This window comes from Vibrio sp. HB236076 (genome assembly GCF_040957575.1).
In the GTDB taxonomy this organism is placed as follows: Bacteria; Pseudomonadota; Gammaproteobacteria; order Enterobacterales; family Vibrionaceae; genus Vibrio.
Genome location: NZ_CP162601.1, coordinates 2,768,235 through 2,883,577, shown reverse-complemented (window position 1 = coordinate 2,883,577; position 115,343 = coordinate 2,768,235). Strand labels below are relative to the sequence as shown.

The 115,343-nt window shown below is 47.5% G+C and carries 88 protein-coding genes, 8 tRNA genes, 7 rRNA genes, 1 pseudogene, 1 CRISPR repeat array and 1 riboswitch (2 of these 106 cut by a window edge); of the genes and pseudogenes, 67 read left to right on the top strand and 37 right to left on the bottom strand.

The genetic code is table 11. From position 1 onward, the window contains the following. Together AB0763_RS12695 and AB0763_RS12690 are read left to right on the top strand one after the other, a co-directional pair. Positions 1-457: the 3' portion of a lysoplasmalogenase gene (locus tag AB0763_RS12695; RefSeq protein WP_306102321.1), read on the top strand. Its footprint begins 167 nt before the window's first position; only the last 457 of its 624 coding nucleotides appear in the window; the start codon falls outside the window, past its left edge; the stop codon is at positions 455-457. Between the two features lie 9 nt (positions 458-466). Further along, positions 467-1,051 carry a YhgN family NAAT transporter gene (locus AB0763_RS12690; protein ID WP_306102322.1) on the top strand — a complete coding sequence of 195 codons (585 nt, stop codon included), beginning with the start codon at positions 467-469 and terminating at the stop codon, positions 1,049-1,051. Positions 1,052-1,235: 184 nt separating this feature from the next. Here the strand turns inward: AB0763_RS12690 and rsmD are convergent, their stop codons facing one another. Further along, positions 1,236-1,850 (bottom strand): 16S rRNA (guanine(966)-N(2))-methyltransferase RsmD, encoded by a 615-nt coding sequence (gene rsmD, locus AB0763_RS12685; RefSeq protein WP_306102323.1) that lies wholly within the window; start codon positions 1,848-1,850, stop codon positions 1,236-1,238. Between the two features lie 189 nt (positions 1,851-2,039). On the opposite strand from rsmD, the gene ftsY reads away from it, so the two are divergent. The 6 genes from ftsY to glpG all read left to right on the top strand — a co-directional run bounded on the left by ftsY (position 2,040) and on the right by glpG (position 7,991). Beyond that, the gene (gene ftsY, locus AB0763_RS12680; RefSeq protein WP_306102324.1) at positions 2,040-3,320 is read left to right on the top strand and encodes a signal recognition particle-docking protein FtsY; all 1,281 of its coding nucleotides are present in this window, start codon (positions 2,040-2,042) and stop codon (positions 3,318-3,320) included. Positions 3,321-3,432: 112 nt separating this feature from the next. Then, positions 3,433-4,107 (top strand): cell division ATP-binding protein FtsE, encoded by a 675-nt coding sequence (ftsE, locus tag AB0763_RS12675; RefSeq protein ID WP_306102325.1) that lies wholly within the window; start codon positions 3,433-3,435, stop codon positions 4,105-4,107. Then, complete coding sequence (gene ftsX, locus AB0763_RS12670; protein ID WP_306102326.1) at positions 4,094-5,068, top strand: permease-like cell division protein FtsX; 975 nt, start codon at positions 4,094-4,096, stop codon at positions 5,066-5,068. The genes ftsE and ftsX overlap by 14 nt, the downstream gene beginning before the upstream one ends. 144 nt (positions 5,069-5,212) lie before the next feature. Next, the gene (gene rpoH, locus AB0763_RS12665) at positions 5,213-6,067 is read left to right on the top strand and encodes an RNA polymerase sigma factor RpoH (protein ID WP_306102327.1); all 855 of its coding nucleotides are present in this window, start codon (positions 5,213-5,215) and stop codon (positions 6,065-6,067) included. A 644-nt stretch (positions 6,068-6,711) separates the two neighbouring features. Further along, positions 6,712-7,035, top strand: a complete 324-nt coding sequence (glpE, locus tag AB0763_RS12660) for a thiosulfate sulfurtransferase GlpE (RefSeq protein WP_306102328.1) — start codon at positions 6,712-6,714, stop codon at positions 7,033-7,035. Positions 7,036-7,133: 98 nt separating this feature from the next. Then, positions 7,134-7,991: a rhomboid family intramembrane serine protease GlpG gene (glpG, locus tag AB0763_RS12655; RefSeq protein ID WP_306102329.1), complete on the top strand. Its 858-nt coding sequence runs from the start codon at positions 7,134-7,136 to the stop codon at positions 7,989-7,991. 69 nt (positions 7,992-8,060) lie between these two features. Here glpG and AB0763_RS12650 read toward each other — a convergent pair whose 3' ends face one another. Further along, positions 8,061-8,468, bottom strand: a complete 408-nt coding sequence (locus tag AB0763_RS12650; protein ID WP_306102330.1) for a flagellar basal body-associated protein FliL — start codon at positions 8,466-8,468, stop codon at positions 8,061-8,063. Between the two features lie 131 nt (positions 8,469-8,599). Here AB0763_RS12650 and AB0763_RS12645 point away from each other — a divergent pair, with 131 nt between their 5' ends. Beyond that, complete coding sequence (locus tag AB0763_RS12645; RefSeq protein WP_306102331.1) at positions 8,600-9,130, top strand: chorismate lyase; 531 nt, start codon at positions 8,600-8,602, stop codon at positions 9,128-9,130. Beyond that, complete coding sequence (gene ubiA, locus AB0763_RS12640) at positions 9,130-9,993, top strand: 4-hydroxybenzoate octaprenyltransferase (RefSeq protein ID WP_306102354.1); 864 nt, start codon at positions 9,130-9,132, stop codon at positions 9,991-9,993. The genes AB0763_RS12645 and ubiA overlap by 1 nt, the downstream gene beginning before the upstream one ends. Before the next feature lie 144 nt (positions 9,994-10,137). On the opposite strand, the gene plsB is transcribed toward ubiA, so the two are convergent. Then, complete coding sequence (gene plsB, locus AB0763_RS12635) at positions 10,138-12,576, bottom strand: glycerol-3-phosphate 1-O-acyltransferase PlsB (RefSeq protein WP_306102332.1); 2,439 nt, start codon at positions 12,574-12,576, stop codon at positions 10,138-10,140. A gap of 279 nt (positions 12,577-12,855) precedes the next feature. Here plsB and lexA point away from each other — a divergent pair, with 279 nt between their 5' ends. The 3 genes from lexA (at position 12,856) to dinF (ending at position 15,925) form a co-directional block, all read left to right on the top strand. Then, positions 12,856-13,485 carry a transcriptional repressor LexA gene (gene lexA, locus AB0763_RS12630; RefSeq protein ID WP_306102333.1) on the top strand — a complete coding sequence of 210 codons (630 nt, stop codon included), beginning with the start codon at positions 12,856-12,858 and terminating at the stop codon, positions 13,483-13,485. Between the two features lie 194 nt (positions 13,486-13,679). After that, positions 13,680-14,501: a class I SAM-dependent methyltransferase gene (locus tag AB0763_RS12625; protein ID WP_306102334.1), complete on the top strand. Its 822-nt coding sequence runs from the start codon at positions 13,680-13,682 to the stop codon at positions 14,499-14,501. An 83-nt stretch (positions 14,502-14,584) separates the two neighbouring features. Next, entirely contained in the window at positions 14,585-15,925 is a 1,341-nt protein-coding gene (gene dinF / locus AB0763_RS12620; RefSeq protein ID WP_306102335.1) for an MATE family efflux transporter DinF, read from the top strand. Positions 15,926-16,022: 97 nt separating this feature from the next. Here the strand turns inward: dinF and sthA are convergent, their stop codons facing one another. Beyond that, positions 16,023-17,423: a Si-specific NAD(P)(+) transhydrogenase gene (sthA, locus tag AB0763_RS12615; protein ID WP_306102336.1), complete on the bottom strand. Its 1,401-nt coding sequence runs from the start codon at positions 17,421-17,423 to the stop codon at positions 16,023-16,025. Positions 17,424-17,618: 195 nt separating this feature from the next. On the opposite strand from sthA, the gene fabR reads away from it, so the two are divergent. The 13 genes and pseudogenes from fabR (at position 17,619) to cas6f (ending at position 31,111) form a co-directional block, all read left to right on the top strand. After that, entirely contained in the window at positions 17,619-18,260 is a 642-nt protein-coding gene (fabR, locus tag AB0763_RS12610) for an HTH-type transcriptional repressor FabR (RefSeq protein ID WP_306102337.1), read from the top strand. Continuing rightward, positions 18,250-18,657 carry a YijD family membrane protein gene (locus AB0763_RS12605; RefSeq protein ID WP_306102338.1) on the top strand — a complete coding sequence of 136 codons (408 nt, stop codon included), beginning with the start codon at positions 18,250-18,252 and terminating at the stop codon, positions 18,655-18,657. The genes fabR and AB0763_RS12605 overlap by 11 nt, the downstream gene beginning before the upstream one ends. 97 nt (positions 18,658-18,754) lie before the next feature. Further along, positions 18,755-19,312, top strand: a complete 558-nt coding sequence (locus AB0763_RS12600) for a DUF1439 domain-containing protein (protein WP_306102339.1) — start codon at positions 18,755-18,757, stop codon at positions 19,310-19,312. After that, entirely contained in the window at positions 19,309-19,728 is a 420-nt protein-coding gene (locus tag AB0763_RS12595) for a DUF1294 domain-containing protein (RefSeq protein WP_306102340.1), read from the top strand. Before AB0763_RS12600 ends, AB0763_RS12595 begins: the two co-directional genes overlap by 4 nt. Positions 19,729-19,827: 99 nt before the next feature. Continuing rightward, positions 19,828-20,196, top strand: coding sequence for an MmcQ/YjbR family DNA-binding protein (locus tag AB0763_RS12590; RefSeq protein WP_306102341.1), 369 nt, complete (start codon positions 19,828-19,830; stop codon positions 20,194-20,196). 305 nt (positions 20,197-20,501) lie between these two features. Then, positions 20,502-21,559: pseudogene (locus tag AB0763_RS12585) on the top strand (tyrosine-type recombinase/integrase). A gap of 109 nt (positions 21,560-21,668) precedes the next feature. Continuing rightward, the gene (locus AB0763_RS12580) at positions 21,669-22,505 is read left to right on the top strand and encodes a WYL domain-containing protein (protein ID WP_306102342.1); all 837 of its coding nucleotides are present in this window, start codon (positions 21,669-21,671) and stop codon (positions 22,503-22,505) included. A 114-nt stretch (positions 22,506-22,619) separates the two neighbouring features. Next, entirely contained in the window at positions 22,620-23,609 is a 990-nt protein-coding gene (gene cas1f / locus AB0763_RS12575; RefSeq protein WP_306102355.1) for a type I-F CRISPR-associated endonuclease Cas1f, read from the top strand. Then, complete coding sequence (gene cas3f, locus AB0763_RS12570; RefSeq protein WP_306102343.1) at positions 23,606-26,980, top strand: type I-F CRISPR-associated helicase Cas3f; 3,375 nt, start codon at positions 23,606-23,608, stop codon at positions 26,978-26,980. The genes cas1f and cas3f overlap by 4 nt, the downstream gene beginning before the upstream one ends. Next, complete coding sequence (locus AB0763_RS12565) at positions 26,980-28,530, top strand: type I-F CRISPR-associated protein Csy1 (protein ID WP_306102344.1); 1,551 nt, start codon at positions 26,980-26,982, stop codon at positions 28,528-28,530. Before cas3f ends, AB0763_RS12565 begins: the two co-directional genes overlap by 1 nt. Further along, positions 28,527-29,420, top strand: coding sequence for a type I-F CRISPR-associated protein Csy2 (csy2, locus tag AB0763_RS12560; protein ID WP_306102345.1), 894 nt, complete (start codon positions 28,527-28,529; stop codon positions 29,418-29,420). Before AB0763_RS12565 ends, csy2 begins: the two co-directional genes overlap by 4 nt. An 11-nt stretch (positions 29,421-29,431) precedes the next feature. Next, a complete protein-coding gene (gene csy3 / locus AB0763_RS12555; protein WP_306102346.1) occupies positions 29,432-30,463 on the top strand; it encodes a type I-F CRISPR-associated protein Csy3 in 1,032 nt (343 codons plus the stop codon). A gap of 9 nt (positions 30,464-30,472) precedes the next feature. Beyond that, positions 30,473-31,111: a type I-F CRISPR-associated endoribonuclease Cas6/Csy4 gene (cas6f, locus tag AB0763_RS12550; protein ID WP_306102347.1), complete on the top strand. Its 639-nt coding sequence runs from the start codon at positions 30,473-30,475 to the stop codon at positions 31,109-31,111. Positions 31,112-31,266: 155 nt separating this feature from the next. Further along, positions 31,267-32,490: direct repeats of the CRISPR family, unit length 28 nt; unit sequence GTTCACTGCCGTATAGGCAGCTTAGAAA. Positions 32,491-32,722: 232 nt separating this feature from the next. Here the strand turns inward: cas6f and trmA are convergent. Beyond that, the gene (trmA, locus tag AB0763_RS12545) at positions 32,723-33,832 is read right to left on the bottom strand and encodes a tRNA (uridine(54)-C5)-methyltransferase TrmA (RefSeq protein ID WP_306102348.1); all 1,110 of its coding nucleotides are present in this window, start codon (positions 33,830-33,832) and stop codon (positions 32,723-32,725) included. A gap of 151 nt (positions 33,833-33,983) precedes the next feature. Then, positions 33,984-34,158: riboswitch (cobalamin riboswitch) on the top strand. 60 nt (positions 34,159-34,218) lie between these two features. Here trmA and AB0763_RS12540 point away from each other — a divergent pair. Further along, positions 34,219-36,018: a TonB-dependent receptor gene (locus AB0763_RS12540; protein WP_306102349.1), complete on the top strand. Its 1,800-nt coding sequence runs from the start codon at positions 34,219-34,221 to the stop codon at positions 36,016-36,018. A 146-nt stretch (positions 36,019-36,164) separates the two neighbouring features. Beyond that, positions 36,165-36,962, top strand: a complete 798-nt coding sequence (murI, locus tag AB0763_RS12535) for a glutamate racemase (RefSeq protein WP_306102350.1) — start codon at positions 36,165-36,167, stop codon at positions 36,960-36,962. Here the strand turns inward: murI and AB0763_RS12530 are convergent. Then, a complete protein-coding gene (locus tag AB0763_RS12530) occupies positions 36,931-37,383 on the bottom strand; it encodes an RNA-binding protein (RefSeq protein WP_306102351.1) in 453 nt (150 codons plus the stop codon). The two genes, murI and AB0763_RS12530, sit on opposite strands and share 32 nt — an antisense overlap. A 569-nt stretch (positions 37,384-37,952) precedes the next feature. Between AB0763_RS12530 and AB0763_RS12525 the strand changes: the two genes are divergently transcribed. The 12 genes from AB0763_RS12525 to dbpA all read left to right on the top strand — a co-directional run bounded on the left by AB0763_RS12525 (position 37,953) and on the right by dbpA (position 51,037). Then, positions 37,953-39,504: ribosomal RNA gene (locus AB0763_RS12525) — 16S ribosomal RNA — on the top strand. Between the two features lie 107 nt (positions 39,505-39,611). Next, positions 39,612-39,687: transfer RNA gene (locus tag AB0763_RS12520), tRNA-Glu, on the top strand. Between the two features lie 323 nt (positions 39,688-40,010). Continuing rightward, positions 40,011-42,901: ribosomal RNA gene (locus AB0763_RS12515) — 23S ribosomal RNA — on the top strand. Between the two features lie 240 nt (positions 42,902-43,141). Further along, a 5S ribosomal RNA gene (gene rrf, locus AB0763_RS12510) occupies positions 43,142-43,257 on the top strand. A gap of 432 nt (positions 43,258-43,689) precedes the next feature. Beyond that, positions 43,690-45,241: ribosomal RNA gene (locus tag AB0763_RS12505) — 16S ribosomal RNA — on the top strand. Positions 45,242-45,304: 63 nt separating this feature from the next. After that, a tRNA-Ile gene (locus AB0763_RS12500) sits at positions 45,305-45,381 on the top strand. A 34-nt stretch (positions 45,382-45,415) separates the two neighbouring features. Continuing rightward, positions 45,416-45,491, top strand: a tRNA-Ala gene (locus AB0763_RS12495). A gap of 323 nt (positions 45,492-45,814) precedes the next feature. Further along, a 23S ribosomal RNA gene (locus AB0763_RS12490) occupies positions 45,815-48,705 on the top strand. Between the two features lie 240 nt (positions 48,706-48,945). After that, positions 48,946-49,061, top strand: a 5S ribosomal RNA gene (rrf, locus tag AB0763_RS12485). 126 nt (positions 49,062-49,187) lie between these two features. After that, positions 49,188-49,263 (top strand) — tRNA-Thr (locus tag AB0763_RS12480). A gap of 7 nt (positions 49,264-49,270) precedes the next feature. After that, positions 49,271-49,386 (top strand): 5S ribosomal RNA (gene rrf / locus AB0763_RS12475). Together the 16S, 23S and 5S rRNA genes with 4 tRNA genes alongside form the textbook arrangement of a ribosomal RNA operon. A gap of 265 nt (positions 49,387-49,651) precedes the next feature. Beyond that, positions 49,652-51,037 carry an ATP-dependent RNA helicase DbpA gene (gene dbpA / locus AB0763_RS12470; RefSeq protein ID WP_306102429.1) on the top strand — a complete coding sequence of 462 codons (1,386 nt, stop codon included), beginning with the start codon at positions 49,652-49,654 and terminating at the stop codon, positions 51,035-51,037. 268 nt (positions 51,038-51,305) lie between these two features. Here the strand turns inward: dbpA and pssA are convergent, their stop codons facing one another. Together pssA and AB0763_RS12460 are read right to left on the bottom strand one after the other, a co-directional pair. Then, positions 51,306-52,646, bottom strand: a complete 1,341-nt coding sequence (pssA, locus tag AB0763_RS12465; protein WP_306102430.1) for a CDP-diacylglycerol--serine O-phosphatidyltransferase — start codon at positions 52,644-52,646, stop codon at positions 51,306-51,308. Between the two features lie 70 nt (positions 52,647-52,716). Then, positions 52,717-53,184, bottom strand: a complete 468-nt coding sequence (locus tag AB0763_RS12460; RefSeq protein ID WP_306102431.1) for a GNAT family N-acetyltransferase — start codon at positions 53,182-53,184, stop codon at positions 52,717-52,719. Positions 53,185-53,243: 59 nt separating this feature from the next. Here AB0763_RS12460 and murB point away from each other — a divergent pair, with 59 nt between their 5' ends. Together murB and birA are read left to right on the top strand one after the other, a co-directional pair. Continuing rightward, on the top strand, positions 53,244-54,290 hold the full coding sequence (gene murB / locus AB0763_RS12455; RefSeq protein ID WP_306102432.1) for a UDP-N-acetylmuramate dehydrogenase: 1,047 nt from the start codon (positions 53,244-53,246) through the stop codon (positions 54,288-54,290). Next, on the top strand, positions 54,287-55,252 hold the full coding sequence (birA, locus tag AB0763_RS12450; RefSeq protein WP_306102433.1) for a bifunctional biotin--[acetyl-CoA-carboxylase] ligase/biotin operon repressor BirA: 966 nt from the start codon (positions 54,287-54,289) through the stop codon (positions 55,250-55,252). The genes murB and birA overlap by 4 nt, the downstream gene beginning before the upstream one ends. Positions 55,253-55,275: 23 nt before the next feature. Here the strand turns inward: birA and coaA are convergent, their stop codons facing one another. Then, the gene (gene coaA / locus AB0763_RS12445) at positions 55,276-56,199 is read right to left on the bottom strand and encodes a type I pantothenate kinase (protein WP_306102434.1); all 924 of its coding nucleotides are present in this window, start codon (positions 56,197-56,199) and stop codon (positions 55,276-55,278) included. Between the two features lie 204 nt (positions 56,200-56,403). Between coaA and AB0763_RS12440 the strand changes: the two genes are divergently transcribed. The 13 genes from AB0763_RS12440 to rpoC all read left to right on the top strand — a co-directional run bounded on the left by AB0763_RS12440 (position 56,404) and on the right by rpoC (position 70,266). Further along, positions 56,404-56,479, top strand: a tRNA-Thr gene (locus AB0763_RS12440). Between the two features lie 34 nt (positions 56,480-56,513). Beyond that, positions 56,514-56,598 (top strand) — tRNA-Tyr (locus AB0763_RS12435). A gap of 35 nt (positions 56,599-56,633) precedes the next feature. Continuing rightward, positions 56,634-56,708, top strand: a tRNA-Gly gene (locus AB0763_RS12430). Positions 56,709-56,721: 13 nt separating this feature from the next. Beyond that, a tRNA-Thr gene (locus tag AB0763_RS12425) sits at positions 56,722-56,797 on the top strand. Positions 56,798-56,893: 96 nt separating this feature from the next. Continuing rightward, positions 56,894-58,078, top strand: a complete 1,185-nt coding sequence (tuf, locus tag AB0763_RS12420; RefSeq protein ID WP_368643522.1) for an elongation factor Tu — start codon at positions 56,894-56,896, stop codon at positions 58,076-58,078. Between the two features lie 236 nt (positions 58,079-58,314). After that, positions 58,315-58,698, top strand: coding sequence for a preprotein translocase subunit SecE (gene secE, locus AB0763_RS12415; RefSeq protein ID WP_306102084.1), 384 nt, complete (start codon positions 58,315-58,317; stop codon positions 58,696-58,698). Between the two features lie 12 nt (positions 58,699-58,710). Further along, positions 58,711-59,259: a transcription termination/antitermination protein NusG gene (nusG, locus tag AB0763_RS12410; RefSeq protein ID WP_306102083.1), complete on the top strand. Its 549-nt coding sequence runs from the start codon at positions 58,711-58,713 to the stop codon at positions 59,257-59,259. Between the two features lie 134 nt (positions 59,260-59,393). Then, on the top strand, positions 59,394-59,822 hold the full coding sequence (gene rplK / locus AB0763_RS12405) for a 50S ribosomal protein L11 (RefSeq protein ID WP_306102082.1): 429 nt from the start codon (positions 59,394-59,396) through the stop codon (positions 59,820-59,822). Positions 59,823-59,826: 4 nt separating this feature from the next. After that, positions 59,827-60,528 (top strand): 50S ribosomal protein L1, encoded by a 702-nt coding sequence (gene rplA, locus AB0763_RS12400; protein WP_306102081.1) that lies wholly within the window; start codon positions 59,827-59,829, stop codon positions 60,526-60,528. Positions 60,529-60,782: 254 nt separating this feature from the next. Then, a complete protein-coding gene (gene rplJ, locus AB0763_RS12395) occupies positions 60,783-61,274 on the top strand; it encodes a 50S ribosomal protein L10 (protein ID WP_306102080.1) in 492 nt (163 codons plus the stop codon). Between the two features lie 57 nt (positions 61,275-61,331). Continuing rightward, the gene (gene rplL / locus AB0763_RS12390) at positions 61,332-61,700 is read left to right on the top strand and encodes a 50S ribosomal protein L7/L12 (RefSeq protein ID WP_306102079.1); all 369 of its coding nucleotides are present in this window, start codon (positions 61,332-61,334) and stop codon (positions 61,698-61,700) included. Positions 61,701-61,952: 252 nt separating this feature from the next. After that, the gene (gene rpoB / locus AB0763_RS12385; protein WP_306102078.1) at positions 61,953-65,981 is read left to right on the top strand and encodes a DNA-directed RNA polymerase subunit beta; all 4,029 of its coding nucleotides are present in this window, start codon (positions 61,953-61,955) and stop codon (positions 65,979-65,981) included. 82 nt (positions 65,982-66,063) lie between these two features. Next, the gene (gene rpoC / locus AB0763_RS12380; protein WP_306102077.1) at positions 66,064-70,266 is read left to right on the top strand and encodes a DNA-directed RNA polymerase subunit beta'; all 4,203 of its coding nucleotides are present in this window, start codon (positions 66,064-66,066) and stop codon (positions 70,264-70,266) included. Positions 70,267-70,579: 313 nt separating this feature from the next. On the opposite strand, the gene rsd is transcribed toward rpoC, so the two are convergent. Continuing rightward, positions 70,580-71,068, bottom strand: coding sequence for a sigma D regulator (gene rsd, locus AB0763_RS12375; RefSeq protein ID WP_306102076.1), 489 nt, complete (start codon positions 71,066-71,068; stop codon positions 70,580-70,582). A gap of 170 nt (positions 71,069-71,238) precedes the next feature. Between rsd and nudC the strand changes: the two genes are divergently transcribed. Both nudC and hemE read left to right on the top strand, forming a co-directional pair. Beyond that, positions 71,239-72,018 carry an NAD(+) diphosphatase gene (gene nudC, locus AB0763_RS12370; protein WP_306102075.1) on the top strand — a complete coding sequence of 260 codons (780 nt, stop codon included), beginning with the start codon at positions 71,239-71,241 and terminating at the stop codon, positions 72,016-72,018. Positions 72,019-72,140: 122 nt separating this feature from the next. Then, positions 72,141-73,208 carry a uroporphyrinogen decarboxylase gene (gene hemE, locus AB0763_RS12365; protein ID WP_306102074.1) on the top strand — a complete coding sequence of 356 codons (1,068 nt, stop codon included), beginning with the start codon at positions 72,141-72,143 and terminating at the stop codon, positions 73,206-73,208. A gap of 81 nt (positions 73,209-73,289) precedes the next feature. Here the strand turns inward: hemE and AB0763_RS12360 are convergent, their stop codons facing one another. Together AB0763_RS12360 and AB0763_RS12355 are read right to left on the bottom strand one after the other, a co-directional pair. Continuing rightward, positions 73,290-73,883 (bottom strand): uracil-DNA glycosylase family protein, encoded by a 594-nt coding sequence (locus AB0763_RS12360; RefSeq protein WP_306102073.1) that lies wholly within the window; start codon positions 73,881-73,883, stop codon positions 73,290-73,292. Further along, on the bottom strand, positions 73,883-74,809 hold the full coding sequence (locus AB0763_RS12355) for a D-2-hydroxyacid dehydrogenase (protein ID WP_306102072.1): 927 nt from the start codon (positions 74,807-74,809) through the stop codon (positions 73,883-73,885). The genes AB0763_RS12360 and AB0763_RS12355 overlap by 1 nt, the downstream gene beginning before the upstream one ends. A gap of 66 nt (positions 74,810-74,875) precedes the next feature. On the opposite strand from AB0763_RS12355, the gene AB0763_RS12350 reads away from it, so the two are divergent. From AB0763_RS12350 to AB0763_RS12340, 3 genes are all read left to right on the top strand, one after another. Continuing rightward, on the top strand, positions 74,876-75,463 hold the full coding sequence (locus tag AB0763_RS12350; protein WP_306102071.1) for a YjaG family protein: 588 nt from the start codon (positions 74,876-74,878) through the stop codon (positions 75,461-75,463). A 203-nt stretch (positions 75,464-75,666) separates the two neighbouring features. Further along, positions 75,667-75,939, top strand: a complete 273-nt coding sequence (gene hupA / locus AB0763_RS12345) for a nucleoid-associated protein HU-alpha (protein ID WP_306102070.1) — start codon at positions 75,667-75,669, stop codon at positions 75,937-75,939. A gap of 39 nt (positions 75,940-75,978) precedes the next feature. Continuing rightward, positions 75,979-76,662 carry a DUF1481 domain-containing protein gene (locus AB0763_RS12340; protein WP_306102069.1) on the top strand — a complete coding sequence of 228 codons (684 nt, stop codon included), beginning with the start codon at positions 75,979-75,981 and terminating at the stop codon, positions 76,660-76,662. Positions 76,663-76,726: 64 nt separating this feature from the next. Here the strand turns inward: AB0763_RS12340 and purD are convergent, their stop codons facing one another. The 11 genes from purD to acs all read right to left on the bottom strand — a co-directional run bounded on the left by purD (position 76,727) and on the right by acs (position 91,927). Next, positions 76,727-78,022 (bottom strand): phosphoribosylamine--glycine ligase, encoded by a 1,296-nt coding sequence (gene purD, locus AB0763_RS12335; protein WP_306102068.1) that lies wholly within the window; start codon positions 78,020-78,022, stop codon positions 76,727-76,729. A 67-nt stretch (positions 78,023-78,089) separates the two neighbouring features. Next, positions 78,090-79,682 carry a bifunctional phosphoribosylaminoimidazolecarboxamide formyltransferase/IMP cyclohydrolase gene (gene purH / locus AB0763_RS12330; RefSeq protein WP_306102067.1) on the bottom strand — a complete coding sequence of 531 codons (1,593 nt, stop codon included), beginning with the start codon at positions 79,680-79,682 and terminating at the stop codon, positions 78,090-78,092. A 302-nt stretch (positions 79,683-79,984) separates the two neighbouring features. Beyond that, the gene (locus AB0763_RS12325; RefSeq protein WP_306102066.1) at positions 79,985-83,521 is read right to left on the bottom strand and encodes an ATP-binding protein; all 3,537 of its coding nucleotides are present in this window, start codon (positions 83,519-83,521) and stop codon (positions 79,985-79,987) included. Between the two features lie 9 nt (positions 83,522-83,530). Continuing rightward, positions 83,531-84,487 (bottom strand): diguanylate cyclase, encoded by a 957-nt coding sequence (locus AB0763_RS12320; RefSeq protein WP_306102065.1) that lies wholly within the window; start codon positions 84,485-84,487, stop codon positions 83,531-83,533. A gap of 328 nt (positions 84,488-84,815) precedes the next feature. Continuing rightward, positions 84,816-85,112 carry a DNA-binding transcriptional regulator Fis gene (gene fis / locus AB0763_RS12315; protein WP_000462885.1) on the bottom strand — a complete coding sequence of 99 codons (297 nt, stop codon included), beginning with the start codon at positions 85,110-85,112 and terminating at the stop codon, positions 84,816-84,818. A 23-nt stretch (positions 85,113-85,135) separates the two neighbouring features. Continuing rightward, complete coding sequence (gene dusB, locus AB0763_RS12310; RefSeq protein ID WP_306102064.1) at positions 85,136-86,104, bottom strand: tRNA dihydrouridine synthase DusB; 969 nt, start codon at positions 86,102-86,104, stop codon at positions 85,136-85,138. Positions 86,105-86,347: 243 nt separating this feature from the next. Further along, entirely contained in the window at positions 86,348-87,238 is an 891-nt protein-coding gene (gene prmA, locus AB0763_RS12305) for a 50S ribosomal protein L11 methyltransferase (RefSeq protein WP_306102063.1), read from the bottom strand. Between the two features lie 128 nt (positions 87,239-87,366). Then, the gene (gene accC, locus AB0763_RS12300; protein ID WP_306102062.1) at positions 87,367-88,710 is read right to left on the bottom strand and encodes an acetyl-CoA carboxylase biotin carboxylase subunit; all 1,344 of its coding nucleotides are present in this window, start codon (positions 88,708-88,710) and stop codon (positions 87,367-87,369) included. Between the two features lie 11 nt (positions 88,711-88,721). Beyond that, positions 88,722-89,183, bottom strand: a complete 462-nt coding sequence (gene accB, locus AB0763_RS12295; protein WP_306102061.1) for an acetyl-CoA carboxylase biotin carboxyl carrier protein — start codon at positions 89,181-89,183, stop codon at positions 88,722-88,724. Between the two features lie 61 nt (positions 89,184-89,244). Beyond that, positions 89,245-89,694: a type II 3-dehydroquinate dehydratase gene (aroQ, locus tag AB0763_RS12290; RefSeq protein WP_306102060.1), complete on the bottom strand. Its 450-nt coding sequence runs from the start codon at positions 89,692-89,694 to the stop codon at positions 89,245-89,247. Positions 89,695-89,977: 283 nt separating this feature from the next. After that, complete coding sequence (gene acs / locus AB0763_RS12285; RefSeq protein ID WP_306102059.1) at positions 89,978-91,927, bottom strand: acetate--CoA ligase; 1,950 nt, start codon at positions 91,925-91,927, stop codon at positions 89,978-89,980. 564 nt (positions 91,928-92,491) lie between these two features. On the opposite strand from acs, the gene AB0763_RS12280 reads away from it, so the two are divergent. Then, on the top strand, positions 92,492-95,929 hold the full coding sequence (locus AB0763_RS12280) for a PAS domain-containing hybrid sensor histidine kinase/response regulator (RefSeq protein WP_306102058.1): 3,438 nt from the start codon (positions 92,492-92,494) through the stop codon (positions 95,927-95,929). A gap of 62 nt (positions 95,930-95,991) precedes the next feature. Here the strand turns inward: AB0763_RS12280 and AB0763_RS12275 are convergent, their stop codons facing one another. The 6 genes from AB0763_RS12275 to AB0763_RS12250 form a co-directional block, all read right to left on the bottom strand. Beyond that, positions 95,992-96,366, bottom strand: a complete 375-nt coding sequence (locus AB0763_RS12275; RefSeq protein ID WP_306102057.1) for a hypothetical protein — start codon at positions 96,364-96,366, stop codon at positions 95,992-95,994. 440 nt (positions 96,367-96,806) lie between these two features. Next, complete coding sequence (locus AB0763_RS12270; protein ID WP_306102091.1) at positions 96,807-98,510, bottom strand: sodium:solute symporter family protein; 1,704 nt, start codon at positions 98,508-98,510, stop codon at positions 96,807-96,809. Between the two features lie 11 nt (positions 98,511-98,521). After that, positions 98,522-98,788: a DUF4212 domain-containing protein gene (locus AB0763_RS12265; RefSeq protein WP_306102056.1), complete on the bottom strand. Its 267-nt coding sequence runs from the start codon at positions 98,786-98,788 to the stop codon at positions 98,522-98,524. Positions 98,789-98,952: 164 nt separating this feature from the next. After that, positions 98,953-99,603, bottom strand: coding sequence for a MarC family protein (locus AB0763_RS12260; RefSeq protein ID WP_306102055.1), 651 nt, complete (start codon positions 99,601-99,603; stop codon positions 98,953-98,955). Positions 99,604-99,766: 163 nt separating this feature from the next. Continuing rightward, entirely contained in the window at positions 99,767-100,399 is a 633-nt protein-coding gene (locus AB0763_RS12255; RefSeq protein WP_306102054.1) for a response regulator transcription factor, read from the bottom strand. A gap of 206 nt (positions 100,400-100,605) precedes the next feature. After that, positions 100,606-102,396 carry a protein-disulfide reductase DsbD gene (locus tag AB0763_RS12250; protein WP_306102053.1) on the bottom strand — a complete coding sequence of 597 codons (1,791 nt, stop codon included), beginning with the start codon at positions 102,394-102,396 and terminating at the stop codon, positions 100,606-100,608. Between the two features lie 435 nt (positions 102,397-102,831). Between AB0763_RS12250 and AB0763_RS12245 the strand changes: the two genes are divergently transcribed. After that, positions 102,832-103,311, top strand: coding sequence for an FxsA family protein (locus AB0763_RS12245; RefSeq protein ID WP_306102052.1), 480 nt, complete (start codon positions 102,832-102,834; stop codon positions 103,309-103,311). A gap of 38 nt (positions 103,312-103,349) precedes the next feature. Here the strand turns inward: AB0763_RS12245 and trmL are convergent, their stop codons facing one another. From trmL to AB0763_RS12225, 4 genes are all read right to left on the bottom strand, one after another. Continuing rightward, positions 103,350-103,829, bottom strand: a complete 480-nt coding sequence (gene trmL / locus AB0763_RS12240; protein WP_306102051.1) for a tRNA (uridine(34)/cytosine(34)/5-carboxymethylaminomethyluridine(34)-2'-O)-methyltransferase TrmL — start codon at positions 103,827-103,829, stop codon at positions 103,350-103,352. Positions 103,830-103,981: 152 nt separating this feature from the next. Further along, positions 103,982-104,593 (bottom strand): superoxide dismutase, encoded by a 612-nt coding sequence (locus AB0763_RS12235; protein ID WP_306102050.1) that lies wholly within the window; start codon positions 104,591-104,593, stop codon positions 103,982-103,984. A gap of 74 nt (positions 104,594-104,667) precedes the next feature. Continuing rightward, positions 104,668-106,119, bottom strand: a complete 1,452-nt coding sequence (cpxA, locus tag AB0763_RS12230) for an envelope stress sensor histidine kinase CpxA (RefSeq protein ID WP_306102090.1) — start codon at positions 106,117-106,119, stop codon at positions 104,668-104,670. 16 nt (positions 106,120-106,135) lie between these two features. Beyond that, positions 106,136-106,816, bottom strand: coding sequence for a response regulator (locus AB0763_RS12225; RefSeq protein WP_306102049.1), 681 nt, complete (start codon positions 106,814-106,816; stop codon positions 106,136-106,138). A 203-nt stretch (positions 106,817-107,019) separates the two neighbouring features. Between AB0763_RS12225 and AB0763_RS12220 the strand changes: the two genes are divergently transcribed. The 3 genes from AB0763_RS12220 (at position 107,020) to pfkA (ending at position 109,926) form a co-directional block, all read left to right on the top strand. Beyond that, positions 107,020-107,613 carry a Spy/CpxP family protein refolding chaperone gene (locus tag AB0763_RS12220; RefSeq protein ID WP_306102048.1) on the top strand — a complete coding sequence of 198 codons (594 nt, stop codon included), beginning with the start codon at positions 107,020-107,022 and terminating at the stop codon, positions 107,611-107,613. Between the two features lie 139 nt (positions 107,614-107,752). Continuing rightward, entirely contained in the window at positions 107,753-108,661 is a 909-nt protein-coding gene (fieF, locus tag AB0763_RS12215; protein WP_306102089.1) for a CDF family cation-efflux transporter FieF, read from the top strand. Between the two features lie 302 nt (positions 108,662-108,963). Next, a complete protein-coding gene (gene pfkA / locus AB0763_RS12210; protein WP_306102047.1) occupies positions 108,964-109,926 on the top strand; it encodes a 6-phosphofructokinase in 963 nt (320 codons plus the stop codon). Between the two features lie 82 nt (positions 109,927-110,008). Here pfkA and AB0763_RS12205 read toward each other — a convergent pair whose 3' ends face one another. After that, positions 110,009-111,352 (bottom strand): MATE family efflux transporter, encoded by a 1,344-nt coding sequence (locus AB0763_RS12205; RefSeq protein ID WP_306102046.1) that lies wholly within the window; start codon positions 111,350-111,352, stop codon positions 110,009-110,011. Positions 111,353-111,556: 204 nt separating this feature from the next. On the opposite strand from AB0763_RS12205, the gene AB0763_RS12200 reads away from it, so the two are divergent. Further along, positions 111,557-111,847: a co-chaperone GroES gene (locus tag AB0763_RS12200; RefSeq protein WP_306102045.1), complete on the top strand. Its 291-nt coding sequence runs from the start codon at positions 111,557-111,559 to the stop codon at positions 111,845-111,847. A gap of 68 nt (positions 111,848-111,915) precedes the next feature. Continuing rightward, complete coding sequence (gene groL, locus AB0763_RS12195; RefSeq protein ID WP_306102044.1) at positions 111,916-113,562, top strand: chaperonin GroEL; 1,647 nt, start codon at positions 111,916-111,918, stop codon at positions 113,560-113,562. A 198-nt stretch (positions 113,563-113,760) separates the two neighbouring features. Here groL and AB0763_RS12190 read toward each other — a convergent pair whose 3' ends face one another. From AB0763_RS12190 to AB0763_RS12180, 3 genes are all read right to left on the bottom strand, one after another. Then, positions 113,761-114,513, bottom strand: a complete 753-nt coding sequence (locus AB0763_RS12190) for an IclR family transcriptional regulator (RefSeq protein ID WP_306102043.1) — start codon at positions 114,511-114,513, stop codon at positions 113,761-113,763. Positions 114,514-114,607: 94 nt separating this feature from the next. After that, complete coding sequence (locus AB0763_RS12185) at positions 114,608-115,105, bottom strand: YhcH/YjgK/YiaL family protein (RefSeq protein ID WP_306102042.1); 498 nt, start codon at positions 115,103-115,105, stop codon at positions 114,608-114,610. A 42-nt stretch (positions 115,106-115,147) separates the two neighbouring features. Continuing rightward, a protein-coding gene (locus AB0763_RS12180; protein WP_306102041.1) for an SMP-30/gluconolactonase/LRE family protein crosses the window boundary here: on the bottom strand, positions 115,148-115,343 show its 3' end. It continues 710 nt past the right edge of the window; the window shows 196 of its 906 coding nt (coding positions 711-906); its start codon lies beyond the right edge, outside the window; it ends in the stop codon at positions 115,148-115,150.

The following is a 115,343-nucleotide window of genomic DNA, read 5'->3' as shown; positions in this document are numbered from 1 at the left end:
GGGTTTGATCATTTCGATGGTGACCGACTGGTCTCTAGTGAGTGCGAAGCGATTGCCACTGTCGTTTTTGGGCTTTGTACTTGCGCAAGTGGCATACAGTTTAATGTTTTGGTCACAAATGACGCAAGAAGTGGCGTGGTGGCCATTGGCGGTGCTACTGGCTGCAGGCGTGGTGGGTTTTTTATTGCTGCTGCCCAAAATTGATCGTTTGGTGTTTCCCGTGGTGATCATGGGCATCGTATTGATTCACCTCGCTTGGATTGCGGGAGAGTGGTGGTTGCAGTTACCGACCTTTGGCAATACCTTGGCAATCATCGCCGTTTTATTGTTGCTGTTTTCATCGATGGCTTATCTGCTCAATCGCCACCATAAATCGGTGCCCAGTCGCTACCTTTGGGTCATGGGCGGCTATTTATTAGCTCAGATTTTGTTAACCGCCTCGCTTATTTACCGCTAAGGAAAAAAAATGGATATTTTTTCAGCTGCAACCATGTTGTTTTTAATTATGGACCCTTTAGGTAACTTACCGGTTGTCTTATCCATTCTTAAACACATTGATCCGTCGAGACGTCGAAAAATATTGATCCGAGAGTTACTGGTTGCCCTGGTTATTTTATTGCTATTTTTATTTGCCGGTCGCAATATCTTGTCATTTTTACACGTCGCCCCCGAGACGCTCAGTATTTCTGGTGGGGTGATTTTGTTTATTATCGCGATTAAGATGATTTTTCCGAGTGCTGGCAGCATTACCGGGCTTGCGGCTGGTGAGGAGCCATTTATCGTGCCGATCGCCATTCCTATGATTGCGGGGCCGTCAGTTATCGCATCGCTACTGCTATTATCGTCACAGTTTCCCGATAAACTCTCGGAGTTGTCGTTATCGGTGGTGTTAGCCTGGCTGGGTAGCTTTGTTATTTTGATGTTCTACGGTTTTTTCCATCGCATCTTAGGTGAGAAAGGTCTACGTGCTGTCGAACGTTTGATGGGCTTATTGCTGGTGATGATTTCAACTCAGATGTTCCTCGATGGGGTAAAATCGTACCTCGGCTGATAAGACGTGAGTGTTTACTCTCAACCCGCTTTACGATGGGGGAACACTCGGAGAGAACGACGTAAGTAAGGTGGTGTCGGTAGCGAGTATGGGGCCGACACCAAAAAAGGCGCGTATCTACGCGCCTTAAATCGTTTTTATTCGGCGCTTTTCTTGTTTATCCGTCTACATAGCAAGTTAGCGATTACTCACTGTCACTTTGAGGGTCGAGATGGACTTGATACAAGCGGTAGGCGACTTGGCCAGCAAACTTCTCTTTCTCCAGTTGCCAATAAGCTGGAATCTCGGTTAAATCGAGTTCTTTTTCGGTTTCGATGTATACCAAAGCGCGGTCATTCAGCCAGTGATGGTCGAGCAGTTGTATGGTTTGGTTGAGAAGGTCTTGCCGAAAGGGAGGGTCGATAAAGACAATGTCGTGTTTCGTCGGAGACTGACGCAAAAAACTCAGGGCGTCTTGATGGTGAATGGTCATATTCTCGGCATTCACTTGCTGGCGGTTGCTTTGCAGTTGACGATAGGTATTCTGATCAAGCTCTAGTAGGGTGACGTGTGCTGCTTGACGTGATGCGGCTTCAAACCCCAAGCTACCCGAGCCAGCAAAGAGATCCAAGCAGCGAGCGTGTGGAATCGACATGGCAATCCAGTTAAACAACGTTTCTTTGACTCTATCTGTGGTGGGTCTTAACCCCTGTGCATCGAGGACGGGAAGCTTTCTTCCGCGCCATAAGCCGCTAATAATACGGATAGAGCCCGTTGCGGGACGCTTGGGTGAAGGTTTTTTTTGACGCTGTCTTGGCATAGATTTTTAGACCGAGAATAAAGTGATACTATACCAACCATGTAGGTGATGGCTGGCGCTTTCCTGCGATATTGTAAATGATGACAGCAATGAATCCCAATGTTGAAGTGATTACTTGGGTATTCATGGCTTTTTATTGAGTGACTGCCGCCAATCGTGCGGTAAAAGATAGGATCTAGGATTTCCCAGATGACAGAGAAAAAAAAGCGCGGCCTGCTTTCTTGGCTTGGCTTCGGTGAAGAAGAGCAAAAACAAACGGATCAAGACCAAGCAGTACCGGATACTGCGGAGGATAACGCACCAGAAGAGCGCGCTAATCCGGTTGCAGATACGCAGAGTCAGTCAAGGGTTAGTGACCGTCACGTCAGTGATGAAGAACCAGATACAGAGGCTCATCCGTTGGAAGTGGATACTCACCTCAACTCGGAAAGTGAGCAGGCCGATGCGTCTCAACAATACGAGGAACCGTCTATTGACATGGACGACGTGACGGCAGAGAACCCCGAGCGAGAGCCGGAGCCTAGAGTCGCGGAACAAGAAAAACCAACGGAAAGTTTTTTTGCTCGTCTCAAGCGCAGTCTTAGTCGCACTAAAGCCAATCTCGGCGCGGGTTTTTTCGGTCTTTTTAAAGGCAAAAAAATCGATGATGAGCTCTTTGAAGAGCTCGAAGAGCAACTGCTGATGGCCGATGTCGGTATGGATACGACCGTGAAAATTATCGAGAACCTGACAGAAAAAGCCAGTCGTCAACAGCTCAAAGACGGTGAAGCCTTGTTTGGTTTATTGAAGCAAGAAATGGCCGACATCTTACAAACGGTAGAACAGCCGCTTGAAATTAATCATGAAAAAACACCTTATGTGATTCTTATGGTCGGGGTGAATGGCGTTGGTAAAACCACCACGATTGGCAAAATGGCCAAGCAATTCCAGCAGCAGGGCAAGAGTGTTATGTTGGCGGCCGGTGATACTTTTCGCGCGGCAGCGGTTGAGCAATTGCAAGTGTGGGGTGAGAGAAACCAAGTCCCTGTGATTGCACAGCATACCGGTGCCGACAGTGCCTCTGTGATTTACGATGCGATCGAAGCGGCGAAAGCGCGCGGTATTGATGTCGTGATCGCCGATACGGCAGGTCGCTTGCAAAACAAAGCGAACTTGATGGAAGAGCTTAAAAAAATTGTGCGTGTGATGAAAAAAATTGATTCATCAGCGCCACATGAAATTATGCTAACGCTTGATGCAGGCACCGGGCAAAATGCCATCAGCCAAGCCAAGCTCTTTAGCCAGGCTGCGCCGCTAACCGGTATTACCCTCACTAAGCTTGATGGAACGGCGAAAGGTGGCGTTATTTTTGCCATTGCCGATCAATTTTCAATTCCTATTCGTTACATTGGGGTTGGTGAAGGCATTGAAGATTTGCGACCTTTCACCAGTGATGAGTTTATCGAAGCGCTATTTAGTCGAGAAGACTGATAAAACCAAGGGGTTGCTGGTGTTCTGATTGGACGCTGGCAATGGATTGGTTAAAGAGAAACACAAAAGAGCATGTGATAACGAAGCAACACGCAATGAGGAAGGGGTTCGGGTGATACGATTTAAGCAGGTGAGCAAAGCTTATCGAGGAGGGCGACAAGCCTTACAGAAAGTTGATTTTCACTTACAGCGAGGCGAAATGGCTTTTTTAGGTGGCCATTCTGGAGCTGGTAAAAGCACCTTATTGAAATTGATTTGTGCGATTGAAAGGCCTAGTGATGGCGCGATCAGCTTTAATGGTCACGACATTACTCGTATTGCCAATAAGGACATCCCTTTTTTACGTCGAAATATCGGTATCGTTTTTCAAGAGCATCGGTTGTTGTTAGATCGCAGTGTGTATGAAAATGTGGCCTTGCCGATGCGAATAGAGTCTTTCTCGGAACACGAGATCAAGCGCCGGGTTTGTGCCGCACTAGACAAAACCGGTCTATTGAGCAAAGCCAACGTGTTGCCCAGTCAACTGTCCGGCGGTGAGCAACAACGAGTGGGTATTGCTCGAGCGGTGGTGAACCGCCCGACGTTACTGTTGGCGGATGAGCCAACCGGTAACCTAGACCCTGAACTGTCTAATCGCATTTTGCGTTTGTTTGAAGAGTTTAATCGAGCCGGCGTGACGATATTGCTGGCAACCCATGACATTAATATTGTGAGTTCACGTCCAGAATACCGACACTTTGAACTGAATCAGGGCTTTATGAGCGAGGTGAGCTATGGGCGCAACTAGGCGTAAAGGCAACTCGTCGACAGCCAATAAACGCGCCGCTGGCCGAGCAACGACAGAGGGGTATTTTTCGGCGCAATGGCGCATTGCCAAAGGGGCGTTTAAAGCGCTTTGGGTCAAACCGTTAGGCAATATACTGACCCTGGCCGTTATTTCCATTGTGTTGACCATGCCGGCGTGTTTGTACTTATTGGGTAAAAACTTGGCCTCGGCGACGGAAGATGTCACCGCGCCAGTTCAAGTGAGTGTTTACTTATCTTCTGGGTTACCCGATGCCAGAGCGATGGTACTCAAAGATCAAATCGAGCGCGACCAAAACGTGGCGGCGGTCGAATACATTTCTCCGCAACAAGGCTTGCAAGATCTCAGTGAATACTCTGGGTTTCAACAGGCGATCAGTTTGCTCAACGACGATGCATTACCAGGGGTATTGTTAATCACGCCACAAGCCAATCAAGAAGCACAAACGCAGGCCCTTGCCGAGCGAGTGGGTCGTTTTGATGGTGTGACCGATGTGCGTTTAGACAAAGATTGGTTGGCTCGGCTCGACGCCATTCAAGCGTTGGTCAGTATTGTGGTGGTGATCTTGACGGTGTTGATGCTCGGTGCGGTCTTTTTGATCATCGGCAATACATTGCGCTTTAAAGTGCTAGAAAACAAAGAAGAAATACAAACCATGAAACTGATTGGTGCCACCGATAGTTTCATACTGCGCCCCTACTTGTATTCTGGTATGTGGTTTGGCTTTTTGGCGTCTGTGTGTGCTTGGTCTTTGGTGGCTTTGATGACAGTGATCCTCAATCAAGCTGTCGCGGATCTGGCCAGTTTGTACGATAGTCAATATCGACTGATCGGTATGAGTTGGGATGAGTCCCTGCTGTTGATTATGCTCGGGACACTGCTTGGGTGTGTCGCGGCTCGTTTATCGGCACAAAGGCATCTAAAAGAGATTGAACCAATATAATCTTTATTGCTCAAAATAATAAGACCGAACGCAATAGATGCGTAAAATTATGTCATCTGTCTTGAAACTGACATGGATTCAGTTCAATATAGGTACGCTTAATTGAGCACTATTGTTCCAGATCAGAGATTGGTGAGGAATTGAATGACAGACCAAATGTATCCTATGGCTCTCGTATCGCAAGATAGCTTAGACAGCTATATTCGTTCAGTGAACAGCTACCCTATGTTGTCAGCGGACGAAGAGCGTGATCTTGCAGAGCGTTTACATTATCAAGGCGAAATCGAAGCGGCGAAAGGGCTGATCCTTTCTCACTTGCGATTTGTTGTTCATGTCGCTCGTGGCTATTCCGGTTATGGTTTGCCCATGGCTGACCTCGTTCAGGAAGGCAATATAGGCCTAATGAAAGCGGTTAAGCGCTTTAATCCCGAAGTCGGGGTGCGACTGGTGTCGTTTGCAGTACACTGGATCAAAGCTGAGATTCACGAGTACGTTCTGCGCAACTGGCGTATCGTTAAAGTGGCCACGACCAAAGCTCAGCGCAAGCTGTTCTTCAATTTGCGCAAGTCGAAAAAGCGTTTAGGTTGGTTTAACAGCGGTGAAGTTGAAACCGTTGCCAAAGAGCTCGGCGTTGAACCTGCTGAAGTTCGTGAAATGGAATCCCGCCTGGCGGCGATTGATTCAACGTTTGAGTTGCAAAACGACGACGATGAAAATCAATCTTACACTGCACCGATGCTTTATTTAGAAGATAAAGCTTCTGATGTGGCCGATAATATCGAGCAAGATAATTGGCAAAACCACACTCACCAACGCTTGGGGTTGGCACTGCAAAGCTTGGATGAGCGCAGCCAACACATCGTTCGCTCTCGCTGGTTAGATGACAATAAAGCGACGCTGCAAGATTTGGCCGATATGTACAATGTCTCTGCTGAGCGCATTCGACAGCTTGAGAAAAATGCCATGAAAAAGCTCAAGCAAGCCGTAGGTGAATTGTAAGCCGGGTCGGCTGTAATACGTTGGTTTGAGTCAATTGAGTGCTCAATGCCTTCTCCATCGAATGAGACGCGCTTGCCAATACTAATATCGCAATAAAAAGTCGAAGCCTTTGCTTCGGCTTTTTTGATCGCGCCACCAACTTAAGGCGGCACCGCTAACCGCTTTCATCCCCAAAAAACATCCCGACGCGGCAGTGCTTTTCTCTGGCAGCGAGATAGCGCGATCAAGCGCGCGTTTCTCCCCCCAATCAGACGAAGACAACACAGCCCGCTCTACCGAGAGGTAAGGCGACTTGGATCTTAATGTACCCAGTCTGATTCTTGTTATGATCCAAATGAGCTGGCCTTTCTGTGGATAACTTTGTGTATAAATTTGTTCCTGTCACTGAACAAGTGGTTTTAATCTTGATGATAAAGGGCAGTGCTTGCTGGGGGTAATGTTATGATCTATTCACAATTAAGTCAGGATCATTACTACATGTAGTGGATCATTTTGCCAAAAACTACTTTATCAACGCAATCCACAGTGTTATTCACAGCTGGTGTTTTTTTGAACTAGGCTAAAAACCGCAATAATAGTGTGTCTTTGTTTTTCTCTGGATAGGTTACAATGCCAGTGTTGAACATTAATCAAAAAGTGAACTCATGGAACAATTTGAACACATTAGCGTACAAGAGGCCTTTGCCCTGTTAGAGACGGAGCAAGCAACCATGGTTGATATTCGCGACCCGCAATCATTTGCAATGGCTCATGCTCCAGAAGCGATTCATCTTACTAACGACTCTTTACCGGCTTTTTTGGCAGACAACCCGCGTGACAAACCCGTTTTGGTCGTGTGTTATCACGGCATCAGTAGCCAAGGAGCAGCGCAGTATCTCATCGGTCAGGGGTTTGAGCAGGTCTACAGTGTCGATGGGGGCTTTGAAGCGTGGAAAAATGCCGACCTAGCGATGAGCAGTGGCCAGTAGCAGACTTTCCTTACCACATTGAGGCGTGACATCGCGCCGTGTTATCCCCATAGGGTGGTCGGTGGATTCAGTTCGCTGTGTGAGTGAAGTACCTATGTATGATGAGATGGTATGATGAGATGGGACGAGAGATGATTGTATTTGCAACGGTAGAGAATCACCGTCTAGCTCAAGCTTTTATCGATTATATGGCCACCCAGAATCAACCGATTGAGATTCAAGTCGACCATGACAGGGTGCAGCTGTTGGTCTCACAAGTGTCCTATGAGTGGGTGTTACTCGAGTGGCAGCGTTTTTTACTTAACCCTGAGGATAAAAAATACCAGTCCGCGTCTTGGCAGGTTCTCAACACCAAGCCGCTGTTTTCCTATCCGACAACGCCTTGGGTTAGCCTGCTGCGCCAACAAGCAGGGTGGCTGACATTGATGCTTATGGCGCTGTGTATTGGGGTGTTTTTCTTGTTGCAGTTACCCACGGCAAATAACGTCTTCGCTTTATTGCATTTTCCGGCCAGCGATGAACAGCAGTGGCAATTATGGCGTTGGTTTAGTCATGCGTTATTGCACTTTTCGACGATTCACATTGCGTTTAATTTACTGTGGTGGTGGCAACTCGGTGGCAGTGTTGAGAAGCGCCTATCGAGCGGTAAACTAATGCAAGTCTTGTTATTGTCAGCATTCGTGTCAGGGGCTGGGCAATTTTGGGTATCAGGCGCGAACTTTGGTGGTTTGTCTGGCGTGGTGTACGCCTTGTTGGGCTATTGTTGGATTTTAGGTCACCGCAGTCCGCATTTGGGCATTGGTTTGTCTAAGCCAACCGTGGGGTTTATGTTGGTTTGGTTGGTTTTGGGTTACCTACAACCTTTCCTGGCGATCGCGAATACCGCCCACCTAGCTGGGTTAATAGTGGGTGTGTTGATGGCTTTTGTCGATGGCAGTAAAGAAAAATACCGATAGCAACCGCTATCGGTATCGACGTTGTGTCAACGTGTGTTGCGATTGAAAAAGAGTGAAAATCGGGCCGGTTTATTCTTGGTATAAGTACTTAGTAAACAACAGGTCGGCCACCAAGACTTTTCCCGTCTCTGGCAACAGCACTTGGTTGAGTTTTTCGACCAGCTTTTTCTTTAAGTCCTCCCGGCCTGCTAAGGTGGCGATGGTGTCCTTGGTTTGCTGACCGAGAATTTCGATAATGGTGTCTCTAATCAAAGGTTGGTGATGTTCGACTTCCTCAACATCGTTTTGGTGTAATACCATGATGTCTACGCGTAACTGAATGTAGCCGAGCTTTTTTCCCTTGGTAAAATAGTTGGTGGTAATATCGGGTTGCAAGGTGTAATAAGCTAATTGTTCTTGGTTATTTTCCGCTTCTGCTCTAGCAAGATGACTAAATAAAAATGCAAGTATCGCTAGAGTGAGGTAACGTTTGTACATTGTTTTACTTCGCTGTGTTGTGTTTTTGCAATATTCGAAAGGCTAGACTCTGCTACAATAGCACACATTTACACTTTCGATTCTTATCACTTTGAGTGCATAACGTCTAGTTAGACACATTGATTATGAGTATGGATTCAAGATTTTCACGGTACTTTTCTATTTTAGCGCAACTCGAGTGGCATGATGAGCACAATTCACTGGATTGCGATCCTGCGATCAAAGCATGGTTGCTAGACTCACGCTCTTTAACGCATCGATTATCGCTCTATTGTCATCACTTTCGTGTGTCGTTGATCGACCAAAAAGAAAGAGTGTGTACTCAAGAGATGAATGTCGAGCGTGATTCGCCCATTGCGTTAGAGCGCAACGTGATCTTATTTGGGGATGACATGCCTTGGGTTTGCGCTCAAACGATTATTCCTTCGCAAACGCTCATGGCGTCAGGGCATAACTGGGCCGAGCAAGGCGAAACCCCGATTGGGGCGACGATTTTTGCGGCTTCGAACAGTAAGCGCGACCAATTGCAAATAGCCAGCGTCACGACTGAGGATGGCGTATTGTGGGCGCGCCGTTCTCGCTTGATCATGATGGATCACCCGCTGTATGTGACAGAGCTCTTTCTCTCTCAGGCCCCTATCTATTCAAAGGAGAATAATTGATGCCTTTAAAAGGTAAATGGTATGGCTATTGGCAGTTGATGCGCCTCGATAAGCCAATTGGTACCTTGCTCTTGTTGTGGCCGACACTGTGGGCATTAATGTTGGCGGCAGAAGGGATGCCGGATCTGTCGGTATTGGCCGTATTCATGACCGGTGTGGTATTAATGCGAGCGGCGGGATGTGTAATTAATGATTTTGCCGACCGCAAAGTCGACGGCCATGTAAAGCGCACCCAACATCGGCCATTGCCGTCGGGCAGAGTGAGCTCGAAAGAAGCGATAGTGCTGTTTGTCATACTGGTGGGGAGCGCTTTTGCTTTAGTCCTGACTCAAAACACCTTAACCATTCAACTGTCATTGATGGCGGTGGTGTTGGCCTTTATTTATCCCTTTATGAAACGCTTTACCCATTTGCCGCAATTTTTTCTTGGTATGGCATTCAGTTGGGCGATTCCGATGGCATGGGCAGCGCAAACTGGGCGAGTGGATGGCATCGCGTGGTGGTTATTTGTGATCAATCTATTGTGGACGATTGCCTATGACACGCAGTATGCAATGGTCGACCGCGATGACGATTTGAAAATTGGCATCAAATCCACCGCGATCTTATTCGGGCGCTGGGATAAACGCATCATCGCAATATTGCAATTGATTTGCTTGGCAATGCTGATTGCTCTTGGTCAATTTTATGCGCTCAATAGCCTTTATTATTGGGGGGTATTAGTGGCCGCGGCTTTGTTTGTTTATCAGCAAATGTTGATCAAGCATCGCGAGCGACAACCTTGTTTTCAGGCTTTTCTCAATAACAATTACGTTGGCTTAGTGGTGACGTTGGGATTGGCTGGGGCTTGGTATTTCACGTGATGCCCTGCACGGCATCAAGTGGTAACAAAGAAAAGAAAGGGAGCGACGTACGCTCCCTTTTTTACAGACGGAAATCTCAGTCGGTATTCTGCCAAAGACTCTCTTCACTCTATCATCAAGCCATTGCCTTGGCGGTGTTTGGTATTAATCTTTAACGCTCACGTTGAGTTGGTGAATACTTTCTTCAATCGTCAGTTTCACTTCAGGGTAAAGAAGTTGTGTCAGTACCTGAGCCGTGTCGGTGGTTTTTGCTGTCACAAAATCGCTTTCAAGGCCCGTGTATTGCTGCGTTTTTAACGTCGAGAATAAGGTCGTAAAGACATTTTTATCAAAAAACTCCGGCGCGTTGATACCGTGTAAGCGACCTAAGCGCTGGGCAACCATCTGGCTGGCCGATTCAAGTGCTGAGCGGCCAAGGTGTGGGTGTGAGACAATCAACTTAAAGGTGATCGCGTAGCGCTGCAGGGTTTCCGCTATCGTGCGGCCAAGTAGCACCAGGCTCTGATTGTTGCCTTGGTTTACGGTAATTTCATCCGCTTGAATGGCGATCATTTCTTGCTGCTCAAACTCAAGCAAAATCGCTTTAACTCGTTCACTGATCTGCTCAACGGAATGGCTTAGATACAACTCGTTTTGTAAAAAGGGATACAGCAGTTGTACTTGCGCTTGTACCGCCGCGACCTGGATCGGGCCCTGACGAATAATGATTTGAGCAATCAAAGCCGGTACGGCCAATAAATGGATGATGTTATTGCGATAATAGGTCATTAAAATCGACTGTTTGCGGTCGAGAGAAATGATTTCGCCCATGTTGTCTTTTTCAATAATAAATTTGTCGAGAGACAACGCGTGATCAACCAATTGTTTGGCAGAAGATTGCGGTACTGTGAACGACGACGAGTAGGGCACATTGCGCAGCAAAGATAAATAACAATCCACCTGTCGGATCAGCGCATCGTGAGAAAGGGCGCGTTGTCTGGCGGCGAGCAATGCCGTGGCACATAAGGTCATGGCGTTGGTCGCGGCGGCGTCATTAATGTGAGTCATCATCTTATCCGCGAGCTGGTTGACGACCGGGGTCAGCCACTGCGGTTTAGTATTGCCAAGTGGGTCAATGTCCTGTGTCCATTGCGGCATGTGTTCATTGAGGTAGCTATTGAGTGGGATCGGCTCACCGAAATTGACATAACCTTGGCCAAAGTTACGCAATTTTCTAATCGTTTTAATGACTTGGCCGGCATTTTCTTTTTCTTTGCGCTTTCCTCTCAACTCTTTAGCGTAAGTCGACACCTCCATCACGTGCTCATAGCCAATATAGACAGGCACGAGCGTGACGGGGCGATGCAACCCGCGCAACATGGCTTGAATTGTCATGGCGAGCATTCCGGTTTTGGGTGGCAATAAGCGGCCGGTACGAGAGCGGCCCCCCTCACTGAAGTATTCAACCGAATAACCTTTGGCAAACAGCTCAGCTAAGTATTCTCTAAAAATGGTCGAGTAGAGTTTGTTTCCTTTAAAACTGCGGCGGATAAAAAAGGCGCCGCCACGGCGAAAGATAGGCCCGGCCGGGAAAAAGTTGAGATTGAGACCGGCGGCGATGTGCGGAGGAACTAATCCTTCGTGATAAAGCACATAAGAAAGCAACAAGTAATCCATATGGCTACGATGGCAAGGAACGTAGACAATCTCATGGCCATCTTGAGCCAATTGTCGCACGCGAGACGCATTGTTGATCGTCAAGCCTTGGTAGAGCTTGTTCCACAACCAACTCAAGAGTCGATCACCGCGCTTGATGAGAGAATAAGAAAAGTTTGCCGCGATTTCTTCCATGATCGCTTGCGCTTCTTTTGCCGCTTTGTCATGAGAGAGGTTTTTCGATTTGGCTTCGTCTTCGATCGCTTTGGCAATCGCTGGCGATGTTAATAAGCGGGCGAATAACTCTTGGCGTTGTGGTAAATCAGGGCCAGAAGCGGCAATTTTCTGGCGAGAAAAGTGAATCCGAGCAACACGGGCTAACTTGTGGGCAATCGTTTCATCCGTGCCGTGAGTGTCGGCCATGTGGCGCAGTGACACCGCTGGGCTGATGCGGATCAAACAGTCGCGGCCGTATTCGAGCACGGCTTTGGTCTTTTGGCATCGTCCCATGGCTTTTAAGTAGGGCTTACCATTGCCTTCGCGTCCTGGCCTTCTGCCCCATAACACACTGATCGGGATCAGCTGAACGTCCAGTTGTGGGTCTTGTCGATGCAAAGCGAGGATCTGCGAAAAGAGATCGATGGACTCTTGAGGCAAATTGGCATCTTTGGTGGTTTTTTGCGGGTTCGTGGCAATAAACACGGTGCGATCGAAAGCTTGTCCAGCAATGGTGACAGAGCTTAGAGGATCGGGAAGATTGAGATCTTTGGCCCGCTTTTGTAACGTCAATACATCGACATTAGAGCAAAATGGCAAGGCATAGATGATTGGCTTATTGATGTCGATGGATAAATCTTCAATCGGGTTAGACGGAATAGTGGTGCTTTTTACCCACAGAGAAAGTGGTAATTTTAATACTGAACGCGCCACGGTAAATCGAGAAGACATAAAAACTGCCCCGTAAAAGTCTGAGCCAAAATTAGCGACATTGGTGTCGAAGCTCGACAGCCGCTAACCAAAGTAATGTCATTATAGGATATCAGAAACTGGTCAAACCTTTTAATTCGATTTGGTTAAGTTTTCAACAAACACGTGCTTGCTATTGCAAATGGGCTCATTTTTAACATTGGCTAAGCAAAATTGATCAAAAAGTCATCGGCTGAGCTTTTAATTCTTATCAGACTGGATATACTTACAGTTGACTGTATAAAAAGACAGGTGGGTCTTATGAAAGCGTTAACCGCACGACAACAACAAGTCTTTGAGTTACTCAAAGCAAAGATTGAAGAAACCGGCATGCCGCCGACCCGAGCTGAAATCGCCAAAGAGTTGGGGTTTCGATCTGCCAATGCCGCTGAGGAGCACTTAAAGGCACTGGCTCGTAAGCAAGTGATTGAAATCATTCCTGGAGCATCACGAGGCATTCGCGTTCTGGCGGCGCCAAATGCCGAGGTGGTCGAAGTGGAAACCGGCTTACCCTTGATAGGTCAAGTGGCCGCTGGTGAACCCATTCTTGCTCAAGAGCACGTAGAAGCGCATTACCAGGTCGACTCGGCGATGTTTAAACCCAAAGCGGACTTCTTGCTGCGCGTGCAAGGGGAAAGTATGAAAAATATTGGTATTATGGATGGTGATTTACTCGCGGTTCACAAGACACAAGACGTCAGAGATGGCCAAGTTGTCGTGGCAAGAGTCGATGAAGACGTGACGGTTAAGCGTTTAGAACGCAAAGGCAGTCAAGTCATCTTACACGCTGAAAACGATGACTTTGCCCCCATTATGGTTGACCTTTCCGCTCAACACTTGACCATTGAGGGATTAGCGGTTGGCGTGATCCGCAATAACAAGTGGATGTAATCATACGCCTTGAGTCCGCGTGTCCTAATGATAGCCAATGATACCGCTTAACCCTTCAAGGTTTGTGTGTGTCGATGATCTTTGCTTAGTTGTGATATCGGTCATGCTAAGCAAAGGTTGGCTTTTTTAACCATTGTCAATTCTAATGAGAATGATTATCATCTGCGTATTGTGTCTTGGCGTGGATGAAAGTCATGAGTTCATCAAACCCCTCTTCTTTACAGCATTTGAATATCCCTCAACACTTGATTGAGCCTTTGTGGTTAAGAAGCCAGGAAAGCTTAACTGACGGTGGACTAATTTACGATCCGATAGCGGCTAAGGCCTGTTTTAGTTGTCAGCTTGCCCCGCAGTGCTTGACAGGAAACCTAGCTCAGAAGCAATTGCTCAATGCGGCCATTACACAGCGATGTGACCGTCAAGTGAGCCAATTTCTCTCGAGCTACCCGCAGGCTTGGATCATCAATATCGGCGCCGGACTAGATACGCGCTTTTATCGCCTCGACAATGGCCGCTGTCGCTGGATTGAACTCGACATCACGGAACACCTGTTGATCCGGCAGAAGCTGTTTCATCCTAGTGAAAGGTATGAGCAGTACTGTGGCCAAGCGGATGACTTAAGTTGGTTGCCGGACTTAAAAATACCAGACCGAACCCCCGTGTTGATTGTCTGTGAAATGGCTTTACTCGATTTTTCGGCGCGGCAAGTGGCCAAGTTTGTACGCACATTGGCGGGGCATTTTGATCAAGCGCACTTGTGCATGGTATTGGCTGGTGATCTCACCTCGAGCAGTCTGGGGGAAGCGCTTGGCTGTGAGCGCTATGGCCATGGTATTTCTCAACCTGCAGAGTACGCACTCAGTTTGGTTTCTTGGGCACAGTGGGTACGTGTGTTTTCTCCGTTTGACAGTCCTTGCAGTCGCTGGAAATATTGGCATCAATGGTTAGTTAAGTTACCGAGTTTAAAACACCGTTTGACCCCAGTGGTGGTCGAAATGGCTTGGTCGTCATATTAAATGGTTGGCTCTTTTTCTCTGGTGGTCGCACCTTGTTGAGTCTGTCGGTACACTAACGCTTCGTTTACTGATGAGTGGAGCTTATGGCCAATCCTTTTTTTGACGTGTCGATTCATCGGCGCATCCTCACCCTTGCCATTCCGATGGTGATTTCCAACATTACGGTGCCGCTTCTAGGCTTAGTGGATACCGCGGTGATTGGTCATTTGGATCACGCTTGGTTTTTGGGCGGCGTGGCACTGGGCAGTACGGTGATCAGTCTATCGTTTTGGTTATTGGGTTTTTTGCGAATGTCGACCACTGGCTTGGCGGCTCAAGCACTGGGGCAGAACCACAAAGCTCAGGTCGCAATGGTCTTTGTACAAGGCGTGATATGTGCCCTTGGCCTCTCAGTATTGATGCTGCTCTGTCAATCTTGGTTGATAGACAGTGTGTTATCCATGAGTCAGGCCAGCGAACAAGTGCAGCGCTATGCGCGTGAATATTTTTTTGTGCGGGTCTGGAGCGCGCCAGCGGCCTTGATGAACTTTGTTATTTTAGGGTGGTTGCTGGGCAATCAAAACAGTCGATTGCCCATGGTGTTGGTGATCGTCAGTAATGTGGTGAACATTGCACTAGACATGCTCTTTGTCCTTGGCTTTGAATGGCAAGTAAAAGGGGTTGCCGCGGCGTCGGTATTGGCGGACTACCTCGCCATGTTACTCGGTTTGAGCTTTGTGTATCGCCAGTGGGTAAGGCAACAACTCCCCGCTTTGTCGAATTTATGGCGTACCAGTTTACAAGGCATGGGAAGGTTATTAGCGCTCAATCGCGACATTTTTATTCGTTCTTTGTGCCTGCAGTGCACCTTGTTCTTTATTACCTTTCAGGGGGCAAATTACGGTGATGATGTGGTGGCCGCGAATGCCATTTTAATGAGTTTTGTGATGGTCATTTCTTATGCGATGGATGGCATTGCCTATGCGCTAGAAGCGTTGGTCGGTCACTCGATGGGGGCGAAGGATCGCACTCAGCTCAAGTTGGATATTCTCGGCGCCATTTTTTGGGGGGCGTTGGTGTGTGCGCTGCTCAGTAGCGGCTTTTACCTCGCTAAACCCTGGCTAATCGCGGCGATGTCCTCGATTGAGACGGTTCAAGCTCAGGCGGCGCTGTATTGGCCGTGGTTAGTGGCGATGCCCATGGTGTCGGTGTGGTGTTACTTATTCGATGGTATTTTTGTCGGAGCGACCAAAGCCAAGTCGATGCGCAATAGTATGATACTCGCCACGGTTTCGTTTGTGTTGGTGTTTTTCGCCACGCAAACTTGGCAAAATCACAGTTTGTGGTTGGCGTTTAGCGTGTTTATGCTGTGTCGTGGCCTCAGTTTGGGTTATGTCCTTTGGTCACAATGGCGGCGCGGTGTGTTTTTACTTCGCGAGTCGTGAGTAATAGTAAAAAACCACCCGGGTTGGCATCGGCAACGGGGTGGTTTTTACTGAGTATCGATGCGTTATCGCCGAGTGACTCCTTGGCGTTCTGCTCTTAAAACAAACGATTCAATCCATTTAACGCCGCCACTCGGTAGGCCTCGGCCATGGTGGGGTAGTTAAAGGTGGTGTTGACGAAGTATTCGATGGTATTGGCCTCTCCGTCTTGTTCCATGATGGCTTGACCGATGTGAATGATCTCCGATGCCCTTTCACCAAAACAATGAATACCTAAAATGGCTTTGCTTTCTCGGTGGAATAAAATTTTCAGGTTGCCGACATCCATCCCCGCGATTTGCGCTCTAGCAAGGTGTTTGAATGAGGCTCTTCCCACCTCGTAAGGTACTTTGGCCTCAGTGAGTTCTTGTTCCGTTTTGCCGACGGAGCTGATTTCGGGAATGGTGTAGATACCGGTTGGGATGTCTTCAATCAGACGGTCTTTCGCCTCGCCATAAGCAATGGCTTGAGCTGCAAAGCGGCCTTGGTCATAGGCGGCACTGGCCAAGCTCGGGTATCCAATCACATCGCCTACCGCATAGATGTGTTCGACATCGGTTTGGTAGTTTTGATTGACGGAGAGTTGACCGCGGCTATCTGGTGACAGGCCAACTTGGTCCAGTTGTAGGGTATCGGTGTTACCGGTACGGCCATTGGCGAACAACAAACAGTCCGCTTTCATCTTTTTACCGGACGCGAGGTGTAAGATCACGCCATCTTCTCTGGGCTCTACTTTTTCATAAGTCTCATCATTTCTGATCACGACCCCGCTGTTCCAAAAATGGTACGACAGCGAGTCAGACGTTTCATTGTCGAGAAAAGCCAGTAGCCTATCGCGGGTATTGATGAGGTCGGTCTTCACATCTAAGCCTCTAAAAATAGAAGCGTATTCACAACCGATAACCCCAGCACCGTAAATGATGATGTGCCGTGGTTGGTGATCGAGGCTTAAAATGGAATCACTGTCGAACACCCGTGAGTGGTTAAAGTCGATATCCTTGGGGTGATAGGGGCGCGATCCGGTGGCAATAATGAATTTTTCGGCGTGATATTGTTCTTCGGTGCCATCGGGGGCGGTTAAGGCAATCGTATGAGGGCCGACAAATCGCGCGTGACCAAACAACAATTGACACTGATTGCGATCGTAAAATCCTTGGCGCATTTTGGTTTGCTTGTCGATGACCGTTTTGGCGTGCTCAAGAATATTGGAAAAAGTGGCGTGTAACGTCGGGTGCTGATAATGAAACAGTGGGTTGCGATTGTATTCAATGATCCGACTCACGGCATGACGCAAGGCTTTCGACGGAATGGTGCCCCAGTGAGTACAGCCACCGCCGACGTGGTGTTCTCTTTCAACGACCGCGACTTTCATGCCAGCTTTGGCTAGCCCCATTGCAGCTCCTTCGCCTCCAGGTCCGCTACCAATGACAATGACATCGAAATGATTGTGTTGGGCCATAGGTTATCCTTATGTTTTACCAGAAGTGTTTATTGTGTCGTCAGCATAGCAACCCCAAGGTTTTTTTTCGAGAAGGATCGATTTTCTCGATGTCTAAATCCAGCCGACTGCACATGCTGACCGGTTGTGACTTACGTTTCTTGTTATTTCTGGTTATATTGGCAGTTAACAGGCAACCAGTAAACGGTGCACTTAATGGGAATACGAGCGCAACAAAAAGAGAGAACTCGTCGCTCTGTCATCGATGCGGCATTTCGCCAATTGAGCGCCGACCGCAGTTTTTCAAGTTTGAGTCTCCGGGAAGTGGCTCGTGAGGCGGGGATCGCACCAACGTCTTTCTATCGACATTTTGACGATATGAACGAGTTGGGGTTAACCATGGTTGACGAAGGTGGGCTATTATTAAGACAGCTCATGCGCCAAGCAAGGCAGCGAATCGTGACCGAGGGCAGTGTGATCAGAACCTCTGTCGAAACCTTTATGGAGTTCATTGAATCGAGCCCTAACGTGTTTCGTTTGCTATTGCGCGAGCGCTCCGGCACCTCGTTTGAATTTAGGGCGGCGGTGGCACGCGAAATACAACATTTTTCCGCTGAGCTAACCGAATACCTTGTGTTATCAGGGATGAGTAGGGACATGGCTTTTGCCCAAGCGGATGCGTCGGTCACCTTAGTGTTTAACTCCGGGGCCGAAGCATTGGATTTAAGTCATGAACAACGAATGGAACTGTCTGAGCGTTTGATTTTGCAATTGCGTATGATTGCAAAAGGCGCTCATGGCTATCGAAGAGAACGTGAGTCTCATAATCAAGAGGTGGTGAATAACAATGTCGAATGAATCTGTGACAGTCAGCAATCAATCTGAAAAGAAGACCTTAATACTGGCGTTAGTGGCCGGTATGTGTAGTGACGCTTTGTTGTCTTGGCTGACAATGAGTCAAGTGTCTTTTTCTATCTTTCCTATCATAGCGCTAGTGCTGGCAGTGCAGGCGTTGTACCAGGAGTATTTGAGCAACCCTGTGGCGGAAGATGTCCCGCTCGTGGCTTTGGCGTGTTTTTTCGTCGGCGCATTTGGCCATTCTGCGTTCTTAAAAGCCCAGTATCCTGATGAGGGCTCAAACTTTATCGCGATTGTCGTGGTATTAGCACTACTGGCCTGGGTTGGTTATAAAATGGGCTACATCAAGTCGCCCAAAAATAATGAGTCGGTGAAAGAAGAAAGCAGCGAAAGCTAAAGCGAGGCTTTATTTGCCGCTTACAGGTTTTGTAATGGCGCAACACCCAATGTTACTCCGTGATGTTGGGTGTTTTTGTTTCTATCTTGGAGTAAAAATGAAAAAACGATTGAGTGTGTTATTGCTGGTGCTATTGTCTGGCTGCGCCAATGTGTCGCAAATGCCAATATACACGGTGACGGATCAAGAGCTCGAACAAACCTTGGATAACCAACTGACCAAGTTGCAAAAGACCTTTCAGTTGACCGGGGTGTCCGTCACACTTGATATCAATGATATGTCGGCACACATAGGTCCTGATGGCCGTGATGTTGTCCGCCTTGGCGCTAATGCCGCAGTCAACACCAGTGTGTTTGGCTTTGTTTACCCCGCGACGGCTCACTTGGAACTGGAAGGTACTCCTTATTACGATCGCGACAAAAAAGCCATTTTTGTGCGTTCTTTGGCCTTGATCGACAGCACCATTGACTCGGCGGGCTTTCAAGGCAACTTGGCGCCGGTCAGTGGTCAGCTGATGATGCTCATTAATGGCTACCTCGCTTCTCACCCTGTGTATCAGTTAGAAGACAACCTGGTCACTGGTTTGATTTCAACGGTGCCGCTTGAGTTGCGCATCGAGCCGGGTCAATTGGCGTTGAGGCGGCAAGGCCAATGAGGTGGCCCTTTAGTTTGTGGTTTGCGTTGTTCTATCTTGGCGTGGTCGCTGTGATGGTCGCGTTAGACAATGCGTTATGGGGGTGGTTAGCGGCGTATTTGGGTTTTTCTGCGCTGCTGTATTGGGCATTTGCGCACGACAAACAAGCGGCACGACAAGGTGCTTGGCGCATTTCTGAGCGCAGTTTGTATGTACTAGCGCTATGCGGCGGCTGGCCGGGGGCACTGTACGGCCAGCATAAATTAAGACACAAATCGAAAAAGCGCGCGTTTATTGTTTTACTTTGGGTGGTGATCTTAACCAACATCGCTGCTTTTATGGCGGTCGCCTTTTTTGCGCTTCCTACCTCAGGGGGAGAATGGGGCATTGTTAGGCGTTTGCTCGGTGTCTTAAAAGGCGTGTTATTGCGTTTGTAGTCCGGCTGTTTGACACGGGCTAAGGTGAGGGCTAGAAACGCAAGATGAAAAGTACTCAGTTTAAGAGCGTGCACATCGCAACTTGGGTGGGAGAATAGAATGGATTACGACGCGTTTAATGCTTTTTGTCGTCACTTACCTGCGACGACTTATGTGATGCAATGGGGCCACTCACACGTGTGGAAGGTGGGGGGCAAGGTGTTTGCGATAGGCGGCTGGTCAAAAGACAAGAGTGAGGCGTTTACGTTTAAAACCTCGGAGAGAAATTTTTATTTTCTCAGCGATGAACCGGGTTACATTCCTGCGCCTTATTTTGCCAGTCGCGGCATGAAGTGGATTCAGCAAATCGATACCCAGGGTCACTTAGACGATGAGTTACGGTATTACTTGTCGGAGTCTCATCGCATCGTTGCACTAGGGCTATCCAAACGCCAGCGACAAGCACTTGGCCTGACAGAGTTCGATTAAGCGATTTTTATCCAGTGCGACGATGTGATGGATTGAAGCCGAAGCCGTTACTGCACTCACCCATGCCACACGAGCAAGAGTGGTATGGGTGAGTGACGAACCGTTTGAACGTATTAGGCTAGATGCGCTCTAGCAGCACACCCGCTTCCATATGGTGGGTGAAAGGGAAATCTGAATTTTGTAACGTCTTCTAAAATCTAACTATGTATTTTAATATGTTGTTTTTAATTGAATTTTAATTGTTCATTGTTCAAGGGTGTCTTTAGCCGTACAATGAAAACTCGTCTTTCCCCGTACCCCACGCCATACCCAGAAATACAGAGGTTTTTCAATATTTAGTTCCAGATAAGAAAATCGAAGGATTGAATATTTGCGTTCGACCAACGAGCACGTGAACAGCGCGAGCAAGAGGAAGCAAAAACTTTTGATGATGCTTTTGTCTGTTTTGACGAGAAGCGTTTGTCCAAGCAGCTACGAGGAGAGCAAGCGAGGGCAACCTATAGCCGGGGTATCAAACCATTTCTTGGTCACATCAAAATAAAAGAGTTGATAATTCATGATCTTAATAAAATATTTGATGCAAAGGTTGATGAGAATGGACAGCGAAAAGCGGGGGCGATTAGTGCATGCCATAGAATTATCAATCAGGTGATCAACCATGTACTAGCTTTGAATATACTTGGTGTTCACCCTGTACCACATTTGAAATCCAAGGATGTCGGTGGTGGTTCTAAGGTCACAAAACGCAATTTGAGCTTTTCAGAGTAGAAGACTTTGCTAACCAGTTTGCCTTCTTGATATACAGAGCCTTCAAACGTCCGTTTAATGCAGTTTTTGTTTGGGTTGGGCAACGTATTAGTGCCGTGCTTTAAGTATGCTGGAGTGAGGTAGATTTGCAAGAGAAGGTATAGTTGTTGTCTGCCAGTTCAGAGGATCGTCACACCAAAAGCCAAGAGAGCCGAAAAGTACCATTAAGCGATTACCTGTTGGCGCTTCTTAAAGAGCAGCGTGAGAGTGTGCCAAGCAAATGGAAACTTGTTTGGCCTCAGCTTTTGGCCGATAAGGTTCAGGAACCCGCAGCAGTACGTGCGCTCATTCAACGTAACTTATCGGGTGATTTTGAACGTTTCACACCACACGATTTGCGTCGTGCGTTTATCAGCCGTTGTAGTGTATTGGGGTTAGATATTGTGGCTATTCAAAAGAAAAGACGGTTGGCTACCAGCTACCAGGCATGTTGCGGGTATACAATTATCACAATTACCTTGAAGAGCAGCTAGTGGTATTACAAGCCTGGGGCGAGACGTTACAATCTATGACTGTTGCCAATGTAGTGCCGTTGTTTGCGTCGAAATCGGCATAGCTATATCTGAGTTCTTCGCCATTTCGATGTGTAATGTCGGGATTATCACGAACACATCTGATTGATTATGCTACCTTGTGCCCATTGTTAGACGATAGGAATATACAGCTTGACCATACTCACTCTTCCGGAACGGCATCGGTTTTTAGAAATGCTTGCCTTGTGGCAAGGCTACGTTCGCAACAAAGATCTGGTCGATCAGTTTTCGATTACCCGCCAACAAGCCTATCAGGATATCCGAGCCTACCAAGAGCTATACCCTGAACGGTTAAAGAAGATGGCGTCTGGCCCTTATCAATTTAGCGAGCAATATCTCTTTGAAGCTCCAAAATACTCGCTGGAGCATTATTTGCAGTGGCTCAATACGGGGCAGTTTTACGCGCCTCAATCATCATTCAATGTTGTGCTGAGGGAGCAATGCTCCGTTCCACAGCGTTATGTTGCGCCACAGGTGATTGCCGCGCTAACGGCAGCGATTCGTCAACAAAAACGCCTTGAGCTTGGCTATGTGTCACTGTCCAATCCCGAATGGGAAGGGCGAATTTTCCATCCTCATACCTTTGTAAAAACCGGCTTGCGTTGGCATGTCCGGGGTTACTGTGAAAAATCGCAGGGCTATCGCGATTTGGTCTTAAGCCGCTGCCGTGGTGATGCTGAGTTGCTAGATGCTTCAGAGTACACCAAAGAGGATGACCTGGTTTGGAATACGCAGGTGGGTTTAATTTTCGCCCCTGATCCACGTTTAAATGACGAACAAAAAGGAGTCATCGCCCACGATTACCAAATGAAAAACGGACAACTGCTCATAACTACACGTGCTGCATTGGTAGATTATCTACTCAAAGAGATGCAAGTAAAAATACACTATCTCGAAGGTACACCAGAAGCCCAACAACTAATTTTGGTTAACCCACATGACGTCAAACCTTGGTTATTTGAACGTTAAAACTCAGCCAAGCCACATTCAGGTAAAGTCACTTTACCTGAATAAATGCTCAGGATTGAGCTTAGGAAACAGATGCATAAAGTAGATGCACAACCGTCAAGTATGGAGCAAGTCATGGACAACCTCTCACCCTCCGATCTTAAAGTCATCTTGCATTCAAAGCGCGCCAATATGTATTACTTGGAATATTGCCGCGTGATGCAAAAAGATGGCCGCGTGCTCTACTTGACCGAAGACAACAAAGAAAATCTTTACTTCAATATTCCGATAGCCAATACCACTGTGCTCATGCTTGGCAACGGTACCTCCATTACTCAAGCAGCCATGCGCATGCTCTCACAGGCTGGTGTATTGGTCGGGTTTTGTGGCGGCGGCGGTACGCCACTGCACTTGGCTTGCGAGGTGGAATGGTTCACGCCTCAGGGCGAATATCGCCCAACTGAATACTTACAAGGCTGGCTCTCATTCTGGTTTGATGATGAAAAACGCTTGACCGCCGCCAAACAATTTCAAAACGCAAGGATTGACTACTTACAGCGTGTTTGGCGATCAGACCGAGAATTAACCCATGAGAAATTTAATCTACAAGATGAAGTGATAAAGCAATCCCTTGATACCTTCCACCAACGTACCGATGCCGCTAGTAAACAATCTGAGCTGTTGCTTACCGAAGCACAACTCACCAAAGCCTTATACAAGTACGCCGCCAATAATACGGGCAAAGAAGGTTTTACGCGTCAGCATCAACCAGACAAAAAAAGGACTGACAAAGCCAATGACTTTCTTAATCACGGCAACTACTTAGCTTATGGGCTTGCGGCAAGCTGCCTGTGGGTTCTTGGCATTCCGCACGGCTTTGCCGTCATGCATGGCAAAACCCGCCGTGGTGCCTTGGTATTTGATGTCGCGGACTTAATCAAAGATGCCATCGTGCTGCCGTGGGCTTTTATTTGCGCCAAAGAGAACGCCAGCGAACAAGAGTTTCGCCAACAAATTCTGCAAGCCTTCATCGAACACAAAGCACTCGATTATATGTTCGACACAGTGAAATACATTGCACATCAAGACAAAGAGGAAGAAGAGTGCGAGGCACACAAATTATGATGGTCACCTTTGTGAGTCAATGCGAGAAAAACGCCCTCAAGAAAACCCGCCGAGTACTGGATGCCTTCGCCAACCGCATTGGTGATAACACTTGGCAAACCCTCATCACCGAAGAGGGGCTACTCACGGTGAGAAAAATGTTGCGCCAAACCGCAAGTCGCAGCACCGCTGTTAGTTGCCATTGGGTTCGCTCCCGTTCGCGCAGCCAGTTTTTGTGGGTGGTGGGTAACAAGAAGAAATTTAATGCAGAGGGATACGTACCAGTAAATAGTACAGAGAAAGACCTGTTGAACAGTGAATTTGAAAACGATTGGAAATATTTACCCCTGATTAAGGCGATAACCGGTATGGCCGCTTTGCTGCACGATTGGGGTAAAGCCTCTTTACTTTTTCAGGAAAAATTAAACCCAGAAATTAAAACCAATCATAAAGGTGACCCGCTACGTCATGAGTGGATATCTTGTCTGCTCTTTCAACAATGGGTTTCTAGTCAAACTCACGAATGTCTGGATGAGGTTTGGCTAAATGCATTGATTGATAAAGGCATTGATGAAACTTGCTTTAACACCAAGGTGTTACAAAAAGAGAAAGCACTTGCCGAATTACCGACTGCGGCGGCTTTGATCGCTTGGCTGATCGTTTCTCATCACCGCCTACCTTTACCCAAAGAGAAAGCTCTGTGTGATAAACAACGAGAAGTTGATAACTCGTCGTTGGCAGACTTACTAGCCAGAATTACCTCGGCATGGGGTTATGAAAATCGCTTTGATGATTACAATGTGTTGCTACCTAAATGCTTTGAGTTTCCGTTAGGGCTGCTCTCCAATTCCTCGATTTGGCTTGCTGAACTGCAACTGCGCGCAAAAGATCTATTACATCAACTGCCATTATTCGAACAGTCAATCAATGATGGTAGTTGGCGAGGGATTTTGCATCATGCGCGTTTGTGCTTGATGTTGGGCGATCACTATTACTCTTCACAACCCAATGATCATCAATGGAAAACATCGACAGATCTGTACGCTAACACCGATCCCGTTACCAAAGTACGTAAACAAAAGCTAGATGAGCACTTAGTTAATGTTGCTAAAGTCGCGGTGAACACAGTGAAGTTACTACCGTTTTTTGAAACCGAGCCGCTCAAAGCCATCGAGCTCAGCGAGCTTGCACCTAAGGCCAACACGCCTAAAGCATTCCGTTGGCAAGACAAAGCGGTACGCAAAATCAATGAATGGCGTGAACACACGAAAGACAAAAGCCAAGGCTATTTTGTGGTGAACATGGCCAGTACCGGTTGTGGAAAAACCATCGCTAACGCAAAAATCATGCAGGCGCTATCTGAAGAGGGTGAAAGTCTGCGTTTTATTCTGGCGCTTGGCCTTCGCACACTCACTTTGCAAACCGGCGAAGAATACAAAGAACGGCTCAAACTGCAAGAGAGCGATTTGGCGGTGCTGATTGGTTCCAAAGCGATTTCGGAGTTACATCAATCGGGCAAGAAAGTTGAAAAAGACGACATTGAACCTGAACAAGCGGATGCTGGTTCTGAGTCTTTGGAAAGTCTTCAAGATGAAAACAATGTTCTAGATTGGCAAGGTGTGCTACCTGAAGAAGAGCTCACGACCGTTTTAACCAAAGAAAAAGATCGAAAACTACTGTATGCCCCAGTACTGGTATGTACCATCGACCACATCATGGCTGCGACGGAAACTAAACGTGGCGGTCGTTACATATTGCCTTGCTTGCGTTTGATGTCATCCGACTTGGTGATTGATGAAATTGACGACTTCACAGGTGATGATCTGATTGCGATTGGCCGATTAGTGCATTTGGCAGGTATGTTGGGGCGTAAAGTAATGATTTCCTCTGCTACCATACCGCCGGATTTAGCCCTTGGTTTATACAATGCCTATCGTCAAGGATGGGCAGTATTTGCTGCTAGCCGTGATCGAGTCAACGGTATTAATTGTGTTTATGTCGATGAATTTAGTACCGATACGCAACTAGTGGGCAGCGATGAGCCTGACTTAGTTACCTATAAAGCATTCCAGCAACGTTTTGTTGCTAAACGCTCTGATAAACTGAAACAGCAAACCGCGAGACGAAAAGCCGATATCATTCCATGCATTAAACAGAATGAGCAACCGCTGGAGGAACAGTATTTCGAGATAGTCAAGCAAGCGGTTTTGGATAAACACCAACACCACAACACGTTAGAGCCAGAAAGCCAAACGAGGGTATCATTTGGCGTGGTTCGTGTTGCCAATATTCAACCTTGCGTCGAATTAACCCAATATCTACTCAGTTGTGATTGGCCAGCCGACACAGAAGTGCGCTGCATGGCCTATCACAGCCAGCAAGTAATGCTCTTGCGCCATGCGCAAGAGAAGCATTTGGATGAGGTGCTCAAACGTAAAGAGAAAATGGGTGAGTTGCCGAGTGCTTTTGCTCATCCAGTGATTCATGAACATCTAACGTTTTGCCAAGCGAAAAACCTAATTTTTATTCTGGTTGCGACCCCTGTTGAAGAAGTGGGGCGTGATCATGACTTTGACTGGACGGTGATTGAACCTTCATCTTTTCGTTCTATTATTCAAATGGCAGGCCGTGTTCGAAGGCATCGTGATGGCGAGGTTCTGGAACCCAATATTGGTTTGTTACAATACAACATTAAGGGCTTCCTTGGAGGAGAAGAGCGAGTATTTAATTATCCTGGCTATGAGACAGACCGATCGACTCAGCTTATCACACATGATTTATATGATCTGGTGGATGAAACGTCACTGCAGAATACAGTCAATGCCATTGTTCGTATTCAAAAGCAAGCCGTACTAAAACCACACAGCAACTTGGCAGATTTAGAGCACTTTGCCACCGCGAAAACCCTTGGTACCGATCAAATTGGCAAACCACAGCAAGCCAATATTAGCCGTCAGGATAGATACAACCGCAAACGCCGTGCAAGCTCGCCGCAGTCATTTTGGCATGATCATCTGCACGGTCATATACACGGTTACTGGTGGCTTACAGCACTGCCGCAACACTTCAAGCGCTTTCGTAAAAGTGAACCCACAGTACAAATCTACTTAGTTAAAAAAGATCGCAGCATTGAGTTTTGTTTGCGTGAAGAGCAGGGCGCTTTACATCCGATAGAACGTACCTTGAATATTGAGCATCTGCCGCTGTCACTAAAGCAACAACAAAAGCTTTGGTTACAGCGTGATTACAGTGAACTAGTTCGTTTATACAGTCCAAGCCCTGATCAGGAGTTTGCCACTTCAGTGCGCTATGGCGAAATCAGTTTTATCTATCGTGAAGGTAACCAGAAATACAGTTACAACGACCAACTCGGGTTGGTTAAGGTCAAATAATGGAAAAAGAAAAGTGTGAAGTAAAAAAAAATCTAGACAGATTAATAAAAAATAGACCTAGTCTAGCATTTAAAAAAAAAGACAAGAACGGTAAAGCAAAACCTGACTATTTTAAAGTCTTAGATTGGGTGTTAAGACATAGCTCACAGAGTTATTTGCCCAAGTTAATTTCTGAGTGTGATGCCTGTCTATTGATGATTAGTTCAATTAATGAAGGAGCAACAACATATAAATTTGAGAATACTTTTAAATTCATGTGTGAAATTTGTCATCCCAAACTGGATGAACTGTGGAGTTTGCTTGATATTTCTATTGAGGAAGCAGCAGTTTTAATTGAACTTTCAAAAAGTTTTTGTGCTGAAAAATTAGAAGCATACTTCTTTTTTAAAGATGGGATGGCGCATGATGAAATTGTCAATTTTGAAGGTGAAGCTGTAGCAGGATTAATCGAAAAAGTTGCACAAGGCAGTAAGCATGGCACTGTGGTTAGTCACCCTTCTAAAATGAGTCATCCTGCTTGTAAGTATCCGCGTGTGTATTCTACGGATTTTAAAAACTCTCAAGATGGTTATCTTCGAAGTGGTAATGCAGAGACGATGTTTGATCTGCACATCAATGCTACCCAATTAAAGGTTTACAAGTTCCTTTCTTTGAAAATAAACGGAATTTATATTTTTGAACACTTAAGGGAGTCTAATGTTACATTACTTTCCGAAACTTTCAGGTTGACAGAGTTATTCTTTGAAAGCATTGTAAATATGTTTGCTGAGTGCATTTATTCGCAATCTTTTGACACTGATAGGTTTGTAAAGCAAGTTTACTTTCCTATTGGTTTTGAGCAATATCATCAACTTTCTCTATTAATTCCAGCTGGTTTGGTCTTCAATATGAAATCCAAAATTGATTGGATTACCAGTCGTTCACCTGAGGCGTATACTGGGAAGAACGCAAGAAAGAATAATGATTATCATGAACTGGGTTACAAAACGATCTCGGATCTTACTGTAACAAAGCATGGCGGTGATCACCCCAAGAATATTTCTGGCTTAAACAATAAACACCAAACTTACTATTTATTATCTTCCAAACCACCGGAGTTAACACCACGCGATATCCGTCTGCCGAAAAAGGATTTTTTCAAAGAGAGTTTTACCGCTTGGCAAGCCAGAGATGTGCTTGAAGCGCTACATCGACTCTTTCTCACCGACCACAACAACATCAATATCCGTGATGGCCGCGACTACCGCATTCAGCAATACGTTGATCTGGTAATTGAAAAAATGTGGCAAGTACGCTCGTTTCTTGAAGTGTATTCCGGTGAATTATCGAGTTCATTGCCATCGGAGCAAAGAATTTGGCTCTATCCTGAATTTTCAGAGCAGCGTCACCAAGAGGATGAATGGCTCGATAAACTCACTCGCCACATTACCCGTGGCTTAATCAATCACTACGGCCGCAGTAAAGTGATCGCCAATCCCGTCATATTGGCTGACCAAGAGCTGCTGGCGATTGAGAATGTGGTGGCCAGCAATAAGGAGAACTTGCGATGAATGTATTGATTTTACCGCATCTAAAAATTCACAACGCCAATGCACTTTCAAGTCCCTTTACTATTGGCTTTCCAGCCATGACGGCATGGTTAGGCTTTGTGCATGCCTTAGAGCGCAAACTGAACCAAGCAGGGTTATCCGATCTTATGCTGCAAAGTGCAGCGGTAGTGAGCCACCGTTGTGATGTACAGACTCATAAAGGCGAAGGTGACTTTGTTCATTCCATTATCGGTACTGGCAATCCACTTGATAAGAGTGGTTCACGCTCGGCATTTATCGAGGAAGCTCGCTGTCATTTAGATGTATCCCTTGTCATTGAGTGGAGTGGTAATGAGGAGCAAGTTCAGCAGTCAGACTTTATCCAGCAGTTGCAAGCAGTGATCGCGACGATGAAAGTGGCAGGAGGCGATGTTATCACTATGCAGAGCCCATGTAATCAATCCATTGATATTGAAAGTGAGCAAGAAACCCGAAGGCTACTTAATCAATTAATGCCAGGTTATGTGCTGATTGAACGCCGCGATTTAATGATTGAAGCCATGCAGCAAGGCGATGACGCATTAGATGCGCTGCTTGGTTATCTCACCGTACACCACCATTGTGAACAGCTTGAAGATCAAAGCGTTGTTTGGCATAGCCAGCGCAAGAAGAGTGGTTGGATTGTGCCGATTGCCACTGGATTTCAGGGTATTTCTCCATTAGGAGAGGCAAAAAATCAGCGCGATCCATCAGTGCCGCATCGCTTTGCCGAAAGTGTGGTTACACTGGGTGAATTTGTCATGGCGCACAAAATCAAACATCTTGATGACGTGCTGTGGCAATACTCCCCTGATTTAGAGAACGATCTTTACCTTTGTCAGCCAGTTAACACTATCAACGAAGATGAATAAGGAATCACATCATGGCTAAAAAAAACGACACCGCTTCAGTATTAGCATTTGAGAAAAAATTAGTACCATCAGACGGTTACCTCTTTGGATGTCAGTGGGAGTCCAAAGAGCAAGCAACCCCATTAACCCTGCAAGAGAAATCAGTGCGTGGCACTATCTCCAACCGTTTAAAATCCGCAGTACAAAATGATCCCGCTAAGCTTAATGCGGAAGTTGAAAAGGCAAACTTACAGCGAGTGGATGCCTGTGCGTTGGGGCAGGAACACGATACTTTGAAGCTACATTTTACACTCAAAGTATTAGGGGGGCTTGCCCAACCTTCTGCGTGTAATAATGCTCTATTCAAACAGAGCTACAGCACTGCTGTTTCAAAGTACATTACCCAATATGGCTGTTTTGAATTGGCGAAACGCTATACCACCAACCTTGCCAATGCCCGTTTCTTATGGCGCAACCGAGTTGGCGCAGAAGAGATTGAAGTGAAAGTCAAGGCATTGAATAAAGGGGCTGAGCAGGAGTGGACTTTTAATGCCAAACAATTCAGTACTCGGCACTTTGAGCATAACGATCCACAGATCAATAGTTTGGCCGACAGAGTTGCTAAGGCACTGGCCAGCGAAACGGACCATTTGATACTGCAAATTGATTGCTACACGAAGGTGGGTAAAGCCCAAGAAGTTTACCCAAGTGAAGAGTTAGTGCTCGATAAGGGCAACAGCAAAACTAAGAAAAGTAAAATCCTGTATGCGGTTAATGAGCATGCTGCGATGCATTCACAAAAAATTGGTAACGCACTGCGTTCCATTGATACTTGGTACCCAGATTACGCATCTGAGGAGCAAAGTGCGGGAGCCATTGCGATTGAACCCTATGGCGCTGTCACCAATTTAGGAAAGGCGTTCCGCACCCCGAAAGATAAGCAAGATTTTTACACTTTCTTTGATAAATGGGCGCGTGGTGAAAGTTTGCCCCGTGAAGAAGATGAGCATTACGTCATGGCAGTATTGGTGCGTGGTGGTGTATTTGGCGAAAGTGACAAATAGGTGGCAGTGATGAACTACTACCAAGAGATCACTTTATTGCCAGACGCCGACATTGTCTTGGGCTTTCTTTGGCAAAACGTCTTTCAACAAGTGCACATTGCTTTGGTGGAGCACAAAGTGGCGAGCAACCAATCTCTGGTTGCGGTCGGTTTTCCTGATTATCGTCAAGTAAAGTTTCCGCTTGGCAGTAAGTTGCGTCTCTTTGCAAAAGAGCAAGCGACATTGGAAAAGTTGGATATCCACCGCTGGCTAATTCGGTTAGAAGACTATGTACACATCAAAGGGATCAAACCTGTACCAAACGATGTAACTTACGTAAGCTTTGTACGCAAGCAGGTGAAATCTCCTGAACGAATAGAGCGGGATATGCAGAAAAAAGCCGAACTCTGGGCAGCAAAATCCGGTAAACCGCTGGTGGAATGTTTAGCTGATTTACAACAAAGCAGGCCGACAGCATTGTGTTCTTTGCCGTTTGTTTACTTGCATAGCCAGCAAACCAAGCAACGTTCACCAGAAAAAAACAGCAAGTTTCCGCTGTTTATTGAGATGAAGCAGCAAAGTACACCACAAGATGGGAGCTTCGATTGCTATGGTTTGAGTAGCAAAGCGAATGGACAATCAGAATTGGCTACCGTACCGCACTTTTAAATGGAACGAAAAAGGGTAGTTTTTACCCTTTGTTTTTTCTCTTTCAAAATGCGCTTTAAATACAAATGGTTGCAATAGGTGGTTTTTAACAAGGTAAAATGATGATTTTTATCCTAACAGCCTGTTGCAGCTTATTTTTATCGGTTTATTATATGGTTCACTGCCGTATAGGCAGCTTAGAAATTCAACTGCCCACGCTCGCTTAACCTGGCTAAGTTCACTGCCGTATAGGCAGCTTAGAAAGTACCGGAAGATGCCAAGACACTACTTGACGAGTTCACTGCCGTATAGGCAGCTTAGAAAGGTAATGGTTTTGCGTAAGTGTTACACCAAAAGTTCACTGCCGTATAGGCAGCTTAGAAATTTATCGTTAGCGCACTAACCTTGTCATTAAGGTTCACTGCCGTATAGGCAGCTTAGAAATTAGATTGGTCTACGCTGAGTTTTAGCATTATGTTCACTGCCGTATAGGCAGCTTAGAAATTCATCGTACATCATGATCCAATCACCCCAAGGTTCACTGCCGTATAGGCAGCTTAGAAAGTGTCGTTTAGGTCGCTAATTGATTTGTTCATGTTCACTGCTGTATAGGCAGCTTAGAAATGCCAAAGAGTACACCGCAGTCGCTCAGGTGGGTTCACTGCCGTATAGGCAGCTTAGAAACCTTAGCTGGGGCTTTTTGTTTTTTAGGGTAAGTTCACTGCCGTATAGGCAGCTTAGAAAATAAACTCCCAAGGTGCTCGCTGGTCTTCGTCGTTCACTGCCGTATAGGCAGCTTAGAAAAGACAGGACAACTTTAGACGCAAACAGCGCAAGTTCACTGCCGTATAGGCAGCTTAGAAATTATCTACCGCAGAGACGCTGACAGCGTGTTTGTTCACTGCCGTATAGGCAGCTTAGAAATGTGGTGCTTGGCCATCAGCTGGCGCGGTTTCGTTCACTGCCGTATAGGCAGCTTAGAAAATAAAACCCCGCGGAGGGATAAGGCAAGCAAGGTTCACTGCCGTATAGGCAGCTTAGAAAGTGAAAGCGTGGGGTTAGATGCTAAAGAAGTGGTTCACTGCCGTATAGGCAGCTTAGAAATGGTTGCGTGGTGACATTCGTCCTGTATCCAAGTTCACTGCCGTATAGGCAGCTTAGAAATGCCAAAGAGTACACCGCAGTCGCTCAGGTGGGTTCACTGCCGTGCAGCTTAGAAAAGTCGTCCGTCATGTATGAATAGTCGCCATTGGTTCACTGCCGTATAGGCAGCTTAGAAAGTCACACCGCTATACCAGGCTGACACCGTCACGTTCACTGCCGTATAGGCAGCTTAGAAATTATAGCGACCGACGCTTTCATTTGTTTGGAGGTTCACTGCCGTATAGGTAGCTTAGAAATTAACCATTCCACGCCATCTTCAACCGACCCTGTTTACTTTAGTATTCAGAACGGATTGTTTCTGACAAATGAGCGTGTTCTGATTTAGTGATGACAGAAACAAAAACGCCACGAGCAAAGCTGGTGGCGTTGATATCAAATCCAATCATAGTAATAGAGCATTTTAGATGCTCCCGTATCCCAAGCCGTACCCAGGACGATTTTTGCTACAACCAAAAAACCTTTAAACTCTTATTTAATACGCTCTAGCAGCACGCCCGCTTCCATGTGGTGGGTGAAAGGGAACTGATCAAAGAGCGCAAACTTAGTGATACGGTGCGTTTGCGATAGTACTTCCAGGTTGTCTTTTAACGTCTCAGGGTTGCAAGAGATGTACATAATACGCTGATAGCCTTGCACCATTTTACAGGTATCGATATCCATACCCGCGCGAGGTGGATCAACGAAAATAGTATTGCAGTCATAGTCACTCAGCTCCACGCCCGCTTGCTTAAGACGGCGAAACTCTCGTTTGCCTTCCATGGCTTCGGTGAACTCTTCAGCCGACATGCGAATAATCTGCACATTGTCGATATTATTGGCGGCGATATTGTACTGCGCTGAATCGACGGAAGGCTTTGCCAGTTCCGTGGCTAAAACGCGGTTAAAGTTTTGAGCGAGCGCCAGTGAAAAGTTGCCATTGCCGCAGTACAGCTCTAATAAATCACCTTGGCTGTTACGCGTGCAGTCTACCGCCCACTCCAGCATTTTCTCTGCCACTTTGCCATTGGGTTGAGTAAAGCTGTTTTCCACTTGTTGGTAAATATAGTCTTGACCGTGAACATTTAGTGTTTCGATAACATAGTCGCGATCCAACACCACTTTCATTTTTCGTGCCCGGCCAATCAGGTTAAGCGCAAAGCCTTTTTCGACCAAACGCTGCTTAAGTAATTTGGCTTGTGCTTGCCACTCATCACTCAATGGCTTGTGATACAGTAAAGACACCAGAACTTCGCCACTGAGGGTCGATAAAAAGTCGACTTGAAACAATTTATGGCGGAGCAGATCATGGCTTTTTAGCTCGTCAATCAAGGTCGGCATTAATTGGTTGATCAGTTGACTGGCCACTGGGAATTGATCAACGCGATATTTCTCTTTGGTCTCTTGATTAAACATCACATAGTAGAGATCATCGCCTTCATGCCAAACTCGAAACTCGGCACGCATACGGTAATACTGCGCAGGTGAGGGGAAGACTTCTAATTCTGGCGCTTCAAAGGGTGCGAATAGGTCGGTGAGACGCTGCACTTTTTCGTCCAGTTGTTGTTGATAGTCTTGCGGATTGACATCGAGGCTTGCCATGATCAAATACCTTTTGCAGTGAATAAACGCTAAAGAGCGCAGATTTTAGTCAATACTCATCAGATGTCCAGCGTTGTGAAAGAAATGCGGGCGGTTTGTTTACGGATAAAGCATCTGATTATTTACTAGACAAGTGGTTGCGCTTAACTCTATCATAGAATAGTCATCCTTTTTGGATGTATAGACGGCTAAAACGGGGGAATCCGGTGACAATCCGGAACTGACGCGCAACGGTGTTTTACTTTTCTGCTTACTGTCAGCAAATGTCGCTGAACATGAGCAAATTGTAATCAGTCCGATTACCCAAACCATGACAATAACAACACAGTTTGAGTGTTCACGCTTTACCCATCAAGCTGTGCACTACGCGACTTAGGATAGCAGACATGAAAAAAACCGCTCTAGCGTTGGCAATGGCCTCGTTATTTCCCTCAATCAATGCATTAGCTGATGATGATCAAGATAACGTCATCGTCACCGCCACCCGCTTTGAAAGCAAGTTAAACGAATCATTAGCCCCGGTCGAAGTGATTACGCACAAGCAAATCGAAGATCTGCAAGCGCAGTCTTTGAGTGAAGTGCTGCGCCGCTTACCGGGGATTCAAGTGAGTAATCAAGGTGGCTCCGGTCAAAATATCAGTCTGTTTGTTCGTGGCCGAGCAACCAAAAATGTACTGGTATTGATTAACGGTGTGCGTATTGGCAGTGCGACAACAGGGGCGGCAAACTTGGCGGCGATTCCTCTGCATGGCGTGTCACGTATTGAAGTGTTGCGCGGTCCGCGTGCTGCCGTCTATGGGTCGGATGCGGTCAGTGGCGTGGTGAACATCATTACCGAGCAAGGTAAAAATGGCGAAACCAATGTTACCGCAGGGCTGGGTAGCTATAATCATAAACGCTTGAGTGGCAGTGTGGCTCTGGCGAGCGATGAGCAATGGCTTAATATGGCGGCCACTTACCAATCTGAGGATGGGTACAATGTCGTTCCTGATAGCACTACTGACACAGACAGTGATGATGATGGTTATATTAGTAAATATTTCCTCACTGATTTCGGAAAAAAGCTAAACGATAATTGGTTATTAAAAGTTAATGGCTATTACCAAAAGCAATACACGGAATACGATGGTTTTGGTTTTGCCGATAAGTCAGATAGCGACCTCTACAATCTCGCGGTCATTACCCAGTACCAATATGAGCGTTGGCAAAGCCATTTTTCATTATCGACTAACCAAGATAAATTAGATAGTTACGGAAATAATAACTCTAGTCTCTTCCAAACCAATCGCTACACGGCTGCTTGGGAGAACCAATATCAGATTTCAGAGCCTTTGGCGTTTGTCGGGGGCATTGAATGGTATCGAGATGATGTTAAGAGCAGTACTGAATATGTACAAGAACATCGTGATAATGGATCCGTTTATATTGGCAGTTATTTAAACCCAGGTGATTTTTCTTTAGACAGTAACTTCCGTTTCGATCACAACAGTGCTTACGGTTCTTTTGGTACTTATCAATTTGCCGCTGGCTATTTTATCACTAATGATATTCGTTTAATTGCTTCATATGGCACCTCATTCAAAGCGCCTACCTACAACGATTTGTATTATCCACTTAGTTTTGGTTACCAAGGAAATCCTGACCTTGACCCAGAAAAAAATAAGACGGCTGAAATTGCGATAGAAGGTCAGTTTGATTTGGCGACGGTTCGCCTTAGTACCTATAGAAACGATGTCGAAGACATGATTGCCACATTATCTGACTTCTCAACCGTTGAAAATGTTGATGAAGCCGTAATTAAAGGCGTTGAGTTATCATCGAGTTTTGATACAGGACCACTTTCTCACCAAGTCTCTTATGATTATCTTGATACAGAAAATAAATCCACCGGTGAAGAATTAGCTCGCCGCGCACGTCACAGTGCCAAATGGAATACGGCTTATAACATTAAACAATGGCATTTTGATGTTAGTTATTTGTATCAAGGGACTCGACAAGACAGCGAATATAATGATGTTGTTCTTTCTCCATACTCACTGGTCGATTTTGCCATGAGTTATTCATTTAATAACGGTGTCAAACTCGGTGGTAAAGTCGGTAACGTTTTTGATGAAGATTATGAAACGGCCAGCGGATACGCTACCCCTGAGCGTAACTACTACGGCAGCATCAGCTATACCTTCTAAGTTCTAAAGTAAAACCCGTATTACCTTCGGCCTTTGTGATTCACAAAGGCCTTTTTGTCTTGGTTGAAGCGCCCACAAGCCAGATTGATAATTCGCAGGGGAAGCGTATGATCGCTTTTATCTTCAATATTGATACAGAATGGTAAATGAATAAAACCCCTTCTTTACTGGTGTTCGACTCTGGTATGGGTGGCTTGTCTATTTTGGCCGCCGTCAAAGCAAGATGCCCGTACCTTGATTTCCACTACCTCTTTGATAATGCCGGTTACCCATACGGTGAACTGCCTGCTGAGGTTTTGATTGAACGAGTTGACTCTTTGATCGCTCAGTATGTCAACGCCCATCAGATTGACTTGGTGATCATTGCCTGTAACACAGCGAGTACCATTGTCTTGCCTCGCCTAAGAGCGAACTTAACGATACCCGTCATTGGGGTGGTTCCTGCAATTAAGCCAGCAGGGCAAAGGGCAAAAAAAGCAATAGGGTTGATCGCGACGCCGGCAACGGTAAAGCGAGCGTACACAAAAGACTTAATACAGCGCTTTGCCAATCAGGTACCGGTGTACAGTTTGGGCAGTACAGAGCTGGTGATGATGGCAGAAAAGAAGCTGCGTGGGGTGAAGGTCGACCTTGAAAGCCTCGCGGTTATTTTGGCGCCGATATACCCGCGTATTGATGTGGCGGTGCTCGGTTGTACACACTTTCCGCTATTAAAGCAGGAAATCGCACAAGTCATGCCTGGGGTTGAGTTGATTGATTCTGGTGAGGCAATCGCCAAGCGAGTTGAAGCAGTATTAGGCCAAGCTCACTTAGAGAGAGTCGAAGAGAAAAAAGCTTACCCCATATACAGCAGTGCGCCTCCTTGGCAAGAAGACGCACTGAATGGTCAATTGGATAGTTTGGGCTTTCAGCCTATTCGCTGTCTGCACTATCCTCGTGTTTAGGATCATTGGCAACACGCACTTTTAAAGTCCGTTGCATATAGCTTGCTTCATTGAGCGCGGAAATCGCACCGTCGGCATCGGTGGCCGTCATGACGACAAAGCCAAAACCTCGGCGTTTACCGGTGCGTTTGTCTTTCATTAATCGAACGGCAAACACCTCGCCGTACTCTGCAAATAAATCACGTACATTTGATTCGTTTGCTTTATAAGGAAGATTACCCACGTACAGCGTTTTCGTTACGGTACTGGTTTCTTCCTCGGGAGCCGTACGCAAACCACGAACACCAACAATTAAAAGAACAGCCGCAACAACGCCTGCGATAAAACTGACTGCTGGGTGGATCGCATGCTCAAGATAAGAAAGAACAATGCATCCGATCACAAGAAGCAGTGTGAATGAAAAAATCAATTTTTTAGACATATATAAGCTTAAAAATTAAAGATTGAATGGAAGTAAAAGTTACGTCTATAGAGATAGACTGGGTAAATGGTACGTTTCTGAGCGCACTTTTACCATTCGATTGATGTGATATGACTCAAAAGCGTTGAAAAAAAGTGCAAAATAACGCGTTTTGCGCAAAAACTACGCAGATGATTCAAAAAAGTGAAATAAAGGTTGCGCTTAGTTTAAAGCTCCCTATAATGCCGCATCACCGACACGGAGAACGAGACGCAAGTCACAACGAAATGTCGATTTTAAGTTGAAAGCAAAAAAGTTCTTGACTTAATAAAATTAAAGCGTAATATGCGCGTCCTGCTTCGGGCTAAGGCCAAAAAGAAGCAAAGCTCTTTAACAATTTAAACACTATCAATCTGTGTGGGCACTCGTTGATGATAATCAATAGATTCTTAGGAATCACATTGGTTTCAATGAACTGAGTGACCAAACGAGTCGAAAGACTTGGCACAGTCAATTCACAGTCCTTATTCGACAACGAATAAAGAATGTAATCAGTATTCATTGAGCCGCTCGAAAGAGCACAAAAACTTTAATTGAAGAGTTTGATCATGGCTCAGATTGAACGCTGGCGGCAGGCCTAACACATGCAAGTCGAGCGGAAACGAGTTATCTGAACCTTCGGGGAACGATAACGGCGTCGAGCGGCGGACGGGTGAGTAATGCCTGGGAAATTGCCCTGGTGTGGGGGATAACCATTGGAAACGATGGCTAATACCGCATAATCTCTTCGGAGTAAAGAGGGGGACCTTCGGGCCTCTCGCGTCAGGATATGCCCAGGTGGGATTAGCTAGTTGGTGAGGTAATGGCTCACCAAGGCGACGATCCCTAGCTGGTCTGAGAGGATGATCAGCCACACTGGAACTGAGACACGGTCCAGACTCCTACGGGAGGCAGCAGTGGGGAATATTGCACAATGGGCGCAAGCCTGATGCAGCCATGCCGCGTGTATGAAGAAGGCCTTCGGGTTGTAAAGTACTTTCAGCAGTGAGGAAGGGGATTAGGTTAATAGCCTAGTTCTTTGACGTTAGCTGCAGAAGAAGCACCGGCTAACTCCGTGCCAGCAGCCGCGGTAATACGGAGGGTGCGAGCGTTAATCGGAATTACTGGGCGTAAAGCGCATGCAGGTGGTTTGTTAAGTCAGATGTGAAAGCCCGGGGCTCAACCTCGGAATAGCATTTGAAACTGGCAGGCTAGAGTACTGTAGAGGGGGGTAGAATTTCAGGTGTAGCGGTGAAATGCGTAGAGATCTGAAGGAATACCGGTGGCGAAGGCGGCCCCCTGGACAGATACTGACACTCAGATGCGAAAGCGTGGGGAGCAAACAGGATTAGATACCCTGGTAGTCCACGCTGTAAACGATGTCTACTTGGAGGTTGTGGCCTTGAGCCGTGGCTTTCGGAGCTAACGCGTTAAGTAGACCGCCTGGGGAGTACGGTCGCAAGATTAAAACTCAAATGAATTGACGGGGGCCCGCACAAGCGGTGGAGCATGTGGTTTAATTCGATGCAACGCGAAGAACCTTACCTACTCTTGACATCCATAGAACTTAGCAGAGATGCTTTGGTGCCTTCGGGAACTATGAGACAGGTGCTGCATGGCTGTCGTCAGCTCGTGTTGTGAAATGTTGGGTTAAGTCCCGCAACGAGCGCAACCCTTATCCTTGTTTGCCAGCACTTCGGGTGGGAACTCCAGGGAGACTGCCGGTGATAAACCGGAGGAAGGTGGGGACGACGTCAAGTCATCATGGCCCTTACGAGTAGGGCTACACACGTGCTACAATGGCGCATACAGAGGGTTGCCAACTTGCGAAAGTGAGCGAATCCCAAAAAGTGCGTCGTAGTCCGGATTGGAGTCTGCAACTCGACTCCATGAAGTCGGAATCGCTAGTAATCGTGGATCAGAATGCCACGGTGAATACGTTCCCGGGCCTTGTACACACCGCCCGTCACACCATGGGAGTGGGCTGCAAAAGAAGTGGGTAGTTTAACCTTCGGGGGGACGCTCACCACTTTGTGGTTCATGACTGGGGTGAAGTCGTAACAAGGTAGCCCTAGGGGAACCTGGGGCTGGATCACCTCCTTATACGAAAGATTGTCTTTGATGTGTGTCCACACAGATTGGTAGCGTTTAGAAATAAAGAGAGCACCGCGAATATTTCCTCTGCCCTTTTCCGAGCAGGGGTTATTAGTGTCCCGTTCGTCTAGAGGCCTAGGACACCGCCCTTTCACGGCGGTAACAGGGGTTCGACTCCCCTACGGGATACCATCTTTAAGCACATTACTACTATGAGTAGAAATGAGTGTGTTTAAAAATGGTTCTTCTTTCAGTAGAAAGACAATCATGCTCTTTAACAATTTGGAAAGCTGACAAAACAATCTCTTTGAGATTGTTTGTAAAAGTTCTCAATTATCTCTTTAAGAGATAACCAACACACAATCAAGTGTTCTTGGGAAAGCATAGCGATATGTTTTCAAAATTGAGTCCGGCAATATCGAGTTCGTGACATGTATAAAAACACGAACACACCTTGGTGACTAACCGCTTTACTTGTAAAGCACATCAACTCAAAAGACTCTTTTGGGTTGTATGGTTAAGTGACTAAGCGTACACGGTGGATGCCTTGGCAGTCAGAGGCGATGAAGGACGTACTAACTTGCGATAAGCGTAGATAAGGCAGTAAGAGCCACTTGAGTCTACGATTTCCGAATGGGGAAACCCAGCTGCATAAGCAGTTATCATTGTGTGAATTCATAGCACAATGAGGCGAACCGGGGGAACTGAAACATCTAAGTACCCTGAGGAAAAGAAATCAACCGAGATTCTGGAAGTAGCGGCGAGCGAAACCGGATTAGCCCTTAAGCTTTTTATGCGTCAGGTGAAGTGTCTGGAAAGGCACGCGATACAGGGTGATAGCCCCGTAACCGACAGCGCATATTCAGTGAAATCGAGTAAGGCGGGACACGTGATATCCTGTCTGAACATGGGGGGACCATCCTCCAAGGCTAAATACTCCTGACTGACCGATAGTGAACCAGTACCGTGAGGGAAAGGCGAAAAGAACCCCTGTGAGGGGAGTGAAATAGAACCTGAAACCGTGTACGTACAAGCAGTAGGAGCAGGCTTTGTCCTGTGACTGCGTACCTTTTGTATAATGGGTCAGCGACTTATATTCAGTGGCAAGGTTAACCGTTTAGGGGAGCCGTAGGGAAACCGAGTCTTAACTGGGCGTTTAGTCTCTGGATATAGACCCGAAACCAGGTGATCTAGCCATGGGCAGGTTGAAGATTGAGTAACATCAATTGGAGGACCGAACCGACTAATGTTGAAAAATTAGCGGATGACTTGTGGCTAGGGGTGAAAGGCCAATCAAACCTGGAGATAGCTGGTTCTCCCCGAAAGCTATTTAGGTAGCGCCTCGGACGAATACTACTGGGGGTAGAGCACTGTTAAGGCTAGGGGGTCATCCCGACTTACCAACCCTTTGCAAACTCCGAATACCAGTAAGTACTATCCGGGAGACACACGGCGGGTGCTAACGTCCGTCGTGGAGAGGGAAACAACCCAGACCGCCAGCTAAGGTCCCAAATTATAGCTAAGTGGGAAACGATGTGGGAAGGCTTAGACAGCTAGGATGTTGGCTTAGAAGCAGCCATCATTTAAAGAAAGCGTAATAGCTCACTAGTCGAGTCGGCCTGCGCGGAAGATGTAACGGGGCTAAGCTATAAACCGAAGCTGCGGCAATACAGTTTACTGTATTGGGTAGGGGAGCGTTCTGTAAGCCGTTGAAGGTGAGCTGTAAAGCTTGCTGGAGGTATCAGAAGTGCGAATGCTGACATGAGTAACGATAATGGGGGTGAAAAACCTCCACGCCGGAAGACCAAGGGTTCCTGTCCAACGTTAATCGGGGCAGGGTAAGTCGACCCCTAAGGCGAGGCTGAAAAGCGTAGTCGATGGGAAACGGGTTAATATTCCCGTACTGCTTATAATTGCGATGGGGGGACGGAGAAGGCTAGGTGGGCCTGGCGATGGTTGTCCAGGTTCAAGTGCGTAGGCTAAGGAATTAGGTAAATCCGGTTCCTTATTAGGCCGAGACACGACGTCGAGTCACTACGGTGATGAAGTCATTGATGCCATGCTTCCAGGAAAAGCCTCTAAGCTTCAGATTATAAGCAATCGTACCCCAAACCGACACAGGTGGTCGGGTAGAGAATACCAAGGCGCTTGAGAGAACTCGGGTGAAGGAACTAGGCAAAATGGTACCGTAACTTCGGGAGAAGGTACGCTCTTGACGGTGAAGTCCCTTGCGGATGGAGCTATTAGGAGTCGCAGATACCAGGTGGCTGCAACTGTTTATTAAAAACACAGCACTGTGCAAAATCGTAAGATGACGTATACGGTGTGACGCCTGCCCGGTGCCGGAAGGTTAATTGATGGGGTTAGACTTAGGTCGACGCTCTTGATCGAAGCCCCGGTAAACGGCGGCCGTAACTATAACGGTCCTAAGGTAGCGAAATTCCTTGTCGGGTAAGTTCCGACCTGCACGAATGGCGTAATGATGGCCACGCTGTCTCCACCCGAGACTCAGTGAAATTGAAATCGCTGTGAAGATGCAGTGTACCCGCGGCTAGACGGAAAGACCCCGTGAACCTTTACTACAGCTTGGCACTGAACATTGACCCTACATGTGTAGGATAGGTGGGAGGCTTTGATGCATGGGCGCCAGTTCATGTGGAGCCATCCTTGAAATACCACCCTTGTAGTGTTGATGTTCTAACTTGGCCCCATTATCTGGGGTGAGGACAGTGCCTGGTGGGTAGTTTGACTGGGGCGGTCTCCTCCCAAAGTGTAACGGAGGAGCACGAAGGTGGGCTAATCACGGTTGGACATCGTGAGGTTAGTGCAATGGCATAAGCCCGCTTAACTGCGAGAATGACGGTTCGAGCAGGTGCGAAAGCAGGTCATAGTGATCCGGTGGTTCTGAATGGAAGGGCCATCGCTCAACGGATAAAAGGTACTCCGGGGATAACAGGCTGATACCGCCCAAGAGTTCATATCGACGGCGGTGTTTGGCACCTCGATGTCGGCTCATCACATCCTGGGGCTGAAGTCGGTCCCAAGGGTATGGCTGTTCGCCATTTAAAGTGGTACGCGAGCTGGGTTTAGAACGTCGTGAGACAGTTCGGTCCCTATCTGCCGTGGGCGTTGGAGAATTGAAAGGGGCTGCTCCTAGTACGAGAGGACCGGAGTGGACGAACCTCTGGTGTTCGGGTTGTGTCGCCAGACGCATTGCCCGGTAGCTAAGTTCGGAATCGATAACCGCTGAAAGCATCTAAGCGGGAAGCGAGCCTTGAGATGAGTTCTCCCTGGCGCTTTAAGCGTCCTAAAGGGTTGTTCGAGACTAGAACGTTGATAGGCAGGGTGTGTAAGCGTTGTGAGGCGTTGAGCTAACCTGTACTAATTGCCCGTGAGACTTAACCATACAACACCTAAAGGGTTTTATCGGACTCGATAAGAAACTTGATTGTGTCGAGAACACAAAACAGCTTTCCAGATTATTTGGATCCTTCCTCGCTACATAGTTAGCGCCGGGATAAAGTTCGATAGCAAGGCAATTTGTGAACGAGCGAAGGAGTTTATGTTTTATAAATGACTGAGCGAGAGAGCAAATTAACACCGCTAGCGGGCTTTATAGCCAGCGGAAGGAACCAACAAAATTTTGCTTGGCGACCATAGCATTTTGGACCCACCTGACTCCATGCCGAACTCAGAAGTGAAACAAAATTGCGCCGATGGTAGTGTGGGGCTTCCCCATGTGAGAGTAGGACATCGCCAGGCTTTTATTCTTGTTTTCAGATTTTTAAAAAATCTAAAGGCAAAAAGCGTGTTTTCAGATTTTAGAAAAATCTAAAAACAATGACTGGATTTCGCAAGAAATCAGTCACCATAACGTTTTATTGTTTGGTGTTAAATTTAAAACCAAAAAAATAAAATTTTATGTTGACTTACAGAGTCAATAGCGTATTATACGCGTCCTGCTTCGGTGATAAGTCATTGAAAGCAAAGCTCTTTAACAATTTAAACACTATCAATCTGTGTGGGCACTTGTTGATGATAATCAATAGATTCTTAGGAATCACATTGGTTTCAATGAACTGAGTGACCAAACGAGTCGAAAGACTTGGCACAGTCAATTCACAGTCCTTATTCGGCAACGAATAAAGAATGTAATCAGTATTCATTGAGCCGCTCGAAAGAGCACAAAAACTTTAATTGAAGAGTTTGATCATGGCTCAGATTGAACGCTGGCGGCAGGCCTAACACATGCAAGTCGAGCGGAAACGAGTTATCTGAACCTTCGGGGGACGATAACGGCGTCGAGCGGCGGACGGGTGAGTAATGCCTGGGAAATTGCCCTGATGTGGGGGATAACCATTGGAAACGATGGCTAATACCGCATAATCTCTTCGGAGTAAAGAGGGGGACCTTCGGGCCTCTCGCGTCAGGATATGCCCAGGTGGGATTAGCTAGTTGGTGAGGTAATGGCTCACCAAGGCGACGATCCCTAGCTGGTCTGAGAGGATGATCAGCCACACTGGAACTGAGACACGGTCCAGACTCCTACGGGAGGCAGCAGTGGGGAATATTGCACAATGGGCGCAAGCCTGATGCAGCCATGCCGCGTGTATGAAGAAGGCCTTCGGGTTGTAAAGTACTTTCAGCAGTGAGGAAGGGGATTAGGTTAATAGCCTAGTTCTTTGACGTTAGCTGCAGAAGAAGCACCGGCTAACTCCGTGCCAGCAGCCGCGGTAATACGGAGGGTGCGAGCGTTAATCGGAATTACTGGGCGTAAAGCGCATGCAGGTGGTTTGTTAAGTCAGATGTGAAAGCCCGGGGCTCAACCTCGGAATAGCATTTGAAACTGGCAGGCTAGAGTACTGTAGAGGGGGGTAGAATTTCAGGTGTAGCGGTGAAATGCGTAGAGATCTGAAGGAATACCGGTGGCGAAGGCGGCCCCCTGGACAGATACTGACACTCAGATGCGAAAGCGTGGGGAGCAAACAGGATTAGATACCCTGGTAGTCCACGCTGTAAACGATGTCTACTTGGAGGTTGTGGCCTTGAGCCGTGGCTTTCGGAGCTAACGCGTTAAGTAGACCGCCTGGGGAGTACGGTCGCAAGATTAAAACTCAAATGAATTGACGGGGGCCCGCACAAGCGGTGGAGCATGTGGTTTAATTCGATGCAACGCGAAGAACCTTACCTACTCTTGACATCCATAGAACTTAGCAGAGATGCTTTGGTGCCTTCGGGAACTATGAGACAGGTGCTGCATGGCTGTCGTCAGCTCGTGTTGTGAAATGTTGGGTTAAGTCCCGCAACGAGCGCAACCCTTATCCTTGTTTGCCAGCACTTCGGGTGGGAACTCCAGGGAGACTGCCGGTGATAAACCGGAGGAAGGTGGGGACGACGTCAAGTCATCATGGCCCTTACGAGTAGGGCTACACACGTGCTACAATGGCGCATACAGAGGGTTGCCAACTTGCGAAAGTGAGCGAATCCCAAAAAGTGCGTCGTAGTCCGGATTGGAGTCTGCAACTCGACTCCATGAAGTCGGAATCGCTAGTAATCGTGGATCAGAATGCCACGGTGAATACGTTCCCGGGCCTTGTACACACCGCCCGTCACACCATGGGAGTGGGCTGCAAAAGAAGTGGGTAGTTTAACCTTCGGGGGGACGCTCACCACTTTGTGGTTCATGACTGGGGTGAAGTCGTAACAAGGTAGCCCTAGGGGAACCTGGGGCTGGATCACCTCCTTATACGAAAGATTATCTTTCGATGCGTGTCCACACAGATTGATAGGGTTTAAAGTAAAGAGAAATGGGTCTGTAGCTCAGCTGGTTAGAGCGCTCGCCTGATAAGCGGGAGGTCGGTGGTTCAAGTCCACTCAGACCCACCACTATCTTTTCCCAGAGATAGGGGTCGATTTCATTGGGGCTATAGCTCAGCTGGGAGAGCGCCTGCCTTGCACGCAGGAGGTCTGCGGTTCGATCCCGCATAGCTCCACCATCTTTAAGCACATTGCTGCGATAAGCAGAAATGAGTGTGTTTAAAAATGGTTTCTCTTTCATTAGAAAGACAATCATGCTCTTTAACAATTTGGAAAGCTGACAAAACAATCTCTTTGAGATTGTTTGTAAAAGTTCTCAATTATCTCTTTAAGAGATAACCAACACACAATCAAGTGTTCTTGGGAAAGCATAGCGATATGTTTTCAAAATTGAGTCCGGCAATATCGAGTTCGTGACATGTATAAAAACACGAACACACCTTGGTGACTAACCGCTTTACTTGTAAAGCACATCAACTCAAAAGACTCTTTTGGGTTGTATGGTTAAGTGACTAAGCGTACACGGTGGATGCCTTGGCAGTCAGAGGCGATGAAGGACGTACTAACTTGCGATAAGCGTAGATAAGGCAGTAAGAGCCACTTGAGTCTACGATTTCCGAATGGGGAAACCCAGCTGCATAAGCAGTTATCATTGTGTGAATTCATAGCACAATGAGGCGAACCGGGGGAACTGAAACATCTAAGTACCCCGAGGAAAAGAAATCAACCGAGATTCTGGAAGTAGCGGCGAGCGAAACCGGATTAGCCCTTAAGCTTTTTATGCGTCAGGTGAAGTGTCTGGAAAGGCACGCGATACAGGGTGATAGCCCCGTAACCGGCAGCGCATATTCAGTGAAATCGAGTAAGGCGGGACACGTGATATCCTGTCTGAACATGGGGGGACCATCCTCCAAGGCTAAATACTCCTGACTGACCGATAGTGAACCAGTACCGTGAGGGAAAGGCGAAAAGAACCCCTGTGAGGGGAGTGAAATAGAACCTGAAACCGTGTACGTACAAGCAGTAGGAGCAGGCTTTGTCCTGTGACTGCGTACCTTTTGTATAATGGGTCAGCGACTTATATTCAGTGGCAAGGTTAACCGTTTAGGGGAGCCGTAGGGAAACCGAGTCTTAACTGGGCGTTTAGTCTCTGGATATAGACCCGAAACCAGGTGATCTAGCCATGGGCAGGTTGAAGATTGAGTAACATCAATTGGAGGACCGAACCGACTAATGTTGAAAAATTAGCGGATGACTTGTGGCTAGGGGTGAAAGGCCAATCAAACCTGGAGATAGCTGGTTCTCCCCGAAAGCTATTTAGGTAGCGCCTCGGACGAATACTACTGGGGGTAGAGCACTGTTAAGGCTAGGGGGTCATCCCGACTTACCAACCCTTTGCAAACTCCGAATACCAGTAAGTACTATCCGGGAGACACACGGCGGGTGCTAACGTCCGTCGTGGAGAGGGAAACAACCCAGACCGCCAGCTAAGGTCCCAAATTATAGCTAAGTGGGAAACGATGTGGGAAGGCTTAGACAGCTAGGATGTTGGCTTAGAAGCAGCCATCATTTAAAGAAAGCGTAATAGCTCACTAGTCGAGTCGGCCTGCGCGGAAGATGTAACGGGGCTAAGCTATAAACCGAAGCTGCGGCAATACAGTTTACTGTATTGGGTAGGGGAGCGTTCTGTAAGCCGTTGAAGGTGAGCTGTAAAGCTTGCTGGAGGTATCAGAAGTGCGAATGCTGACATGAGTAACGATAATGGGGGTGAAAAACCTCCACGCCGGAAGACCAAGGGTTCCTGTCCAACGTTAATCGGGGCAGGGTAAGTCGACCCCTAAGGCGAGGCTGAAAAGCGTAGTCGATGGGAAACGGGTTAATATTCCCGTACTGCTTATAATTGCGATGGGGGGACGGAGAAGGCTAGGTGGGCCTGGCGATGGTTGTCCAGGTTCAAGTGCGTAGGCTAAGGAATTAGGTAAATCCGGTTCCTTATTAGGCCGAGACACGACGTCGAGTCACTACGGTGATGAAGTCATTGATGCCATGCTTCCAGGAAAAGCCTCTAAGCTTCAGATTATAAGCAATCGTACCCCAAACCGACACAGGTGGTCGGGTAGAGAATACCAAGGCGCTTGAGAGAACTCGGGTGAAGGAACTAGGCAAAATGGTACCGTAACTTCGGGAGAAGGTACGCTCTTGACGGTGAAGTCCCTTGCGGATGGAGCTATTAGGAGTCGCAGATACCAGGTGGCTGCAACTGTTTATTAAAAACACAGCACTGTGCAAAATCGTAAGATGACGTATACGGTGTGACGCCTGCCCGGTGCCGGAAGGTTAATTGATGGGGTTAGACTTAGGTCGACGCTCTTGATCGAAGCCCCGGTAAACGGCGGCCGTAACTATAACGGTCCTAAGGTAGCGAAATTCCTTGTCGGGTAAGTTCCGACCTGCACGAATGGCGTAATGATGGCCACGCTGTCTCCACCCGAGACTCAGTGAAATTGAAATCGCTGTGAAGATGCAGTGTACCCGCGGCTAGACGGAAAGACCCCGTGAACCTTTACTACAGCTTGGCACTGAACATTGACCCTACATGTGTAGGATAGGTGGGAGGCTTTGATGCATGGGCGCCAGTTCATGTGGAGCCATCCTTGAAATACCACCCTTGTAGTGTTGATGTTCTAACTTAGCCCCATTATCTGGGGTGAGGACAGTGCCTGGTGGGTAGTTTGACTGGGGCGGTCTCCTCCCAAAGTGTAACGGAGGAGCACGAAGGTGGGCTAATCACGGTTGGACATCGTGAGGTTAGTGCAATGGCATAAGCCCGCTTAACTGCGAGAATGACGGTTCGAGCAGGTGCGAAAGCAGGTCATAGTGATCCGGTGGTTCTGAATGGAAGGGCCATCGCTCAACGGATAAAAGGTACTCCGGGGATAACAGGCTGATACCGCCCAAGAGTTCATATCGACGGCGGTGTTTGGCACCTCGATGTCGGCTCATCACATCCTGGGGCTGAAGTCGGTCCCAAGGGTATGGCTGTTCGCCATTTAAAGTGGTACGCGAGCTGGGTTTAGAACGTCGTGAGACAGTTCGGTCCCTATCTGCCGTGGGCGTTGGAGAATTGAAAGGGGCTGCTCCTAGTACGAGAGGACCGGAGTGGACGAACCTCTGGTGTTCGGGTTGTGTCGCCAGACGCATTGCCCGGTAGCTAAGTTCGGAATCGATAACCGCTGAAAGCATCTAAGCGGGAAGCGAGCCTTGAGATGAGTTCTCCCTGGCGCTTTAAGCGTCCTAAAGGGTTGTTCGAGACTAGAACGTTGATAGGCAGGGTGTGTAAGCGTTGTGAGGCGTTGAGCTAACCTGTACTAATTGCCCGTGAGACTTAACCATACAACACCTAAAGGGTTTTATCGGACTCGATAAGAAACTTGATTGTGTCGAGAACACAAAACAGCTTTCCAGATTATTTGGATCCTTCCTCGCTACATAGTTAGCGCCGGGATAAAGTTCGATAGCAAGGCAATTTGTGAACGAGCGAAGGAGTTTATGTTTTATAAATGACTGAGCGAGAGAGCAAATTAACACCGCTAGCGGGCTTTATAGCCAGCGGAAGGAACCAACAAAATTTTGCTTGGCGACCATAGCATTTTGGACCCACCTGACTCCATGCCGAACTCAGAAGTGAAACAAAATTGCGCCGATGGTAGTGTGGGGCTTCCCCATGTGAGAGTAGGACATCGCCAGGCTTTTATTCTTGTTTTTAGACAAATCTAAAAACAAAACTAAAACGAGCATTTTTTGTAAGACTCAGTTTTAGTGACTGTAAAAGCCCGCTCTTCCAGTTGGGCTTTTTTAGTAGCAAAGTAGATTTTGCTGATATGGCTCAGTCGGTAGAGCGCATCCTTGGTAAGGATGAGGTCCCCAGTTCGATTCTGGGTATCAGCACCATATTTTACTTAGCGACCATAGCATTTTGGACCCACCTGATTCCATGCCGAACTCAGAAGTGAAACAAAATTGCGCCGATGGTAGTGTGGGGTTTCCCCATGTGAGAGTAGGACATCGCTAGGTTCTTATTTTTCATTTTACATGGTTAAAATGAATGGCACTTTAGCCAATGCCTTCAAACCCCAGTCGATTGACTGGGGTTTTTTCATATCTACAGACGTGACCAATCACCGTCAATCAATTGAAAACTTCATTCGCTATTATTGACCGTATACTTAATCAGATTGGTATAATCAATTTAGACGACTGATCGCATGATATTCTGGGCCTGCCCATTTGATAGAGATTGGTATATAAAGCACATTGTTCACCTATTAGGAGTTTTCCTTTGAGCCAATTATCATTTACTTCTCTCCCGCTTAGCCAACCGTTGTTGAGTAACCTAGAGAGTATGGGTTACCACACTATGACGCCAATACAAGCTTTGAGTCTGCCTAAGATTTTGCAAGGTAAAGATATCATTGGTCAGGGAAAAACCGGTTCGGGTAAAACGGCCGCTTTCTCATTAGGCTTGTTGTCTAACTTAAACGTAAAACGCTTTCGAGTGCAAAGTTTAGTCTTGTGTCCAACCCGTGAACTTGCCGATCAGGTAGCCGGTGAAATTCGCACCTTAGCAAGGGCGGTTCACAATATTAAAGTACTGACCTTATGCGGTGGCACACCAATGGGACCGCAAATTGGCTCACTAGAGCATGGAGCACATATCTTAGTGGGTACGCCAGGTCGTATTCTGGATCACTTGCTCAAAGGGCGTATCGACTTATCTGAGCTCAATACCCTGATTTTAGATGAAGCGGATCGGATGCTGGAAATGGGCTTTCAAGAGTCATTAGATACAATTATCGACTACGCTCCAAAGCACAGACAAACTTTGTTATTCAGTGCGACTTTCCCCAGTGAGATTGAATCCATGGCAGCGGGACTGATGGTTGAGCCCGAAGTCGTTAAAGTGGAATCGAACCACGATCAAGCGACGATTACTCAACATTTTTATCAGATTGATGACAACCAAGAACGTGAACGCGCCTTGCGTTTATTGTTAATGGCACATCAACCTCAGTCTGCGGTTATCTTTTGCAATACGAAGCGCGAAGTACAATCGGTGACAGACTTGCTGAACACCCATGGTTTTAGTGTGGTTGAGTTACACGGTGATATGGAGCAAAAGGATCGAGACCAGGCTCTGATCCGCTTTGCGAATAAAAGTGTGTCTCTATTAGTTGCTACCGATGTGGCGGCACGAGGCTTGGATGTCGACAATCTGGATGCGGTATTTAATTATGAACTCTCTCGCGATCCTGAAGTTCACGTTCATCGCATAGGCCGTACAGGTCGCGCTGGAAGCCAAGGTGTGGCATTTAACTTTTATCGCAGTAAAGAAGGCCATCGTTTATCTGCCATTGAAGAGGCGCTTGGTCACTCAATCAACACATCGTCTTTACCAGAGGACGAGGTTCTCAATCAACGTCCATATTTCGCTCCTATGCATACGATACAAATCGATGGTGGTAAGAAACAGAAAGTTCGCCCCGGTGATATTCTCGGTGTACTCACGGCTGAAGGTGGCCTAAAAGGCGAGCAGATTGGCAAAATTACTGTGCAAGCGATGCGCGCCTATGTGGCGGTGAATCACGATGTGGTGAAACAGGCACTACGTCAGTTTGAAAATCGGAAGATGAAAGGCCGACAATTTCGTGCTCGTTGGTTGAAGTAAAGTCGCTGGTATCAAAGTCACGCCACGTGGGATCACTCATCGTGGCGTTTTTACTTTATACCAATCTAACGAAATCGCGGGTCATCCTAGCGGTTTAAAAACTCGATAACCTCGTTAAGAAAATAACATCTAGAATAACTACTTAGATTCTTTTCTTTATAAGCAAAGAGCTCGCCTTGTTCTCAAGCTCTTCTCCTGCGCTGTCATTGACCGCAGACTCAATCAGATTGGCATTATTGTTCAGAGGGCGATTAGCGGGATACTCAATTTATAAAATCCGCTTTAATACACGATCCGCTTTGACTCTTAAGATCTTGCGGATCAAGCGCTGGGCCGGCACTGGATAATGGTCGATTTTCTCGAACTGTTTGTAGGTGCAGATGAGCTTAGTGTGGTGCAAAATATTACTGACTTCATCCTCAAACATCGGGGTCATTGATTGTGTCGTGTCATTGATCAATAACCCGTTTTCAAGATCCAAACTCCATGCCCTTGGGTTGAAGTTATTGCCGGTGATCAGCATGTATTGCTTATCGACCCACATGCCTTTCAAATGGAAACTATTGTGGTCGTGCTTCCACAGGTGTAAGCACAGTCTCCGAGCGGCAATGTGCGCTTCGTTGGCTTTGGCAAACTTGCGTAAATTGAGTTCGTAAAGATACGGCAACCCGCCAATGGTTTTAAATTCATCTTGCGGTGAGATGTAAAAGTCATTCGCCGTTTTATCGCCGACCACGATAGAGACCTTAACCCCTCGTTTTAATGCGCGACGAATCGCACGGGATACCGCCCGAGGAAAATTAAAATACGGGGTACAGATAAAGACTTCTTCTTTCGCTGAGGCAATCAACTGAATAATGCGGATATTGAGTTCATTACGTCGTTTGCCAAGCCCAACCAATGGCGTGATGGCCATTTGACCTTGTTGAGCTTCTTGGGGTTCAAACTGGTAACGAGCGCGTGAAAGTTGCCCTCTAAATTGCCTGATCTCCGCTTTGAGGTCACGAGTATGAGGTTTCACGGGCGAGGCTAGGTCATTGACTGCGGGATGCGCGAGCATTTGCTGTTCAATAAAGTTGACCATGCAGTCCGCTAACCCTTGATGGTGGAAAAGATGGTAGCGGTCGAAGCGGTATTTATCTTTGTGGTGCAAGTAGACATTATTCATACTGGCGCCGCTGTAGAGCACTGTGTCATCAAAGATAAAGCCTTTTAAGTGCAAGACCCCGAACACTTCTTTCCCTCGTACTGGGATACCGTAGACTGGGATGTGAGCGTTGTAATGCTCTGCAAATCGCTTGTACATCGCCGCATTGCCTTCCGATTGACTTGCACCAATCAAGCCGCGTTGGGCACGATGCCAATCGACACACAATTTAATATCAAGCTCTGGGTTGGCGAGTTTGGCTGTGTATAAGGCCTCTAAAATCTCGCGACCCGCTTCATCATCTTCTAGATAAAGCGCCACTAGATAGATACGGCTTTTGGCTTGTTGGATCAAATTTAACAGCGTTTGCCGATACTCTTTGGCCGAGTGAAGGATAGTAACATCCTGAGCCTTGACCGCTAAACTGGGTAACGATTGTAATGGATTTGAATTGACCATCATATGATGTGTTAACCTTATCTACCTGCAATGCGCAAACGAGCAATATTATCAAAAATCCGCTCGAGACGCATTAATTGCTGCCATTGCTATTTTTTTCAAATGACATTGGGATCAAGTCTTTACCCGTTCCAGTATACCTGAGCAGTAAAGTACGCAGATCGTTGGGCAGTGATTCTACTGCGCCGATCTTAAAACCATATCGTTGATAATAATCGCCTAAGTGATTTAAAGCAAAGCAGTAGTCACCCGCTTGAAAGACATTTTCTTTACAATACGTTAATAGCGCTCCCCCTACGCCTTGCTGACGGTATGTTGGTAAAACCAGCATGCCAGTCATCAAGCGGTACTGACCGATGGTTCTTAGCCGTAACGTCGCGATGATTTGCTTTTGATGCTCTAGGGTATAAATGGTTTCATCAGATTTGGGCTTAGCACTTGGATAGTGTTGCTTGTAGAGCTTTTTAACAAGTGGTAGACGAATCGCGTCTAGTTGGCGAATGTTTATCTTGTCGAGCATTGAGCTTGTTGGTAACGTCACTGCGAAATCTGAGCCAGTCATGTAGAATGTAAAACAGTTTAGAAGAAGTCGAGCCCAGCATGCAAATTCAAAGCAATGTTTCTTTAACCGCGTACCATACTTTTGGTCTGCCGGTATCTTGTCGTTATTTGGTCGAAGTGACCTCGGTTGAAGAGATTCAGTCGGTCTATTTGTCACCCGAGTTTCGCGATTTGCCCAAGTTAGTCATAGGTAGAGGCAGCAATTTATTATTTACCGAAGACTTTGCCGGGGTGGTGATCGTCAATCGCATTACCGGTATTGAGGTTGAGTCACAAGTGCAAGGGTACTCATTGCATGTCGGCGCCGGAGAAGACTGGCCAAGTTTTGTCGCGTGGACTTTAGAACAAGATATGCCTGGGCTCGAAAACTTGGCGATGATTCCGGGTTGTGTTGGCTCCGCTCCGATTCAAAACATCGGCGCATATGGCCGAGAGTTAAACGACTTTTGTCATTATGTCGATGTTTACGATCTCGACGCGCAATGCGTTCGACGTTTGACTGCCAAGGCGTGTCAGTTTGGGTATCGCGATTCCATTTTTAAACGCGAACTGTTGGGAAAGGTCGTGATTGTGGCGGTTGGTTTGTTCCTTCCAAAACCTTGGCAAGCTGAACTCGGTTATGGGCCTTTGCAAGGTTTGAATGCCGAGACCACCACCGCTCAAGACGTTTTTAGCGCAGTTTGTGAAACGCGCCAGCAGAAATTGCCCGATCCACAGCAGATAGGCAATGCTGGGAGCTTTTTTAAAAACCCAGTGGTGGCATTAGAACAATGGCAGCTACTGCAGCAAACCCACCCTGGTATCGTCGGGTATCCTGTGTCGGATGGGGTAAAACTTGCCGCCGGGTGGTTGATTGATCAATGTGGCTTAAAAGGGCAATGTTGTGGTGGTGCCAAAGTGCACGAGCATCAAGCGTTGGTGCTTATCAATGCCAACCAAGCCACACCACAGGATGTACTCGGGTTGGCCGCTAAGGTCGTTGAAGCGGTCCGCCAGCGTTTTAACGTCGTGTTAGAGCACGAAGTTCGCTTCATGGCTGCGCAAGGGGAAACGAATTTGACAACATGTCTGGAGGAACGGTCATGAGCAAAACACCGACGACTAAGTTGGCTATTTTACAACGCATCGCTGATGGTCAGTTTCACTCGGGCGAAGCGCTTGGTGAGGACTTGGGTATTTCGCGAGCTGCGGTAGCGAAACACATCAAGAGCTTAAGAGCTTGGGGATTGGACATTTATCGCGTACAAGGCAAGGGGTATTGCTTGGAGAAGCCATTGCAATTGCTCGATAGTGAGAAAATTGTTTCCCGCTTTGGCCGTGTGGACGTGTTTGCTGAGATTGACTCAACGAATCAGTATTTGATGGAGCAGTTAACAGAGCTTGAACAAGGCCGCGTTTGCCTGGCGGAATACCAATCTGCCGGTCGAGGTCGTCGCGGACGAAAATGGGTGTCTCCATTTGGCCAAAACCTCTATTTGTCGATGTATTGGAACTTATCGGCGGGGTTGGGCGCGGCGATGGGGTTAAGTTTAGCCATTGGTATTGCCACGGTTGAAGCATTGGAAAAACTCGATATTCACGGCGTAAAGTTAAAATGGCCAAACGATCTCTATTATCAAGATAAAAAGTTGGCTGGCGTATTAGTGGAATTGAGCGGGCAAACCGGCGGGGTTGCCGATGTCGTGATTGGCATGGGTATGAACATCGCGATCAGTGAACAAGACAGCCAAGCGATTACCCAGCCTTGGAGCTGTATTGAAGAGATAGTTCCGGGGCGCAGGATTGATCGCAATCAATTGGCCAGTGCGTTGATCGAGTCATGGCATCAAACCTTAGTCGAATACGAAACGTCTGGTCTTGGTGCATTTTTAGCGCGTTGGCAGCGATTAGACAATTACCTAGGGCGACCAGTGCGTTTAATTATCGGAGAGCAGCAGCACCACGGCGTCATGAAAGGCATTAATGAACAAGGCGCCGTGTTGTTAGAAAACGACCAAGGTACGCAGGCCTTTTTTGGCGGTGAAATTTCGATGCGAGGTACAGACTGAGCGTTTATAACACATTGGGTGGGTTATTTTCGCAACCCGACCTCTTTGACCATGTGGTTCTCGCCTTTGGTGAGGATCAAATGGGCTCTGTCTCGGGTAGGTAGAATATTTTGTTGTAAGTTCAGGCCGTTAATACTGTCCCAAATCACCGAAGCTTTTTTGCATGCCTGTTCGGCCGTGAGCTTGGTGTAGTGACTAAAGTAAGACCCTGGCTTGGCAAAAGCCCCTTGTCGAAAAGCCATAAATCGCTCGATGTACCACTGTTTGATGAGCGAGGTCTCGGCATCGACGTAAATGGAAAAGTCCAAAAAGTCAGAGACAAAAGTGCGACATGGGTCTTGAGGGTAATTCGCCCCGGTCTGTAAAACATTAAGGCCTTCTAAAATCACCACATCAGGGCGGTCGACCACTTTGATTTCATCGGTGATGTCATAGGTTAAATGGGAATAAACCGGAGCGGTCACATTGGGTTTACCCGCTTTGACATCAGAGACAAAGCTGAGTAGACGCTTGGTGTCATAGGACTCAGGGAAGCCCTTTTTTCCCATCAAGCCTTTCTCTAATAAGGTCGCATTGGGGTATAGAAAACCATCAGTCGTGACCAGCTCGACTTTGGGGTGGTTTTCCCAGCGCGACAACAACTCTCGCAATAGGCGGGCGGTGGTGCTTTTACCAACCGCAACACTGCCGGCAATGCCAATCACAAAGGGCGGCGCGTGCTCTTCGTTGTGCAAAAACTGCTGCAGCACACTGTTGCGGCTTTGCCGTGCGGCGACATAAAGGTTTAATAAGCGCGAAAGAGGCAGGTAGATTTCTACCGCTTCTTGCATGGTGAGTTTGTCGTTGATGCCTTGGAGCGCTTTAAGGTCGTCTTCTGAGAGCGTCATGGGAACCGAATTGCGCAATTGTGACCACTTTTCTCGATTAAATTGTAAAAAAGGACTCATGGAAGTACTCAACGACATATAAACAAGAGGTTGAACATACCGTATGGCGAGCGTAAAGCAAATCCCTAACCGAGGAATTGAGAGATAAAAACATCGTCGTGATTAAAAAGTCAGCACTTGGCGTCGAAAATCGAAAAAAAACGATTTTTTTTGATTTTTCTATTGCAAGGAAGAAAATCATTCAATAGAATTCGCACCACTTATGCCGACTTAGCTCAGTAGGTAGAGCAACTGACTTGTAATCAGTAGGTCACCAGTTCGATTCCGGTAGTCGGCACCATTTTCTCCAAGTAGTGAAAATGGATGAAATTTTTGGAGGGGTTCCCGAGTGGCCAAAGGGAGCAGACTGTAAATCTGCCGGCACTGCCTTCGATGGTTCGAATCCGTCCCCCTCCACCATATTCTTTAGGAAATAGCTCTCTGAGTTACGTGTTGCGGGCATCGTATAATGGCTATTACCTCAGCCTTCCAAGCTGATGATGCGGGTTCGATTCCCGCTGCCCGCTCCAACTCTTTTAGAGTGCTGATATAGCTCAGGTGGTAGAGCGCATCCTTGGTAAGGATGAGGTCGGCAGTTCGAGTCTGCCTATCAGCACCAGTCCTAAGCTATTTCCTATAGATGTAAATTACCAAAAAATTTATTTGGTTGCGTGGTCATCAAAGCCACCTAAATCCGTACCTAGAGGGACAAGTCATGTCTAAAGAAAAATTTGAACGTACGAAACCGCACGTAAACGTTGGTACTATCGGCCACGTTGACCACGGTAAAACAACTCTAACTGCAGCAATCTGTACTGTACTGTCTAAAACTTACGGCGGTTCAGCACGTGACTTCGCGTCAATCGACAATGCTCCTGAAGAGCGTGAGCGCGGTATCACTATCGCAACTTCACACGTTGAGTACGACACTCCAACTCGTCACTACGCACACGTAGACTGCCCAGGACACGCGGATTATGTTAAGAACATGATCACAGGTGCTGCGCAAATGGACGGTGGTATCCTAGTTGTTGCTGCAACAGATGGTCCAATGCCACAAACTCGTGAGCACATCCTACTAGGCCGTCAGGTTGGTATCCCTTACATCATCGTATTCATGAACAAATGTGACATGGTTGATGACGAAGAGCTACTAGAACTAGTAGAAATGGAAGTACGTGAACTTCTTTCTGAGTACGACTTCCCAGGTGATGACCTACCAGTTATCCAAGGTTCTGCTCTTGGCGCACTAAACGGTGAAGCGCAATGGGAAGAGAAAATTGTTGAGCTTGCAACAGCACTTGACGAGTACATCCCAGAGCCAGAGCGTGCGGTAGATCAACCATTCCTAATGCCGATTGAAGACGTATTCTCAATCCAAGGTCGTGGTACTGTAGTAACAGGTCGTATCGAGCGCGGTATCCTAACTGTTGGTGACGAAGTTGCCATCGTAGGTATCAAAGATACAACAACAACAACTTGTACTGGTGTTGAAATGTTCCGTAAACTGCTTGACGAAGGTCGTGCAGGTGAGAACGTTGGTGCACTACTACGTGGTACTAAGCGTGATGACGTAGAACGTGGTCAAGTACTTGCTAAGCCAGGCTCAATCACTCCTCACACTAAATTCGAATCAGAAGTATACGTACTGTCTAAAGATGAAGGTGGTCGTCACACGCCATTCTTCAAAGGCTACCGTCCACAGTTCTACTTCCGTACTACAGACGTAACTGGTGACATCCAGCTACCTGACGGCGTAGAAATGGTAATGCCTGGCGACAACGTACAAATGACTGTAGAGCTAATCGCACCAATCGCAATGGACGAAGGTCTTCGTTTCGCGATCCGTGAAGGCGGCCGTACAGTAGGTGCTGGTGTTGTTGCTAAGATCTTTGATTAATCATTGACTACACACTAGTAAAAAGGGCATCATTTGATGCCCTTTTTCTGCGCTGAAGAATGATTTTGTTGGTTTATTATCCAATTGGCATCTAAGCAAAGAAATTATTTGGTTAAATTGTCTTTGGTTAACCAAATAAAGCGCTCATTGATGCAAATTAGTCAATGAAATGGATTTTTGCCCTGCAACAGCGGGGTTATTGTCGTCTATAGTTAGACTTATGACAGGTTGGTTTTATGAAAGCAAATCATGCTGAAACCCCTGATGGCTCAAAAACTGCTGATATCGCAAAATGGATCGTAACATTCGTTTTGTTGGCAGTCGCTGTTGTGGGTAACTCGTATTTTAACGGGGAATTTAATGTAGTCGTTCGTACGGCAGGTGTTGTGGTTCTTGTTGCTGCTGCACTCGGTATTGCAGCGACAACGACAAAAGGTAAAGACGCGATTAGCTTTGCCCGTGAAGCACGTACTGAAGTGCGTAAAGTTGTTTGGCCAACTCGTCAAGAAACGGTACAAACTACTTTAATCGTTTTGGCTGTAAGTATTGTAATGTCTTTGGTTCTTTGGGGTATTGACGGCATCATGGTCCGTCTAGTGTCTCTAGCAACCGGAGTATAGAGGTATATTTTCATGAGTGAAGCTCCAAAAAAACGCTGGTACGTCGTTCAAGCCTTCTCTGGCTTTGAAGCGCGCGTTGCTCAATCTTTACGTGAGCATATCAAAATGCACGGTATGGAAGAATTGTTTGGCGAAGTATTGGTGCCGACTGAAGAAGTGGTCGAAATGCGAGCAGGTCAACGCCGCAAAAGCGAGCGCAAATTCTTCCCAGGTTATGTGCTAGTCCAGATGCTGATGAATGATGAATCATGGCACTTAGTGCGTAGCGTTCCACGTGTGATGGGCTTCATCGGTGGTACCTCTGATCGTCCAGCTCCAATTTCCGACAAAGAAGCGGATGCGATTCTTAACCGTCTTGAGAAAGCCAGCGAAGCACCGCGTCCTAAAACGATGTTTGAAGCCGGTGAAGTGGTTCGTGTTAACGATGGCCCATTTGCTGACTTTAACGGTACGGTTGAAGAAGTCGATTACGAGAAGAGTCGCTTGAAAGTGTCTGTCTCTATCTTCGGTCGTGCAACGCCGGTTGAATTGGAGTTTGGTCAAGTCGAAAAACTTGATTAAAAAAACACCTTTTAGGGCTTGTTTGAGGCGCGAAATATAGCTATAATTTCGCGCCTTTTTACAGGTCTTTATTAAAAAGCAAGCGGGGAGCTGATCAGTCGATTAGCGTTTGAACCCAGAACTTAGGAAATATCATGGCTAAGAAAGTTGAAGCTTATATCAAGCTGCAAGTTGCAGCGGGTATGGCAAACCCAAGTCCACCAGTTGGTCCTGCTCTAGGTCAACACGGTGTGAACATCATGGAATTCTGTAAAGCGTTCAACGCAAAAACAGAATCTATCGAGAAAGGTCTACCAACACCAGTTGTTATCACTGTATACAACGACCGTTCTTTCACGTTTGTAACTAAGACGCCACCGGCAGCCGTTCTACTTAAGAAAGCTGCAGGCATCAAGTCTGGTTCAGGCCGTCCTAACTCTGAAAAAGTGGGTACTGTAACGGATGCTCAAATCCAAGAAATCGCAGAAACTAAAGCTGCTGATATGACTGGTGCTGACATCGAAGCGATGAAACGTTCTATCGCTGGTACTGCTCGTTCAATGGGCCTAGTGGTAGAGGGTTAAGATCATGGCAAAACTAACTAAGCGTATGCGCACTATCCGCGAAAAAGTGGATGTAACTAAAGAATACGAAATCAACGAAGCGGTTGCTCTTCTTAAAGAACTGGCTACTGCTAAATTCGTTGAGTCTGTTGACGTTGCTGTTAACCTAGGTATCGACGCTCGTAAATCTGACCAAAACGTTCGTGGTGCAACTGTACTACCGCACGGTACTGGTCGTGAAATCCGCGTTGCAGTGTTCACTCAAGGTGCTAACGCTGAAGCAGCTAAAGAAGCTGGCGCTGACCTAGTGGGTATGGAAGATCTTGCTGAGCAAGTGAAAAAAGGCGAAATGAACTTTGACGTTGTTGTTGCTTCTCCAGATGCAATGCGCGTTGTCGGTCAACTAGGTACCATCCTTGGTCCTCGTGGTCTTATGCCAAACCCGAAAGTTGGTACTGTAACGCCTAACGTTGCTGAAGCGGTTAAAAACGCGAAAGCTGGTCAGGTTCGTTACCGTAACGACAAAAACGGCATCGTACACACTACCATCGGTAAAGTGTCTTTCGAAGCAAACCAACTACAAGAGAACTTAGAAGCTCTTCTCGTTGCGCTTAAGAAAGCGAAGCCGTCTTCAGCGAAAGGTGTTTTCCTGAAGAAAATCAGCATCTCTACAACGATGGGTGCTGGCGTTTCTGTGGATCAGGGTTCTCTGAACACTCAAGCGTAAAAGATTTGATTAGGCGCGAAAATAGTGTATAATTTTGCGCCTAATATTTGTGGTTGGGGCTGTGTCATTTATGACTAAGCAGTCTCCGTCCAAGACCGTAGGTGCTGGCTTTTCGCTAAGCTTAATCTCCTACGTAGATGGTGCCCGAACTGACAGAAAGCTCTATTTTTATACCTTTCTTCTGGGAATGCACCTCAATAGCTCTCACTGCTTGTTGCGGTGAGTGGTGTAACAACAACCAGGAGTAAATCCAGATGGCTTTAAACCTTCAAGACAAAAAAGCAATTGTTGCTGAAGTCAACGAAGCGGCCGGTGATGCACTTTCTGCAGTTGTAGCTGATTCTCGTGGCGTTGAAGTTGGCGCAATGACTTCTCTACGTAAACAAGCGCGTGAAGCGGGTGTTTACTTGAAAGTTGTTCGTAACACACTAGCACGCCGTGCGGTTGAAGGTACTAGCTATGAGTGTCTAACTGACACTTTCACTGGTCCTACATTGATCGCATTCTCTAACGAGCACCCAGGTGCCGCGGCGCGTCTTTTCAAAGACTTCGCTAAAGAGAACCAAAAATTTGAAATCAAAGCTGCAGCTTTCGAAGGCGTACTTACTGACCCTGAAGTACTAGCAACACTACCAACTTACGACGAAGCAATTGCACGCCTAATGATGTGCATGAAAGAAGCTTCTGCTGGCAAGCTGGTACGTACTATCGCTGCTGTTCGCGACCAAAAAGAAGAAGCAGCGTAAGGCTTGCTTTTTACTGGTTGCTAATTAAACTTATTGTTGACTTAAAAGAGAATTGTTATGTCTATTACAAACGAGCAAATCCTAGACGCAGTTGCAGAAATGTCTGTAATGCAAGTTGTTGAACTAATCGAAGCAATGGAAGAGAAATTCGGCGTTTCTGCTGCTGCTGCTGTTGTAGCTGGCGGCGCTGCTGCTGGTGAAGCTGCTGCTGAGCAAACTGAGTTCGACGTTATCCTAACTGCTGCTGGCGGTAACAAAGTTGCTGTTATCAAAGCAGTACGTGGTGCAACTGGCCTAGGTCTTAAAGAAGCTAAAGCTCTAGTTGACGGCGCTCCAGCACCTCTTAAAGAAGGTATTGAGAAAGAAGAAGCGGAAGCTCTTAAAGCTCAACTAGAAGAAGCAGGCGCTTCTGTTGAAGTTAAGTAATTATTACTTGATTTCCTAGCCTTTCCAGGCTAATGGCTGGTGGTTAAATAACCACCGGCCTTTTTGCGCTGTAGGGTACAGGCGTTTTTTGCCGCTGTTTAAGCGCACTGTATTCATGCAAAAAAACGTTTCATTCGCTTGCGTTTGAAACACACTACCGATAAACAGCTGTTTTAGTTACTGCCCAGTAGTATTTTTCAACCTTGAAAAATCGGGTGGTTTGGGTCACTTATCAGCGAGCTGAGGAACCCCATGGTTTACTCTTATACCGAGAAAAAGCGCATCCGTAAGGACTTTGGTACTCGTCCACAAGTTTTGGACATTCCATACCTGCTATCGATCCAGCTCGATTCGTTCGACAAATTTATCGAACAGGATCCTGAAGGGCAATACGGTCTTGAAGCCGCTTTCCGTTCTGTATTTCCAATTCAGAGCTACAACGGCAATTCTGAGCTGCAATACGTTAGCTACCGTCTTGGTGAGCCAGTTTTTGATGTTAAAGAATGTCAAATTCGTGGTGTAACTTATTCAAAACCCCTACGCGTTAAATTGCGTTTGGTTGTGTTTGATAAAGACGCGCCAGCAGGTACTGTAAAAGACATTAAAGAACAAGAAGTCTACATGGGTGAGATTCCACTCATGACAGACAATGGTACCTTCGTAATCAATGGTACCGAGAGGGTTATCGTATCCCAGCTGCACCGAAGCCCAGGCGTGTTCTTCGACAGCGATAAGGGTAAAACCCATTCTTCAGGTAAAGTCCTTTATAACGCACGTATTATTCCTTACCGTGGTTCATGGCTCGATTTCGAGTTCGATCCTAAGGATAACCTATACGTACGTATTGACCGCCGTCGTAAGTTGCCAGCGTCGATCATTTTACGCGCTTTAGGTAAGACTACGGAAGAGATCCTCGATATCTTCTTCCAAAAAGTAAACTTTGAAGTCCGTGACGAAATGCTACACATGGAGTTAATTCCTGAGCGTCTTCGCGGTGAAACGGCGTCTTTTGACATCGAGTCAAACGGTAAAGTTTACGTTGAGCAAGGCCGTCGTGTGACTGCACGTCACATTCGCCAGCTCGAAAAAGACGGTGTTGAGCACATCGAAGTTCCTGTTGAATACATCGTAGGTAAAGTGTCTTCTAAAGACTATATCAACGAATCAACAGGCGAAATCATTGTTGGTGCAAACCAAGAGATCAGCCTAGAAGCACTCGCTAACCTGTCACAAGCAGGTCACAAGAAGCTTGAAGTGCTCTTTACTAACGATCTTGACCACGGCCCATACATGTCTGACACGCTACGCATTGATAGCACGACAGACCGCATTTCAGCGCTGGTTGAAATCTACCGTATGATGAGACCTGGTGAGCCGCCAACAAAAGAAGCGGCTGAAGCGCTGTTTGAAAGCTTGTTCTTCTCTGAAGACCGTTACGATCTGTCAACGGTTGGCCGTATGAAGTTCAACAGCTCAATTGAGCGTGAAGATGCTCAAGAGCAAGGCACACTTGACGAGACTGATATCGTTGAAGTGATGCGCAAGCTGATTGCGATTCGCAACGGTATTGGCGAAGTCGATGACATCGATCACCTAGGTAACCGCCGTATCCGTAGCGTTGGCGAAATGGCGGAAAACCAATTCCGCGTCGGTCTTGTGCGTGTAGAGCGTGCTGTTAAAGAGCGTCTAAGCCTTGGCGATCTCGACAACATCATGCCGCAAGACTTGATCAATGCGAAGCCAATCTCTGCAGCAGTAAAAGAATTCTTTGGTTCATCACAGCTGTCTCAGTTTATGGACCAAAACAACCCGTTGTCAGAAGTAACGCACAAGCGTCGTATCTCTGCGTTAGGCCCAGGCGGCTTGACTCGTGAGCGCGCTGGCTTTGAAGTCCGTGACGTTCACGTGACTCACTACGGTCGTCTATGTCCGATTGAAACGCCAGAAGGCCCGAACATCGGTTTGATCAACTCGTTGTCTGCGTTTGCTCGCTGTAACGAATACGGTTTCCTTGAGACCCCGTACCGTCGCGTTGTTGACGGTGTCGTGACTGATGAAGTTGATTACTTATCTGCGATCCAAGAAGGCCAATTCGTTATCGCTCAGGCGAACGCGAAATTGACGGAAGACGGTACGTTTGCTGATGAGCTGATCACCGCGCGTCAAAAAGGCGAATCGGGTCTTCACCCACGTGACCATGTTAACTACATGGACGTTGCAACCAACCAGGTTGTTTCGATCGCGGCCTCGCTTATCCCGTTCCTAGAACACGATGATGCGAACCGTGCATTGATGGGTGCGAACATGCAACGTCAGGCGGTTCCGACATTGAAAGCGGACAAGCCACTGGTTGGTACTGGTATCGAGCGCAACGTTGCGGTTGACTCTGGTGTGACTGCAGTTGCGAAACGCGGCGGTGTGATTCAGTCTGTTGATGCTTCTCGTATCGTGGTGAAAGTGAACGAAGAAGAGTTGATCCCTGGTGAAGCGGGTATCGATATCTACAACTTAACCAAATACACGCGTTCTAACCAAAACACCTGTATCAACCAGCGTCCTTGTGTGATGCCGGGTGAACCAGTATCACGTGGTGATGTTTTGGCTGACGGTCCTTCGACTGACCTTGGTGAATTGGCACTTGGCCAAAACATGCGTATCGCATTCATGCCTTGGAACGGTTACAACTTCGAAGACTCAATCTTAGTCTCTGAGCGCGTTGTACAAGAAGATCGCTTCACGACCATTCACATTCAAGAACTGACTTGTGTGGCTCGTGATACCAAGCTTGGCTCAGAAGAAATCACGGCGGATATTCCAAACGTCGGTGAGTCTGCTCTGTCTAAACTTGATGAATCAGGTATCGTTTACATCGGTGCGGAAGTTAAAGGCGGCGATATCCTCGTTGGTAAAGTAACGCCAAAAGGCGAAACTCAGCTGACGCCAGAAGAAAAACTTCTGCGTGCGATCTTTGGTGAAAAAGCCTCTGACGTTAAAGACACGTCTTTGCGCGTACCTAACTCGGTATCGGGTACCATCATCGATGTTCAAGTATTCACTCGCGACGGTGTTGAAAAAGACAAACGCGCGCTTGAAATTGAGCAGATGCAGCTAAAAGAAGCGAAGAAAGACTTAACTGAAGAGTTCCAAATCCTCGAAGGCGGTCTACTTGCTCGTGTAAGAGCGGTACTGATCGAGGGCGGTTACTCTGAAGAGCGTCTAGATAGCATCGAGCGCAAGAAGTGGCTAGAGCTCACTCTTGAAGATGACGCACTGCAAACTCAGCTTGAGCAATTGGCTGAGCAGTGGGACGAGCTTAAAGCAGACTTCGATAAGAAATTTGAAACCAAACGCCGCAAGATCACTCAAGGTGATGACCTTGCTCCGGGCGTACTGAAGATCGTTAAGGTTTACCTAGCGGTTAAACGTCGCATTCAACCGGGTGACAAGATGGCGGGTCGTCACGGTAACAAGGGTGTTATCTCTAAGATCAACCCTGTTGAAGACATGCCATACGATGAAACGGGTGAGCCTGTTGATATCGTATTGAACCCACTAGGTGTACCGTCTCGTATGAACATCGGTCAGATCCTAGAAGTTCACTTGGGCTTGGCGGCGAAAGGCATTGGTAACAAGATCAACCAAATGGTTAAGGAACAACAAGAACTGGCTAAGTTCCGTGAGTTCCTACAAAAGGTTTACGATTCAGGTAACACACGTCAAGTTGTCGATGTCGCTGCGATGTCTGACGACGAAGTTCGCACCTTGATCAAAAACCTTCGCGGTGGTCTTCCTGTTGCAACGCCGGTCTTTGACGGTGCGACAGAGCCTGAAATCAAGAAACTACTGAAACTGGCTGATTTGCCAGAGTCAGGTCAGTTGACCTTGTTTGATGGCCGTACTGGTGATGCATTCGAGCGTCCTGTTACCGTTGGTTACATGTATATGCTGAAATTGAACCACTTGGTTGATGACAAGATGCACGCTCGTTCTACGGGTTCTTACAGCTTGGTTACTCAGCAACCACTTGGTGGTAAAGCACAGTTCGGTGGTCAGCGTTTCGGTGAGATGGAAGTATGGGCACTTGAAGCATACGGTGCTGCTTACACACTACAAGAAATGCTCACAGTGAAATCTGATGATGTGAACGGCCGTACTAAGATGTATAAGAACATCGTAGATGGCAACCACAGCATGGAACCTGGTATGCCAGAATCCTTCAACGTATTGTTGAAAGAGATCCGCTCGCTAGGTATCAACATCGAGCTAGAAGACGAAGAGTAATTTTATTTTTGCTTAGGCAAATAGAATTATCTGGTAGAAAGGCGCTCGCCGAGCGCCTTTTAACTCCTTACAGGAGCTGATTGTGAAAGACTTATTAAACTTTCTAAAAGCACAGCATAAGACCGAAGAATTTGATGCAATCAAAATCGGTCTATCTTCACCAGACATGATCCGTTCGTGGTCTTTTGGTGAAGTGAAAAAACCTGAAACGATCAACTATCGTACGTTCAAGCCTGAACGCGATGGTTTGTTCTGTGCGCGTATTTTTGGTCCAGTAAAAGACTACGAATGTCTTTGTGGTAAATACAAGCGCCTGAAGCATCGTGGTGTCATCTGTGAGAAGTGTGGCGTTGAAGTCACACAGACTAAAGTTCGTCGTGACCGCATGGGCCACATTGAGCTTGCTTCTCCCGTTGCACACATCTGGTTCCTAAAATCACTGCCGTCTCGCATCGGTTTGTTGATGGATATCCCATTGCGCGATATCGAACGTGTGCTTTACTTCGAAATGTACGTGGTGACTGAGCCAGGTATGACGGATCTCGAAAAGAGTCAGATGCTGACTGAAGAAGAGTATCTAGACCGTCTCGAAGAGTGGGGTGATGAATTCACGGCTAAGATGGGTGCAGAAGCGATCAAAGACTTGTTGGCCTCAATGGACATGCAAGCTGAAGCTGAGCAGATGCGCGAAGAATTAGAAACCACTAATTCTGAAACCAAACGCAAAAAAATCACTAAGCGCTTGAAGTTGGTTGAAGCGTTCATTACTTCAGGTAACAACCCTGAGTGGATGATCTTGACGGTACTTCCTGTACTACCGCCTGATCTGCGTCCTCTCGTTCCGCTCGATGGCGGCCGTTTTGCCACGTCTGATCTGAACGACTTGTACCGTCGTGTGATTAACCGTAACAACCGTCTAAAACGCCTACTTGAGTTGGCTGCACCAGACATCATCGTACGCAACGAAAAACGTATGCTGCAAGAGTCTGTTGATGCGCTGCTTGACAACGGTCGTCGCGGTCGTGCAATCACCGGTTCGAACAAACGTCCACTTAAGTCGCTTGCCGACATGATCAAAGGTAAACAAGGTCGTTTCCGTCAAAACCTTCTTGGTAAGCGTGTTGACTACTCTGGCCGTTCTGTTATCACCGTTGGTCCATACTTGCGTCTACACCAGTGTGGTCTTCCTAAGAAGATGGCACTTGAGCTATTTAAACCGTTTATCTACAGCAAGCTGGAAACTCGTGGTCTCGCGACAACGATCAAAGCCGCGAAGAAAATGGTTGAGCGTGAAGAAGCGGTCGTTTGGGATATCTTGGATGAAGTTATCCGCGAACACCCAGTACTGCTAAACCGTGCACCGACACTTCACCGTCTTGGTATCCAGGCGTTTGAACCTGTCCTTATCGAAGGTAAAGCGATTCAGTTGCACCCCTTGGTTTGTGCGGCGTACAACGCGGACTTCGATGGTGACCAAATGGCGGTCCACGTGCCTCTAACGCTAGAAGCACAGCTTGAAGCGCGTACCCTAATGATGTCGACTAACAACATCTTGTCGCCAGCATCGGGTGATCCGATCATCGTACCTTCTCAGGACGTTGTATTGGGTCTTTACTACATGACTCGTGAAATGATCAACGCGAAGGGCGAAGGCATGTACCTTGCTGGCCCTGCTGAAGCGGAAAAAGCGTACCGTACTAAGAGCGCAGCGCTACACGCACGCGTTAAAGTTCGTATCACGGAAACCGTTCGCGACGAAGATGGTAACGACACCACAGAAACCAAGATGGTGGATACCACTGTCGGCCGTGCTATGTTGTGGCAGATCGTACCGAAAGGCTTGCCGTTTAGCATCGTTAACCAAAAATTAGGTAAGAAACAAATCTCTAACCTACTTAACGAGGCTTACCGCAAACTGGGTCTGAAAGACACGGTTATTTTTGCTGACCAAATCATGTACACCGGTTTCGCTTACGCGGCACTGTCTGGTGTTTCTGTTGGTATCGACGACATGGTGGTACCAGAGGCGAAATACACCGAGATTGCGGAAGCGGAAGAAGAAGTTCGCGAAATTCAAGAACAGTACCAATCTGGTCTTGTTACCGCGGGTGAGCGCTACAACAAAGTGATCGATATTTGGGCTTCAACCAACGATCGCGTTGCGAAAGCTATGATGAGCAACCTGTCTTCTGAAACCGTGATCAACCGCGATGGCGAAGAAGAAGAACAAGAGTCATTCAACAGCATCTACATGATGGCTGACTCGGGCGCTCGTGGTTCTGCTGCTCAGATTCGTCAGTTGGCGGGTATGCGTGGTCTGATGGCACGTCCAGATGGTTCTATCATCGAAACGCCAATCACGGCGAACTTTAAAGAAGGTCTAAACGTCCTTCAGTACTTTATCTCAACCCACGGTGCTCGTAAGGGTCTTGCAGATACGGCATTGAAGACAGCGAACTCGGGTTACTTGACTCGTCGTCTCGTTGACGTTGCCCAAGATGTGGTTGTCACAGAAAAAGACTGTGGTACACACGAAGGTGTCGAAATGATGCCACACATCGAAGGTGGTGACGTTAAAGTGGCTCTGACTGAGCTTGCGCTAGGTCGTGTTGTCGCTGAAGATGTTCTAAAACCAGGTACGCAAGAGGTTCTTATTCCACGTAACACCCTGATCGATGAGAAGTGGTGTCAAATCATGGATGAGAACTCAGTCGACAAACTGAAAGTACGTTCAGTGGTAACCTGTGATTCAGACTTTGGCTGTTGTTCAAACTGTTACGGTCGTGACCTTGCTCGTGGTCACTTGGTGAACCAAGGTGAATCGGTTGGTGTTATCGCGGCACAGTCAATCGGTGAACCAGGTACACAGCTGACCATGCGTACGTTCCACATCGGTGGTGCGGCATCGACAGCAGCGGCAGAGAACAGTGTTCAAGTTAAGAACAACGGTTCAATCAAGCTCAACAACGCGAAGTCAGTAACCAACAACGAAGGTAAGCACGTGATTACCTCTCGTGCGACAGAATTGACCATCATCGATGAATTCGGTCGTACTAAAGAGAAACACAAACTTCCTTACGGCTCTATCTTGAGCAAAGCCGATGGTGAAGCCGTTCAAGCGGGCGAAACCGTGGCAAACTGGGAAGCGCACACCTTGCCAATCATCACTGAAGTGGCCGGTCGCATTCAATTCGTTGATATGATTGATGGCGTAACCGTCTCTCGTCAAACTGATGATTTGACAGGTCTTTCTTCAAGTGAAGTGACGGATCCTGCCGCTCGTCCATCGGCGGGTAAAGACATGCGTCCAGCGATTAAGCTGATTGATTCGCAAGGTAACGACGTGATGATTCCTGGTACGGATATGCCAGCTCAGTACTTCCTACCTGGTAAAGCGATCGTGAACATTGAAGACGGCGCCGAAGTAGGTATTGGTGATACTCTAGCACGTATTCCTCAGAAATCTGGTGGTAACAAAGATATCACCGGTGGTCTACCTCGCGTTGCGGACCTCTTTGAAGCTCGTAAGCCAAAAGAGCCTGCTATCCTTGCTGAGCATACAGGTACGGTCTCCTTCGGTAAAGAAACCAAAGGTAAGCGTCGCCTAGTGATCACTCGCGAAGGTGGTGAGACTTACGAAGAGATGATTCCTAAGCATCGCCAATTGAACGTGTTCGAAGGTGAGAAAGTGGAACGTGGCGATGTGATCGCTGATGGTCCAGAGTCTCCACATGATATTCTACGTCTACGTGGTATCCACGCCGTGACAGAATACATCGCCAACGAAGTTCAAGAAGTTTACCGTCTGCAAGGCGTTAAGATTAACGATAAGCACATTGAGACTATCGTTCGTCAAATGCTACGTAAGTGTACAATTACTCATGCTGGTGACTCTGAGTTCCTACCTGGTGAGCAAGTTGAATATACACAAGTTAAAATTGCAAACCGTGAGCTCGAAGCAGAAGGCAAAGAGCCGGCTCGTTTCGAACGTGAATTGCTTGGTATCACTAAGGCATCTTTGGCGACAGAATCGTTCATCTCTGCAGCGTCGTTCCAAGAAACCACTCGCGTCCTAACGGAAGCGGCGGTCTCTGGTAAGCGCGATGACCTTCGCGGTCTGAAAGAGAACGTGATTGTTGGTCGTCTGATCCCAGCCGGTACCGGTTTTGCGTATCACCAAGACCGTCAAGCGAAGCGTGAAGAAGCGATCGAAGGTCCTTCGGCTGAGCAAGCTTCTGACAACTTAGCGGCATTGTTAAATGCAGGCTTTGCTTCAGAAGAGTAATCGCTCTGATTGAGTCTAAAAAGGCGCCGTAAGGCGCCTTTTTTATTATCTGAAACCTGTGTGTTCACCAGTGACAGCATGGTACGTTCGCGTGTTTTATACCAATCTGATTAAGTATGTGGTCAATGATAGCGCAGGGAAAAAGCTTGAGAACAAGGCAAGAAAATACAGTTAGTAGTTGTTCTACAAATTATTTTCTTAACGACGTTATCGAGTTTTTTAACCAGCTAGTGTGACCAGCTATTTAGTTAGATTGGTATTATTCCTGTGGCACTGTGATTGAACAAAACAAGCCAAACTCGCTGGGTCTTTATTACGCGCCTGGGGGGATTGACAGGCTGTCAGTAATTATTTTGATCAGCTCATCTTCGAGTTCAAAGCGATCACAGATAATTTCGCCTAATTCAGAAAAATCGTATTCGAAGTTTTGCACGTCATCATCGGGCTTTAAACTGGCGTATTTATCGCTGAAGTTTAAAAGGGGATCGGTAGACGCGATGATTTTGAAGTACAGTTGGTCGATTTCTTCTGTGGCTTGAAAGCCGGTGGCTTGCCACTTGTCCATCACCTGATTGTAGATGCGAAAATGCCCTTCGGAGATGTAATCAACCAGTAGGGTACAAAAGTCTTGTATTTCTAGCGCGGAGGGGAGTTTGACCATCTTACCTTTCAACACATTGGGTTTGAGTACCGCTAGGTTGTAGTAACTGACCAGTAAGTCTTGTCTCATGTCTAACCAGTGATCGATAACCTCACTTTGTCCACCCCATTGTTGCTGCGTTTGCTTTAATGAATTCAACATAGCTTTATCCTCAAGAACGTTTAGAGCTTCATTCTCTTTTCTCAATCACTAAGAATGAGCACGAGTTAACTCAGCGAATAAAGCTCAAGAATTGAATGCCAACACAAACCCCTCTAGTATGATCAACATTGCCAGTTAAGCGGCTAGACTTCAAGCAATGAGAGGTAGGGATGTATAAGAATAGTGACCAAGCGCGTACAAATGATGCGTATTGGTGTGTCGTTTCCGGGAGTGATTTGTGGCTGATCAACAAAACGTTGCCCCGCGGTGAAGCCAGCCAATTTAATTTGCCAGAGGACAAGGCGATTCAGATTGGTGAATACCACAATATTCCAGTGATGTGGGTCAATGATGAAGATTGTGCCGATGCGTTTGAATTGACCTCGTTGCGCACCTTGTTGGCGCAACCGGAGCCGTTGTTTTTATTGGCCAGTAAAGCGGTTCAACTTGGCTACATGACACGTAATCAACGCTTTTGCTCGCAATGTGGGACGCGAACTTACCTACACCATAAAGAAATGGCGATGCAATGTCAGGAGTGCCGAACCCTTCATTATCCGCGAATTTTCCCTTGTATTATTGTCGCAGTGCGTAAAGAAAACCAATTGTTACTGGCACAACACAACCGACACAAAGGCGGGTTGTATACCGTCCTGGCTGGGTTTGTTGAGGTTGGGGAAACCCTTGAACAATGCGTGGCGCGAGAAGTGTTTGAAGAAACCGGGATACAGGTGACCAATATTGCGTATTTTGGCAGTCAACCTTGGGCTTTTCCTTCCAGTATGATGATGGCTTTTACCGCGGACTACCAAGCGGGTGAGATCACCATTGATCCCAATGAACTTTGTGATGCGAGGTGGTTTGACGGTCAACAATTGCCAGAGCTTGCCCCGCCCGGTACGATTGCCCGCGATCTGATTGACCATTGTTTGACTGGCTCGAAACGATAAAACACACACGGTCATCGGTCTTGACTATCGCATTAATTAGAGAGGAATCGCCGGCCAATACTGCATGTCACCTTGATTCGGTGGTAGACTGTACACCAATGATGAGCCCACGTGGAAAAGGCATGACTGAATTAAAGAACGACCGCTATTTACGAGCTTTGTTGAAACAACCTGTCGATCATACGCCGGTATGGATGATGCGCCAAGCCGGTCGATATTTACCTGAATACCGTCAGACTCGCGCTCAGGCCGGAGATTTTATGTCTTTATGCCGCAATGCTGAATTGGCATCTGAAGTGACACTTCAGCCTCTAAAGCGGTTTCCTCTTGATGCGGCGATTCTGTTTTCTGATATTCTGACCATTCCCGATGCGATGGGGCTTGGGTTGTACTTTGAGACCGGTGAAGGTCCAAAATTTGAGCGCCCCATTCGCAGTAAAGCCGATGTGGAAAAGATCGGCCTGCCGGATCCGGAAGGCGAACTGCAGTACGTGATGAACGCCGTACGTCAAATCCGTCGCGATCTCAAAGGTGAAGTACCACTGATTGGTTTTTCCGGCAGTCCGTGGACGCTGGCGACGTATATGGTTGAAGGCGGCAGCTCAAAAGCTTTTACCAAGATAAAGAAAATGATGTATGCCGATCCGACCAGTTTACACTTGTTGCTCGATAAGTTGGCTGACAGTGTGATTGAGTACCTCAATGCACAAATTAAAGCGGGTGCGCAATCGGTGATGGTGTTTGACACTTGGGGCGGCGTATTAACCCCACGTGACTATCAGCTATTCTCGTTACAATACATGCACAAAATCGTCGATGGCTTGATTCGCGAAAACGACGGCCGTCGCGTTCCTGTGACGCTGTTTACCAAAAATGGCGGCATGTGGCTGGAATCGATTGCCGCAACAGGTTGTGATGCCGTGGGCTTGGATTGGACCATCAATATTGCCGATGCCAAAGCGCGTATCGGTGATAAAGTGGCTTTACAAGGCAACATGGATCCATCGATATTGTACGCTCAACCAGAGCGGATCCGACAAGAAGTCGCCACCATTTTAGAAGGCTATGGCCAAGACAATACCGGACACGTATTCAACTTAGGTCACGGTATTCATTTGGATGTCCCGCCAGAGAACGCTGGTGTGTTTGTTGACGCCGTTCATGAGTTGTCGAAACCTTACCATCAATAATGGCTCTGGCACTCAATCAGTCAGTATTGACATCAATGGCGCCCGTAATGGCGCCATTTTCTTTTTTAGCCTCTCGAAACCTTATCCCAATACCTGTTGAACTTGTGCTTTGAGCTGGGGTAAAAGGTCCGTGTCAAACCAAGGGTTTTTCTTCAGCCAAATCTGGTTTCTGGGCGAAGGATGAGGCAAAACAAAATACTGAGGTAACCAGCGCGACCATTGCTTTACGGTATCGGTGAGCGTGGGCGGTTTAGCGTTTAAATAGTAGCGCTGGGCGTACTGGCCAATCAATAGCGTGAGCTGGATGTTGGGCAAGAGAGGAAGTAACTGAGGGTGCCATAGCGGGGCACAAACCTTCGCCGGTGGCTTGTCTCCAGAGGTGGCTTTGCCAGGATAACACAGTCCCATCGGCACAATGGCCACCTGCTGCGGATCATAGAATACCCCTTCATCAATCCCCATCCACTGGCGCAAACGCACGCCACTGGCATCATGCCAAGGAATGCCGCTGTGGTGGACTTTTCTGCCGGGCGCCTGACCAATAATTAATAGTTTGGCTTGCGAGCTTGCCTGTACCACGGGCCTAGGCGGGTGCGGTAAGCACGAAGCACACTGTTGGCACTGCGCAATGCGTTGTAAACAGGCAGTCAGTGGGGCTGACACATCGCGGGTCATTAATACCCCTTAGTAAAGTCGACTAAAAAATCAGGATTCAAGCCTTGCTGCCATTGCTTGAGGTTTTGAGTAAACACCTCAAATACCGCTTCTGGCACACTGGGCGCAGCGACATGCGGAGTGATGGTAATGGCAGACATACGCCAAAAAGGGTGCGTATCAGGTAAGGGTTCTTGGAGAAAGACGTCGAGAAACGCATGCGCCACCCAACCTTCTTTGATGGCTTTAATTAAGTCAGCTTCATTCAGTGCGTCGCCGCGACCAACGTTAAATAACAAAACGTTACGGCAGTGTTGTAACACGTCGGCGTTTAATATCGCAATGGTCTCTGCTGTGCTTGGCAAGGTGTTGACGACAATGTCCGATTGGGCCAAAGCCGCGCTTAACTCTGAAATGTGAAACGTGTTCTCCCATTCTCCCTGCGCACTGGGGATGCCGGTGCGATTCACACCAAAGACGCGCATCCCCATCTGTTTGGCCTGTGTCGCTAAATGGCTGCCAATACTGCCAGTGCCGAGAATGGTGATGGTTTTATTACTCAGTCCTTGGTGTGCAAGCATGGACCAAGTGCGCTGGTTTTGCTGCTGCTGATAGTGCGCCATATGACGATAGTGATAAAGCAAGTAACCCAATACGTATTCACTGATCATTGGGCCAAAAATCCCTTTTACACCGCTCAGTAAGTAATCTTGACGCAGAGCAGGGGCGAGTAGGGCATCAACGCCGGCAAAGGTCGACTGAACCCAGTCGATCTGTGGGTGTTGGTTTATCACCTTGGCGGCGAGCGGTGGGTCGGCGAGTAAGAGATTGGCTTGGCTCAGATCGTCAGTTTCTTGTAAATCAGGCGATAACCACGGTTGTAGCATCTGGCGATAGAGGTCATCGTATTTAGTCAGCAAAAAAATCTTATCGCAACTATGAGTCATTAACTTTTTTCCCTTAAGTGAATACAGTACACTGCGTGAGTAAATTTTCCACAGCGAATGATAATTATGCTACAAAACCCAATTCAAGTTAGGCTTGAAAAGCTCGAACCTTGGCAACAAATTACGTTCATGGCTTGCTTATGTGAGCGCATGTACCCCAACTATGCCATGTTCTGTCAAGAAACTGAATTTGCTTCAGCCCAGTCCTATCGCGCTATCTTAGACAGTATTTGGGAAACGTTGACAGTGAAAACCGCGAAAGTCAATTTTGAGCGTCAACTGGAAAAATTAGAGGCCTTGTTCCCTTCTGCAGACGATTTTGATGTTTATGCGGTGTACCCTGCGATGGATGCTTGCCAAGCGTTGTCGACTTTCTTACACGGCTTGTTAGATAGAGAGTACCTCTTTGACTCTGTGCTCAAGGTCAGCCAACAATCGATTCAAACGGTGGTTGAGCTCGAGCAAGCGCAAATGGAGGTAGAAATCAGTAACCAAAATCAAAAAGAGTTTGAGGCCGTGTGCGCCGAGTGGGATGTACAATGGGCCATTTATCGTCCGCTCAAAGAATGCCAAGAGCGCGATATTGAACTGATTAAAGATCTGCGCAGTGAATTAAGAGAAGAGAATGTCAGCAATATTGGCGTGAGTCTCTGAAAAGTCTCAGGCCTTATATCAAAAGGGTTGCGCGTGTTTTAGGCAGTAGAAATTATGTCAAGTATGGCGAAATTGTGAGTTAATACTCATATTACGGTTAAAAGTGCGTCATTAAAGTGAGTTAAGTGCGACAAACCTTTGCCAGACTGGGTATTTATGTTTTAGAGTGAGGTGAACTTGATAACCTATAAGAAGGGAAACCCATGAACAAGACCCAATTAATCGACTTTATCGCTGAAAAAGCAGATCTTTCAAAAGCACAAGCAAAAGCCGCTCTTGAAGCGACTCTTGAAGGCGTGACAGAAACGCTTAAAGAAGGCGACCAGGTACAGCTAATTGGTTTTGGTACATTTAAAGTCAATCACCGTGCAGCACGTACAGGCCGTAACCCTAAAACGGGTGATGAGATCCAAATTGCAGCCGCTAACGTACCTGCGTTCGTTGCTGGTAAAGCACTAAAAGAATCTGTTAACTAATTTGATTGACAGTGCCGAGGCGTTTGCCTCGGCTTTTTTATGACCTTTCGTCCTTTCGCATATACTGCACTCGCCGTATTGTTATCTGCTTGTTCCAATCAGGCAGGGATTGATGTCGCCAATATCGAATCTAAATCGGGGGGGGAAATCACCCAATCTCAGCGTGCTTGGTATTGGGCAGATGTTGTCGACCAGCAACCTCTTAGCGCCTATGATCATGTAAAACTGAGTAATCAGACCAGCTATCACAGCGAATACCACTGGCAAGATGGCGTATTAAGTGAAGTGGTTCGCCAAGGGAGTCGAATCGAAGCCAAGGGCCGTGAGCGTCAATCATTTCGCACTCATTTGCGCTTTGACTCACAAGGGCAAGCGGTGTATCAGCAAGATAAAGTTGACCAGCAAGTTTTTCCATTAACACCGGATGCGATTGCAGATATTAAGCAGCAAGCCAATCATGTCATTACCACCCTGCTCAATAGTAAGTCGTCACGGCATTTGATTCAGGGGTTTTGGGACGGTAAACAGTTTCTTTCCTGTCATCGACGCTTTCACTATGCATTAGACAGTGATAGCAAAGCGACATTAGCGAATAAAGCCACGCCAACGTATGTCGCAGGCCTAGGCTATACCACCAGTCAGCAAGTGGCTTTAAAGCAAATTCTGGATATTGATGCCCAGCGAGACACCTGTTTAGAGCCTCAGGTGTTGTTAGAAAAGTAATCTTGGAAAAGCGGTGATAGAGGGATCCCCTAACCAAGGTTAAGGGATCAAGGTTTTGGTGAGCTTATTGTTGCTCTTCTCGCTCAATGGCACGATAGCCGATATCACGGCGGAAGAACATGCCATCCCAGTTAATCGTTTGAGCGTATTGATAGGCTTTTTGTTGCGCAGAGCGAACATCGCTACCCAATGCCGTCACACAGAGAACGCGCCCGCCATTGGTGACCACGTCGCCGTCTGCGTCTTTAGTACCCGCGTGAAAGACTTTTTGACCTTCTTGCTCTTGTGCTGGTGGGACCAAGCCCTGAATGACATCGCCTTTGTTGTAGCTGCCAGGGTAGCCACCTGCGGCGAGTACAATGCCAATGGCCGCTTCTTCACTCCAGCGCGATTCCGCTTGGTCTAATTGTCCATCGAGGGCCTGCAGGCACAGCTCGACCAAATCAGATTGCATTCTCATCATGATTGGCTGCGTTTCTGGGTCGCCAAAGCGGCAGTTGTATTCGATGACTTTAGGTGTGCCGTCTTGATCAATCATCAATCCCGCGTAGAGGAAGCCAGTGTAAGGGTGACCTTCTTTGGCCATGCCTTCTACGGTAGGGTAAATGACTTCTTGCATAATGCGCTGGTGGATCTCATCGGTCACGACCGGCGCTGGAGAGTAAGCCCCCATACCGCCGGTATTTGGGCCAGTGTCTTGCTCGCCAACGCGTTTGTGATCTTGGCTGGTTGCCATTGGCAGAACATTTTTGCCATCGACCATTACAATAAAGCTGGCCTCTTCACCGGTTAAAAACTCTTCGATGACCACACGACTGCCCGCTTCACCAAACGCGTTTCCTGCGAGCATGTCTTTGATGGCGTCTTCGGCTTCTTCAAGCGTCATGGCAACGATAACGCCTTTACCTGCCGCCAGACCGTCGGCTTTGATGACAATCGGCGCGCCTTGCTGACGAACGTAAGCGATCGCAGGATCGATTTCAGTAAAGTTGGCGTACGCTGCCGTCGGGATTTGATGACGAGCGAGGAAGTCTTTGGTGAAGGCTTTCGAACCTTCTAGCTGTGCTGCGCCTTTGGTCGGGCCAAAGATCGCAAGTCCCTCGGCTTGAAATGCATCGACAACACCCAATACCAAAGGCACTTCTGGGCCAACAATGGTGAGCTCAACAGCGTTGTTTTTGGCAAATTCAACCAAACCTGTGATGTTTTCCACCTCAAGCGGGATATTTTTGAGTTTGTTTTCTAACGTGGTGCCGGCATTACCTGGGGCAACAAAAACGGTGTCGACAGTTGGGTTTTGTGCGGCTTTCCACGCCAGTGCGTGTTCACGGCCACCGCCGCCAATGATCAGTACATTCATGGTTTGTCCTCAATGTAGTGGCTCGTGAATAACGAGCCACTAGGATAATCTCTATAGTGAAACGGGCTTAGTGACGGAAGTGACGCATACCGGTGAAGATCATTGCCATGTCATGCTCGTCGGCTGCCGCAATGACTTCGTCGTCACGCATAGAGCCACCTGGTTGGATAACGCATTTGATACCCGCTTGAGCGGCGGCATCAATGCCATCGCGAAACGGGAAGAAAGCATCAGACGCCATCACGCTACCCGCGACTTCAAGGCCTTCATCTGCGGCTTTAATACCAGCAATTTTGGCTGAATAAACACGGCTCATTTGGCCGGCACCGACACCTATGGTCATATCGCCTTTTGCATAAACAATGGCATTCGATTTAACGTATTTTGCCACTTTCCAGCAAAATAAGGCATCGCGCAACTCATCTTCGGTCGGTTGGCGCTTCGAAACCACCTTAACCTCTTCTAGGTTAACCATGCCTTGATCGCGCTGTTGAACCAGCAGGCCGCCGTTAACGCGCTTGAGATCGTATTCTGAGGTTTTGCTTTGCCACTGGCCACACTCTAACAGGCGAACATTCTTCTTGGCCGCAACCACATCAATGGCGTCTTGGCTGACGCTTGGTGCAATGATGACTTCGACGAACTGACGCTCTACGATCGCTTGTGCGGTGGCGGCATCTAAGGGGCGGTTGAACGCGATAATGCCACCAAAGGCTGACGTTGGGTCGGTTTGGTAAGCGCGGTTGTAGGCTTGAAGCAAATCTTCACCAAGGGCAACACCACAAGGGTTCGCGTGTTTGACGATCACACAAGCTGGTTGGTCAAACTCTTTTACACACTCAAGGGCGGCATCGGTATCGGCGATGTTGTTATAAGACAGTGCCTTGCCTTGAATCTGACGCGCTGTCGCTACAGAGGCCTCTTGTGGGTTGGCTTCGGTGTAGAATGCGGCCGATTGGTGGCTGTTCTCGCCGTAGCGCATGTCTTGTTTTTTAATGAATTGTTGATTGAAGGTACGAGGGAAGTGAGAGTCTTCATCGCCTTCTTTGTTGTCACCGTATGAAGGGACCATGGTGCCGAAGTAATTGGCAATCATACCGTCGTAGGCTGCAGTATGCTCAAAGGCAGCGATAGCGAGGTCGAAGCGGGTTTGATAAGTCAGAGAGTTTTGATTTTGGTCTAACTCAGCGATAACGCGGTCGTAATCATTGGCATTGACAACAATGGTCACATCTTTGTGGTTTTTCGCCGCAGAACGCACCATGGTCGGTCCGCCAATATCAATATTTTCAACCGCATCTTCCAGGCTGCAGTTTGGGTTGGCAACAGTTTGCGCAAAAGGGTAAAGGTTAACCACTACCATATCGATAGGTTTGATATCGTGTTGGCTCATGATGTCATCGTCTTGGCCACGGCGTCCTAAAACACCGCCATGAATTTTAGGATGCAGTGTTTTTACACGGCCATCCATCATTTCTGGGAATCCAGTATAGTCAGACACTTCGGTGACATCTAAGCCTTTCTCTGCCAAGAGCTTAGCGGTGCCTCCGGTGGAGAGAATGTCAATGCCACGCGCTGCGAGCGCTTGGGCAAACTCCACGATGCCAGTTTTGTCTGATACGCTGATAAGCGCGCGAGAAATGGGACGAGGGTTATTCATTTTACCGATTTCCTTAGATAGAAAATAAAGATATTTAACAAAGTAACGTTGCAAGACCAACTGGCAACGCTATTTTGGTAAAAACCTGAACTCTCTTTTTAATGGCGGGGGTATTCTAACGAAAATGAAACAAAAAAGCTCGCGCAATCGTTTGGCTTGTGCTTTTTTTATCTGACTTGGATAAAGGGTGGTCGATAATTTTTGGGGTAATTTGAGCAAGTAGGCGAGGTTGAAAGCCTTATCTGGGATTTTTTGGCACAATAAGATCGGACGGTTCGGTGAAGGTTAAGGAAAGCGCCTAGTTAAGCGGCGCTTTGTAAATGTTCGTGCAAGGCTTGTTTTAACAGTTTGTACTCTTGAATAATATCTTGATAAAGCGACTCAAATTCGTTCTCGGTATTAAATTGAGCGCGTGTTTCCATTTCTGCCAGCTTATTGGTTAGGCGCTCTGCGCCTAAATCTGCGGCGAGCCCTTTAATGGCGTGGCTTTGCTTGCGTATGGCTTCTTTGTTGCCCTCTTCTAATGTTTGAGAAAGAGACAACATTTTTTGCTCGGCGGTATTTAAAAACATACTGGCAATTTTATTGAGTAACGCTTCGTTGTTCAGCATTCTTTCTAATGCGTTTTCTTTATTCCATATCGGGGTATTGTGCATGTTTGGGCTGTGGCGGGCCGGTTTCGCCTCTTGAGTTTCAGGCTTGCTTGCTACGTTATTGGGTAAGAGGGTTAATGGCGGTGAGATTAACAACCCTTCATTTTGCCATTGAGTTAATTTGTTATACAAGGTTTGTGGGTGGATGGGTTTGGTAATGTAGTCATTCATACCGGCATCAAGGCAGCGCTCTTTCTCACCTGACATCGCACTGGCCGTCATGGCAATGATGGGAATATGGCGGTATTTTTCTCCGGCTTCCCCATTTCTGATAAGTCGAGTCGCACTGTAACCGTCAATTTCTGGCATTTGGCAGTCCATTAAAATAATGTGCACCGGGCAGTTATCATTTTGGGCAGTTTTAAGTTTCTCTATTGCTTCGCGGCCATTGGTGGCAAGTAGTGCGTTGACATTCATCGTTTCGAGCAGCGATGAAGACACTTCATTGTTGATGTCGTTATCGTCAACCGCAAGCACAGATAGCCCTGAATGCAAGGGCACAGGGGTGTCTTCAGGTATAACAGAGGCATTGTGGGTGTTCATCAACCAGCCCAGATTAGGATCTTGATTGTCGATCGCATTGATAAGCTCCGACATCATTAATGGCTTACTGAGCACCTTAGCACCGTGAATATTGGCAAAACTCTTGTCTTGGAATTGAGCGAGAATGAGCAATTGTATTTCAAATGGTGATGCGTCGCGTTGTTGCTGGTAAAGGTCAAGCACGTTATCAAAGTTGTGAAAACCTTGGTCGAGCACAATAATCTGTGGCTGTCGCGGTTCGCAATTGGCGTAGTCATCCACTGCTATCACATCGGCGCTCGCAGAGAAAAAGCGAAAAGTATTACTAACGGTTTGCGCTTGGATTGAGTCATCGCTAAAAATGATGGCTTGATATTTTGCAAGGCTCGGTGTGACACAGAGGTTGCCTTGTGTTGGATAAGAGAACAAAGTGAAAAATGAGAACGTACTGCCAACCCCTTTTTCTGAATTAAGCGTGATATCGCCATCCATAATCTTACACAGCTGCTTGCAAATCGATAGCCCTAAACCACTGCCACCATAGCGAGTTGAAGTACGGCTGTGCTCTTGTGAGAAGGCTTCAAACAAGTGTTCTTGGCTTTGCTTAGCGATACCAATCCCCGTGTCTTGAATTTCACACTCAAAGCGAATATGGCCTGAAGGTAAACTTTTGGTCCGAAAATACACATCGATTCGGCCGGAGTGGGTAAATTTAACCGCATTGCTAAACACATTGATGATCACTTGTTTCAAGCGGTGATTATCACCATAAATAAGCAAGTGTTCGATACCCGAAAAGTCAATATTGACCTCCAGTTCTTTTTGCTGCGCTTTGACCGATAATGACAGTACTAACCCTTCCAAGATATTAATAGTATTAAAGTTATCTTCAATTAATTCCAGTTTGCCGGCTTCTATTTTCGACAAGTCGAGCACGTCGTTGATCAGGTTGTACAGGGATTCAGAACTGGTCTCCATCATACTTAAAAAACGCCGTTGAGAAGCGCTCAAAGGATCTTGTTGGATGAGGTTAATTGTCCCCATAATGCCGTTGAGCGGTGTGCGCATTTCATGGCTAATATTGGAAATAAAGGCGCTTTTCACTTGACTGGCTTTCAGAGCTTCTTTGTGAGCTATGGCTAATTCACGGGTTCGTACTTTGACGGTTTCTTCGAGGTTTTGTGTTACTTGTTCGATTTCTTGCTGAGCTTGCCGCTGTTGTGTAATGTCGGAAATGATCAAGGTCACCCCGGTAATTTGACCAGATTCTTGTGTTATAGGTGAAAAAGTCACCTTGGTCGGGAAGGTGCTGCCAAAGGATGAGGTGGCATCCAGTTCAACATGTTCGACCGGTTGCTGAGCTAATACTGAGTGCAAATAGGAATGAATAGAGCCGCAATTAAACAAGGTTAATGAGTCGATAGGTTCGCCAAGGGTTTCCGATTTGTGACGACCAAAAAAACGATAAGCCGATTCATTCCATATGGTGACCACAAAGTCCTTGTTGACGCCAATAATGGCATCTGATGAGCCATTGACCACTGCCTCGTGCTCTGAACGAGTTTTACTCAGTAATAATTGATTAGTCATCATGCGTTGCAACAAGATCAGCAACGAGAAAAAAATCGCAAAGCAAACCCCGAGGATAAGATATATGTCTTGTCGCCGCTCGTTGGTTAACCTACTTATCACACCGTCATCGACAAAGCTGTGCAAGTAAAAAGTACGTTGTTGCTCAGCGCTGTTTTGATTGAAAACGGTTTTCTTCACAGTTTGATAAATTTGTTGATTATCGTTATCGAGATACAGCGCAATACCTGTGCCGACAGTCGTGCTTAGAGGTTGATAAATCGCATTAATATCGCTGTCTGGCCGTAAGTCATTTTGGTACTTGTACTGATCATCAGGGTGGTAAATCACCTGGTTAAGTTGGTTGGTAATGAAAAAGCCGACATTTTTCGGGTAAGTATCGAGCGTTTGGCTGATGATGTCTTTTGCGTTGATGTTGATAATTAATAAGCCAAACCTTTGATTCGTCTGAGAGTTAAAAATGGGGATGCCAATGCGAATGGTGGGATTAAACGGGATTTGAATCCGTCCAAACTCGCGATTGAGTTCAATATCTGAAATATAAATTTCACCGGGATTCAGTTGATTGATGGTTTTAACGTAACTGCTGTCCGCTTTGTTTTGTAATCTATCATCGCTGACGACATTAAGGGTACCGGACTGGCGTTCAACGCGAACGATTTCCATGCCCCTTTCATTTTGGCTACTGATGATTCTCAATTGATCAATACTGGGGTTGCGCATCATAAAAGCAGTGAAAATAGCTTCCATACTGTCTTTCCAGTACTGATAGCTGTTACTGTAAAGCGTCGTGTTTTTCTCGTTCTGAGTGTCGATTAAGCCTTTAATTGGCGGGGTATCTAAAATAAGGCGCGCCATTTGTTCATAACTTTCTATTTCGCGATTGAACACTTGTGCGGCAACATTGACGCTGTTGTTTAGGTCTTGTTCGACACTCTCCATGACATCGCGATGAATGTTTTTCTCACTGATAAAAACCGCGGCAATGGTGAGCAGTAATAGCAAAGCAAACAAGTAGGAGCCTATTGGCGCTGACTTTGGTGTTTTTGTTGATGCAGGTATGGCCTCATTCATCACGCGCTCCTAACACCGGATCGATGAGCGACATTCCAGCAGAGAAAGCTGGTTTCTTCCCGCTTGTTTCGCCTGGTAGAGTCTCTCATCAGCGAGTTGGATTAAAGATTCCATTTTGACTTCGCTTTCAGGGGTTATCGTACAAGCGCCGATACTAAGGGTAATGTGCTTTAAAGGAGAGCTTTGATGATCAATGGCTGTACTGGCCACTCTTTCTAGCATTCTTTGGCATATGATTTCTGCGCTGATCAGTGAGGTACTCGGTAAAAGAGCGAGGAACTCTTCACCGCCAAAGCGAATTAAAGTATCCGTTGGTCGATAGAGGCTGTCTTTGAGTAAGTTCGCGATCTGAGTTAAACATTGGTCTCCTTTTAGGTGACCATAAGTATCGTTGTAGCGTTTAAACCAGTCGATATCGATCATGGCCACACTCAAAGGGTGTTTGTCTCTTCGCGCTTGGCGGATCAATCTTGGCATTAAATCAGATAAGTAATGACGGTTATAGCACGAGGTTAAATTGTCGACACAGGTCAAGCGGGTAAGCTCATCGGTTTTGAGTTTGTGATCGACATGAGTACGGACGCGATTGATCAATGTCGGCGCATTGATGGGCTTGCTGATGAAATCGACACAACCGACATCCCAGCAACGAATTTCGTCAAACCCACTGTTCAGTGAAGTGACAAAAATGACCGGAATGTGACGTAAGCTAGGGTCTTTTTTGAGTTGTTGGCAGGTATCCATGCCATTTTGGCCATGCATCAGGATATCGAGAATGATCAAATCTGGGGTGAACTTTTCACAGTATTCGAGCACCTCTTCACCGGAATAAACCACATCGACTTTAAAGATGCCTTCGAGTACGCCTTTGATCACTTCAGCATTTATCGGCTCGTCATCACAAACTAAGATCCGTGCTTGAGAGCGGAAATAATCCATTTGTTGTAAAATACCTGACAGCATCATAATTCATCCTAGCGACACGTTCTTTGTATAGTGTTGTTCTACGAGTGGTCATCGAGAAAAAGCCATGTGTTAATGGACAAAGTTTAGATGTGTGAGAAACTCTTTGCTCAGGAGAATGATAATAAAGTGTGTGAATATGGTGTTTTTGTGAGCTAGTTAATAAATCGATGCTTTTTACGTGGCAAAAAATGCGAGCAATATCAACACAAGATCGCAATGATCCGGGGTGATCTTTGGCGGGTGGGGCAAGGTGCGAGTCGGAGTTAACAACAAAAAGGGCCTTCAAATTCTGAAGGCCCTTGATCATTAGAATATTGGCAACAGTGGTTTAGTTCATGCCGTATTTTTTAAGTTTTTTGCGAAGAGTACCGCGGTTGATGCCCATCATGGTCGCTGCGCGAGTTTGGTTACCGCGAGTGTACTGCATGATAGTGTCTAATAGAGGCTGTTCAACTTCAGCAAGCACTAGTTCATAAAGTTCAGTCACTTCTTGGCCGTTTAATTGAGCCAAGTAGTTTTTAAGAGATGCTTTAACAGAATCACGCAATGGTTTTTGAGTGATTTGATCTTGAGAGGTTACGGTTGTTACTGTTAATGCTTCTGAAGTCAGATTTTGTTCGAACATATTCGGTCTAGCTCTTCTCTTAATTATGATGCAACGTTATCAAAATAACCTTCTAATGCCTCGAGTTGCTGTTGGGCGTTATCAAGGGCATTAAAGGTACGGCGGAAAGCACCAGCTTGCTCGTGTTCTTTCAGGTACCAACCAACGTGCTTTCTCGCAATTCGCGGACCTAAAAACTCACCGTAAAACTCGTGGAGAGCGTGAACATGACCAAGCATGATTCCCTTGACCTCGGCGAGAGGGCGTTCGGGTAGCATGCTGCCGTTTTCCAAATAATATTGGATTTCCTCGAAAATCCACGGCCGACCTTGTGCAGGACGACCAATCATTAAAGCGTCAGCCTCAGTGTACTCTAAGACAAACTTCGCCTTTTCCGGGCTATCGATATCACCATTAGCGATAACTGGAATGGTAATGGCTTGTTTGACGGCTTTAATGCTGTCGTATTCGGCTTCGCCTTTGTACATACAGGCTTTCGTTCGTCCGTGGAGAGCCAAAGCTTGTATGCCGCAGTCTTGGGCCATTTTGGCAATTTGAACGCAATTCTTGTGCTCTAAATCCCAACCTGTACGGGTTTTCAGTGTGACAGGCACTGATACAGCATTCACCACTGTTGTTAAGATCTCTTCAACGAGATCAGGGAACTGAAGCAATGCAGACCCGGCCAGTTTTTTATTCACTTTTTTTGCGGGGCAACCCATATTGATATCAATAATCTGAGCGCCATTCTCGACACTAAACTGCGCAGCATCGGCCATAAGCGCAGGATCCGATCCTGCAATTTGCACCGAACGAACGCCGGATTCACCTTTGTGAACCATGCGCTGCTTTGATTTCGCCGTCTGCCAAACTTTTGGATTAGACGACATCATTTCGCTAACTGCCATTCCTGCCCCATAGCGCAAGCACAGCTCTCTGAACGGCCTGTCGGTCACACCCGCCATTGGCGCGACGATCAAGTTGTTGTTCAGTTGATAGTTTCCGATTTTCAAAGCATCATCACAGTTGTCACCCAGCAAGGGCGCGCATTTTACGCATTTTTTTATCTTCTGAAAAGACTAATATTTGAGCATGGGACAAATGTTTTACCAATTAGTATAAATTTCAGTCGATTAGCTCAAAGTATTTTCATCTGATTTTCACATTCTTTTGTTAACCCTGGCGAGGGGCAACTATATTGGTGCTTTTTTGTGCAAAAATCAAGCGACAAATTGCAGGTTATTTCACCACTGGGGTTATGACGATGTCTTTTGGCCTGAAATGCGGCACCATTCACTCTGCTCTTTAATCTCATCAAGTGAAAAATCCGCTTGATAGTAACGCGCGACATCTTGAGCTTGTGTGTCGAGTACGCCGGACATGGCCAGTTGTCCCTGAGGTTTGACCAAGCTGGTGATCACCGTGGAAAGCTCGCGCAAAGGACCAGCGAGAATGTTGGCGACGACGACGTCAGCGATTAAGCCTTCAGGTTGGTTTTGAGGCAAGTACACGTCGAGCTTGTCGGCAACACCGTTGCGCTGTGCGTTGTCGTGAGACGCTTGCAGTGCTTGTGGGTCAATATCGATACCGATGACTTTCTCGGCGCCAAGCTTGATGGCGGCAATGGCTAAGATGCCGGAGCCACAGCCAAAATCGATGACGGTCTTGCCTTGTAGATCCAAGCCTTCTAACCATTCTAAACACAAAGCGGTGGTGGGGTGTGTACCTGTTCCAAACGCGAGCCCTGGGTCGAGCATGACGTTAATCGCATCGGGTTCAGGGATATCACGCCAACTTGGGCACACCCATAAACGCTGACCAAACTTCATTGGGTGGAAATTATCCATCCACTCGCGTTCCCAGTCTTTATCTTCGAGTTGCTCGACTTTATAAGCAAAATCGGCTGCCAGTAGTTGGCTGCTTTTAATTTGTTCAACCACCCACTTAGTGTCGGTATCGGCATCGTAAAGCGCTAAGATATCGGTATCGCCCCACAGACGAGTCTCTCCGGGTAGTGGTTCAAACACCGGGGTGTCATGGGCATCGAGGAAGGTGACGGACAAAGCGCCGGTCAGTTCCATTAGCATATCGCCAATCGGTTCGGCGTTTTCGTTTGTGGCGTTGAGTTTGATTTGAATCCAAGGCATGAGCTTATCTCTATACTGGCGATTGAACAGTTGGCGCAAAGTGTAGCAGAACTTCGGCCAATATAATGAACAATGATAAAAAATGCCTGCACGGGGCAGGCATTGTTGAGCAAAAAGTCAGTAGGTAATTATTGTAAACCTAACTTCTTCTCTAGGTAGTGAATGTTGGCGCCGCCGTGTTGGAAGCTTTCGTCATTCATGATCGACTCTTGCAAGACGATATTGGTTTTGATCCCTTCGATGATCATTTCGCCCAAGGCATTTTTCATGCGGGCAATCGCGACATCGCGGTTCTCACCATAAGTGATCAGCTTGCCAATCATTGAATCGTAGTGCGGTGGTACCGTATAGCCGGTATAGATGTGCGATTCCCAGCGAACCCCCATGCCGCCTGGCGCATGAAAGTTGGTGATCTTACCGGGTGATGGCATGAAACGCTCAGGATCTTCGGCATTAATACGACATTCGATCGCATGGCCGCGGATCTTGATATCATCTTGGGTGAAAGACAGAGGCTGACCTGCAGCAACGCGAAGCTGTTCTTTGATCAAGTCAACGCCGGTAACCATTTCAGTCACTGGGTGCTCAACCTGAATACGGGTGTTCATCTCGATAAAGTAGAACTCGCCATTTTCGTATAAGAACTCAAACGTACCGGCACCGCGATAACCGATTTCGATACATGCGCGAGTACAACGCTCACCGATGTATTTACGCATTTCTTCAGTGATGCCTGGTGCTGGCGCTTCTTCAACCACTTTCTGGTGACGGCGCTGCATAGAACAGTCACGCTCACCTAAGTGAATGGCATTACCTTGACCATCGGCAATCACTTGGACTTCAACGTGACGAGGGTTTTCGAGGAATTTCTCCATGTAAACCATGTCGTTGTTGAAGGCAGAACGCGCTTCTGCACGGGTCATTGAAATGGCATCAACCAATTCAGACTCTTTGCGAACCACACGCATACCGCGACCGCCACCGCCACCAGAGGCTTTGATGATCACTGGGTAGCCAATGCGTTTCGCAAAGGCTTTGTTCTTCTCTGCATCGTTGTCTAACGGGCCGTCTGAGCCTGGTACACAAGGAACACCGGCCTTTTTCATTGCGGTAATTGCCGACACTTTGTCACCCATTAGGCGAATCGTTTCTGCTTTAGGGCCGACAAACACAAAGCCGCTGCGCTCAACTTGCTCAGCGAAATCGGCATTTTCAGACAAAAAGCCGTAACCTGGGTGAATGGCCACCGCACCGGTTACTTCCGCTGCAGAGATGATGCGCGGGATGTTAAGGTAGCTATCGAGGCCGCGAGCAGGGCCAATACAAATCGACTCGTCGGCAAGCAAAACGTGCTTGAGATCGCGATCGGCCGTTGAGTGCACCGCGACCGTTTTTATGCCGAGTTCTTTACATGCGCGAAGAATGCGAAGTGCAATTTCACCTCGGTTCGCGATGACTAATTTATCTAACATAAGGACCTCGATTACTCGATGATAACAAGCGGCTGATCGAACTCAACAGGTTGGCCATCTTCGACCAGAATAGCCGTGATCACACCCGATTTATCGGCTTCGATTTGGTTCATCATTTTCATCGCTTCAACAATACACAAGGTATCGCCAGCCGACACGCTTTGTCCAACTTGAACAAACGCAGGAGCATCAGGGCTTGGTGAGCTGTAGAAAGTACCGACCATTGGCGACAATACTTTGTGGCCTTTCGCTTCTTCCGCTGCAGGTGCAACAGGTGCTTCGGCAACTGGCGCAGCAGGGGCAGGTGCAGCGGCAGGTGCTGGAGCGGCCGCGTACTGAATTGGCGCTGCGGCTGGTGCAGGAGCGGTGTTACGGCTGATGCGTACTGACTCTTCACCTTCTGCGATTTCCAGTTCAGCGATACCAGACTCTTCTACTAATTCAATCAGCTTTTTGATCTTGCGAATATCCATTGTTTTTTCTCTTTATCTTGTGAAATAAGACAACCTCAATAGTGAGGCTGTAGAGGATGTACTATTTGCTGTCTAACCTTTCGATCGCGGCCGACAAAGCAAATTGATAACCTTGTGCACCTAATCCGCAAATTACGCCGAGTGCTTTATCCGACAAATAGGAATGATGGCGGAATGGCTCTCTGGCGTGAACGTTGGACAAATGCACTTCAATAAACGGTATATTAACGCCCAACAGAGCGTCTCTTAATGCCACACTGGTATGTGTGAATGCCGCGGGATTGATGACGATAAAATCAACCCTCCCCATGCTGTCGTGAATCTTTTCAATTAACTCGTATTCACGATTGGATTGAAGATGATCCAGTTCAATATGATGTTGCTCAGCCAGTTGCGTCAACTGTGTGACGATTTCATTGAGTGTTTGTGAACCATAAATACCGGGCTCTCTTTTGCCGAGTAAGTTTAAATTAGGTCCATTGAGTAACAAAATTCGTTTTCTGGCAGTCATCTGCGGACATCTTCCTTAAAAGTGTGTCGATAAAACACGATTCCAACTATACGGTAAAAAAACCGTTATTTCTGTTAGCGCAAAGCAAAAAAAATCATTTCGCCAACAATTATAGCTAATTCATAGCAAATCGCAGCATTTTACTGGTCTAATGACCAAGAATTAACAAAATGCTAATAAAATCGTCGGATACAAGGTTAGCCACTAGGTTAACACACCTGTATGAGGAAAAAAAAATGCCGCTGAGAATACAGCGGCAGAGGGAGGGAATGGCTATTTTACGTTAGAGCAAGTGAGTTTGTTCTTCGATCAGTTGCTCGACCACACTGGGATCGGCCAACGTCGAGGTATCGCCAAGATTGCTGGTGTCCCCGGTGGCAATTTTTCGCAAAATACGGCGCATAATTTTGCCCGAACGAGTTTTGGGCAGCGAATCGGTCCAGTGCAAAATATCCGGGGTGGCGATGGCACCAATTTCTTTACGCACCCAGTCCTTCACTGCTTTGTGCAGTTCGGCGCTTGGGTAGACGCCTTGATTGAGGGTCACGTAGGCATAAATTGCTTGGCCTTTAATTTCGTGCGGGATCCCCACGACGGCCGCTTCGGCAATTTGCTCAAAAGACACCAACGCCGATTCAATTTCAGCCGTGCCCATGCGATGGCCAGAAATGTTCAACACATCATCGACTCGGCCGGTTATCCAGTAGTAGCCATCTTGATCGCGTTTGGCGCCATCACCGGAGAAGTACATGCCTGGAAACGTCGAAAAGTAGGTTTGTTCAAAGCGCTCGTGATCGCCATAGACTGTGCGCATTTGCCCAGGCCAAGAGTCGAGGATCACCAAATTGCCTTCGGCTTCGCCTTCTAATACTTGCCCTTCGTTATCGACAATCGCGGGTTGGACACCAAAGAATGGCCGGGTGGCTGAGCCTGGCTTGAGCTCGGTGGCCCCTGGGAGTGGGGTGATTAAAATACCCCCGGTTTCCGTTTGCCACCAAGTATCAACCACGGGGCAGTTGCTGTTGCCAATGGTTTGATAGTACCACTGCCATGCCTCTGGATTGATCGGCTCGCCCACCGAGCCCATAATGCGCAGGCTTTCACGATGGGTGCCTTGAATCGCTTCTAATCCCTTCGCCATCAGAGCGCGTATCGCCGTCGGGGCGGTATAAAGTAGGGTGACGTGATGTTTGTCGATCACTTCGCTCATGCGCGAGGTGTTAGGGTAATTCGGTACCCCTTCAAAGAGAAGTGTCGTCGCGCCATTGGCCAAAGGCCCGTAAACTAAATAGCTGTGGCCAGTAATCCAACCCACGTCAGCGGTACACCAAAATACATCGTCTTTGTGGTAATCAAAAATGTATTTAAACGTAAGGGCCGCATAGACTAAATAGCCGCCGGTGGTGTGCAAGACGCCTTTGGGCTTGCCGGTCGACCCCGAGGTATAGAGAATAAACAATGGGTCTTCGGCCGACATTTCTTCTACTGGGCACACGTTACTGGCTTGTTCACACGCGCTTTGCCATTCAATATCGCGCCCTTCTTGCCATTCGATGTCGCCGCCAGTGCGTTTAAAGACCACGACGTTATCAATGCTGGTGACATTGGCGTTTTGCAAGGCTTGGTCGACGTTGGCTTTGAGTGGAACATTGCGGCCGCCGCGTACCCCTTCATCGGCGGTGATCACCAACTTGGCATTGGAGTCGATGATGCGCCCTGCGAGGGCATCCGGTGAAAAACCGCCAAACACGACTGTATGCACGGCGCCTATTCGAGTACAGGCGAGCATGGCAACGGCAGCTTCCGGAACCATCGGCATGTAGATACAAACGACGTCGCCTTTTTTGATCCCTTGTTGCTTGAGCACATTGGCAAAGCGACAGACTTTATCGTGCAGCTGATGAAAACTGATGTGCTCGTCTTGGCTCGGGTCATCGCCTTCCCAGATAATGGCGGTTTTATCCCCATCGGCACTTAAATGTCGGTCAACACAGTTAGCGCAGACGTTAAGCGTGCCGTCTTGATACCAGCGAATATCGATATGACCTGGATCAAATGAGGTTTGTTTGACCTTAGTAAACGGGGTGATCCAATCGAGAACCAGTCCTTGCTGCGCCCAAAAGGTTTCGGGGTTGTTAATGGAGGCCTGATACATAGATTGATAGGTGTGGTTATCAATATGTGCACTTTGTTGTATTTTTGATTTTATTGGGTACAAAGAGGGATCACTCATGACGTTTCTCCTTAAGTATTCGTTGCACGGCGAAGGGTCGCGTGGGCAAGATGTCCTATAACTGTTGACCAAGGTGGTGGATTCGACAATTAGACTTTTGGATGAGAAGCGGGAATTTGTTGTTGATCTCCCATTGTGGTGCCATTTAATTGATGGGTTACAAGGTTGTTGAGCCTGTACTGTGATCAGGATCTATAGGCACCACGCGATGCTGCTCCTGATGAGGGTGACCCTTTTTCACCATCGCCCTGTTGAAGGGGAGTTCAGAGATGCACTGGCGCGATGTGAGTGACTGCACAGCTTGAACGCATCAAGATGCGTCGCTGCACAGATTCTTCTTTCCGTGATTGAGTTTACAAGGTGGTGGTTATTTAATTTTCTGCACGGAGTTTGTCATACCAATCTGATGAAGTATGTGGTCAATCAACCTATTTGCTTATCAATACAAGACAGTGAGTCGTTGTTCTACACGTTATTTTCACAACGACGTTATCAAATGTTTTCACCCGCTAGGCTGACCTGCTATTTCGTTCGATTGGTATAAGTGCATCACAAGGGCAGAAAATGCAAGGTTGGGAAGTCGTTCCTATCTCATTGGCGTATCTAGGCGTGTTGTTTTTGATCGCTTGGTACGGCGATCGTCAAAAACAGTGGTTGTCACATTATCGCGCCGTGATTTATGCACTGTCGATTGCGGTGTACTGCACCTCGTGGACATTTTACGGTACGGTGGGCCAAGCCAGTACAAACCCATGGTCTTTCGTACCCATTTACCTCGGCCCTATTTTAGTCTTTCTCTTTTGTTGGCCGTTAGTGTCTCGTTTAGTCAGGGTGTCTAAACGAGAACACATCACTTCCATTGCCGATTTTATTGCCGCTCGATATGGTAAGTCACAAGGTTTGGCGGTGATGGTCACCTTAATTGCCGTGATGGGGATTTTACCTTATATCGCGTTGCAATTGCGCAGTATTACCATGAGTTTGGATGTGCTTGCCCCGGCACTGAGTGGCCAATTTGGCTATCAACAATCTCATGTCGCTGGTTTTGGCGTAGTGGTTTTGGCGTTATTTACCATGCTATTTGGCACACGGCATATCGACAATACAGAGCACCACCGCGGAATGATGATGGCCGTCGCCTTTGAGTCGATTGTCAAACTGTTGGCTTTTCTGACGGTAGGCTGGTTTGTCGTCAGTACCGTGTTGTCGAGCGAGGTGCTCGATTTCTCACCTTGGATGAGCGACAGCTATCAAGCCCCGAATTGGGCACAACTGGTGATTCACACCTTGCTGGCGATGATGGCTTTTTTGGCCTTACCGCGTCAATTTCATACCATGATTGTCGAAAATGAAGCGCCTAAAGACCTGTCGGTGGCGCGTTGGCTTATCCCGAGTTATTTAGTCTTGATGGCGCTGTTTGTCTTGCCGCTGGCATGGGCTGGGCATGGCTTACTCGGCTTGGGCTACGCCTCCGATACCTTTGTGATCAGCGTACCACAGAGCTTGGGTTCACAATCGATGGCCGTGCTGGCTTTTCTCGGCGGCACTTCCGCGGCCAGTGGCATGGTGATTGTCTCGACCATTGCCTTGGCGATCATGGTGTCGAACGACTTAGTCATGCCGTTATTATTGCGAAAAATGCGTTTTCAGGGCGGAGGATATCGCCATTTCTCTGGTGTGATGCTGCGCATTCGTCGCGCGTTGATTTGTTTTATTTTAATTGCCGCTTGGGGCTGTTATCGATTGCTTGACAGCATTGAGTCGCTGTCGGCAATCGGCTTTCTCTCTTTTGCGGCCGTGACGCAATTTGCCCCGGCTTTGCTCGGTGGTTTGTATTGGCGTCAGGGCAATCGCTTTGGGGTTTTTGCTGGATTGAGCAGTGGCTTTTTGATTTGGTTGATCACGGTGATGAGTCAAATCGGCATGTTTGCCGGTGATAGCCAAACCAATGTGTTGCTGTGGGTTGTCGAGCCGCCTCTTTGGTTGGCTGAGCTGGGGTTGAATAACAGCGACTGGGGGATGACCTTGAGCATCGTAGTCAATATCAGCGCATACGTTGTCATCTCTTTGTTGACGCGAGCCTCGGTTACAGAGCGTTGGCAAGCGGCGAACTTTATTGGTTCGAATGCCGATGGAGAAAGCATCAGTTTGTATCAAGCGCGCGTCACGGTCGCAGAGCTAGAAACCTTAACGCGTCGCTTTGTTGGTCGAGCGAGAATGCGCACCGCGTTTGAACACTTTTGGCAAGGGTTTGGCACCACATTGCTGCCGACTCAACAAGCGCCGGCGTCGCTGATCCGCCATACCGAACGCGTCTTAGCGGGGGTCTTTGGCGCCTCTTCGGCGAAGTTAGTTCTCAATTCGGCGTTGCAAGGCAAAAAGATGCAGCTCGAAGAAGTGGCGACCATCGTGGATGAAGCCTCGGAAATGTACGATTTTAGCCGTGGATTATTACAAGGGGCGATTGAGCACATCAATCAAGGTCTGTCGGTGGTGGACCGACATTTGCGCTTAGTGGCATGGAACCAGACTTATTTAGACATGTTTCACTATCCGCCGGGATTAATTCAAGTTGGGCGGCCGATTGAAGAGGTGATCCGCTTTAACGCCCAACGCGGTTTATGTGGCCCGGGTGAAGTGGAACGACACGTACAAAAGCGGATAAGTTACCTCAAGCAAGGCTCTTCCCATGTCTCATCGAGAAGGCACCCAGATGGCCGTGAAATTGAGGTTCAGGGCAACCCGATGCCCGGAGGCGGGTTTGTGATGAGCTTTACCGACATTACCGTTTTTCGCCAGGCTGAGCGAGCTCTCAAAGAGGCCAATGAAAGCTTGGAAGATCGCGTCAGAGTGCGTACCCAAGAGCTAGAAAGCCTCAACCAACAGTTGCGTGAAGCGACTGAGCGCTCACAGCGCGCGGCGGAGTCCAAGTCGCGATTTTTGGCGGCGGTGAGTCACGACTTGATGCAGCCATTAAACGCCGCCCGTCTTTTTGCTTCCTCCCTTGCCGAGGTGGCCAGTGAGGCACAGAGTCAGCAAAATGCGAAACATATTGAAAGTGCGTTGAGCGCCGCCGAAGATCTGATCGGGGATTTGTTGGACATCTCCCGTTTAGAAGCGGGCAAACTGGTGGTCAAACCTGCGCCATTTCCGCTGCAAAGTATGCTGGCCCATTTACACGCCGAGTTCTCTTTGCTCAGTGAACAGCAAGGCGGTGACTTTCACGTGGTGGACTCGAGCTGTTGGGTCTACTCCGACGCCAAGTTACTGCGTCGCATCGTACAAAACTTTTTGACCAATGCCTTTCGCTATAACCCCAAAGGTCGCATTGTGCTTGGCGTTCGCCGCCAGGGGCAATCTGTGAGTTTGCAAGTGTGGGACGATGGGCCTGGGATAGAAAAATCTAAGCAAGAACAGATTTTTGAAGAGTTTACCCGCGGCTCTCAGGTCACTGATCGCCAAGGGTTAGGATTGGGGCTAACCATTGCGAAAGGCATTGCGGATGTACTCGGCCACCGCCTTTCTCTTGAGTCGCAAGTGGGCAAAGGCAGTGCTTTCTCTATTCTGCTCCCGCGGGTCGAGAGCGTGGCAGGTGCACTTGAACCGAGCGATGAACCTGCTAATACCTCGTCGTTACAAGGGCTTAAAGTGTTGTGTATCGACGATCAAGCGGCGATCCTCGAGGGAATGCAAACGCTGTTGTCCCGTTGGCAATGCGAGGTCAACGTGGCCCTTAATGGGGAACAAATGGATCGGCAATTGTCCACAGGTTGGCAGCCCAAGGTGATCTTGTCGGATTATCGATTGCAAGGTAAAGAAACCGGGCTTGATTTGTTAAAAGCATACCGACAACACACCCGGCACGCGTTTGTGGGCGTCATCATCAGCGCGGACCGCACGCCTGACATTGTTGAGCAAGTCAAAGAGGCGGGGTTTATCTTCTTGGCCAAACCGGTTAAGCCACTTAAATTGCGCGCGTTACTCAATCAAAGTGTTGAGTAACGGTACTGACGATGGGCGGGCTGATAGGGCTCCCCCATGGTCATCGGTGTGTTGCAAGCCACTTACATCGGGGTGTGTAGCGTGTGCAATTCACACTGCAATTGGTGATAAAAGGCGTCGCCATTGGCAATGGTTTGATAATACTGTTGCAGTTTAAACAAGGGGACGTGCACGTTGTCTAAGCACTGCTTTCGAAAACTGGGCGAGCGCCCCGGGTCGCGGACGGAATCGAGCAAATGGCGGAACATTTGGCGCAAATACAGTTGGTAGAGCAAATCGTTTTCTGTGCTTTGCCCCGGTTCGTAATATTGGGCGAGCAGTAAACCATGATGAAGGTAGCTGTGAATGACATCGGGTTCAAAGCCAGGGGCAACCCAGCCATCGAGAAAACGATCTTGTGATTGAAAATAGGCTTGGTTCAGAAATGAGAGTGTCATGCAAGGCTCCTTATAATCTAAACGATAATTATTATCATTTAATGGTGGCATTTGCAATCACCTTGATGTCTTAGGGCGGTGATGTCGATATGATGGCAGTGACATGCGTGAAAAAGTGGCGGCGTAAAGTGCGTATTCAGGTGGTAAAAAGGGCTTTTCTAGCGACGTGAGTCAATAAAAAAGCCTGAGTGATGGTGGCGCGTTAATAGCAATCTAACTCAATAGCGGCTCACCCTAGCGGGTTAAAAAACTCGATAACATCGTTGTGAAAATAACGGGTAAAACAACGACTCACTGTTTTGTATTGATAAGCAAATAGGTTGCCTGGTTCTCAAGCTTGATTCTGCGCTATCTTTGACCACAGACTTAATAAGATTGGTAAAAAAGCGTGATAGATAGGGCACAGTGAAGGACGCAGGGCCCGTCACTGTGCCTCATCATTAGTGGTCTTGAGCCGCGCCGGCACCTTTCGGGTAGCGAATTGACTCAACCATGTCTTTGACATCGTCGGGGACCTCAGCGGTAAACTTGTTTACCACAATGGCGACCACAAAGTTTAAACACATCCCTAGCGTACCAATGCCTTCTGGGCTGATGCCAAAGAGCCAGTTTTCTGGGACATTGGCGGAAGGGTCGATAAATTTAAAGTAAATGATGTAAGCGGCGGTAAACGCAATCCCAGACAGCATGCCGCATATCGCACCTTCTTTGTTCATTTCCTTGTAGAAAATACCCAAAATAATGGCAGGGAAGAAAGACGAAGCGGCCAAACCAAAGGCAAACGCGACCACCTGAGCGACAAAACCGGGTGGATTAATCCCCAAGTAACCCGCCCCGATAATGGCGACGGCGGCGCCGATACGCGCGGCCAGCAGCTCTTGCTTATCGGTCATATTGGGTTTAAAACCCTTTTTGAGTAAATCATGGGAGATGGAGGTGGAGATCACCAACAACAAACCCGCTGCAGTCGATAAAGCGGCAGCAAGCCCCCCTGCGGCCAATAAGGCAACGACCCAGTTTGGCAATTGCGCTAACTCAGGTGAAGCCAACACAATGATGTCGCGGTTAATGCTCATTTCATTGCGTTCATCACCGGCATAGAACATTTTGCCATCGCCGTTTTTATCTTCCCATTTGACCAGGCCGGTACTTTCCCAGTTGCGATACCAACTTGGCGCTTCGGCGGCGGCGACGCCTTTCATGTCTGGGCCGTTAATGGTGTCTATCATATTCACTCGAGCAAAGGCAGCGACGGCAGGGGCTGTGGTATAAAGGAAGGCGATAAAAATCAGAGCCCAGCCAGCAGAAATACGTGCATCCGACACTTTAGGTACGGTGAAGAAGCGGATGATGACATGAGGTAATCCCGCGGTCCCGACCATTAATGCCGCACAAATAAAGAAGACATCGACCATGCTCTTCGACCCATCGGTGTAGGCGGTAAAGCCGAGCTCCTGGGTTAAGCCATCGAGTTTGGTCAGCAGGTAAGTATCGGTACCTTCAATGGTGGAGCCAAAGCCTAATTGAGGCAGTGGGTTACCTGTCATCATTAAAGAGGTAAAGATCGCTGGTACTAAGAAGGCAAAGATCAAAACGCAATATTGAGCCACTTGGGTATAAGTGATGCCTTTCATCCCCCCCATGACCGCGTAAAAAAAGACGATGCCCATGCCGATGACAATACCGATGTTGATGTCGACCTCTAAGAAGCGGGCAAACACTACCCCGACTCCGCGCATTTGGCCGGCGACATAAGTAAACGAGACGAAAATGGCACAAAAGACGGCAACCATACGAGCGGTTTTCGAGTAATAGCGATCGCCAATAAAATCGGGCACGGTAAATTTGCCAAATTTTCTTAGGTAAGGCGCCAGACACAAGGCCAATAACACGTAACCTCCGGTCCAACCCATCAGGTAAACCGCGCCGTCGTAGCCGACAAAAGAAATAATTCCCGCCATTGAAATAAACGAGGCCGCCGACATCCAGTCTGCCGCGGTGGCCATGCCATTGGCGACCGGGTGTACTCCGCCGCCAGCGACATAAAACTCACTGGTTGAACTGGCGCGAGACCAAATGGCTATGCCGATATACACCGCAAAGGTGATGCCGACTAAAATAAAAGTCCAAGTTTGAATATCCATCATAAGGCTCCTTAGTCTTCATTGACTTGGTATTTTTTATCGAGTGCGTTCATTTTGACCACATAGATAAAAATCAAAGCGACAAAGGTGTAGATCGAACCTTGTTGGGCGAACCAAAAGCCCAGTTTAAATCCGCCAAATTGAATGTTATTAAGGACATCAACAAACAGAATGCCCGCGCCATAAGACACGGCAAACCAAACGGCCAATAAGGTGCCCATGATGCTTAAGTTTTCTTTCCAGTAGGTTTGAGCTTGCTCAGAAGATTCAAAAGCCATCGCCTGTCTCCTTTAAATGTTAATGAAATGTTGCATTAATAAGGTAGCAGGAGATCGCCAAGGAGGGTGTTGTACTTTAGTCGGGGAGAACAAAATAAAAAGCACCTGATTATCAGGTGCTTAATAAAATTAGCTGGTTTTATGACTTAGTATAAGGCCGCGTATTAGCCAAAAGTCGTAGTGCTGCCGCTCGCAATAAAGAAATCTTTGATCCCTTGCAGCAAATTACTGATGGCAATCGCCGCTAAGATCAAGCCCATGACACGGCTGATAATTGCGGCCCCTGCTTGGCCAATCAGTTTATTGATGCCATTGGCTCCGAGCAGCAACAACCAGGTGATCAAGAGTACCAAGAGTAAAATGCCCGCAGTGACGGCTTGATCGTACAAAGAGTAGCGGTGGTTATCGGTGAGCATCACAATTGCCATCATGGCCCCCGGAGAGGCAATCGATGGCATCGCGAGTGGGTACACCGCCATGTTAGACAGTTCGTGTTTACTTGCACTTTGTGACAGTCTTTGCTCTTGGCCTGGCTTCCCTTCGCCAAAGATCATCGTGAGGGCAAAAATCAACAAGACTAACCCGCCCGCCGCCTGAAACGCCGGTAGAGGAATCTGCATGGCTTCCAGAAGCACTTGCCCTGCCACCAGGAAGAAAGACAAAATTCCGGTCGCAATGATCACCGCTTTGGCCGCAACGACTTTACGCTGTTTGGGTGTTAGGTGTTGAGTTTGAGATAGATAGACTGGAACAGAACCGATGGGATCAACCACAGCCCATAACACGACAAATTGCGTCACAATAATATCAAGCAATGACGTAACTCTCCTTAGTTAAGTAAATAATGGAAACTCATTTTAGTATAACGTATGTGCGAGCTAATCAGGTGACATTAGTGTAAAAAATTATATTAATCTTATTGATTAAGAATATTGGTCGAACTGTGATCCAGATTTACTTTTTAAGTCGATATTAGTATTACAAAACTTCCGTTTTATTGTACGCAATCAGGGCTTGGGTACGGTTATTGACCCCTAACTTGCGAAAAATGGCGGTCATATGCGCTTTCACGGTGGCTTCAGAGACATTGAGCTCGTAGGCAATTTGTTTATTGAGCAAACCCTCTGACAACATGTGAAGGACTTTGGCTTGCTGCGGCGTGAGGGTCGCGAGCTTGTCGTTGATTGGGTCGGGGTGAAAGTTCTCGTCGATCAGCGTTGCTGGGAAATACGGGTCACCGGATAAAATGGTCTGCAGCGCTTGAATTAAGTGACGCATATCCGTGGATTTTGGGATAAAACCAAAAGCGCCATGGTGTTTTGCTTGGGTAACGACGTGGGCATCTTCACTGGCCGAAACGATCACAATCGGCAATTCGGGGTAACTTTGTCGCAACTGAATCAATCCAGACATGCCCTCAGTACCCGGCATTTTAAGATCCAATAACAGCAGATCGATGTCGTCATTGGTCGCTAACAAGGAGCACAACTCGTCTAATGTTGATGCCTCGATGAGCTTTGCACCGCTGATCGCCATGTGAACCGACTGAAAAAGTGCATTGCGAAATAAAGGGTGATCATCCGCGATCGCAATAGTGTATTGAGTATCCATAACGCCCCCTAAACGGTGAAAAGTCAGTATGGAGCGGATGGCATAATCTCACAACGATGCGGAGTCTAAATTCTGATGTAGCTCCTGTTTCACCGTCAAAAGTGTGAGGTGGGACACGAGAGGGTCGAGTGAGTCAGATCTGGTGTCGGCTTTGCTTCATTAGGTGGGGCAGTAAAGTGTTTACTTTCCCACCTAGGTGATGCCATTTATAGCGAATTTTTCTCTAAGTGATTGATAAAATCTTCTGCAGACAAAAAACCGCTGACTCTCGCTGCTGAATTTAACTCGCCACTACTGGCCCAAAAGTCCAAGGTCGGTAACCCCAGCACATCCAGTCGCTTGAGGACGGCCTGATCCTCTGCGTTGTTGGCGGTGACATCAATTTGCAACAAGCGGTAATGGGCCAGAGCGGCTTTTACCTTGGGGTCTGTAAAGGTCTTGTGTTCGAACTCTTTACACGCGACACACCAGTCGGCATAGAAATCAATCATCACGGGTTGCTGTTGTTGCTTGGCGCTGAGCAATTGCGTCTCTAACTCAGCGAGATCGCTCACCTGGGTAAATGACAAAGCCTGGGCAGGCGAAACCGGTGCAGGGGCTAACCAAACGCGGTAAAGTGAGTACGCACTAAACTGTATGCCTAAGATGGCGATGAGGGCGGCAGCGCTGCGTAGCCGGCTGGGCGAAAAATGGCTTTGCCTGTGCCAAACCCAAGTCGCCGTACACAGGCCAAGTACGGCCCACAAACTGGTGGCAATCGCACTTGGCACCAATCGCTCGAGTAAAAAGAGGGGAGCGGCGAGCAATAAAAAGCCAAACAAAATCTTGATGTCGTTCATCCATGCCCCAGTTTTTGGCAGCAGTTTTTGCCCAAACATGGCGGCTAAGATCAGTGGAATCCCCATCCCCATGGCCAACGCATAGAGAGTGAGTGCGCCAACCCACAGGTTGCCAGTTTGTGCCACGTACAGCAAAGCCCCTGATAACGGAGCCGTTGTACAGGGTGAGCAGACCAAGCCTGAGATCATCCCCATGACAAACACACCGCCCAAACGGCCGCCTTGCGCTTGATTGCTCCATTGATTAACGCGCGTTTGCAATCGGCTAGGCAGCTGTAAGGTGTAAAGGCCAAACATAGAGGCAGCGAGGGCGATAAACAGCAAACTCAAACCAATTAAAACCGGCGGTTGTTGCAATGCGGCTTGAAATGGCAATCCCAGTGAAGCAACCACAAGCCCAAGGCCAGTATAAGTGATGGCCATCCCTTGTACATAGGTCAACGCCAAGACAAAGGTACGCAAATTCGACAGTTTACCTTGCCCCAATACTAAACTGGTGACGATCGGATACATAGGCAGTACACAGGGGGTGAGTGCCAACCCAATGCCAAATAGCACAAACAGCAGTGGCGTCCACCAGTGTTGACCCACCTGTGTTTGAGGCGTGTCACTGGCTGGTGCCGCTGAGTAATCTTGCAGCTCAACCGAGTGAGATGAAAGCGTCGATGAGGTGGCGGGCGCAGTCGCCTGCTTAGGGCTTACCGGCGTATCGAACGCGGCGACATCGACCGTTTTGGTCGTTGGTGGGTAGCAAAAGCCCGCGTCGGCGCACCCTTGGTAAGTGACTTGAATCTGAGTGGGTTGCTCTTGCGGCGGCAGTGATACCGACGTGGATAGGCTTTGGCGATAAATGTCGACGTGGCCAAAAAAGTCATCGAAATGAGACTCGGCATCGGGCAAAGTGAGGCTGACAGGCCCGGTTGGGGTGATGACTTGGATACTTTTTTTATACAAGTAGTAGCCGCGCTCTATTTGCCAATCAAGAGAGAGAAATTGGTCTTGCGAAAACGCACTGAAGGCGAAAACTTGGTCAACTGGGCCAAAGCGCTGGTTTTGGTTTTGTTGAGTAAGCAACGTGCTTTTTTGTAAGTCTAACGCCTGACTCAAGGGCGAAAAACTGATGGCCAGTAGCCAAAATAAATGCAACAAATATCTCATGATAGCCTTTCATTTTGTATCGATACTGTTCAGTATACCGGATAACATCGCCACGAGGCGGTAGAAATTAACGCGCTTACCATACCACCTGAGTGAGGCGAAACATAAGGGGACGACTTCGCTTATCGGCGAGTCGAATTGTAAGGAGAACTTTCACATCGAGTCTGGTATTGCGCTCACCAAGCATGGCGGTGTTAGGTTTTGCCTGTGTTCTCGCCAACTTCTGTTAACATAGCAAGACGTGGCGGTGTGATTGAGTGCGAATAACAGCAGTAGGCGCTGGCCAGTCTGGCACTTCATTACCGCATACAAAAGCACGGTATCGATAAGCCTAATGTCACCAGGGGCATCGGACTTGGTAAACACTCGGTGTGTTATCTAGACGCAAAGTGCGGTGACACTAAAATGTGACAACAAAACCAATAGGAGAGAGCAATGCCGTTTCTATTTTTGTTAATCGTGTGTGTGCCCATTATTGAAATCACCTTGATCATTCAATTGGGATCTTGGTTGGGAATCGGTTGGACGTTAGCGTTAATCATTTTTACTGCGGTCGTGGGAGCTGCATTGGTCAAGCAGCAAGGGGTGGCTGTGATCGCTCGTGCTCAACACCAGTGGCAACAAGGGCAAGTACCGGCGAAGACTATGGTGGAAGGATTGGCGCTCGCCTTAGCCGGATTGATGTTGTTAACGCCGGGCTTTATGACCGATGCGATTGGTTTGGCGTTATTGTTTCCGCCGTGGCGACAAAAAATCGCGCAAACTTTGATGGAGCGTATCGTGGTTCGCTCTGCCCATCAAGGCGACGGTTTTTCTCGTCACTCGTCGCAGGGCAATACGTACGATGGCGAGTATCAGCGCACAGCCGAGTCATCTTCCGACGAGACGTCCTCTGAGCAAAAAAAATTGCCCTAGCATCGGCTAGGGCGAGTCGACTTTGAGTGAATATCGCTTTATACCGCGCCGTGAAAGCCCATTTGTCGCCACGCTTCATAAGCGATGATGGCCACGGAGTTGGAGAGGTTAAGGCTTCTGGCATCGGGCTGCATGGGAATGCGAAGGCGTTGGTCGAGCGGTAGACCTTCGATGATCTCTATTGGCAGGCCGCGCGTTTCAGGGCCAAACAACAACACATCCCCTTGTTGGAATTGACTATCGACATGGTGGTGTGTGGTTTTCGTGGTGCAGGCGAACAAGCGATATTGATTGGGTCTTTTTTGCTCTAAATGATCGATAAACGCCTGATAGTTTTTGTGGCGTGTCACGCGGGTTAAATCGTGATAGTCCAGACCCGCGCGGCGCAGTTTCTTCTCTTCAAAGTCAAAACCTAGCGGCTCAATGAGGTGCAAGTGGGCACCACAGTTAGCGCAAAGACGGATAATATTACCGGTATTAGGGGCAATTTCGGGTTCGTATAGGGCGATATCAAACATGGTGGTCTAAACCGTGCTGAGAAAACAATGCGCACAGTATAGGGAGATTGCCGAATGAGGCCAAGAAAAAAGGCAGGGGATCCCCTGCCTTGATGTTTCTGCTCAATGTGCCTGGTCTTACGTTAAGTAACAGGCACATCAATCACATGGACTTATTTAGCCAATGCGTCTTTGTAGAAACCGTTTACTGCTGTCCAATCAACCACGTTCCACCAAGCATCAATGTACTCAGGGCGACGGTTTTGGTAGCTGATGTAGTAAGCGTGTTCCCAAACGTCAAGCGCTAGGATCGGTTGACCTTGATCCGCTGCAACGTCCATAAGTGGGTTGTCTTGGTTACCTGTTGAGGTGATTTTTAGTTTGCCGTCTTGAACGATCAACCAAGCGAAGCCAGAACCAAAGGTCGTGATGGCTGCTTGAGCAAACGCTTCTTTAAAGCTTTCAAAGTCACCGAACGTGCTCTTGATTGCATCAGCGAGTTCGCCAACGGGTTCGCCGCCACCGTTAGGTGACATGCAGTTCCAGTATAGGATGTGGTTGTAGAAACCGCCACCGTTGTTACGTACTGCAGGGCCGTGTGAAGACACAGAAGCGAAAATCTCTTCAAGAGACTGAGATTCTAGATCCGTACCAGCGATCGCCGCAGTGAACTTATCGAAATACGTTTTGTGGTGTTTGCTGTAGTGAACTTCCATCGTTTTTGCATCGATGTAAGGAGATAGAGAGTCGTAAGCGTAAGGAAGTTCAGGGAAAGTATGTGACATTATCAGTCCTCCGTGGTTGATTTAAACAATTTAATATGAAATACAACCTATTATCAACATTAAATCCAATGTGGTTATTTGGTCACTAATGGCAAGGTAAAACTTACCGTCAAACCACCTAGTGCACCTAGGTTAGCATGAATAGTACCGTTGTGCTTAAGAATTGCACTTTCCGTGATCGCCAACCCTAGCCCGGTACCGCCGGAATGTCGGTCTCGGGCCGTCGAGACGCGATAAAAAGGACGGAAGATGGCCTCGAGCTCTTCTTCTGGCACGCCGTCCCCATCGTCACTGACGGTGACCGTTAACGTGTCTTTTTCAATCAAAAACTCGATTTGCACGCGCTGATTGCCGTAATAAATCGCGTTGCGCACCAAGTTATCCATCACACTCATGAGCAAGGAACGAGTTCCTTGAATTTGGCGATCGGGAATCGCGGGATAGTTAAGCACCATGGCCATTTGTTGGGCTTCGAATTTAGCATCACTGAGAATATCACCCCACAGGGCGTGTAACTCGAGTTGTTCTCGGTCGGTGTGGGTATCGACTTGGGTGCGTGAAAGTTTCAATAATTCAGCAATCATGGCTTCTAAACGCTGCGCTTCGGTCTCGATTCGTTCGAGTTCGGCCGAGGTTCCTTGCTTGCGAATCGCCAGTGCGTTGGCCATTTGTAAGCGCGTTAACGGTGAGCGAAGCTCGTGTGAGATGTTAGACAAGAGTCGTTGTTGCCCGCTGATCATTTGGTTGACCGCCGCCACCATTTGATTGAAGCTTTTACCGGCTTGGCGAAACTCAGACGGCCCTTTTTCGAGTTCGGGATCGCTGACAAACTCACCGCGTGATACGCGCTGCGCTGCAAGCTCTAGGCGTCGGGCGGGTTGACTTAATGCCCAAGCGAGCCACAAGAGGAAAGGGGTGCTCACCACCATGATCGCCAATAACAACTGATAGGGGCGATTGAGTACTTGTAGGATAAACGGTAAGCCCTTTTGATTCAGCGCGGTTGAATACAGGTAATAGGTTTGCTCGCCAAGCGTGACCGGCAATGGCCCCGTGACGCGATAGCGGCCGATCAAGCGCTGTTGCGGGCGGCTTTGATCGTCGAGTCCGTTGATCATAGTGCGCAAAGCTTGGGCGCGATACTGATTTTTTTCCGTTAATCTCGCCGTAAGCATATGGCCACTGTTGTCGGTGAGGAAAAAGTTAACCCTTTTCTCCGGCGCTAACGGTGGCTCGGGGGGCTGAGGTCGATTGCGGTCCTCGTTGCGCTCCGGGCGAGGTGGCGCCGGCGGAAAATCGCGTTCTAAAACAAAAAGCACACGACCAATACTCTGGCTCTTTTGGTAGACCGACTCAATGTGCTGTTTGACTTGCTCAAGCCGGTGTTGCTCGTGCTGGCTAATGTCACGACCATTTCTCGGGTCGAGATGAGGCAATAAGATTGCCGCCATCACCACTAACAGCAGGGTAAACCAGAAAATGGCGAAGATGCGGCCATATAAGCTGGTGATTTTCGGTATTCTCATCATGGATTCTTATTCTTTATTCAACAAACAAATAACCTCGGCCGCGCAAGGTTTTAATTCTCGGTTTACCGTCTTTGCGCTCAGGGAGCTTTTTGCGCAAATTAGATACGTGCATGTCAATAGCGCGATCGAAGGCCGCCAAGCGTTTGCCAAGTACATCAACACTGAGCGCTTCTTTGGTGACTGTGGCGCCGGCGTGTTCAAGCAAATAGCGCAACAGGGCAAACTCTGTTGAGGTGAGATCGATCAGTTGAGTCGAGCAATACGCTTCTTGTTTGCCGGGGTATAAGGTGATGTCCATGAATTGAATGTCATCAGAGCTCTTATTGGCACTCGCGGTTTGTGTACGACGTAGTATGGCTCGGATGCGGGCAAGGAGCTCGCGATCGTTAAAGGGCTTGGGCAAGTAATCGTCGGCGCCGAGCTCTAATCCGAGTACGCGATCAATATCTTCGCCTTTCGCGGTGAGCATCAACACCGGCGTCTGCCAGTGTTGTCGCAATTGCTTTAAGGTGTCCATGCCATTGAGTTTTGGCATCATCACATCGAGCAGGATCAAATCAACGCTGCTGTCGACCAAAGCGAGGCCTTGCTCACCATTGTTGGCCTCAATGACAGTAAACCCTTCTAGCGTCAGGATTTCGGTCAAAAGGGCGGTTAATTCAATGTCGTCATCAATTAACAAGATCTTATTCATAGTCTTTGTTTGCGTTCCATGGTTTATCATTGAAAATCATCAATAGGCGCTATTGTAATGTCAATTCGGTTAACTTGGCGTCAAGTTTACGGTCCATTTACGTTATTTTACGCCTCGTGTACGTTGCTTTACTACTGAGGTCGTATTCTGTATCCATCGCATCACGAAGGTGCTTAACCACTCAATAGAGTATGGAGTATAGAATGAACAAGACAAAAAAATTGTGCCTACTCGGGGCAATGTTACCGGTAGTATTGACGACTTCAGTTTTTGCTCACCAAGCCAATTCGAAAGATGAGAAAAAAATGATGCCACGTCATGAACAGTGCAAAAAAGGCGGTGACGAGCGAGGAATCTTTAAGCGCCTTGATTTGACTGAGCACCAAAAAGCGCAATTGGTGAAACTGCGTCAACAAGAAAAAGACGCGCAAAAAGCGCAACGCGAAGAAATGAAGAAGCAGCATAACGAGATTGTTATGGCAGAGCGCTTTGATAAATCTGCAGCGGAAGAGTTTGCGAAACAGCAAGCTGAGCAACGTATTAATCGCCAAGTACAACGCTTACAACACGAATTTAACGTCATGCATATTCTGAACAAAGACCAACAAGTGTTGTTTATGGATATGAAACACAAGCAAGATGAGCATTGTAAGCCTGGTATGAAGCAAGGTAAAAAACCGGGTATGCACAAAGAGCATCGCGGCCATCAAGATCGCCACCACGAGCACAAGCCTGGCGCACCGGAGCAAGCCCCTCAAGGTGATGTTCCACCGCCACCACCGGTTGATGCAGAGTAAGACCAATAGTGCGATAAAATAATCCATATATCGACAACGACCAGAGGCTCCGGCCTCTGGTTTTTTATTTGGTCGCTGTTGGGCGGTCAGGTATACTTGGCCGTCTCTATACCAATACATCAATGTACGTCTTCTTATGATTGATACTCAATACCACAAATTGGTTCGCCGTGCTGCTTGGGCCGCAAGTGGTGTCGCCCTTTTCTTACTTTGCGCTAAATTAGTGGTTTGGTGGCAGACGCAATCCGTCAGTTTGCTGGCTTCTCTGGTCGATTCGCTGTTGGATATGACCGCTTCACTCATCAATCTTTGGGTGGTTCGCTATTCTACGCAACCGGCGGATCACGAGCATCGTTTTGGTCACGGCAAGGCCGAGTCGCTCGCCGCTCTAGCTCAGGCGATGTTTATCAGTGGTTCCGCGGTCTTTTTGATTTTAAGTGGTGTCGAACGCTGGTTCCGGCCTCAGCAATTGCACTCCCCAGAGTACGGTATTTGGGTGAGCGTGTTGGCGATCGTTATTACTTTTGTGTTGGTCATGTACCAGCGCCATGTGATTAAAGTGACCAACAGTCAAGCGATTGCCGCCGACTCGTTGCACTACAAAGCCGACTTGATCATGAACGCGGCGATCGTGGTGGCGATGACGCTCAGTTTTTATGGCATCACGCAAGCCGATGCGTTGTTTGCCTTAGTGATTGGTGTGTACATTTTGGTCACTTCGGTTCGCATTGCGCATCATGCCGTGCAAACCCTACTGGATCGCTCTTTACCCCAAGATGAAATTGAACAGATTCGCTCGGCGGCGTTATCGGTGCCTGAAGTGATGGGCATTCACCAAGTACGTACCCGTTTGTCTGGGCCAACGCGCTTTATTCAACTGCACATTGAGTTAAAAGATACCTTGCCCTTGGTCGAGGCTCACAGCATCGGTGACGTGGTAGAAGAGAGAGTGGCGGCGCTGTTTGACGATACCGATGTGTTGATTCACCTTGATCCCTACACTGTGGTCCTGAGTCAAGAGCAGCACGAGATCGAACAAGGTTGGTAGGTAACGCGCTGGTCAAGCCGCGTGTTGGACTCAATCACACCGGCGTTACTGGGTTGGCGATTTTATTTCTCGAATCCGCGACAGAGGTGAGGGAATGGAATGATCATCTTATCTTCTGATATGTATCAATAAACTGTCACATTGAACTTGGCATAATTCACGGCAAGAAAAAAGTCACACTTTTTTATCAGTTTTCATTGGTATTCATGGCGTCAACAGGTAACATTAGGGGCCTAAATAGGCGTTTTTTTGTCGCTTAATATTTATTTCATATTAAGTTATTTCCCAAATCGAGGGTGAGCATGATTAAAAAGATTGGTGTGTTAACCAGTGGTGGCGATGCCCCTGGTATGAACGCTGCAATCCGTGGCGTAGTCCGTACTGCACTATCGGAAGGATACGAAGTTTACGGCGTATATGACGGTTACTACGGCTTATACAAAGATTGTATTAAAAAACTGGACCGTTCTAGTGTTTCTGATGTGATCAACCGTGGTGGTACTTTCTTGGGCTCGGCGCGTTTCCCTGAATTTAAAGAAGTAGCTGTTCGTGAAAAGGCGATTGAAAACCTCAAAAAGCACGGCATTGATGCATTGGTCGTGATCGGTGGTGACGGCTCTTACATGGGCGCGAAAAAATTGACCGAGATGGGCTATCCGTGTATTGGCTTACCTGGCACGATCGATAACGATATCGCCGGTACTGACTACACCATTGGCTACCTGACGGCTTTAAACACGGTAGTGGATGCGATTGACCGTTTGCGCGATACGTCTTCATCGCATCAGCGTATTTCTATCGTTGAAATCATGGGCCGCCACTGTGGTGATTTGACCTTGATGGCTTCGATTGCTGGTGGCTGTGAGTATGTGATCACACCAGAAACGGGTCTCAATAAAGAGCAGCTGATCAAAAACATCCAAGACGGTATCAGCAAGGGTAAAAAGCACGCCATCATCGGCTTGACCGAGCTTATGATGGACGCCAATCAACTGGCTAAAGATATTGAAGCCGCGACGGGTCGTGAGACGCGCGCTACGGTGTTAGGCCATATTCAACGCGGTGGTAAACCGACGGCGTTTGACCGAGTCTTGGCCTCTCGCATGGGCAACTATGCGGTTCATCTACTCAAAGAAGGTTATGGCGGTCGTTGTGTCGGCATTGTCAAAGAGCAGCTTGTTCATCACGACATTATCGATGCCATTGAAAACATGCGTCGCCCTGTGCGCAATGATCTGTACAAAGTGGCCGACGAGTTGTTTTAATCTGACAACGTGGTCTAACCCATGCTAAGAGCTGCCGAGTGCAGCTCTTTTTTTGCTTGTTTTCTACTCTCTTCGTGCTGGTTTAACGGCTCGTGTGGTCAAGCGCGTATTTTCGATCGCGCAACGCCGATAAGTAAGCGGCGATACCGGCCAAGATATTACCGATGGCTATCCCGGCAAAAATCCCCCAAGCACCGGCGATATAACTCCCGCACCAAGCGCTTGGTAACACGAAGGCAAACAATCGCGTTACGCTCCATGCAAAGGCGTTGATCGATTTGTGCTGAGCGTTCAAGCTGCTGATCAGCATCATCAATACCCCTTGAAATCCATAGGCAATCGGCACGGTAATCAAGTAAAGCCACACCAATTGTCTCACACTGTCTTCCTGAGCAAATAAATGGGCGATGGGCATGCTCAAAGGCACCATCATCACAAACAGCAAGGTTTGAAAGATCACTGAAAAGCGCATGCTTAAAAACAGGCCAGCAAAACTGCGCTTTACTTGGTTGGCGCCAAAATTTTGTGCCATAAAAGGGGTGAGTACGGAAGTCAGCGACATCAAGACGATCAGCAGTAAAGACTCTACTCGTTGCGCGGCGCCGTACGCTGCCACTGCCGCTGTCCCGTGTGTTGACAGCATTTTCATAATGATGCCACTGGCGAGTGGCGTCATGGCATTCGACAACGCCGCTGGGGTGCCGACGGTTAATATGTGTCGCCAGTCATCAAATAAATGACTCAACTGAGGCGTTTTGATGAGCTTTTTTTTCTGTAATACAAACAAGATGCCCAGCATCACACCAAACCAACTGAGGGCACTGGCGATCGCGGCGCCTTGGATACCAAGTTCCGGAAAAGGGCCATAGCCAAAGATCAATAAAGGGTCGAGCACACCATTTGCCAGGCCAGAGAGCATCATGAGTTTGGCGGGGGTTTTGGTGTCGCCAGTGGCGCGTATGGCGCTGCCACCGGCCATTGGGATCACCAGCAAAGGCACCGTGACATACCAGATGGTCATGTATTGCTCAATTAATGGCAGCAGTTCCTCGCTCGCTCCAAGGGCCTGAAACAGCGGTCTGATCGACAATAAGCCAAGGGTTGAGGCTAAGGCAACCAGCAATATGGCGAGCAGCAAACCGTGGGTGGATAAGCGCGCCGCATCGAGCGGTTTGTGTTGTCCCAAAGAGCGGCCAATGTGAGTCGATAATCCGACGCCCATGCCCATGGTGATGCAGTTAATGGCGAAAGTGACGGGAAAAGTAAAACTGATGGCGGCCAGCGCGTGAGTACCGAGCAGTGAGACAAAAAAGGTATCAATAAAGTTAAACAGCAAAATCGTGATCATACCCATGGTCATAGGGAGCGTCATTTTTCGCAGCGTCTCGCCAATTGGGGCACTCAATAAACCGTGTTTGTCGACCATCTGTGACCTTTAGCTAAAAATCAATCAGGATAGCGCAAAAGAACAGCAAACACACCTAGGATCCATGACGACAATAAAAAATAGCAAAAAAGGGAAATTTTTTTGGTTTGCCCCTTGGGTTTGTTCAAACTGACCCCAACATATTTTCCAGTAGCCCAATAAGGGCATTTATCAATCAACATGGAAAATCAGGAGAGACGACCGATGAACATTCGTCCATTACATGACAGAGTAATCGTTGAACGCCAAGAAGTTGAGTCAAAGTCTGCTGGTGGTATCGTACTCACAGGCTCTGCCGCTGAAAAGTCAACGCGCGGCGTAGTTCTTGCTGCAGGTAAAGGCCGTATTCTAGAAAATGGTTCTGTACAGCCTTTGGACGTTAAAGTTGGTGATACCGTTATTTTCTCAGAAGGCTACGGCACAAAAACTGAGAAAGTAGATGGAAAAGAAGTTTTGATTTTGTCAGAAAACGACATTCTGGCAATTGTTGAGTAACCGTCGAAAGCGTTCGGTTCTGATTCAAAAACGAAAGATTAAAAACGAATTTAGAAAGGAAAATTAAGATGGCTGCAAAAGACGTAAAATTTGGTAATGACGCTCGCGTACAAATGCTTGAAGGTGTCAACATTCTTGCTAACGCCGTAAAAGTAACACTAGGCCCGAAAGGTCGTAACGTGGTACTAGACAAATCATTCGGTTCACCAACCATCACAAAAGATGGTGTGTCTGTGGCGCGTGAAATTGAGTTGGAAGACAAGTTCCAAAACATGGGCGCACAAATGGTGAAAGAAGTGGCCTCACAAGCGAACGACGCGGCAGGTGACGGTACTACTACGGCAACCGTATTGGCGCAAGCGATTGTTAACGAAGGCCTTAAAGCAGTTGCGGCGGGTATGAACCCAATGGACCTTAAGCGCGGTATCGACAAAGCCGTTATCGCGGCAGTTGAAGAGTTGAAAGCCCTGTCTGTACCTTGTTCAGACACCAAAGCCATTGCGCAAGTGGGCACCATTTCAGCAAACTCAGACACCAGCGTGGGTAACATCATTGCTGAAGCGATGGAAAAAGTGGGCCGCGACGGTGTGATCACCGTTGAAGAAGGTCAAGCACTGCAAGACGAGCTTGATGTGGTTGAAGGTATGCAGTTTGACCGCGGTTACCTCTCTCCGTACTTCATCAACAACCAAGAATCGGGTGCGGTTGAGCTTGAAAACCCATTCATCCTATTGATTGACAAAAAAGTCTCGAACATTCGCGAACTGCTTCCAACCCTAGAAGCGGTAGCTAAAGCGTCTCGTCCGCTATTGATCATTGCCGAAGATGTGGAAGGTGAAGCACTAGCGACCTTGGTTGTGAACAACATGCGTGGCATCGTGAAAGTGGCAGCTGTGAAAGCGCCTGGCTTTGGCGATCGTCGTAAGGCGATGCTACAAGACATCGCGATCTTAACTGGCGGTACGGTAATTTCTGAAGAGATCGGTCTAGAGCTTGAAAAAGTGACGCTTGAAGACCTAGGTCAAGCAAAACGCGTTGCTATCACAAAAGAAAACACCACCATCATCGATGGCACTGGCGAAGAAGCGGCGATCTCTGGTCGCGTTGCTCAAATCCGTCAACAAATCGAAGAAGCAACGTCTGATTACGACAAAGAAAAACTTCAAGAGCGCGTAGCGAAATTGGCGGGCGGTGTCGCTGTCATTAAAGTTGGCGCTGCGACTGAAGTTGAAATGAAAGAGAAGAAAGACCGCGTTGAAGACGCACTCCACGCGACCCGCGCTGCCGTTGAAGAAGGCGTTGTTGCTGGTGGTGGTGTGGCGCTTATCCGCGCAGCGTCTAAAGTAACAAACCTAGTGGGTGACAACGAAGACCAAAACGTGGGTATCCGCGTTGCACTTCGCGCGATGGAAGCGCCGATTCGTCAAATCACCGCGAACGCAGGTGATGAAGAATCAGTGGTTGCCAACAACGTGAAAGCAGGCGAAGGTAGCTACGGTTACAACGCGGCGACCGGTGAATACGGCGATATGCTTGAAATGGGTATCCTAGATCCAACCAAAGTGACCCGTTCAGCGCTTCAATTCGCTGCGTCTGTTGCTGGTCTTATGATCACCACTGAAGCGATGGTGAGTGAGCTTCCACAAAAAGATGCGCCTGCAATGCCTGATATGGGCGGCATGGGCGGTATGGGTGGCATGGGCGGTATGATGTAAAAATCATTCTCCTTTTGAGCTAACCCTCAAACCTGAAAAAGGCGACTGTTTCGACAGTCGCCTTTTTTATTTTTATAATGAAAGCTAAGTATTATTCTATCCGTGATTTTGGTAATGCCGCTATCGCGCTTTTTACGAATGAGCTTAACTGACTATTGTATTCGAGCCGAGTGGTTTGTTGTGTTTTTTACTTTAGCGTCAATAGTGCTTATTGACGATATCAGCGGATAGTTGGTTGAGGCGTTCAATAATGTTATTCATACCGTAGCGATGAATTTCTGGCGTTAATCCGGAGACACTGATGGCGTATTGCACGGTATTGGCGGTCAGTAATGGTACTGCAACGCAGGTAATACCAGACTCATTTCCTTCGCCATCCACGGCCCAGCCTTGTTGTTTGATACGGCGATTCTCTTGAAAGAAGTCGTCGATGTTGTCGACTTTTCCGTCGCTAAAATGACAAAAACGGTCGGGGTTATCGGCATAAAGTGCCCAGTATTCTTGCCATTGGCTTTCGTCAAGATGGGCGAGAATGATCTTGCCACAGGCCGCTTGGTGAAGCGGAGACACTAAGCCAGGCCTGGCATTGGTATGAAAAACAGCGTGTTTAGGCTCTTCTTTCTTTAGCAAAATAACCGTGTGTAAATCTCGTCGTTGCAGGTTGACGTTAAAGCCCATTTCATCGGCAAGCGCTTGTAATATCGGCGTGACTTCTGTAGCGAGTGGGTCGTGTTGCACCACGCCATAGCCCAATGACAAGAGTTTGGCCGAGATACAATAGTGCCCTGAAGATAATTGGCGTAAGTAACCACAATCGATCAGTGTTTTACAAATTCGATGTGCTGTGGCTTTCGGGTAGCCAAGGGACTTAGAAAGAGAGTCGAGAGAGACGCCTTCTTTGCTCATTGCGATGAGCTCAAGGACATCAAACGTTTTTTTGACCGCTTGCATACACTGTTTATCGCCTGTGATGAGAGTTAAAATAGTAAGGTAATCAGAGGTTACCTTACTGTGTTGCTATTTTGTTGATGGAAGAAGTGAGAGCTTACCTTGCCAACAAAGCCGTTTTTATTTTGATGACTACTTTACGGACTTTTGCTGCTGAATGCACATTTAAGTTGGGCATATGTAGGGTATTCGGGGGTAAGATGTAAAATTCTCCCGGGCGCATGATCAAATCGTTGAGTGGCACCTCACCTTGGTTAATAAAACAAATATCGCGCTCCGCGTTATAGTCGTAACGCTCGAGCAACTCGACTTTTTGCTGATCAGAAAGAATGGCCCAACTACATCGTTCTTCACCACTTAGAATGAATTGTACGTCGGTATATAGCTGGTGAAATTCGGGGCCAAAGGTAGATTCGGCGCAGGTCTGATAATCCATGACGACAAAGTAGGCATCGCTGAGAGGTAAGTCATCAATGGTGTATTGGTCTGCAGGTATAGAAGCAAGGTCGCGAGCAGTGACCGACTCAAGAATATTTAAGATAAATGGCGACACATGTGCGAGGTTATCTGAGTTGTTAAACTGATTAACGATCATGGTAATTCCTTTTGGGGTTGAGAGTAATAGCGATGCCAATACTTAAGTCTGTGGTTGTAATGATAGCTGTGCGATGTAATCGATATCGACATCAATCGCATAGACAGAGGTTGATGCGGTGATGAACAAACGCGTTTGAGTGTGATCAAAGGTACAGTTCGACACCACTTCCGGTACCGGAATTTTACCAATTAACCTTTGCTGTTCTGGGCTGTAAATCAAAATTCCTTCAGATGAA

Coding starts and splice junctions, on each gene's coding strand:
- rsd (WP_306102076.1), bottom strand. CDS start 71,068: ATGTTGAATTCATTAAAGCAAACGCAGCAACAATGGGGTGGACAAAGT.
- AB0763_RS12600 (WP_306102339.1), top strand. CDS start 18,755: ATGAAAAAACGATTGAGTGTGTTATTGCTGGTGCTATTGTCTGGCTGC.
- AB0763_RS12530 (WP_306102351.1), bottom strand. CDS start 37,383: ATGTCTAAAAAATTGATTTTTTCATTCACACTGCTTCTTGTGATCGGA.
- AB0763_RS12605 (WP_306102338.1), top strand. CDS start 18,250: ATGTCGAATGAATCTGTGACAGTCAGCAATCAATCTGAAAAGAAGACC.
- AB0763_RS12280 (WP_306102058.1), top strand. CDS start 92,492: ATGCAAGGTTGGGAAGTCGTTCCTATCTCATTGGCGTATCTAGGCGTG.
- rsmD (WP_306102323.1), bottom strand. CDS start 1,850: ATGCCAAGACAGCGTCAAAAAAAACCTTCACCCAAGCGTCCCGCAACG.
- AB0763_RS12565 (WP_306102344.1), top strand. CDS start 26,980: ATGGAAAAAGAAAAGTGTGAAGTAAAAAAAAATCTAGACAGATTAATA.
- AB0763_RS12350 (WP_306102071.1), top strand. CDS start 74,876: ATGCTACAAAACCCAATTCAAGTTAGGCTTGAAAAGCTCGAACCTTGG.
- sthA (WP_306102336.1), bottom strand. CDS start 17,423: ATGGCCCAACACAATCATTTCGATGTCATTGTCATTGGTAGCGGACCT.
- plsB (WP_306102332.1), bottom strand. CDS start 12,576: ATGTCTTCTCGATTTACCGTGGCGCGTTCAGTATTAAAATTACCACTT.
- accC (WP_306102062.1), bottom strand. CDS start 88,710: ATGTTAGATAAATTAGTCATCGCGAACCGAGGTGAAATTGCACTTCGC.
- AB0763_RS12355 (WP_306102072.1), bottom strand. CDS start 74,809: ATGACTCATAGTTGCGATAAGATTTTTTTGCTGACTAAATACGATGAC.
- groL (WP_306102044.1), top strand. CDS start 111,916: ATGGCTGCAAAAGACGTAAAATTTGGTAATGACGCTCGCGTACAAATG.
- glpG (WP_306102329.1), top strand. CDS start 7,134: ATGATGAGATGGTATGATGAGATGGGACGAGAGATGATTGTATTTGCA.
- coaA (WP_306102434.1), bottom strand. CDS start 56,199: ATGAGTCCTTTTTTACAATTTAATCGAGAAAAGTGGTCACAATTGCGC.
- murI (WP_306102350.1), top strand. CDS start 36,165: ATGAATAAAACCCCTTCTTTACTGGTGTTCGACTCTGGTATGGGTGGC.
- secE (WP_306102084.1), top strand. CDS start 58,315: ATGAAAGCAAATCATGCTGAAACCCCTGATGGCTCAAAAACTGCTGAT.
- AB0763_RS12255 (WP_306102054.1), bottom strand. CDS start 100,399: ATGGATACTCAATACACTATTGCGATCGCGGATGATCACCCTTTATTT.
- accB (WP_306102061.1), bottom strand. CDS start 89,183: ATGGATATTCGCAAGATCAAAAAGCTGATTGAATTAGTAGAAGAGTCT.
- lexA (WP_306102333.1), top strand. CDS start 12,856: ATGAAAGCGTTAACCGCACGACAACAACAAGTCTTTGAGTTACTCAAA.
- aroQ (WP_306102060.1), bottom strand. CDS start 89,694: ATGACTGCCAGAAAACGAATTTTGTTACTCAATGGACCTAATTTAAAC.
- rplA (WP_306102081.1), top strand. CDS start 59,827: ATGGCAAAACTAACTAAGCGTATGCGCACTATCCGCGAAAAAGTGGAT.
- hupA (WP_306102070.1), top strand. CDS start 75,667: ATGAACAAGACCCAATTAATCGACTTTATCGCTGAAAAAGCAGATCTT.
- AB0763_RS12360 (WP_306102073.1), bottom strand. CDS start 73,883: ATGACCCGCGATGTGTCAGCCCCACTGACTGCCTGTTTACAACGCATT.
- purH (WP_306102067.1), bottom strand. CDS start 79,682: ATGAATAACCCTCGTCCCATTTCTCGCGCGCTTATCAGCGTATCAGAC.
- ftsX (WP_306102326.1), top strand. CDS start 4,094: ATGGGCGCAACTAGGCGTAAAGGCAACTCGTCGACAGCCAATAAACGC.
- AB0763_RS12595 (WP_306102340.1), top strand. CDS start 19,309: ATGAGGTGGCCCTTTAGTTTGTGGTTTGCGTTGTTCTATCTTGGCGTG.
- AB0763_RS12275 (WP_306102057.1), bottom strand. CDS start 96,366: ATGACACTCTCATTTCTGAACCAAGCCTATTTTCAATCACAAGATCGT.
- AB0763_RS12645 (WP_306102331.1), top strand. CDS start 8,600: ATGGATTCAAGATTTTCACGGTACTTTTCTATTTTAGCGCAACTCGAG.
- trmL (WP_306102051.1), bottom strand. CDS start 103,829: ATGTTTGATATCGCCCTATACGAACCCGAAATTGCCCCTAATACCGGT.
- hemE (WP_306102074.1), top strand. CDS start 72,141: ATGACTGAATTAAAGAACGACCGCTATTTACGAGCTTTGTTGAAACAA.
- AB0763_RS12200 (WP_306102045.1), top strand. CDS start 111,557: ATGAACATTCGTCCATTACATGACAGAGTAATCGTTGAACGCCAAGAA.
- ubiA (WP_306102354.1), top strand. CDS start 9,130: ATGCCTTTAAAAGGTAAATGGTATGGCTATTGGCAGTTGATGCGCCTC.
- AB0763_RS12340 (WP_306102069.1), top strand. CDS start 75,979: ATGACCTTTCGTCCTTTCGCATATACTGCACTCGCCGTATTGTTATCT.
- acs (WP_306102059.1), bottom strand. CDS start 91,927: ATGAGTGATCCCTCTTTGTACCCAATAAAATCAAAAATACAACAAAGT.
- pssA (WP_306102430.1), bottom strand. CDS start 52,646: ATGATGGTCAATTCAAATCCATTACAATCGTTACCCAGTTTAGCGGTC.
- AB0763_RS12225 (WP_306102049.1), bottom strand. CDS start 106,816: ATGAATAAGATCTTGTTAATTGATGACGACATTGAATTAACCGCCCTT.
- cpxA (WP_306102090.1), bottom strand. CDS start 106,119: ATGAGAATACCGAAAATCACCAGCTTATATGGCCGCATCTTCGCCATT.
- AB0763_RS12320 (WP_306102065.1), bottom strand. CDS start 84,487: ATGATGCTGTCAGGTATTTTACAACAAATGGATTATTTCCGCTCTCAA.
- dinF (WP_306102335.1), top strand. CDS start 14,585: ATGGCCAATCCTTTTTTTGACGTGTCGATTCATCGGCGCATCCTCACC.
- AB0763_RS12270 (WP_306102091.1), bottom strand. CDS start 98,510: ATGGATATTCAAACTTGGACTTTTATTTTAGTCGGCATCACCTTTGCG.
- csy2 (WP_306102345.1), top strand. CDS start 28,527: ATGAATGTATTGATTTTACCGCATCTAAAAATTCACAACGCCAATGCA.
- AB0763_RS12205 (WP_306102046.1), bottom strand. CDS start 111,352: ATGGTCGACAAACACGGTTTATTGAGTGCCCCAATTGGCGAGACGCTG.
- rplL (WP_306102079.1), top strand. CDS start 61,332: ATGTCTATTACAAACGAGCAAATCCTAGACGCAGTTGCAGAAATGTCT.
- csy3 (WP_306102346.1), top strand. CDS start 29,432: ATGGCTAAAAAAAACGACACCGCTTCAGTATTAGCATTTGAGAAAAAA.
- rplJ (WP_306102080.1), top strand. CDS start 60,783: ATGGCTTTAAACCTTCAAGACAAAAAAGCAATTGTTGCTGAAGTCAAC.
- cas3f (WP_306102343.1), top strand. CDS start 23,606: ATGATGGTCACCTTTGTGAGTCAATGCGAGAAAAACGCCCTCAAGAAA.
- AB0763_RS12650 (WP_306102330.1), bottom strand. CDS start 8,468: ATGTACAAACGTTACCTCACTCTAGCGATACTTGCATTTTTATTTAGT.
- AB0763_RS12185 (WP_306102042.1), bottom strand. CDS start 115,105: ATGATCGTTAATCAGTTTAACAACTCAGATAACCTCGCACATGTGTCG.
- nusG (WP_306102083.1), top strand. CDS start 58,711: ATGAGTGAAGCTCCAAAAAAACGCTGGTACGTCGTTCAAGCCTTCTCT.
- rpoB (WP_306102078.1), top strand. CDS start 61,953: ATGGTTTACTCTTATACCGAGAAAAAGCGCATCCGTAAGGACTTTGGT.
- rplK (WP_306102082.1), top strand. CDS start 59,394: ATGGCTAAGAAAGTTGAAGCTTATATCAAGCTGCAAGTTGCAGCGGGT.
- murB (WP_306102432.1), top strand. CDS start 53,244: ATGCAAATTCAAAGCAATGTTTCTTTAACCGCGTACCATACTTTTGGT.
- AB0763_RS12190 (WP_306102043.1), bottom strand. CDS start 114,513: ATGCAAGCGGTCAAAAAAACGTTTGATGTCCTTGAGCTCATCGCAATG.
- AB0763_RS12625 (WP_306102334.1), top strand. CDS start 13,680: ATGAGTTCATCAAACCCCTCTTCTTTACAGCATTTGAATATCCCTCAA.
- AB0763_RS12325 (WP_306102066.1), bottom strand. CDS start 83,521: ATGAATGAGGCCATACCTGCATCAACAAAAACACCAAAGTCAGCGCCA.
- prmA (WP_306102063.1), bottom strand. CDS start 87,238: ATGCCTTGGATTCAAATCAAACTCAACGCCACAAACGAAAACGCCGAA.
- AB0763_RS12235 (WP_306102050.1), bottom strand. CDS start 104,593: ATGTCACATACTTTCCCTGAACTTCCTTACGCTTACGACTCTCTATCT.
- rpoH (WP_306102327.1), top strand. CDS start 5,213: ATGACAGACCAAATGTATCCTATGGCTCTCGTATCGCAAGATAGCTTA.
- nudC (WP_306102075.1), top strand. CDS start 71,239: ATGTATAAGAATAGTGACCAAGCGCGTACAAATGATGCGTATTGGTGT.
- AB0763_RS12265 (WP_306102056.1), bottom strand. CDS start 98,788: ATGGCTTTTGAATCTTCTGAGCAAGCTCAAACCTACTGGAAAGAAAAC.
- pfkA (WP_306102047.1), top strand. CDS start 108,964: ATGATTAAAAAGATTGGTGTGTTAACCAGTGGTGGCGATGCCCCTGGT.
- trmA (WP_306102348.1), bottom strand. CDS start 33,832: ATGGCAAGCCTCGATGTCAATCCGCAAGACTATCAACAACAACTGGAC.
- fis (WP_000462885.1), bottom strand. CDS start 85,112: ATGTTCGAACAAAATCTGACTTCAGAAGCATTAACAGTAACAACCGTA.
- birA (WP_306102433.1), top strand. CDS start 54,287: ATGAGCAAAACACCGACGACTAAGTTGGCTATTTTACAACGCATCGCT.
- AB0763_RS12220 (WP_306102048.1), top strand. CDS start 107,020: ATGAACAAGACAAAAAAATTGTGCCTACTCGGGGCAATGTTACCGGTA.
- cas6f (WP_306102347.1), top strand. CDS start 30,473: ATGAACTACTACCAAGAGATCACTTTATTGCCAGACGCCGACATTGTC.
- AB0763_RS12690 (WP_306102322.1), top strand. CDS start 467: ATGGATATTTTTTCAGCTGCAACCATGTTGTTTTTAATTATGGACCCT.
- tuf (WP_368643522.1), top strand. CDS start 56,894: ATGTCTAAAGAAAAATTTGAACGTACGAAACCGCACGTAAACGTTGGT.
- AB0763_RS12250 (WP_306102053.1), bottom strand. CDS start 102,396: ATGAGATATTTGTTGCATTTATTTTGGCTACTGGCCATCAGTTTTTCG.
- ftsY (WP_306102324.1), top strand. CDS start 2,040: ATGACAGAGAAAAAAAAGCGCGGCCTGCTTTCTTGGCTTGGCTTCGGT.
- AB0763_RS12540 (WP_306102349.1), top strand. CDS start 34,219: ATGAAAAAAACCGCTCTAGCGTTGGCAATGGCCTCGTTATTTCCCTCA.
- AB0763_RS12590 (WP_306102341.1), top strand. CDS start 19,828: ATGGATTACGACGCGTTTAATGCTTTTTGTCGTCACTTACCTGCGACG.
- glpE (WP_306102328.1), top strand. CDS start 6,712: ATGGAACAATTTGAACACATTAGCGTACAAGAGGCCTTTGCCCTGTTA.
- purD (WP_306102068.1), bottom strand. CDS start 78,022: ATGAATGTACTGATCATTGGCGGCGGTGGCCGTGAACACGCACTGGCG.
- fabR (WP_306102337.1), top strand. CDS start 17,619: ATGGGAATACGAGCGCAACAAAAAGAGAGAACTCGTCGCTCTGTCATC.
- AB0763_RS12245 (WP_306102052.1), top strand. CDS start 102,832: ATGCCGTTTCTATTTTTGTTAATCGTGTGTGTGCCCATTATTGAAATC.
- cas1f (WP_306102355.1), top strand. CDS start 22,620: ATGGACAACCTCTCACCCTCCGATCTTAAAGTCATCTTGCATTCAAAG.